At 62.8% G+C, this 112572-nt stretch carries 106 protein-coding genes, 1 tRNA gene and 3 pseudogenes (1 of these 110 running past the window's edge); 47 read left to right on the top strand and 63 right to left on the bottom strand.

The window, feature by feature from the left end:
* A protein-coding gene (locus tag ASD01_RS08360) for a TIGR02302 family protein (protein ID WP_034806614.1) crosses the window boundary here: on the top strand, nt 1–1151 show its 3' end. The gene continues 1510 nt to the left of window position 1, outside the view; the window shows 1151 of its 2661 coding nt (coding positions 1511–2661); its start codon lies beyond the left edge, outside the window; it ends in the stop codon at nt 1149–1151.
* A gap of 118 nt (nt 1152–1269) precedes the next feature.
* Here the strand turns inward: ASD01_RS08360 and ASD01_RS08355 are convergent, their stop codons facing one another.
* From ASD01_RS08355 to ASD01_RS08345, 3 genes are all read right to left on the bottom strand, one after another.
* Nucleotides 1270–1629, bottom strand: coding sequence for a response regulator (locus ASD01_RS08355; RefSeq protein ID WP_034806737.1), 360 nt, complete (start codon nt 1627–1629; stop codon nt 1270–1272).
* Between the two features lie 222 nt (nt 1630–1851).
* Nucleotides 1852–2397, bottom strand: coding sequence for a hypoxanthine phosphoribosyltransferase (gene hpt, locus ASD01_RS08350; protein WP_034806612.1), 546 nt, complete (start codon nt 2395–2397; stop codon nt 1852–1854).
* Nucleotides 2398–2461: 64 nt separating this feature from the next.
* Nucleotides 2462–3130: a hypothetical protein gene (locus tag ASD01_RS08345; protein WP_034806734.1), complete on the bottom strand. Its 669-nt coding sequence runs from the start codon at nt 3128–3130 to the stop codon at nt 2462–2464.
* 307 nt (nt 3131–3437) lie between these two features.
* On the opposite strand from ASD01_RS08345, the gene ftsE reads away from it, so the two are divergent.
* The 4 genes from ftsE to ASD01_RS08325 all read left to right on the top strand — a co-directional run bounded on the left by ftsE (nt 3438) and on the right by ASD01_RS08325 (nt 6835).
* Entirely contained in the window at nt 3438–4097 is a 660-nt protein-coding gene (gene ftsE / locus ASD01_RS08340) for a cell division ATP-binding protein FtsE (RefSeq protein ID WP_034806610.1), read from the top strand.
* Nucleotides 4090–5112, top strand: coding sequence for a cell division protein FtsX (locus ASD01_RS08335; protein WP_034806606.1), 1023 nt, complete (start codon nt 4090–4092; stop codon nt 5110–5112). Before ftsE ends, ASD01_RS08335 begins: the two co-directional genes overlap by 8 nt.
* A gap of 97 nt (nt 5113–5209) precedes the next feature.
* On the top strand, nt 5210–5908 hold the full coding sequence (locus ASD01_RS08330) for a YdcF family protein (protein ID WP_060528852.1): 699 nt from the start codon (nt 5210–5212) through the stop codon (nt 5906–5908).
* Nucleotides 5909–6043: 135 nt separating this feature from the next.
* A complete protein-coding gene (locus tag ASD01_RS08325) occupies nt 6044–6835 on the top strand; it encodes a lysophospholipid acyltransferase family protein (RefSeq protein WP_034806600.1) in 792 nt (263 codons plus the stop codon).
* 4 nt (nt 6836–6839) lie between these two features.
* Here the strand turns inward: ASD01_RS08325 and ASD01_RS08320 are convergent, their stop codons facing one another.
* On the bottom strand, nt 6840–7391 hold the full coding sequence (locus ASD01_RS08320) for a gamma-glutamylcyclotransferase (protein ID WP_034806597.1): 552 nt from the start codon (nt 7389–7391) through the stop codon (nt 6840–6842).
* Between the two features lie 202 nt (nt 7392–7593).
* Here ASD01_RS08320 and ASD01_RS08315 point away from each other — a divergent pair, with 202 nt between their 5' ends.
* Nucleotides 7594–8604: a DUF2125 domain-containing protein gene (locus ASD01_RS08315; protein WP_034806594.1), complete on the top strand. Its 1011-nt coding sequence runs from the start codon at nt 7594–7596 to the stop codon at nt 8602–8604.
* 70 nt (nt 8605–8674) lie between these two features.
* Here ASD01_RS08315 and ASD01_RS08310 read toward each other — a convergent pair whose 3' ends face one another.
* From ASD01_RS08310 to ASD01_RS08300, 3 genes are all read right to left on the bottom strand, one after another.
* Entirely contained in the window at nt 8675–9598 is a 924-nt protein-coding gene (locus tag ASD01_RS08310) for a prephenate/arogenate dehydrogenase family protein (RefSeq protein ID WP_034806590.1), read from the bottom strand.
* Nucleotides 9598–10704: a histidinol-phosphate transaminase gene (hisC, locus tag ASD01_RS08305; RefSeq protein ID WP_034806587.1), complete on the bottom strand. Its 1107-nt coding sequence runs from the start codon at nt 10702–10704 to the stop codon at nt 9598–9600. Before hisC ends, ASD01_RS08310 begins: the two co-directional genes overlap by 1 nt.
* 146 nt (nt 10705–10850) lie before the next feature.
* Complete coding sequence (locus tag ASD01_RS08300; protein WP_089044490.1) at nt 10851–11615, bottom strand: class I SAM-dependent methyltransferase; 765 nt, start codon at nt 11613–11615, stop codon at nt 10851–10853.
* An 81-nt stretch (nt 11616–11696) separates the two neighbouring features.
* Between ASD01_RS08300 and gloB the strand changes: the two genes are divergently transcribed.
* Together gloB and ASD01_RS08290 are read left to right on the top strand one after the other, a co-directional pair.
* Nucleotides 11697–12467 carry a hydroxyacylglutathione hydrolase gene (gene gloB / locus ASD01_RS08295; protein ID WP_034806583.1) on the top strand — a complete coding sequence of 257 codons (771 nt, stop codon included), beginning with the start codon at nt 11697–11699 and terminating at the stop codon, nt 12465–12467.
* On the top strand, nt 12467–12904 hold the full coding sequence (locus ASD01_RS08290) for a cupin domain-containing protein (RefSeq protein ID WP_034806580.1): 438 nt from the start codon (nt 12467–12469) through the stop codon (nt 12902–12904). The genes gloB and ASD01_RS08290 overlap by 1 nt, the downstream gene beginning before the upstream one ends.
* Before the next feature lie 12 nt (nt 12905–12916).
* On the opposite strand, the gene yddG is transcribed toward ASD01_RS08290, so the two are convergent.
* Nucleotides 12917–13807, bottom strand: a complete 891-nt coding sequence (yddG, locus tag ASD01_RS08285; protein WP_034806577.1) for an aromatic amino acid exporter YddG — start codon at nt 13805–13807, stop codon at nt 12917–12919.
* A 97-nt stretch (nt 13808–13904) separates the two neighbouring features.
* On the bottom strand, nt 13905–14681 hold the full coding sequence (locus ASD01_RS08280) for a DUF3108 domain-containing protein (RefSeq protein ID WP_034806574.1): 777 nt from the start codon (nt 14679–14681) through the stop codon (nt 13905–13907).
* Between the two features lie 387 nt (nt 14682–15068).
* Here ASD01_RS08280 and rpmB point away from each other — a divergent pair, with 387 nt between their 5' ends.
* Together rpmB and ASD01_RS08270 are read left to right on the top strand one after the other, a co-directional pair.
* Nucleotides 15069–15359, top strand: coding sequence for a 50S ribosomal protein L28 (gene rpmB / locus ASD01_RS08275; RefSeq protein WP_034806568.1), 291 nt, complete (start codon nt 15069–15071; stop codon nt 15357–15359).
* A gap of 171 nt (nt 15360–15530) precedes the next feature.
* Nucleotides 15531–16172: a VUT family protein gene (locus ASD01_RS08270; RefSeq protein ID WP_034806565.1), complete on the top strand. Its 642-nt coding sequence runs from the start codon at nt 15531–15533 to the stop codon at nt 16170–16172.
* Between the two features lie 103 nt (nt 16173–16275).
* Here ASD01_RS08270 and ASD01_RS08265 read toward each other — a convergent pair whose 3' ends face one another.
* The 5 genes from ASD01_RS08265 to ASD01_RS08245 form a co-directional block, all read right to left on the bottom strand.
* Nucleotides 16276–16728 carry a GNAT family N-acetyltransferase gene (locus ASD01_RS08265; RefSeq protein ID WP_034806561.1) on the bottom strand — a complete coding sequence of 151 codons (453 nt, stop codon included), beginning with the start codon at nt 16726–16728 and terminating at the stop codon, nt 16276–16278.
* 270 nt (nt 16729–16998) lie between these two features.
* On the bottom strand, nt 16999–18003 hold the full coding sequence (locus tag ASD01_RS08260) for an esterase-like activity of phytase family protein (RefSeq protein WP_034806556.1): 1005 nt from the start codon (nt 18001–18003) through the stop codon (nt 16999–17001).
* Between the two features lie 184 nt (nt 18004–18187).
* Nucleotides 18188–20083 (bottom strand): cobaltochelatase subunit CobT, encoded by a 1896-nt coding sequence (gene cobT, locus ASD01_RS08255; RefSeq protein ID WP_034806554.1) that lies wholly within the window; start codon nt 20081–20083, stop codon nt 18188–18190.
* A 105-nt stretch (nt 20084–20188) separates the two neighbouring features.
* Nucleotides 20189–21184, bottom strand: coding sequence for a cobaltochelatase subunit CobS (cobS, locus tag ASD01_RS08250; RefSeq protein ID WP_034806552.1), 996 nt, complete (start codon nt 21182–21184; stop codon nt 20189–20191).
* Between the two features lie 74 nt (nt 21185–21258).
* On the bottom strand, nt 21259–21894 hold the full coding sequence (locus ASD01_RS08245; RefSeq protein WP_034806549.1) for a J domain-containing protein: 636 nt from the start codon (nt 21892–21894) through the stop codon (nt 21259–21261).
* A 145-nt stretch (nt 21895–22039) separates the two neighbouring features.
* On the opposite strand from ASD01_RS08245, the gene ASD01_RS08240 reads away from it, so the two are divergent.
* Nucleotides 22040–22321, top strand: a complete 282-nt coding sequence (locus ASD01_RS08240; protein ID WP_034806546.1) for a BolA family protein — start codon at nt 22040–22042, stop codon at nt 22319–22321.
* Nucleotides 22322–22336: 15 nt separating this feature from the next.
* On the opposite strand, the gene ASD01_RS08235 is transcribed toward ASD01_RS08240, so the two are convergent.
* Genes ASD01_RS08235 through ASD01_RS08225 form a run of 3 tightly spaced genes read right to left on the bottom strand, consistent with a single transcriptional unit; the run spans nt 22337 to nt 25357 of the window.
* A complete protein-coding gene (locus ASD01_RS08235) occupies nt 22337–23644 on the bottom strand; it encodes an HlyC/CorC family transporter (protein ID WP_034806542.1) in 1308 nt (435 codons plus the stop codon).
* The gene (aroB, locus tag ASD01_RS08230) at nt 23641–24774 is read right to left on the bottom strand and encodes a 3-dehydroquinate synthase (RefSeq protein ID WP_034806539.1); all 1134 of its coding nucleotides are present in this window, start codon (nt 24772–24774) and stop codon (nt 23641–23643) included. Before aroB ends, ASD01_RS08235 begins: the two co-directional genes overlap by 4 nt.
* Nucleotides 24767–25357, bottom strand: a complete 591-nt coding sequence (locus tag ASD01_RS08225; RefSeq protein WP_034806536.1) for a shikimate kinase — start codon at nt 25355–25357, stop codon at nt 24767–24769. The genes aroB and ASD01_RS08225 overlap by 8 nt, the downstream gene beginning before the upstream one ends.
* Nucleotides 25358–25592: 235 nt before the next feature.
* Here ASD01_RS08225 and ASD01_RS36150 point away from each other — a divergent pair, with 235 nt between their 5' ends.
* The 5 genes from ASD01_RS36150 (at nt 25593) to ASD01_RS08200 (ending at nt 29672) form a co-directional block, all read left to right on the top strand.
* Nucleotides 25593–25742 carry a hypothetical protein gene (locus ASD01_RS36150; RefSeq protein ID WP_034806731.1) on the top strand — a complete coding sequence of 50 codons (150 nt, stop codon included), beginning with the start codon at nt 25593–25595 and terminating at the stop codon, nt 25740–25742.
* Nucleotides 25739–26695 (top strand): site-specific tyrosine recombinase XerD, encoded by a 957-nt coding sequence (locus ASD01_RS08215; RefSeq protein ID WP_034806533.1) that lies wholly within the window; start codon nt 25739–25741, stop codon nt 26693–26695. Before ASD01_RS36150 ends, ASD01_RS08215 begins: the two co-directional genes overlap by 4 nt.
* Nucleotides 26696–26759: 64 nt before the next feature.
* Complete coding sequence (locus ASD01_RS08210) at nt 26760–27713, top strand: acetyl-CoA carboxylase carboxyltransferase subunit alpha (protein ID WP_034806530.1); 954 nt, start codon at nt 26760–26762, stop codon at nt 27711–27713.
* Nucleotides 27714–27993: 280 nt separating this feature from the next.
* Nucleotides 27994–29436, top strand: a complete 1443-nt coding sequence (locus tag ASD01_RS08205; protein ID WP_034806527.1) for a L,D-transpeptidase family protein — start codon at nt 27994–27996, stop codon at nt 29434–29436.
* Entirely contained in the window at nt 29436–29672 is a 237-nt protein-coding gene (locus ASD01_RS08200) for a sulfurtransferase TusA family protein (protein ID WP_034806524.1), read from the top strand. The genes ASD01_RS08205 and ASD01_RS08200 overlap by 1 nt, the downstream gene beginning before the upstream one ends.
* A 45-nt stretch (nt 29673–29717) precedes the next feature.
* Here the strand turns inward: ASD01_RS08200 and ASD01_RS08195 are convergent, their stop codons facing one another.
* Together ASD01_RS08195 and ASD01_RS08190 are read right to left on the bottom strand one after the other, a co-directional pair.
* A complete protein-coding gene (locus ASD01_RS08195) occupies nt 29718–30881 on the bottom strand; it encodes a CobW family GTP-binding protein (protein ID WP_060528853.1) in 1164 nt (387 codons plus the stop codon).
* Nucleotides 30882–30893: 12 nt separating this feature from the next.
* A complete protein-coding gene (locus ASD01_RS08190) occupies nt 30894–31964 on the bottom strand; it encodes a D-alanyl-D-alanine carboxypeptidase family protein (protein ID WP_034806728.1) in 1071 nt (356 codons plus the stop codon).
* A 201-nt stretch (nt 31965–32165) separates the two neighbouring features.
* On the opposite strand from ASD01_RS08190, the gene ASD01_RS08185 reads away from it, so the two are divergent.
* Nucleotides 32166–33329: a M20 aminoacylase family protein gene (locus ASD01_RS08185; RefSeq protein ID WP_034806520.1), complete on the top strand. Its 1164-nt coding sequence runs from the start codon at nt 32166–32168 to the stop codon at nt 33327–33329.
* Between the two features lie 19 nt (nt 33330–33348).
* On the top strand, nt 33349–33813 hold the full coding sequence (locus ASD01_RS08180) for an Lrp/AsnC ligand binding domain-containing protein (RefSeq protein ID WP_034806518.1): 465 nt from the start codon (nt 33349–33351) through the stop codon (nt 33811–33813).
* Nucleotides 33814–33881: 68 nt separating this feature from the next.
* Here ASD01_RS08180 and ASD01_RS08175 read toward each other — a convergent pair whose 3' ends face one another.
* On the bottom strand, nt 33882–34934 hold the full coding sequence (locus ASD01_RS08175) for an NAD(P)-dependent alcohol dehydrogenase (RefSeq protein ID WP_060528854.1): 1053 nt from the start codon (nt 34932–34934) through the stop codon (nt 33882–33884).
* Between the two features lie 217 nt (nt 34935–35151).
* Between ASD01_RS08175 and ASD01_RS08170 the strand changes: the two genes are divergently transcribed.
* Nucleotides 35152–36090 (top strand): AraC family transcriptional regulator, encoded by a 939-nt coding sequence (locus ASD01_RS08170; protein ID WP_034806513.1) that lies wholly within the window; start codon nt 35152–35154, stop codon nt 36088–36090.
* Between the two features lie 30 nt (nt 36091–36120).
* Here the strand turns inward: ASD01_RS08170 and ASD01_RS08165 are convergent, their stop codons facing one another.
* Entirely contained in the window at nt 36121–36555 is a 435-nt protein-coding gene (locus tag ASD01_RS08165; RefSeq protein WP_034806510.1) for an Lrp/AsnC family transcriptional regulator, read from the bottom strand.
* Between the two features lie 126 nt (nt 36556–36681).
* On the opposite strand from ASD01_RS08165, the gene ASD01_RS08160 reads away from it, so the two are divergent.
* Entirely contained in the window at nt 36682–39738 is a 3057-nt protein-coding gene (locus ASD01_RS08160) for an aminotransferase class III-fold pyridoxal phosphate-dependent enzyme (RefSeq protein ID WP_034806506.1), read from the top strand.
* Between the two features lie 118 nt (nt 39739–39856).
* Complete coding sequence (locus tag ASD01_RS08155) at nt 39857–40867, top strand: amino acid ABC transporter substrate-binding protein (protein WP_034806725.1); 1011 nt, start codon at nt 39857–39859, stop codon at nt 40865–40867.
* A gap of 100 nt (nt 40868–40967) precedes the next feature.
* Here the strand turns inward: ASD01_RS08155 and ASD01_RS08150 are convergent, their stop codons facing one another.
* Nucleotides 40968–43892: an aminotransferase gene (locus ASD01_RS08150; RefSeq protein WP_034806503.1), complete on the bottom strand. Its 2925-nt coding sequence runs from the start codon at nt 43890–43892 to the stop codon at nt 40968–40970.
* Between the two features lie 115 nt (nt 43893–44007).
* Complete coding sequence (gene hutC, locus ASD01_RS08145) at nt 44008–44751, bottom strand: histidine utilization repressor (RefSeq protein WP_034806500.1); 744 nt, start codon at nt 44749–44751, stop codon at nt 44008–44010.
* A 136-nt stretch (nt 44752–44887) separates the two neighbouring features.
* Between hutC and hutF the strand changes: the two genes are divergently transcribed.
* The 6 genes from hutF (at nt 44888) to ASD01_RS08115 (ending at nt 51208) form a co-directional block, all read left to right on the top strand.
* Nucleotides 44888–46264 (top strand): formimidoylglutamate deiminase, encoded by a 1377-nt coding sequence (hutF, locus tag ASD01_RS08140; RefSeq protein WP_060643814.1) that lies wholly within the window; start codon nt 44888–44890, stop codon nt 46262–46264.
* 36 nt (nt 46265–46300) lie between these two features.
* A complete protein-coding gene (locus ASD01_RS08135) occupies nt 46301–47335 on the top strand; it encodes an ABC transporter substrate-binding protein (RefSeq protein WP_034806494.1) in 1035 nt (344 codons plus the stop codon).
* 143 nt (nt 47336–47478) lie between these two features.
* Nucleotides 47479–48336: an ABC transporter permease gene (locus ASD01_RS08130; RefSeq protein ID WP_034806492.1), complete on the top strand. Its 858-nt coding sequence runs from the start codon at nt 47479–47481 to the stop codon at nt 48334–48336.
* A complete protein-coding gene (locus ASD01_RS08125) occupies nt 48329–49156 on the top strand; it encodes a quaternary amine ABC transporter ATP-binding protein (RefSeq protein WP_051659742.1) in 828 nt (275 codons plus the stop codon). The genes ASD01_RS08130 and ASD01_RS08125 overlap by 8 nt, the downstream gene beginning before the upstream one ends.
* Nucleotides 49149–50630, top strand: a complete 1482-nt coding sequence (locus ASD01_RS08120; RefSeq protein ID WP_034806489.1) for an HAL/PAL/TAL family ammonia-lyase — start codon at nt 49149–49151, stop codon at nt 50628–50630. The genes ASD01_RS08125 and ASD01_RS08120 overlap by 8 nt, the downstream gene beginning before the upstream one ends.
* Nucleotides 50627–51208, top strand: coding sequence for a HutD/Ves family protein (locus ASD01_RS08115; RefSeq protein WP_034806486.1), 582 nt, complete (start codon nt 50627–50629; stop codon nt 51206–51208). The genes ASD01_RS08120 and ASD01_RS08115 overlap by 4 nt, the downstream gene beginning before the upstream one ends.
* A 21-nt stretch (nt 51209–51229) precedes the next feature.
* On the opposite strand, the gene ASD01_RS08110 is transcribed toward ASD01_RS08115, so the two are convergent.
* Complete coding sequence (locus ASD01_RS08110; protein WP_034806719.1) at nt 51230–51670, bottom strand: acetyltransferase; 441 nt, start codon at nt 51668–51670, stop codon at nt 51230–51232.
* Nucleotides 51671–51981: 311 nt separating this feature from the next.
* Between ASD01_RS08110 and ASD01_RS35430 the strand changes: the two genes are divergently transcribed.
* From ASD01_RS35430 to ASD01_RS08100, 3 genes and pseudogenes are all read left to right on the top strand, one after another.
* Nucleotides 51982–52140 (top strand): hypothetical protein, encoded by a 159-nt coding sequence (locus ASD01_RS35430; protein WP_156133954.1) that lies wholly within the window; start codon nt 51982–51984, stop codon nt 52138–52140.
* Between the two features lie 216 nt (nt 52141–52356).
* A complete protein-coding gene (locus ASD01_RS08105; protein ID WP_034806483.1) occupies nt 52357–52722 on the top strand; it encodes a hypothetical protein in 366 nt (121 codons plus the stop codon).
* A 144-nt stretch (nt 52723–52866) separates the two neighbouring features.
* Nucleotides 52867–53295 (top strand): annotated as a pseudogene (locus tag ASD01_RS08100) (DUF3164 family protein); the annotation flags it as partial.
* Here ASD01_RS08100 and ASD01_RS08095 read toward each other — a convergent pair.
* Complete coding sequence (locus ASD01_RS08095) at nt 53270–54016, bottom strand: hypothetical protein (RefSeq protein WP_127889450.1); 747 nt, start codon at nt 54014–54016, stop codon at nt 53270–53272. The pseudogene ASD01_RS08100 and the gene ASD01_RS08095 sit on opposite strands and share 26 nt — an antisense overlap.
* A 96-nt stretch (nt 54017–54112) precedes the next feature.
* On the bottom strand, nt 54113–54880 hold the full coding sequence (locus ASD01_RS08090; RefSeq protein WP_034806463.1) for a hypothetical protein: 768 nt from the start codon (nt 54878–54880) through the stop codon (nt 54113–54115).
* Between the two features lie 47 nt (nt 54881–54927).
* Between ASD01_RS08090 and ASD01_RS08085 the strand changes: the two are divergent.
* A pseudogene (locus tag ASD01_RS08085) lies at nt 54928–55260 on the top strand (phage protein GemA/Gp16 family protein); the annotation flags it as partial.
* 131 nt (nt 55261–55391) lie between these two features.
* On the opposite strand, the gene ASD01_RS08080 reads toward ASD01_RS08085, so the two are convergent.
* From ASD01_RS08080 to ASD01_RS08070, 3 genes are all read right to left on the bottom strand, one after another.
* Nucleotides 55392–55468: transfer RNA gene (locus ASD01_RS08080), tRNA-Met, on the bottom strand.
* Between the two features lie 135 nt (nt 55469–55603).
* A complete protein-coding gene (mnmA, locus tag ASD01_RS08075; protein ID WP_051659745.1) occupies nt 55604–56857 on the bottom strand; it encodes a tRNA 2-thiouridine(34) synthase MnmA in 1254 nt (417 codons plus the stop codon).
* A 167-nt stretch (nt 56858–57024) separates the two neighbouring features.
* Entirely contained in the window at nt 57025–57774 is a 750-nt protein-coding gene (locus ASD01_RS08070; RefSeq protein WP_034806462.1) for a helix-turn-helix transcriptional regulator, read from the bottom strand.
* A gap of 478 nt (nt 57775–58252) precedes the next feature.
* On the opposite strand from ASD01_RS08070, the gene sciP reads away from it, so the two are divergent.
* Nucleotides 58253–58528: a CtrA inhibitor SciP gene (sciP, locus tag ASD01_RS08065; RefSeq protein WP_003527546.1), complete on the top strand. Its 276-nt coding sequence runs from the start codon at nt 58253–58255 to the stop codon at nt 58526–58528.
* 206 nt (nt 58529–58734) lie between these two features.
* Entirely contained in the window at nt 58735–59016 is a 282-nt protein-coding gene (locus ASD01_RS08060) for a GNAT family N-acetyltransferase (RefSeq protein WP_034806461.1), read from the top strand.
* Between the two features lie 328 nt (nt 59017–59344).
* Here the strand turns inward: ASD01_RS08060 and ASD01_RS08055 are convergent, their stop codons facing one another.
* The gene (locus ASD01_RS08055) at nt 59345–59695 is read right to left on the bottom strand and encodes a flagellar export protein FliJ (protein WP_034806460.1); all 351 of its coding nucleotides are present in this window, start codon (nt 59693–59695) and stop codon (nt 59345–59347) included.
* A 441-nt stretch (nt 59696–60136) separates the two neighbouring features.
* Here ASD01_RS08055 and ctrA point away from each other — a divergent pair, with 441 nt between their 5' ends.
* On the top strand, nt 60137–60838 hold the full coding sequence (ctrA, locus tag ASD01_RS08050) for a response regulator transcription factor CtrA (protein ID WP_025424706.1): 702 nt from the start codon (nt 60137–60139) through the stop codon (nt 60836–60838).
* Nucleotides 60839–61112: 274 nt separating this feature from the next.
* Here ctrA and ASD01_RS08045 read toward each other — a convergent pair whose 3' ends face one another.
* Nucleotides 61113–61475 (bottom strand): response regulator, encoded by a 363-nt coding sequence (locus ASD01_RS08045; RefSeq protein WP_034806707.1) that lies wholly within the window; start codon nt 61473–61475, stop codon nt 61113–61115.
* 253 nt (nt 61476–61728) lie between these two features.
* Entirely contained in the window at nt 61729–62379 is a 651-nt protein-coding gene (chpT, locus tag ASD01_RS08040) for a histidine phosphotransferase ChpT (protein ID WP_034806457.1), read from the bottom strand.
* A gap of 274 nt (nt 62380–62653) precedes the next feature.
* On the opposite strand from chpT, the gene ASD01_RS08035 reads away from it, so the two are divergent.
* Both ASD01_RS08035 and ASD01_RS08030 read left to right on the top strand, forming a co-directional pair.
* Nucleotides 62654–63247 (top strand): DUF1134 domain-containing protein, encoded by a 594-nt coding sequence (locus ASD01_RS08035; protein WP_082572792.1) that lies wholly within the window; start codon nt 62654–62656, stop codon nt 63245–63247.
* Nucleotides 63248–63408: 161 nt separating this feature from the next.
* Nucleotides 63409–64572 (top strand): hypothetical protein, encoded by a 1164-nt coding sequence (locus ASD01_RS08030; protein WP_034806704.1) that lies wholly within the window; start codon nt 63409–63411, stop codon nt 64570–64572.
* A gap of 46 nt (nt 64573–64618) precedes the next feature.
* Here the strand turns inward: ASD01_RS08030 and ASD01_RS08025 are convergent, their stop codons facing one another.
* Entirely contained in the window at nt 64619–65455 is an 837-nt protein-coding gene (locus tag ASD01_RS08025) for a TrmH family RNA methyltransferase (protein ID WP_034806450.1), read from the bottom strand.
* A gap of 4 nt (nt 65456–65459) precedes the next feature.
* Entirely contained in the window at nt 65460–65843 is a 384-nt protein-coding gene (locus ASD01_RS08020; RefSeq protein ID WP_034806447.1) for a hypothetical protein, read from the bottom strand.
* Between the two features lie 29 nt (nt 65844–65872).
* Between ASD01_RS08020 and ASD01_RS08015 the strand changes: the two genes are divergently transcribed.
* A complete protein-coding gene (locus tag ASD01_RS08015; RefSeq protein WP_034806444.1) occupies nt 65873–66901 on the top strand; it encodes an RluA family pseudouridine synthase in 1029 nt (342 codons plus the stop codon).
* A gap of 210 nt (nt 66902–67111) precedes the next feature.
* Nucleotides 67112–68017 carry an RNA polymerase sigma factor RpoH gene (gene rpoH, locus ASD01_RS08010; RefSeq protein ID WP_034806441.1) on the top strand — a complete coding sequence of 302 codons (906 nt, stop codon included), beginning with the start codon at nt 67112–67114 and terminating at the stop codon, nt 68015–68017.
* Nucleotides 68018–68124: 107 nt separating this feature from the next.
* Here the strand turns inward: rpoH and ASD01_RS08005 are convergent, their stop codons facing one another.
* Both ASD01_RS08005 and ASD01_RS08000 read right to left on the bottom strand, forming a co-directional pair.
* A complete protein-coding gene (locus ASD01_RS08005; protein ID WP_060643812.1) occupies nt 68125–70476 on the bottom strand; it encodes a hypothetical protein in 2352 nt (783 codons plus the stop codon).
* A 63-nt stretch (nt 70477–70539) separates the two neighbouring features.
* Nucleotides 70540–71838, bottom strand: coding sequence for an adenylosuccinate synthase (locus ASD01_RS08000; protein ID WP_034806437.1), 1299 nt, complete (start codon nt 71836–71838; stop codon nt 70540–70542).
* A gap of 204 nt (nt 71839–72042) precedes the next feature.
* Between ASD01_RS08000 and ASD01_RS07995 the strand changes: the two genes are divergently transcribed.
* On the top strand, nt 72043–72924 hold the full coding sequence (locus ASD01_RS07995; protein ID WP_034806435.1) for a DMT family transporter: 882 nt from the start codon (nt 72043–72045) through the stop codon (nt 72922–72924).
* A gap of 125 nt (nt 72925–73049) precedes the next feature.
* Complete coding sequence (locus tag ASD01_RS07990; RefSeq protein ID WP_034806432.1) at nt 73050–74864, top strand: methyl-accepting chemotaxis protein; 1815 nt, start codon at nt 73050–73052, stop codon at nt 74862–74864.
* A 43-nt stretch (nt 74865–74907) separates the two neighbouring features.
* On the opposite strand, the gene ASD01_RS07985 is transcribed toward ASD01_RS07990, so the two are convergent.
* The 14 genes from ASD01_RS07985 to tolQ form a co-directional block, all read right to left on the bottom strand.
* The gene (locus ASD01_RS07985; protein ID WP_060518566.1) at nt 74908–75414 is read right to left on the bottom strand and encodes a GNAT family N-acetyltransferase; all 507 of its coding nucleotides are present in this window, start codon (nt 75412–75414) and stop codon (nt 74908–74910) included.
* A 119-nt stretch (nt 75415–75533) separates the two neighbouring features.
* Complete coding sequence (gene serA, locus ASD01_RS07980; RefSeq protein WP_034806426.1) at nt 75534–77129, bottom strand: phosphoglycerate dehydrogenase; 1596 nt, start codon at nt 77127–77129, stop codon at nt 75534–75536.
* A gap of 132 nt (nt 77130–77261) precedes the next feature.
* Nucleotides 77262–78440, bottom strand: coding sequence for a phosphoserine transaminase (locus tag ASD01_RS07975; protein ID WP_034806423.1), 1179 nt, complete (start codon nt 78438–78440; stop codon nt 77262–77264).
* Between the two features lie 252 nt (nt 78441–78692).
* Nucleotides 78693–79526, bottom strand: coding sequence for an outer membrane protein (locus ASD01_RS07970; RefSeq protein ID WP_034806661.1), 834 nt, complete (start codon nt 79524–79526; stop codon nt 78693–78695).
* A gap of 188 nt (nt 79527–79714) precedes the next feature.
* Nucleotides 79715–80539, bottom strand: coding sequence for an outer membrane protein (locus ASD01_RS07965; RefSeq protein WP_034806269.1), 825 nt, complete (start codon nt 80537–80539; stop codon nt 79715–79717).
* Between the two features lie 380 nt (nt 80540–80919).
* Complete coding sequence (gene glmM / locus ASD01_RS07960) at nt 80920–82272, bottom strand: phosphoglucosamine mutase (RefSeq protein WP_034806266.1); 1353 nt, start codon at nt 82270–82272, stop codon at nt 80920–80922.
* A gap of 316 nt (nt 82273–82588) precedes the next feature.
* Nucleotides 82589–84529, bottom strand: coding sequence for an ATP-dependent zinc metalloprotease FtsH (gene ftsH / locus ASD01_RS07955; protein WP_034806263.1), 1941 nt, complete (start codon nt 84527–84529; stop codon nt 82589–82591).
* A gap of 100 nt (nt 84530–84629) precedes the next feature.
* The gene (tilS, locus tag ASD01_RS07950; RefSeq protein WP_051659729.1) at nt 84630–85895 is read right to left on the bottom strand and encodes a tRNA lysidine(34) synthetase TilS; all 1266 of its coding nucleotides are present in this window, start codon (nt 85893–85895) and stop codon (nt 84630–84632) included.
* Nucleotides 85896–85959: 64 nt separating this feature from the next.
* Nucleotides 85960–86988, bottom strand: coding sequence for a tol-pal system protein YbgF (gene ybgF, locus ASD01_RS07945; protein ID WP_034806258.1), 1029 nt, complete (start codon nt 86986–86988; stop codon nt 85960–85962).
* A 263-nt stretch (nt 86989–87251) separates the two neighbouring features.
* The gene (gene pal, locus ASD01_RS07940) at nt 87252–87785 is read right to left on the bottom strand and encodes a peptidoglycan-associated lipoprotein Pal (protein WP_034806256.1); all 534 of its coding nucleotides are present in this window, start codon (nt 87783–87785) and stop codon (nt 87252–87254) included.
* A gap of 296 nt (nt 87786–88081) precedes the next feature.
* Nucleotides 88082–89395 (bottom strand): Tol-Pal system beta propeller repeat protein TolB, encoded by a 1314-nt coding sequence (tolB, locus tag ASD01_RS07935; protein WP_034806253.1) that lies wholly within the window; start codon nt 89393–89395, stop codon nt 88082–88084.
* A gap of 79 nt (nt 89396–89474) precedes the next feature.
* Nucleotides 89475–90554, bottom strand: coding sequence for a hypothetical protein (locus ASD01_RS07930; RefSeq protein ID WP_034806249.1), 1080 nt, complete (start codon nt 90552–90554; stop codon nt 89475–89477).
* Nucleotides 90555–90563: 9 nt separating this feature from the next.
* Nucleotides 90564–91016, bottom strand: coding sequence for a protein TolR (tolR, locus tag ASD01_RS07925; RefSeq protein ID WP_034806246.1), 453 nt, complete (start codon nt 91014–91016; stop codon nt 90564–90566).
* Nucleotides 91017–91043: 27 nt separating this feature from the next.
* A complete protein-coding gene (gene tolQ, locus ASD01_RS07920; RefSeq protein WP_034806243.1) occupies nt 91044–91766 on the bottom strand; it encodes a protein TolQ in 723 nt (240 codons plus the stop codon).
* Between the two features lie 295 nt (nt 91767–92061).
* On the opposite strand from tolQ, the pseudogene ASD01_RS36585 reads away from it, so the two are divergent.
* Together ASD01_RS36585 and ligD are read left to right on the top strand one after the other, a co-directional pair.
* Nucleotides 92062–92371 (top strand): annotated as a pseudogene (locus ASD01_RS36585) (hypothetical protein).
* The gene (gene ligD / locus ASD01_RS07915; RefSeq protein ID WP_034806240.1) at nt 92371–93996 is read left to right on the top strand and encodes a non-homologous end-joining DNA ligase; all 1626 of its coding nucleotides are present in this window, start codon (nt 92371–92373) and stop codon (nt 93994–93996) included. The pseudogene ASD01_RS36585 and the gene ligD overlap by 1 nt, the downstream one beginning before the upstream one ends.
* Here the strand turns inward: ligD and ASD01_RS07910 are convergent.
* The 3 genes from ASD01_RS07910 to ybgC form a co-directional block, all read right to left on the bottom strand.
* On the bottom strand, nt 93993–94886 hold the full coding sequence (locus ASD01_RS07910) for a haloalkane dehalogenase (RefSeq protein WP_034806237.1): 894 nt from the start codon (nt 94884–94886) through the stop codon (nt 93993–93995). The genes ligD and ASD01_RS07910 overlap by 4 nt on opposite strands.
* On the bottom strand, nt 94879–95475 hold the full coding sequence (locus ASD01_RS07905) for a TetR/AcrR family transcriptional regulator (protein WP_034806234.1): 597 nt from the start codon (nt 95473–95475) through the stop codon (nt 94879–94881). Before ASD01_RS07905 ends, ASD01_RS07910 begins: the two co-directional genes overlap by 8 nt.
* A 126-nt stretch (nt 95476–95601) precedes the next feature.
* Complete coding sequence (gene ybgC / locus ASD01_RS07900) at nt 95602–96057, bottom strand: tol-pal system-associated acyl-CoA thioesterase (RefSeq protein WP_034806232.1); 456 nt, start codon at nt 96055–96057, stop codon at nt 95602–95604.
* A 124-nt stretch (nt 96058–96181) separates the two neighbouring features.
* On the opposite strand from ybgC, the gene ASD01_RS07895 reads away from it, so the two are divergent.
* The 4 genes from ASD01_RS07895 to ASD01_RS07880 all read left to right on the top strand — a co-directional run bounded on the left by ASD01_RS07895 (nt 96182) and on the right by ASD01_RS07880 (nt 100534).
* Nucleotides 96182–97402 (top strand): NAD-dependent epimerase/dehydratase family protein, encoded by a 1221-nt coding sequence (locus tag ASD01_RS07895; RefSeq protein ID WP_034806229.1) that lies wholly within the window; start codon nt 96182–96184, stop codon nt 97400–97402.
* Nucleotides 97399–98259 (top strand): glycosyltransferase, encoded by an 861-nt coding sequence (locus ASD01_RS07890; RefSeq protein ID WP_034806225.1) that lies wholly within the window; start codon nt 97399–97401, stop codon nt 98257–98259. The genes ASD01_RS07895 and ASD01_RS07890 overlap by 4 nt, the downstream gene beginning before the upstream one ends.
* On the top strand, nt 98256–99146 hold the full coding sequence (locus ASD01_RS07885) for an NAD-dependent epimerase/dehydratase family protein (protein WP_034806222.1): 891 nt from the start codon (nt 98256–98258) through the stop codon (nt 99144–99146). Before ASD01_RS07890 ends, ASD01_RS07885 begins: the two co-directional genes overlap by 4 nt.
* Before the next feature lie 179 nt (nt 99147–99325).
* A complete protein-coding gene (locus ASD01_RS07880) occupies nt 99326–100534 on the top strand; it encodes a hypothetical protein (protein ID WP_034806219.1) in 1209 nt (402 codons plus the stop codon).
* A gap of 125 nt (nt 100535–100659) precedes the next feature.
* On the opposite strand, the gene ASD01_RS07875 is transcribed toward ASD01_RS07880, so the two are convergent.
* The 4 genes from ASD01_RS07875 to ruvC all read right to left on the bottom strand — a co-directional run bounded on the left by ASD01_RS07875 (nt 100660) and on the right by ruvC (nt 103899).
* Nucleotides 100660–101562 (bottom strand): metallophosphoesterase, encoded by a 903-nt coding sequence (locus ASD01_RS07875; protein ID WP_034806217.1) that lies wholly within the window; start codon nt 101560–101562, stop codon nt 100660–100662.
* The gene (gene ruvB / locus ASD01_RS07870) at nt 101563–102606 is read right to left on the bottom strand and encodes a Holliday junction branch migration DNA helicase RuvB (protein WP_034806214.1); all 1044 of its coding nucleotides are present in this window, start codon (nt 102604–102606) and stop codon (nt 101563–101565) included.
* A 96-nt stretch (nt 102607–102702) separates the two neighbouring features.
* On the bottom strand, nt 102703–103320 hold the full coding sequence (gene ruvA, locus ASD01_RS07865; protein ID WP_034806211.1) for a Holliday junction branch migration protein RuvA: 618 nt from the start codon (nt 103318–103320) through the stop codon (nt 102703–102705).
* 66 nt (nt 103321–103386) lie between these two features.
* Nucleotides 103387–103899 carry a crossover junction endodeoxyribonuclease RuvC gene (ruvC, locus tag ASD01_RS07860; RefSeq protein WP_034806209.1) on the bottom strand — a complete coding sequence of 171 codons (513 nt, stop codon included), beginning with the start codon at nt 103897–103899 and terminating at the stop codon, nt 103387–103389.
* A 170-nt stretch (nt 103900–104069) separates the two neighbouring features.
* Between ruvC and ASD01_RS07855 the strand changes: the two genes are divergently transcribed.
* Nucleotides 104070–105071: an LLM class flavin-dependent oxidoreductase gene (locus tag ASD01_RS07855; protein ID WP_034806655.1), complete on the top strand. Its 1002-nt coding sequence runs from the start codon at nt 104070–104072 to the stop codon at nt 105069–105071.
* Nucleotides 105072–105081: 10 nt separating this feature from the next.
* Here ASD01_RS07855 and ASD01_RS07850 read toward each other — a convergent pair whose 3' ends face one another.
* The 6 genes from ASD01_RS07850 to ASD01_RS07825 form a co-directional block, all read right to left on the bottom strand.
* Entirely contained in the window at nt 105082–105711 is a 630-nt protein-coding gene (locus ASD01_RS07850; RefSeq protein WP_034806206.1) for an HAD hydrolase-like protein, read from the bottom strand.
* Between the two features lie 71 nt (nt 105712–105782).
* Nucleotides 105783–106529, bottom strand: coding sequence for a YebC/PmpR family DNA-binding transcriptional regulator (locus tag ASD01_RS07845; RefSeq protein WP_034806204.1), 747 nt, complete (start codon nt 106527–106529; stop codon nt 105783–105785).
* An 85-nt stretch (nt 106530–106614) separates the two neighbouring features.
* Nucleotides 106615–107097: a YML083C domain-containing protein gene (locus ASD01_RS07840; protein ID WP_127889460.1), complete on the bottom strand. Its 483-nt coding sequence runs from the start codon at nt 107095–107097 to the stop codon at nt 106615–106617.
* 18 nt (nt 107098–107115) lie between these two features.
* On the bottom strand, nt 107116–107952 hold the full coding sequence (locus ASD01_RS07835) for an MBL fold metallo-hydrolase (RefSeq protein ID WP_082572778.1): 837 nt from the start codon (nt 107950–107952) through the stop codon (nt 107116–107118).
* A gap of 283 nt (nt 107953–108235) precedes the next feature.
* Nucleotides 108236–111412, bottom strand: coding sequence for an efflux RND transporter permease subunit (locus tag ASD01_RS07830; RefSeq protein ID WP_034806200.1), 3177 nt, complete (start codon nt 111410–111412; stop codon nt 108236–108238).
* A complete protein-coding gene (locus tag ASD01_RS07825) occupies nt 111409–112563 on the bottom strand; it encodes an efflux RND transporter periplasmic adaptor subunit (protein WP_034806198.1) in 1155 nt (384 codons plus the stop codon). Before ASD01_RS07825 ends, ASD01_RS07830 begins: the two co-directional genes overlap by 4 nt.
* Between the last annotated feature and the right edge of the window lie 9 nt (nt 112564–112572).

Below are 112572 nucleotides of genomic sequence, written 5' to 3'. Positions count from 1 at the left end.
TGGCGCTCGCCTATAACGACGACATGTTGCGCGATGCCGCCGGATACCTCTGGGAGATCGCGCTCGGCATCGAGGACGGCGACCTGTCGCTTGCCGAGCGCCGCCTGCGCGAAGCCCAGCAGGCGCTGTCGGACGCCTTGGAGCGCAACGCTTCGGACCAGGAAATCGCCAAGCTGATGCAGGAACTGCGCCAGGCGATGCAGGAATACATGCAGGCGCTCGCCGAGCAGGCGATGAAAAATCCACGCATGACCGGCAAGCTCGACCCGAACAACATCCTCCGCCAGCAGGACCTCGAGAAGATGATGAACCAGATCGAGAATCTGGCGCGCTCGGGCGCGCGCGATCAGGCACAGCAGATGCTCTCGGAACTGCAGCGCATGATGAACAACCTGCAGGCTGGCCGTAGCCAGCAGCAGATGGGCGAGCAGAACGACGCCATGCGCCAGCAGATGGACAAGCTCGGCAAGCTGATGCAGCAACAGCAGCAGTTGATGGACGAGACCTTCAAGTTCGACCAGGCCCTGCGTGACCGGATGCAGCGGGGCGACCCGCTGCAGGGCGAAGACAACGAGCTCTTCGGTCAGGAAATGCCGCAGGACCCAGGTCAGCAGGGCGATCCGAATGGTCAGCCCAACCCACTCGACAACATGACCGCCGAACAGCTCAAGGATGCACTGAAACAGCTGAAAGAGCAGCAGGACGCGCTCGGAAAACAGCTCGGTGAGCTGAACAAGGGCCTGGAAAGCATGGGCATCAAGCCCGGCAAGGGCTTCGGCGAAGCCAAGCGCGAAATGGACGGCGCTTCCGGCGCGCTCGGCAAGGGCCAGGGCGAACAAGCCGTCGGCAATCAGGGCCGCGCGCTACAGGCCCTGCGCCAAGGCGCCCAAGATATGATGAACCAGATGCAGGGCCAAGGTCAGGGCGGCCCTGGCATGGGTGTTCCGCAATACGGTCAAAACGGCCGCGATCCTTTGGGACGACGGCAACAGAATCTCGGCCCGAATTTCGGCGACCAGGTCAAGGTTCCAGACGAGATCGATTCTCAGCGCGCCCGACAAATCCTTGACGAGATTCGCCGCAGGCTGGGCGACAGCCTGTCGCCGGAGCAGGAGCGCCAGTACCTCGAACGCCTGCTCGACATGCGCTGAGCCGAGCGCCCGGCTCAGCCCTTTGCCTCATCACGGCAGAACATGACAACGGCTCCCGTCGCATCCAATCGATGCGCCGGGTCGCGGTCCTGTTGCTGTGGGCCGGCAGGTCTGGCCGTCAGGCGGCCAGCGCCAGCGCGACTGCCTTGCGGATATCGGGAAGGGAGAAGGGCTTGGAGATGACATCGACGATCTTGTCGGTGAGATCGTCAGCCCGCTCGCGCTGCTCGGCATAGCCGGTCATCAGCAGGATCTTCATGGCCGGAAAGGCCGCCGACGCCTGGTGCGTCAGCTCGATGCCGTCCATCACGGGCATACGGATATCGGAGAGCAGAAGGTCGAACGCCTCGGCCTCCAGGCAGGCAAGGCCATCGGCCCCATCGCCCGCTTCGACCGTCTCGTGGCCGTCGAGCCTCAGGGCCCGCGCAACGAAGGAACGCAATGCATCCTCGTCCTCGGTAATCAGGATCTTCGCCATCATGGCCTCCGCGTTCGCTTCCGAGTCCGGCGTTCACGCCGGCACCCGCACCTGATCCAAAAGTACAGCGGGCGTGGATCATCGGGAGACACACTGGCGCTGCAGCGCCGCCGATCCCCGTCGAGAATCACTGCGGCACGCACCAAAACAACCAGTTTTTCGTTTGTGTTCGGTAAACGCCGAACGACTGGATTTCAGGGCGCATGCCCCAAATCGAGACGTTTACTCGGCGTCGCCGGTGACAACACCGACAAAAGGCAGCTCGCGGAAGGCATAGGCGACGTCCATGCCGTAGCCGACGACGAAGTGATCGGGGCATTCGAAGCCGACATAATCCGCCTCGAGCTCGACCTTGCGCTTGACCCGCTTGTCGAGCAGCACGGCGATCGTGACGTTGCGGGCGCCGCGCTCGTACATCAGTTCCTTGGCGAAACGCAGCGTGCGGCCGGATTCGAGAATGTCGTCGATCAGCAGAACGTCGCGCCCATGCACGTCGCTGTCGATATCCTTGGTGATCTTGACGCCCTGCGAAACGGTGCCGGTGCCATAGCTCGACAGCGTGATGAACTCGACTTCCGGTGCCAGACCGGCCGTATGCATCGAGCGGATCAGATCGGCCGCGAAGATGAACGATCCCTTGAGCACCGCGATCACCAGTAGATCCTTGTGCGGGCCGTTGACGATCATTCCGGCGAGCTCGCTGTTGCGGGCAGCGATGGTTTCGGCCGTATAGAGAGGTTCGATATTCTTACCGCGAACAACGGGCATCAAGGCTTCTCCAGCGTTTCATCCGGAAGACCTTAAGCCTTCCCTTTGGCGCCGCTTAGCACAATCAGCGGGCCGAAACATCGTTTTCGGCGAAGGAAACCGTCACATCCGGCATTTTTCCACCCGCATAGGGCAGTCTCGTCATGAAATGACGGCTCTCACCGGGCGCGACGGCAGCACCCTCGGGCATCACCCGTGTCGTCGTGACCTTGCGCCCGTTGGCGGCAATCTCCACCACGACGATCGGCAATCGCTGCTCGATATCGGAGCGATTGTCGATCGAGCCATAGACGGACAGCACACGCATGCCGCCGGAGTAGTCGAGCCCACTCTTGATCCCCGATATCGTCAGCGGCTGGACGTCGGCCTGTCCATCGCCGGCAAAGCCGACGATCGCCAGGAAGGAAGCAAGCGCAACGCCCGCGACCATCCCGGCAAAGCGGCGTGCCGGCATGTCGCGCAGCCGCGTTTCGGCAAGACGCAACAATCGAGCGCCGAGCGACGGCTCCTGCTCCACGACCGTCAGCGTCGGCCGCCTGCGGCTGCCGGTTTGTGCATTGTCGTTGAAAACAGGATAGGGCGTGCGGCGCGACGAAGCGGATATCACCTCGAATTCCGCATCCACATAGTCGGCGCGCCTCGGCGCTGAAGCCCCGTCGCGTCCGCCGCGCTCGGGCGGCAGGAAATCTGTATCGGCGTTGTTGCTGGCGGATTTGGTCCGGAATGCCTGCATGATCATTTCCTCCTGTCCCGCAAGAGAACACGGCCGCAGGCGGCCAGTTTGTCTGCGAAACCCTCGGGCAATGCCAAGCCTCATGCGGTGCAAGAACTAGGCATTGCATCAAATCTTTCCGACACGTAAACCGGAATGGTTAATGTTTCGGAAAGACGTCGCGAAAGCGGCGCCTTTTCATGAAAAATTAACCGTCACTTAACCATGATTCCGCTGGCGGTTTTGCCTTTCTTGGCTGGTCGTCCTATGCGCGGAGGACCGGAACCGGCCGTCGGTTGCAGGGCCGTGAGAGAGACTGGGCTGCCGCTTGATTCACTTTGAGAACGTCGGACTGCGCTATGGCATGGGACCGGAAATCCTCCGGGACCTGACCTTCGACATTCCACGCCGTTCATTCCAGTTCCTGACGGGTCCGTCGGGCGCCGGCAAGACCACGTTGCTGCGGCTTCTTTTCCTCTCGCTGCAGCCGACACGCGGCCTGATCCGGATGTTCGACCGCAACATTTCGTCGATCCCGCGCGAAGAATTCCCGATGCTGCGCCGGCGCGTCGGCATCGTCTTCCAGGACTTTCGCCTGCTCGATCATCTCACCACCTACGAGAACGTCGCACTGCCGTTGCGCGTGCGCGGCAAGGAGGAGACGAGCTACCGTGCAGACGTGCTGGAGCTTTTGAAATGGGTGGGTCTCGGCGAGCGCATCAACGTGCTGCCACCGGTCCTTTCCGGCGGTGAAAAACAGCGCGCCGCCATCGCTCGGGCGCTGATCGACCGGCCGGAGATCCTGCTTGCCGACGAGCCGACCGGCAACGTCGATCCGCCGATGGCAAGGCGCCTGCTCAATCTTTTCCTCGAGCTCAACCGGCTCGGCACGGCGGTCGTGATCGCCACCCACGATCTGTCGCTGATGGACCAGGTGGAGGCGCGGCGCATGATCCTTTCGCAGGGGCGGCTCGACATCTATGAGTGACAGCCGCACGAAACACCAAAAGGATGTGCCCGAACAGGCACCGGAGGCACAACAGCGCCGGACGGAAATGCGCGTGCGCCCGACCGGCCCGATCGTGCCGTCGAGCAATGTGTCCGGCCATGCGCTGATGTGCGTCATCGCCATCATGTCGTTCCTCGCCTGCCTGACGCTCGGCGGCGTCAGCATGGTGCGAGCCACGGCCCAGAGCTGGCAATCGCAGATCTCCCGCGAGATCACCATCCAGATCAAGCCCGACGACAATCTCGACATGGAAAAGGCGCTGGCGGATGCCCGCGACCTGGCGCTGACCTTCAGTGGCACGACGGACGGCAAGATCGTCGACCGGGCCGCCACCGCCCGCCTGCTCGAACCCTGGCTCGGCGAAGGCCTCGATCTTGACGAGTTGCCCGTGCCGCGCCTCGTCATCATCACCATCGACGAAAGCAATCCGCCGGACTTTGCGGCCATGCGCAAGGCGCTGACAGAAATAATCCCGCAGGCTTTCCTCGACGACCACCGCACCTGGGTCGACCGGCTGGTCGCCATGGCCAACACCACGGCCATGATCGGCACCGGCGTGCTGACCCTGGTCTTTTCCGCCATGGTGCTGACAGTGGTCTTCGCAACGCGCGGCGCGCTGTCGGGCAATCGCCATATCGTCGAGGTGCTGCATTTCGTCGGTGCCGAAGCCGGCTTCGTCGCGTCGGAATTCCAGAAGCACTTCCTCAGGATCAGCCTCAAGGGCGCCGGCGCCGGCGGTCTGCTCGCAGCACTTTTCTTTGCGCTCGCGGGTTTCTGGCAGTCACGGACCTTGGCGACCCCCGAGACAGATCAGGCCACCGCCCTCTTCGGTACCTTCACCATCGGCTATGGTGGCTATCTCGGCATTGCCGCGATCATCGTCGTCATCGCCATCCTGACGACCGTTACGGCGCGGCTGACGGTTACCCGCACGATCTACGAAATCGACCTCATCCGTTCGGACCCCGGCCGTACCGACCTCTACCAAAGCTGAGCCGCCTGATGTTTCGCCGCCACTCGATCTATTCCTTGCCGCAATCTGCGGCTATGTGAAGAGAATCATGATGGCGCGAGAGCTACGCGGGAACGGAATGGCCGGAGGAGATAAATGGCACGGGCAAGCCGACGATCGCCGGCGGTCCCGCAGTCTCCTGCGCAAAATCCTCCGCCGAACCTTCTTCGTCCTGCTCCTGCCGCTGGCAATCCTGATCGCCGCCTTCCTGAACTTTGCCGACACGGTCGCCTCCCTGCAGCCGCCGGGTCATCCGAAGGCCGACGCGATCGTGGTCCTGACCGGCGGTTTCCAGCGCATCGACCAGGCGGTCGATCTTCTGAAGGGTGGCGCCGGCAAGCGCCTGCTGATCTCCGGGGTTCACCCGGCGACCACAGGCAGCCAGATCCGCCGCAACACCCAGAGCTCGGCCGACCTTTTCAAGTGCTGCGTAGACATCGGCCATGAGGCGATCGATACCATCGGAAATGCCACGGAAGCGGCGCAATGGATCCATGATCGCGGCTATGCGAGCGTGCTCGTCGTCACCAACAACTATCACATGCCGCGCAGCCTCCTGGAACTGCGCCGCGCCCGGCCGGAAACGGAGTTCATCCCCTACCCGGTCGTCAACTCCGATCTGAAGACCACAAACTGGCTGCGCAATCCGATGGTGCTGAAGTCGATCCTTCTGGAATTCGGCAAGTATACGGTGGCGTCAATACGCGACTTCGCCGGCGCCCGCCCGACCAGCGGCCTGCGCACCGACGCATCGCGCGCGACGCCCGCCGAAGAATAAGGGCCGGCAGGAACAGCCTTCGCCGCTGCAAAGTGAAACAGAGCAGTTTTCCTTCAGCACTTAATCGTGTAGGCAGCGATCAACCGGCTCAAAGACGCCGGTCCCCTTGAGACCTCGCCTACGAGAGCGTGCCTGATGATCGTCTTGCGTTCGATCCTTTTCAACATGGTGTTCTACGCCAACCTGATCGTGCAGATGATCGTGCTGACCCCGATCTACTTCCTGCTGCCGCGCAAGAAGGCGTGGTTCGTGCCGAAGAACTGGGTGCGCAGCAACCACTGGCTCATGGAAAAGATGGTCGGCACGACCTTCGAGATCGAAGGCTTGGAGAATATCCCCGAGGTTCCCTATATCTTCGCTCCCAAGCACCAGTCCTTCTGGGATGCCTATGCGCTGCTCCCCTGGCTCAGCGATCCCTTTTATATCCTGAAGCGCGAGCTCACCTGGATCCCGCTCTTCGGCTGGTATGTGCTCAAGCAACGCATGGTTCCGGTAAATCGCGCGGCGCGCGGCAAGGCGATGACCGGCGTGATGGACCGCACCAAGCAGGAAATGGCAACCGGCCGCGAGCTCATCATCTACCCGGAAGGCACGCGTCGCCCGCCGGGCGCTCCGCCGGAATACAAATACGGCATCGCCCGCCTCTACCGCGACCTCAGCGTGCCGGTGGTGCCGGTCGCCATGCATCCCGGCCTCTTCTGGCCGCGCCGCAAGTTCCTGCGCTTTCCCGGCCACTTCAAGGTTCGCATCCTGCCGCCCATCGAGGCCGGCATGGACCCGGACGCTTTCCTGGCGAAGCTCGTCGAGGTAACCGAGAGGGCGAGCGACGAGTTGCTCGTCGAAACCGTGAAGGCCAATCCGCACCTGCCGCTACCGCCGACCGCCCAGCAGCGGCTGAAGGAACTGAAGGCAGAAGGCCGGGCCTGAACCTTCAGGCCCGGGCTGAACGCGGCGACTGCCGCAGCAATCCGACCACCTCTTCCAGCCAGTGATCGCGGATACCCATCTCCTTGAGATGGGCGAGCGTGTTGAACACGTATTCGCTGTTCGGCCCGGATTTTCCCGTCGAAACCGCGACGATGCCGGCCGCCTCCGTGGTGGTCAGCGAGCCCGCATACTGGACGTGGGCGCGGTCGATGACGTAGGCGAGCGCCGGAACGCGGCGGCCGTCGGCAAGCAGCACCGGCATGGTGCGTTCCTTGTAGACGTGGGTCACCAGTTCACGCTCGCGCAGATAATCGACGACATCCGCCTGCTGTCCGCGCTGGACGCGAAACGCCGTCCCGATGCAGGAGCCGCCGCGGTCGAGCCCAAGCACCAGCCCCGGCCGCTGTTCGGTGCCGCGATGAACCCAGGAATGCACGCAGAGTGAGCGGCGAAAACCGAAGGCGCGTGCCGTGAGCTTCTCCTCGAAGGCAAAGCCCGGGTTCCACATCAGCGAGCCGTAGCCAAAGACCCAAAATTCGTCCATATCCACTGTCATTCAACCCGCGCTGCTGTTCTCACTGCCGAATCACGATCGGTCGCGTGGGACGGTGAGCCATTTTCGGTTTCTACGGCACAGCATCCCGGCACGAAAGAGACAAGGTCGTCCTCCTGCGGCCAAAGGAAAGAATAGTTTTGCGGATCGATGGCGCCACCCGAAAGGCAGCCTCCATCCTGTTTTGAGTGAGGTACCCGCGCCCATGTCGGCCACCGCAGTCTCCAACCCATCGCCGGTCAGCCGGAAATTCCGCTGGCTCCTGGCAGGCATCGTGCTTGTCACCGGCGTTTATTCGGCCGGCTGGTTTCTCGCCGCCGACCAGATCGAGAAGCGGCTTGCGACCCGCCTCGCCGAAGGACAGGCAGCCGGCCTCGGCGGCGAATGCACCAACATGGACGTGCGCGGCTTCCCGTTCCGCATCGGCCTCTTCTGCGACAAGGTCCATCTGGACGACACCCGCAACGGCACCTCGGCCTCGTTCGGAGCGCTGAGGACCGCTGCCCAGGTCTACCAGCCGGGCCATGCGGTGATCGAGCTTGACGGCCCGGCCGAGATCCGGGCTTCCCCCGGCCTCAACATCTTCGCCGACTGGACGTTGCTGCATGCGAGCGTGCGCGCGACCCTGTCCGGCGTTGATCGCACGTCGCTGACCTACGACAACCTGACGGGCCGGTTGCGATTGCCGCTTGAAGGCGACGGATTTGGCTTCGGCGCCAGCCACGGCGAATTGCACCTGCGCCAGAACGGCGCGGATCTCGACGCCGCCTTGAGCGTCGACAAACTGGACGTTCGGCCCGAGGAAGGCCCGAGCCTCGCACCGCCGGCGACCGTCGCCGCCGACCTGACCTTCACCGACCGGGCCGGATGGATGACAACCCCGCCGACGCCTGAGATGTTTCGCGGCAGCAAGGGCGAGCTGAGACAGCTCACCCTCGACCTCGGCTCGGGCATGAACGCCAAGCTTTCCGGGCCGTTCTCGGTCAATGATCAGGGACTGATTTCTGGCGAGTTCTCGCTGACGATGACCAATATCGAGGCCTGGCGCGCCAATCTGGTCACCCTGATCCCGGATGATGCCAACCTCGTCGACAACACCGCCAACATGCTGAAGGCTCTCGCCAACGGCAAGAACGAGGCGACCGTGAAGCTCAACGTGCGCGACGGCACGGCATTCCTCGCCTTCATCCCGATCGGCGTCCTGCCGACCCTCTAGGCTACGGTCCTACGGTCATACACCTCACAGGAAGGAAGACCGCTCCACGGTCTTCCTTGATCTGCTCAGGCTATTTCTGATCCATGGCATGGCGACCGAAGTCCGGCATCGCCGTGTCCTGGCCGGCCTGAATGATCGAGCGGCGAATGGCCCGGGTGCGGGTAAAGAGATCGAACAGCTTGTCGCCGTCGCCCCAGCGGATCGCCCGCTGGAGGTAGGCGAGATCTTCCGAAAACCGCGCCAGCATCTCCAGGATCGCATCCTTGTTGTGCAGGCAGACGTCGCGCCACATGGTCGGGTCGGATGCCGCCAGACGCGTGAAGTCGCGGAAGCCCGAAGCCGAATATTTGATGACTTCGGATTCGGTAACGGTCTCGAGATCGTCAGCCGTGCCGACGATGTTGTAGGCGATGATGTGCGGCAGGTGCGAAACGATCGCCAGCACCTTGTCGTGGTGTTCGGCGTCCATCTCCTCGACCATCGAGCCGAGCGTCTCCCAGAAAAGCCGCAGCCGCGCCACCGCTTCCTCATCCGCGCCAGGGGGCGGCGTCAGGATGCACCAGCGGCCGCGGAAGAGGCCGACGAAGCCGGCATCCGGGCCGGAATGCTCGGTACCGGCAATCGGATGCCCCGGCACGAAATGCACGTTCTCGGGCAAGTGCGGCGCCATCTGTGCGATCACCGAACCCTTGGTCGAACCAACGTCGGTGACGATGGCGCCTGGCTTCAGATGCGCTGAGATCTCGGCGGCAACAGCGCCGGACGCGCCGACCGGTACCGAGACGATGACGAGATCCGCGTCGCGAACGGCGTCCGCCGCAGACAGCGTATAGCGATCGCCGAGCCCGAGTTCCTGCGTCCGCTTCAGCGTCGCCTCGCTGCGCGTGGAGACCACGAGCGTGCCGGCGAGTTGCTTCTCGCGGATTTCGCGCGCGATCGACGAGCCGATCAGACCAATGCCGATGAGGGCGATCGTTTCAAACTGCTGAGCCATTATTTCCGTCCCATGAATTCGGTCAGCGCCGCGATGACGCCCTCGTTGGCTTCCGCGGAGCCGATGGTCATGCGCAACGCATTCGGGAAGCCGTAGCTGCGGACTGCCCTGAGGATATAGCCGCGGCGGGTTAGGAACTCATCGGCCTCCTCCGCCCGCTTGCCGGCCTCGTCGGGGAAATGGATCAGCACGAAATTCGTGACCGACGGCGTGATGCGGAGCCCGATCGCCTCGAGCGCTTCGGCAACGCGGGCAAGCCAGGTGAGATTGTGATCGACCGCCGTTGCGACGAAAGCCTGATCGCGGATCGCCGCCGCACCCGCCGCAATGGAAGGCGCACTGAGATTGAACGGCCCGCGGACACGGTCGACCGCGTCGATCACTTCCGGCGGCGCATACATCCAGCCGATGCGCAGGCCGGCAAGACCATAGATCTTCGAGAAGGTGCGGGTCATTACCACGTTGCGGCTGGCCGAGACGAGCTCAAGACCGGCGGCATAGTCGTTGCGGCGCACATATTCGGCATAGGCGGCGTCGAGCACCAGGAGCACTCCCTCGGGCAGGCCCGCATGCAGCCGGCGGACTTCGTCGACCGGGATATAGGTGCCGGTCGGATTGGCGGGATTGGCGAGAAAGACCATCTTGGTCCGCTCGGTGACCGCGGAAAGGATGGCGTCCACATCGACGCGCGCATCTTTTTCCTCGACGGTCACGGGCGTCGCACCGGCCGCCAGGATCTGGATCTTGTAGACCAGGAAACCGTGCTCGGTGATAATGCCTTCGTCGCCGGGGCCGAGATAGGTGTGGCACAGCAGCCCGAGCAGTTCGTCCGAGCCGTTGCCGCACATGATGTTTGCCGGATTGAGCCCGTGAACGGCCCCGATTGCCTCCCGCAGCGCCCGCGCCTGGCCGTCAGGATAGCGCTCCAGATTGAAGGCCATCGCCTGGAAGGCTTCTATCGCCTTCGGGCTGGCACCGAGCGGCGTTTCGTTCGACGAGAGCTTATGCACCTTGGCGACACCCGGCGCATGCTCCTTGCCCGGCACATAGGCGGCAATGTCAAGGATGCCGGGACGCGGCTCAGGGCTCTTCGAAGCAAGGCTCATCGGGTCAGCTTTCTATGGCCATCAAAATGCCACAGCGACCTTTGTCGCGCCTTGGGAGGCGCGGGGCGCTATAGGCAGGAAAAGAGGTCAAGCCATTACCGGCGCAAGCGGCTTTTGTCGAGGGTCCGCCGCCTGTACGCAGCGCCTTATCGGGTGAGGCGTGGCCGTTCGCGTGTGCTCGGCACGCCCTGCGGCGCCAACACCGGCACGAAGACACGGCGGGACGCACGCGCTGCGACCGGTAGCCCCTGGTAAAGCCGCTTCTGCGCCTCGACGACGATGACGCCTGAGAACACTGGCCAGAGCCAGCGGCCGAGCCGCTCAAAGCCTCGGCGCAGCCGCAGGATCGCCCGGAGCTTCGACGGCGGGAAGAACAGCGCGTCGGCCGTAGCCCCCGGCGTGAAGTTGGTCTCGCGCAACAGCGCCGTCAGCTGCCCGCGCGAATAGGGTCGGCCGGAGCCGAAGGGCGTATGCTCCATGCGCGCCCAGACGCCGCGTCGATTGGGCACGACGATCACGAGCCGCCCGCCCGGCGCCAGCACCCGCCAGATCTCCTTCATCGTCTCGCGCGGACTTTCGGCAAATTCCAGCGAATGCACCATCAGCACCCGGTCGATCGATGCGTCCGGCAGCGGCAATTCCTCGTCGAACACCAGCGCCGTCGAGGAAAGCTCGGCAACCGGCCAGTTCACCGCGCCCTGGCCCGCAGGCATGAAGGCGAAGGTGCGCTCCGTGTCCTTGCGGAACCGCTCGAGATAGGGAACGGCATAGCCGAGGCCGACCAGCCGCTCGTCCGGCAGCCGCGCCCAGACGGACGAAAGCGCCATGGTGACGGATTGCTCCGCCATCCGGCCAAGCTCGGAGTGATAGAATTCGCGAAGGTCGACAATATCGGTATGCATTCGCAACATGTTAGCTTCGAAGCGGTAGACTTCAAGGTAAGGCTCGCTACATTCGGCAGCATCTCCCCTCTCCTGACCGGAGGACCTGCCATGGCCGCGCTCGAACTCGATCTTTTCCTCTGCCGCACCGACAATTTCGGCGTGCTGATCCACGACCCCGAAAGCGGCCTGACCGCCTCGATCGACGCGCCCGAGGAGGCGCCAATCCTGGAGGCGCTGGAACGCCGCGGCTGGACGCTCACCCATATTCTCACGACGCACCATCATGGCGACCACGTCGCGGCCAATGACGCGTTGAAAGCCCGCTTCGGCGCCATCATCATCGGTCCGTTCAACGAGGCCGCGAAAATTCCGGGCCTCGACAAGACGGTGCGTCATGGCGAACGCTTCGAGTTTGCGGGCCGCAACGTCGAGGTGATCGAAACACCCGGCCATACCGCCGGCCATATCTGCTTCCATTTTCCACAGGACAAGCTGCTCTTTGCCGCCGACACGCTTTTTGCGCTCGGCTGCGGCCGTCTGTTCGAGGGGACGCCGGCGACCATGTGGCAGTCTCTCAGCCGGCTGATGGCCTTGCCGGACGACACGACCGTCTATTTCGGCCACGAATACACGCTCTCCAATGCCCGCTTCGCGGTCACCGTCGATCCCGACAATGCCGAACTCAAGGCACGCGCTGCCGAGATCGAGGAAATCCGCTGCGACGGCGGCTTCACCGCGCCGACGACAATCGGCCTGGAGAAGCGCACGAACCCGTTCCTGCGCGCCGCCGATCCCGGCATTCGCGCCCATCTCGGCCTGCGAGATGCCGACGATGCCGCGGTCTTTGCGGAAATCCGCAAGCGGAAGGATAACTTCTGATGGCTGAAGCACAGACGGCGGAAGAGGTCATCGAGGCGCTCGGCCTCACACGCCATCCGGAGGGCGGCTGGTACATCGAGACCTTCCGTGACACGGCCGGCGGCCCGCGGGGCCATTCGACGGCGATCTATTATCTGCTTGAGCGTGGCGACCGTTCGCACTGGCACCGGGTCCGCGACGCCGTCGAGATCTGGCACTACCACGCCGGCGCGCCGCTCGAACTCAGCATTGCCGAGGACGGGAAGCCCCCCGAGACGTTGCGGCTTGGGCCCGACATCCGGGACGGTGAGCGCCCGCAGGGCGTGGTGCCGGCCAACTGGTGGCAGTCGGCTGCCTCCCTCGGCGATTGGACGCTGGTTGGCTGCACGGTCGCGCCGGCCTTCGATTTTGCCGCCTTCGAGATGGCAGCCCCCGACTGGCAGCCGCCGACCCGATAGCGATCTTTCGGACTACTCCGCCGGCTGGGTGGCCGCGGCATCCTTGCGCAAGATCAGATCCTGGGCGGCGAGCACCGCCCCGCCGGTGACGAACAGGCAGGCAAGCGCTATGCGCCAGGATGGCTCGGCAAAGCCGAAGAGGATCAGGATCAGCGTCGAGAGCACCGGTGCTGCATAGCTCGAAACGCCGAGAAGCTGGATGTCGCCGTTCTTCACCCCGAAGTCCCAGGCATAGAAGGCCGCCCCCACCGGCAAGAGGCCGAGGCCCGCGACCGCCAGCCACTCGAAGGTCGTCGCCGGCCAGACCGTCGTTTCGAGCGCGAGATGGCAGACGAAGGACAGGATCGAGGTGGCAAGGCAGAAGCCGGTGACCACATCGGTCGAAACCGCCTCGAAGCGGCGTGTGATCAGCGAATAACCCGACCAGGTAAAGGCGCAGAGGAAGGCCGCGCCATAGCCGATGAGATAGGCACCGTCGAAGGCGACGCCGTTGCGCGCGACGATCAGGATCGTGCCGACGAGGCCCGCAAGCGCGCCGGCGATGTGATACCAGCGCAGCCGCTCCCCCGGCAGCAGTGCCGAACCGACAACGATCAAGAGCGGCCAGAGATAGGCGATCAGCCCGGCCTCCACCGCCGGCGCATTGCGCAGCGCCGTGAAGTAGAGGAAGTGATAGCCGAAGAGGCCGGCAATGCCCGTGATCCAGACCTTCGCCGGCTGCTTGAGCAGCGCCAGGCGCTCCGGTTTTGCCACAAGCACCGCAAGGCCGGGCAGGCTGCCGATCAGGAAACAGATTGCCGAAAGCTGGAACGGCGGCATCTTGCCCGATGCCGCCGTGAACAGCGCGAGCAGCGACCACATCAGGATGGCCGAAAAACCGATCAGAGTTGCCTTGAGTTTCATAGTCGTCCCCGGGCGCGATTTCTCTCAACGGAAACCTGCGCCGTCAAAATCACGGTGCTTGCTGGTATTTAACCTTTTAGTTGCACGCGATCGCGCGTCAACCACCAAATCGCGTCGCCGAGACCGTGACCGGCCCGAGCTTGGTGGGGATGCGGACATAGACGGGGGCATAGACATTCATGGTCTCAGCCTTGGCGAACCAGATTTCCATCGTCTGCAGTCGCCGCAGATATTCGACGTCCTCGCGGCCCTTCTTGTAGCCGGCCTTCGGCACGAAGCGGATGCCGCAGACGATCACCTCGCCTTCGAAGCCCTTCGTCTTGAAAGGCCTGGTGCCCTTCGGCGAAAGCTTGATGTCGAGCCGCGACTCGCCGTCGAAAATCGGCAGGGTGTTGGGGCAGACGCGCGCTTGCGCCGGAATGATCAGCCCCGAAAGCGGATCGAGAACGTTGCGCATGTCGCGCGAGGTGACCGGCACCCAGTTCTTCGGCAAAGGCGTGCGCTTCGGCGTCATGCTCGCATGCACGACATTGCCGTTGCGGTAGGTAACGCTGATCGCCCGGCTCTTCGAGCCACTGCGATAGGACATCGAATATTGCGACGCGCGCAGGTAATCCTTGTCGACAACGCCGGAAACCTGTGTCTGGCCCGACGTGCGGCTGAGGATATCGAGCAGGCCCGCCGATTTCAGCGTCCCCGATATCGTGTAGCGATTCTTCTGAACCTCGGTGTGGAATGAGGCGCGCGCCACCGGCAGACCGGACAGCGAGATGCTGTAATCCGTCAGATGCTCGGCATCGGCGGCCGATGATGCTGTGGAAAACAAGACCGCCGAAAGCAGCATTGCCCCGCGAAAGCCATTTCGCAACTTCATGCCTTTAGGAATCCATCACTTGAACATCGCCGCAATACCCTGAAATGCAGGGTGTTTACGGCTTTTCTGCGCCATTTCGCTGTCGCCGGCTACGCGGTCGGTCCAATCACGGAACCAAACCGTCGTGTGTCCTCGGTCAAGAAATAGCGCATAGCAAAACCGCTTGGAATGGGTCTCACGCACCATTATTGTTGCCCGGATAGCGCTTCGCATGGGCAGATCGGCCGGGAAAAACCGCGGTTTTCCGAGAATGCAAGAGGTTTGGCTTGACGGGCGGGCCGTCTCTGACTATAGAACCGCGACTTTCCAATAATGGCCTAGGAACGCGGCCTGGGCTCTGGGCCCGCTACCGCATTGTCCGGCGGCGATAAAGAGAATAGGTGTACCATGTCCCGTAGTTGCGAATTGACCGGCAAGGGCGTCCAGTCGGGCAACAATGTAAGCCACGCCAACAACAAGACCAAGCGCCGGTTCCTTCCGAACCTGTGCAACGTCACGCTGATTTCCGATGCTCTCGGCCAGCGCTACCGCCTGCGCGTTTCCGCAGCTGCTCTCCGCTCGGTTGAACACCGTGGCGGCCTCGACGCCTTCCTGCTGAAGTCGGACGAGAACGAGCTGAGCATGCGCGCTCGCCTGCTGCGTCGCCAGATCGTCAAGAAGGTTGCTGAAGCCGCCTAATCGGCGCCAGCGCACCGTCTTTGACACGCGTTTAAAAGGCTTGCGGGTTCATCCGGCAAGCCTTTTTCTCGTGCGCACGTTTCTTAACCGATACGCGCTTTTGCCTTCATCGGCCGGGTGCACTGCCCTGCTTTCATCCCTCTAGCTGGTGGCATACCCCAGGATAAAAAAATGCTGATCAACCGCACTTTCTTCGTCTATGTCGCGCTGATGACCCTCGTGGTCGTCGCCTCGAACATCCTCGTTCAGTTTCCGCTACCGGGCTCGATTGCCGGTATGCAGCTCGGCGATCTCCTCACCTGGGGCGCCTTCAGCTATCCCTTCGCCTTCCTGGTGACCGACCTTACCAACCGCCAGTTCGGGCCGCGCATCGCGCGTCGCGTGGTAGTCGCAGGCTTCATCGTCGCCATTCTGCTCTCCATCGTCGCCGCCACGCCGCGCATCGCTATCGCGTCGGGCTCGGCCTTCCTGTTCGGTCAACTCCTGGACATATCGGTGTTCAACCGGCTCCGCCGTCAGAGCTGGTGGCATGCGCCGCTCGCAGGCTCGCTGATCGGCTCGGCGCTCGATACCGCAATGTTCTTCTCCTTTGCGTTCGCACCGTTCTTCGTGTTCTTCGGCCCGAACGACAGCTTTGCGCTGGAAACCGCACCGCTCCTCGGCGTACTTGCGGCTGAAGCACCGCGCTGGATCTCCTGGGCGGTCGGTGACTTGAGCGTGAAGATCCTCTGCGGCCTCGTCATGCTGCTCCCCTATGGCGCGCTGATGAGCATCGTGAAGCCCATGCCCGCTGCGGAAAAGCAGGCGGCCTAAGGGCCGCCTGCCGGCACGCCTCGGCCCGCGCCGAAGCGGCGACCGGGCGTCGATTGCAAGGCGCGGGGAAGAGCAGCAGCCGCCCTTCCCCGCGCCTCACCTTCTAGCGCTGCTTCAAAAGCATCTGAGCGTTTTCGAATGGCAGCCCTTCGTCGTCTTCCGACCGCCGGGACTGTTCTTCAAAGCCGAGGTTCTCGTAGAAGGCATAGGCCTGCGAATTGGCGGTGTAGACCTCCAAGCGGAGCTGCCCCTTCAGCTGCAGGGCATGCGAAACCAACAAGCGGCCGATGCCGGCACCCTGGTGTCGCGGCGAGACAAACAGCCCGCCGATGAAATCGTCGAGCAAGCTGACGAACCCGGCCGGTTCGCCGTCCCGGATGGCGACCCAAGTCTCCGCGTTCGGCAGATAGACGGTCTCGATCAACAGGCGCTGTTCACGCAACCGCGCCTCGCCGACAAAAGCGTGCGCCGTTATCGAGGCCTCGAACCAGATGGCCGACAGTTCTTCCAAATCCGCAGCACGATAGGCGCGGATCATCAAATCCATTTTTTTCATGGTTTTTCCGTTCAATAGATATGCGTCAAGAGGGACGCCTGTTCGGCGCCTTGAACAACCGCGAATGCGGGTAAATTTTCAGCCTCTGCGCATAAATCTCCTTCAACGGACAATCGGCCAATAGGCCTTTGCCGGGACACCGTCAAGCATCGGACGGGCTTGTTCGGGCCTCTGCGCAGCCGCGCCGAGCGAGACGGCTCGATCCTTCACCGGCTCTTGGCCGGATCTCCACACGATCGGGCGGATCGCACTGTTCAGGAGTTGGCTGGCTTACTGTGTCAGCGCGGTGTTGAGCCGGAACTCCAGCATCAGGTTGCGCTCGAGGATCGAATGGTTGTCGTCGGAGACGACGATGACCCGCACGTCGCCGTCGGGACGCACGACGACGTCGAGGCCTTCCATGTTGTCGATCTGGTAGCCCATGTCCGCTTCGAAGAGGACTTCGCCGTCGACGACCGCGCCGGGCTTGATCTTATCGCCTGGGACCCGACGGATCTGCATGCCGAGACCCGAGCCGAAGGAGAAACGTCGCTCCAGCAGCAAGAGGTCGCCGTTCGGCAGGAAGGCGCCATCGGTTGCCGCATAGGGATCCTTGCGCACGACGCTGAATGCGCCGCGCTGTGGCCCGTCGAGGATACCGGCCAAAAGATTGTCCGCCTTGTCGACGCTGCGTTCGGCAATGGCGATCATGGCGCCCGCGAGGGGGCTGTCCTTCGGCGAGACCGCGATCGTCTCAATGCCGGCGTTGCTGCGCAGCTCGCTGATCGGAAACGGCAATGCCAGGCTTCCGATCGGCTTCGAGCCGGCAAAACCCGGATCCGGATAGATGTCGATGCGATGGGCCTGCTCGTAACTGACGATCGCCTGGCCTTCTCGAAGGGCAAGCCCTTCGGAATCCACCTTCCATTTCGCCAGGCCGACATCACCGTTACGATCCGCCATCGGCGTGGCGGTCAGGTTGGTGATACCGGAAAGCCGACCCTGCTCGTCGCGGGTTACCGCACCTTCCAGCCAGTGGCCGGTATCCATGACGGCGACGAAAGAGCTGCCGTCAGGACGAAAGCGGATTGCCGAAACCGCGCCGAACAGCGGATTTGACGAGGTCATCTCCAGACCACCGAGAAACTCCAGGGCGCCAAACCGTGTGGCGCTGGAACCCACAGCGAAATTACTGATCTGGCGGCTGCGGATCGGCAGGTCTTCGCTATCGGAAGCGGACCATGCCGGGCAGGCCGAAGCCAGGAGGAAAAGGGCTAGGAGACCGCGGCCAAGCATCAAGAGAAGTACCTTCAGGGGGCATCGGGAATGACGCGGCGTGCGCTCAAAGTGAGCCCGCCACGCATGGTAGCTTGGTAGACTGTAAAACTATGTCCGTAAATTGACTTCGGCCGCCAGCGATGCGTGCAGGTGCCGATTGGCAGCTCGGAGGCGATGTTCCACCGCCCCCAAGGGGGAAGCATCACCCGGCGCGGCGAAGACGCGAAGAACCGCGGCGCTGGCTTTCGTCCTCGAAGAGTGCGGCCAGCTGTTCGGTCATCGCGCCGGCAAGCTCATCGGCATCGACGATGGTGACGGCACGGCGATAGTAGCGCGTCACGTCGTGGCCGATACCGATCGCCAGCAGTTCCACCGGCGAGCGCGTTTCGATCTGCTCGATGACCGCGCGCAGGTGACGCTCCAGATAGTTTCCTGGATTGACCGACAGCGTCGAGTCGTCGACCGGCGCGCCGTCCGAAATCATCATCAGGATGCGCCGCTGTTCGCGCCGCGCCATCAGCCGCTCATGCGCCCAAATCAACGCCTCGCCGTCGATGTTTTCCTTGAGCAGGCCTTCCCGCATCATCAGGCCGAGATTGCGTCGTGCCCGGCGCCACGGAGCGTCGGCAGACTTGTAGACGATGTGTCGCAGGTCGTTGAGGCGACCCGGGGCCTGTGGCTTGCCGCCGGCCAGCCACTTCTCGCGTGACTGCCCACCCTTCCACGCCTTGGTGGTAAAACCGAGGATCTCGACCTTGACGCCGCAGCGCTCGAGCGTGCGCGCCAGGATATCGGCGCAGGTGGCGGCAACCGTGATCGGACGGCCGCGCATCGAGCCGGAATTGTCGATCAGCAGCGTCACGACGGTATCGCGGAAGTTGGTGTCCTTTTCGCGCTTGAAGGAAAGCGGCTGCATCGGATCGATGATGATGCGCTGAAGCCGCGCCGAATCGAGATACCCCTCTTCGAGATCGAACTCCCAGGAGCGGTTCTGCTGCGCCATCAGGCGGCGCTGCAGCCGGTTGGCAAGGCGGCCGACCGCGCCTTGAAGATGGGCAAGCTGCTTGTCGAGGAAGGCGCGCAGCCGGTCGAGCTCGGCCTCGTCGCAAAGCTCTTCCGAGGCAATCGTCTCGTCGAACTCGCGGGTGAAGACGGCGTAGTCGACCTTCTCGTTGAAGTCGGCGAAGGGCTGGTTCGGACGCTTGACCTCGCCGGGCGTTTCGCTGTCCTCGTCGCCTTCGTCCTGGAGATCGTCGTCGGAGATCTCCGCGCCGTCCATCTCGCCTTCTTCCATCTGCTCTTCGGCAGCCTGGTTCTCGTCGGCGGGTGCGGCATCGTCGCCGGCTTCCTCGTCGCTGGCGTTCTCGTCCTGCTCCTGGCTGCGCGGCTGGTCTTCGTCGGTCTCGCTTTCCTGCTCGTCCGGCTCGTTGTCGTCGTCACCGTATTTCTCGGCGACTTCCATCGAGGTCAGCATGTCGCGAACGACCCGGGCAAAGGCCTGCTGGTTGTTGATCGTCGACGACAGGTGCTCAATGTCGCCGGCAGCCTTGCCCTCGATGAACTCGCGCCAGAGGTCGAGCACCTTGCCGGCAGACGCCGGCGGCTTCTGGCCCGTCAGCTTCTCGCGCACCAGCAGCGCTACGGCCTCGCCGAGCGGCGCGTCCGCCTGGCGCTCGATCGTTGCGAAATTCGCCTTGGCGTATTTCTCTTCGAGCATGACGTTGAGGTTCTTGGCGACACCCGCCATGCGCAACGACCCGATCGCCTCGACACGAGCCTGCTCCACCGCATCGAAGATCGCGCGGGCGTCCGCCCCTTGCGGCGACATGGTCGCGTGGATCCGCGCATCGTGACAGGCCTTGCGCAGCGCCATGCTGTCACCGAGCCCGCGGGTCACGGCAAGTTCCTGCAGGGTCGGGCGCTTGGAAAGTTCCGGCAGACGGATGCGTTCGCCGGTCATGCCCGGCCGCTCGTTGGCGAAGGCGACTTCCACCTCGGCATCGCCCGCGATCGATCGGATGCAGCCGGAAAGCGCCCGCTTGAACGGTTCCGCAGCATTCTCGCGCGTGGTTGGCTTTGCCTTCGAATTCGAGCTCACGACAGTTCCTTCTTCAGCCAGAGGCGACGGCGCCCCAGTGGGGCGTCATCCGGTTTGCCACAGCGTCATGACCCGCCCTCCCAAAGGGGACGGCAGGCCGTGGGATCAGGCGGTGGCTTCGAGCACGATGTTGGCAGCGCTTTCCTTCAGCTCGATGCCGAAGGCGCGCTGGTAGTGCTCGGCGACCAGCGCCCGCTCCAGCTCGTCGCACTTGTTGAGGAAGGTCACGCGGAAGGCGAAAGCGATGTCGCCGAAGATGTGGGCGTTCTCGGCCCAGGTGATGACCGTACGCGGGCTCATGACAGTCGAGAGATCGCCATTGATGAAGGCTGCGCGCGTGAGGTCGGCGACACGTACCATCTTGGAGACGGTCTCGCGGCCCTTGTCGGCGGTGAAGCCCTTGACCTTGGCGGCGACGATGTCGACTTCCTTGTCGTGCGGCAGGTAGTTCAGCGTGGTGACGATCGACCAGCGGTCCATCTGCGCCTGGTTGATCTGCTGCGTGCCGTGATAGAGGCCGGTCGTGTCGCCGAGGCCGACGGTGTTGGCGGTCGCAAACAGGCGGAAGGCCGGGTGCGGACGGATGACACGGCTCTGGTCGAGCAGCGTCAGGCGGCCGGAGGATTCCAGCACGCGCTGGATGACGAACATGACGTCCGGGCGGCCGGCATCGTATTCGTCGAAGACGAGCGCGACATTGTGCTGGTAGGCCCAGGGCAGGATGCCGTCCTTGAATTCGGTGACCTGCAGGCCGTCCTTGACGACGATCGCGTCCTTGCCGACGAGGTCGATACGGCTGACATGGCTATCGAGGTTGACGCGCACGCACGGCCAGTTGAGGCGCGCGGCGACCTGCTCGATATGGGTGGACTTGCCGGTGCCGTGATAGCCCGACACCATCACGCGTCGGTTGTGGGCGAAGCCTGCGAGAATGGCGAGCGTCGTTTCGCGGTCGAAGAGGTAGTCCGGATCCAGATCCGGGACATAGGCGTCGCCCTTCGAATAGGCAGGAACGCGCAAATCCGTATCAATACCGAAAACCTCCCGGACGGAAATCGTGGTGTCGGGGAGGTTGGAAATGTCGAGGTCAATCTTGCTCATCATGTCTCCAGAGCGGCCACCGGACGGCACCCGCGCATTCGCCTGCAAAAGTGCTTCTGTATTAATCCGGGTTGTTAGCAGAAACCAGCCTGTTTTAACAATTGGTAGGCCTGAATAACCGCGCGAAAACGCTCTTCCGATCCTCTATCTCCGCCATTGGCATCGGGGTGATGCTTCTTGACGAGGTCCTTGTAGGCCGCCTTGATGTCGGCAGTGGTCGCCGAGGCTCCGAGACCAAGCGTTTCGAAGGCCTTCGCCTCGAGCGTCTTCAGCTTGCGCTGGCGTGGCTCGGGACGACCGGATCGCGCCCGCGCCTCGCTGACAAAGCCGAAGGGATCGCGCATGCGGGCCTGGGCGCCGGCAGAGCCAGACCGCGTCTGCGACTGGGTCGGGCCGTTCTTGGCGTTCTTGTTGACGCCGACGGTCCAGGTGGGCCGATGACCGGTGATCGCTTCCTTCTGGTAGCGGGCGACCTCGCTGTCGGAGAGGCCGGAGAAGAAGTTGTAGCCCTTGTTGTATTCCTTCACGTGCTCGAAGCAGAACATGAAGTACTGCCCCTCGGCGTTGCGACCGACGGGCGCCCGGTGCACACCCTTCTGATCGCAGCCGTCCCACTGACAGACGGGAGCCGCCGGCTCTGCCTGCGGCTCGACCTTGCGCCGGGTTCGAATGCGATCGAAGTATTTTGAATCGAGTCTCATGGCGCTCATTATGGGGTTTGGCGGGAGTCACAACAAGAATTGACAAAGCGGAATGTTGCTGGCTTTGTGCGGGCATTTTGCGCCGCCGTGCCAGCGATTACCGGGTTCTTAACTGCGAGGGGGCGCCAAGCAAACAGCAAAATGGGACGGAAGAATGTCGCTCACCGAGACCATCGAAAAGAAGCTGATCGAGGCCTTCCACCCTGAACGGCTCGAGGTCATCAACGAGAGCCATCAGCATACCGGCCATCAGCCGGGCTTCGATGGTACCGGCGAGTCCCACATGCGGGTGCGTATCGTTTCTAGCGCCTTTGCCGGCATGAGCCGTGTCGCCCGCCACCGCGCCATCAATGATCTCCTGAAGCCAGAACTCGACGCCGGCCTGCATGCGCTCGCCGTCGAGCCGGCAGCCCCCGGCGAGCCGACCCGCTGGTAGAGGCAATCGCGGCCATCACGCCGGCGGAGCACCCTCTTCCGCCGGACGGATGCGCAGCTTGGTAATGCGGTTCTTCACCCGCTTCATCACGATGAAGCGTTTGCCGTGGAAGGTGAAGGCCTGGCGCTCCTCCGGAATGCTCTTGGACTCGTGGATGACCAGACCGGCCACCGTCGTCGCCTCCTCGTCCGGCAGCGACCAGTCGAGCGCGCGGTTGAGATCGCGGATCGGCACCGAGCCATCGACGACGATCGAGCCATCGGCTTCCTGGCGCACGCCCTGAATGTCGAGGTCGTGCTCATCGGCGATATCGCCGACGATCTCCTCCAGAATGTCCTCCAGCGTCACCAGACCCTGAACCTGACCATACTCGTCGACGACGATCGCCAGATGCAGTTTGCGACGCAGGAACGCGTTGAGTTGATCCTTGAGGTTGGTCGTGTCCGGCACGAACCAGGGCTTCTGCGCGATCTTGACGATATCGAGGTTTTCCGGCTCGACATTTGGTTCGGCCAGCGCCCTCAGCAAATCCTTGGAATGCACGACGCCGATGATGTTGTCGGTCGACCCGCGCCAGAGCGGCAGCCGCGTGAACGGGCTTTCGAGAATATCGCGGACGCAGGTTTCCGGCGGCTCGTCGGCATTGATCGCCCGCATGCTGGTGCGGTGGATCATGATGTCGGAGATTTCAAGCTCGCCAAGATCGAGCACGCCGCCGAGCCGATCGCGGTCGGCCTTGATCACCGAGCCCTCGCGGTGCAGCAGGTCCACGGCGCCGCGCAGTTCCTCATGCGCCGACAGCATAGACATGTCGGAGGCCAGGTTGATGCCGAAGATGTTAAGCAGGCGCCGGACGATGCCGTTGACGAGGCTAGAAACCGGGCCGACGACGGCGACGAAGAGACGGACGAGCGGTGCCACGGCAATCGCGAAACGATCCGGCGAAGCAATCGCCCAGCTCTTCGGCAGTACTTCCGAGAAGATGACGAGCAGCACGGTCATGGCGAGTGTGGCGATCGCCACGCCGCTGTCGCCGAAGAGACCGATCAGCAGGCTCGTCGTCAGTGACGAGGCAAGAATGTTGACGAGATTGTTGCCGATCAGCAGCGCGCCGATCAGCCGGTCGCGACGCTCGATCAGCCGGTTGACGATGCCGGCGCGCTCTTCGCCGTTATTTTCCAGCGTATGCATACGCGAGCGCGACGCGGCGGTCAGCGCCGTCTCCGAACCCGAAAAGAAGCCCGAAAGCACAAGCAGGCAGAAGACTGACAGGATCGACAGCCAGTACTCCGCCAGGAAGGCAATGAAGGCTTCGCCGGTCATTGCGGGTGCTTTTCCCTCAGGAAGCTCAGAACCTCGGAGGATGGGACGTCATCAGCGACGAAGGACTGGCCAATACCCTTCGTCAGGATGAAGGTGAGCTTGCCGCCCTTGACCTTCTTGTCCTGGGCAATCGCGTCCATCAGCCGTTCTGCCGGAGGCAGTGTACCGGGAATTTCCGACATGCGCGTCGGCAGGCCGACGGCCCTCAGATGCGCCTCGACACGGGTTGCATCGTCGGCGCTCGCAAGGTTCATGCGCGTCGAGAACTGATGCGCCAGCACCATGCCGATCGAAACGCCCTCACCGTGCACCAGCCGGGCGCTGTCGTATTCGGTCGCCGCCTCCAGTGCATGGCCGAAGGTGTGGCCGAGATTGAGCAGCGCGCGCAGGCCATTTTCGCGTTCGTCCGCCGCCACGACGTCCGCCTTGGCCTGGCAGCTGACTGCGATCGCCTCAATGCGGGCGCTACCCCCCGCAAAGACCGCCTGCCAGTTGTTTTCGAGCCAGGCAAAGAAGTCCGGCTTGTCGATCAGCCCGTATTTCGCGACCTCGGCATAACCGGCGCGGAATTCGCGCTCGCTCAAGGTGTCGAGCACGTCGGTGTCCGCCAGCACCAGATCCGGCTGGTGGAAGACACCGATCAGGTTCTTGCCGTGCGGCGAATTGATGCCGGTCTTGCCGCCGACGGAGGAATCCACCTGCGCCAAGAGCGAGGTCGGTATCTGGATGAAGCGCGAGCCGCGGCGCACGATGCCGGCGGCAAAGCCGGTGAGGTCACCGATGACGCCACCGCCAAGCGCGATCACCGCATCGTTGCGCTCGATCCGGGCGCCAAGCACCGTTTCGCAGACCGGAATCAGATGTTCGAAGCTCTTGGTCTTTTCGCCGGCGGGAAGCACCAGCGACACGGCGTCGATGTCGCACTCCCCAAGGCTCGCCATGAGCGGCTCAAGGTAGCGCGGCGCGACGTTCTCATCGGTGATGACGGCCATCTTGCGCCCCTTGAGGCGGGCGGCGATTTCCTCACCGGCCGCCGCAATCAGCCCGGGACCGATCAGGATGTCGTAAGAACGGTCACCGAGGTCGACACGGACCTTGCGTTCGGCTGCAGGCATCGCATGGCTATTCATGGGTCTTCTTGTCCTGGTACTCGATGACGGCGGTGAGGACATCCTCGACCATCGTCTCTTTCTTCACATCGCGCGACAGCACCGTCAGGTCCGCTTCGGCGTAGATCGGGTAACGCGCATTCATCAGGTTTTCGAGCGTCTGCTTCGGGTTCTCGGTCTTCAGCAGCGGCCGGGTGTCGCGCTTGTTGACCCGCTCCCAGAGCACGTCGAGCTCGGCGTTCAGCCAGACCGTCAGGCCACCCTTCTTGATCTGGCGGCGCGAGCGCTCGTTGATATAGGCGCCGCCGCCGGTCGAGACCACGCGCGGACCGCTGCGCAAGAGCCGCTTCAGCACCCGCGTTTCAAGCGCCCGGAACTCGTCTTCGCCATAGCGGGCAAAGAGATCGCTGATCGTCATGCGCGAGACGCGCTCGATCTCATGGTCGGAATCGACGAAGGGAATGCCAAGCGCCTGAGCCGTCAAACGACCGATTGCCGATTTGCCGGCGCCCATCAGGCCGATGAACACGAGATTACGTTTACCGAGTACAAGCTTCGCCCGCTCGGCAAGCGTTGCGGAAACCGGTTCGATCACGTCGTTCATTGGACTTCTTATTCCCCATTCCCTTTCGGTATCGACAAATCGGGGTGTAGCGTCAAGTCGTCGCTCGCGTCCGCTCACGGTTCTTGAACTCGGCGGAAGCGGCGTTCATATAGGTCTGGCACCCGCCACAGCGTCGCGCGCTCATTCCGAGCGCCTGAAACGCACTGGCCGTTTGAACGCCTGCATGTATCCTTACGTCCGCTTCGATCGAAAGGCACATGCAGAGGAGATTGAAATGCCGACCCTCTTCCGGTTCCTGTTCTTCTGCGCCGTAATTGCCGGGATAGTGTACGGCACGATGATCTCTCTCGTCACCTTCGTCGAGCCGACGGAGCGCGACGTCACCGTGAAGATCCCGTCCGAACGGGTGAACAAGACCCAATGAGCGATCTTTCCGCCGCCCATGTCGAGGCTTTCCTCGAAATGATGAGCGCCGAGCGGGGTGCAGCGGTCAATACGCTGCAATCCTACGAGCGTGACCTCGAAGATGCCTCCTCGCATCTGCGCACGCTCGGAACCGGGCTGACCGGGGCGACACCAGATGACCTTCGCGGGTATCTCGCCCATCTCGCCGGTCAGGGCTTCAAGGCCTCCTCGCAAGCGCGGCGGCTTTCGGCGCTCAGGCAGTTCTACAAATTCCTCTACGCCGAAGGCATGCGCGGCGACGACCCGACCGGGATCCTCGACGCGCCGAAGAAGGGACGTAGCCTGCCGAAGACGCTGAGCGTCGACGACGTCTCGCGCCTGATCGGCCAGGCGGAGACCGAGGCGGCAGCCGGCGGTACCGACCACCTCGCCAAATTGCGCATGCATGCGCTGATCGAACTGCTCTATGCGACCGGCATGCGCGTCAGCGAACTCATGTCGCTGCCCGCAAGCGTGCTCGCCCAGAACGGCCGCTTCCTCGTCATCCGCGGCAAGGGCAACAAGGACCGCCTCGTTCCGCTATCACAGGCAGCGATCCGGGCCATGCGGGCCTATGGCGAGGCGCTCGCCGAGGAGATTGCGCGCGAGGAAAGTGGCAACCGAGAGAGCCCGTGGCTCTTCCCCTCCTCGGGCAAGCAGGGATTCCTGCCGCGCCAGGTTTTTGCCCGCGATCTGAAATCGCTGGCCGCGCGCGCCAGCATTCGCGTCGCCACGATCTCCCCGCACGTGCTTAGACATGCCTTCGCCAGCCACCTGCTGGCCAATGGCGCCGACCTTCGCGCGGTGCAGGAACTGCTCGGTCACTCGGACATTTCAACGACACAAATCTATACACATGTTCTGGAAGAACGGCTGCACAACCTGGTGCAAAACCATCACCCTCTTGCCAAACAGGCGAAAAAACAGGATTAGGACCGCCGGGCAGGCTGGTTTCGGCCCGCAGACCCTTGTCGCAAAATGATCGGAAACGCATCTCATGCACAACTATCTCGATTTCGAAAAGCCCATCTCCGACCTCGAAGGCAAGATTCTCGAATTGAAGAAGCTCGCCGGCGAAGACGAGAGCGTGAACACTTCGGATGAGATCGAACGCCTGGAGACGCGCGTCCGCGACGCGATGGTCGAGATCTATTCGAAGCTGACGCCGTGGCAGAAGACCCAGGTCGCCCGCCACCCCTCGCGCCCGCACTTCCTGGATTATGCCGCCGAGCTCTTCACCGAGTTCACGCCGCTTGCCGGCGACCGCAACTTCGCCAACGACGACGCCATCCAGGCCGGCCTTGCGCGCTTCCGCGGCATGCCGGTCGCCGTTCTCGGCCAGGAAAAGGGCAACGACACCAAGTCGCGCATCAAGCACAATTTCGGCAGCCCCCGTCCGGAAGGCTACCGCAAGGCGATCCGCGTCATGGAAATGGCTGACCGCTTCGGCCTGCCGCTGATCACGCTGGTCGATACCGCAGGCGCCTACCCGGGCGTTAACGCCGAAGAGCGCGGCCAGGCGGAAGCGATTGCCCGCTCCACCGAGATGTGCCTCAACGTTCGCGTGCCGATCGTCACCGTCGTCATCGGCGAAGGCGGCTCCGGCGGTGCGATTGCGATCGCCACCGGCAACCGCGTGTACATGCTCGAGCATGCGATCTACAGCGTCATCTCGCCGGAAGGTGCAGCCTCTATCCTGTGGCGCGATTCCACCCGCGCCAAGGAAGCGGCCAGCAACATGAAGATCACGTCCGAGGATCTGAAAGCGCTCGGCGTCATCGACGGCATCATTCAGGAACCGGTCGGCGGCGCGCACCGCGACCCGAACGCGGTCATCGGCCGCACCGGAACCGTGATCGCCGACGCGCTCAAGGAACTTTCCGGACGCGATGGCGACCAGTTGCGCACCGATCGCCGACAAAAATATCTGAATATCGGCCGTAACCTCTAAGCCGGATCGGCAGTCCTTAAGCGGGAGCGGGGTGGAAATCCCACGACCTTCCCCTCGCCCGATCTGATGGCCCGCGATTGCGGAAGCGGATTTCGCAACTGCAAAGCGGAGTGTGGCCAAATCTTGGCCATATTCATGAGGTCATGAACAGCGCATCGGCAGGGCCACCCTGCAGGGTTAAGAATTCGTGAAGTATAATCGCTTAGTGATTCTCTAAAAGGCCCACCCTCGCGGACTTGGGCTTTCCTAGTCGAGTTTGGGTTTGAACGGGCCTCTGCTGATGCGTTTCTGGAACCTTTTAGCTTCCGCCGCCATTGTCGCCGCGCTTGCCGGCTGCACCAACGAAACGCTGGATGCGACGACATCGGTCGATATCAAGTCCGTCAGGAACAAGACCGAGTATCAGGTCTCTGCCCCGATGGTCAAAAAGATGAGCGAGCTCGGGATGCAGAAGCAAGCCCCGATCGCACTGCGCATCTTCAAGGAAGAAGGCACGCTCGAGGTCTGGAAGGCCAATACCGCCAACCGCTTCCAGCTTTTGAAGACCTACAAGATCTGCGCCTGGTCCGGCAAGCTTGGACCCAAGGTGAAGGAAGGCGACCGGCAGGCGCCGGAAGGCTTCTACCCGCTCTTCCCGCGCCAGATGAACCCCAATTCCAACTACTATCTGGCGATCAACACCGGCTATCCCAACGCCTACGACAAGGCGAACGGTCGCCAGGGCACACACCTGATGATCCACGGCGCCTGCTCGTCGTCGGGCTGCTACTCGATGACCGACGAGCAGATGATCGAGATCTTTGCGCTCGCCCGCGATAGCTTCAAGGGCGGCCAGGAAAGTGTTCAGCTGCAGGCCTTCCCCTTCCGCATGACCGCGGAGAACATGGCGCGGCACCGCGACAATCCGAATATCGACTTCTGGAAGATGCTGAAGGTCGGCTACGACCAGTTCGAAGTCACCAAGCGTCCGCCGGAAGTCAATGTCTGCGAGAAGAAGTACGTCTTCAACCAGCAGGCCTCCGGCCCGTTCAATCCGGGTGGCCAGTGCCCCGCCATGTCGACGCCGCCGGCCCTGCAGGTGGCGATGGCGAGCTTCGAAAAGAGCTACCAGACCGACTACGACAAGGCGATGAAGAAGTATGACGGCATGGTCTGGTACGAACCGAGCGAAGCCGAGCGCAAGGCGATCGTCGCCAAGCAGCGCGTCGGCCGCGAACTCGCCTATGCGCCGACCGGCAACTCGCTTGACGCCGGCAAGATGATGAAGGCGAGCGATCTCGAAAAGAAGATCGCCTTGCAGAAGGAAGCGGAAGAAACCAAGCAGGCCGTCGAGATCCAGAAGAAGGAACTCGAAAAGGCGACCGATGGCGGCAAGCACGTCCCGGTCCCGGCCGCCAATCCCATTCCGCAGCCGGTGATGCAGGCGGCCGTCGAGCAGCCGAAGAAATCCTTCTGGAGCCTGTTCTCCAAGAGCGAGCCGGAATTGCAGATGCCGGCCCCGGTCGTCATCACGCCTGAACAGCAGGCTACTGCCGCGCCGCTGACGCAAGCCGCCCCGGCAACGACGGCAAAGCAGGCGAAGGCGCCGGCCCCTGCCGCCCAGCAGCAGGCCGCTGCCGTGACCACGGCAACGACACCGTCAGCCGATGCGGCCGTCGAAGCGCCTGTTATGACGGAAGAGCCGCCGAAGAAGCGGCCGTTCTGGAAGATCTGGGGCAATTGATGCCGGACGAACAGAAGATCGTCTATGACCTGAGGGGGCTTAAATGCCCCCTTCCCGTTTTGAAGACGCGTAAACGCATGACTTCGCTGGCGCCGGGCGCTTTGCTGGAGATTGAGACCACCGATCCGCTGGCGGTGATCGACATTCCACATTTCTGCAACGAGGACGGCCACAAGCTTGTAGAGGCCGCACCCGCCGACGGCGGCCACCGGTTCCTCATCCGCAAGGGCGCGTAAGACGCCACGTCTGCCGCGCGGCAACGCTTCGATTACTGAGGCGATTTAGAACCGCATGCCTGGCACGGCGAGCGGATTGTCGGACAAAGCTTGGGCGTCTGGCCGGTCGATGCGCGGCTTGCCGGTGAACGCGTCGAAGAGGTCGCGGACGAAGGCCTCTTCCAACCCCTTGGTGATCAGCACCATGCGCGTGCGACGGTCGTTCGGGTCCGGCCAGGCGGCGAGCCGCTCCGGCGTGTGGAAGACGTTCTGCACGCCATGCAGCACCAGCGGCCGGTCCGGCCTGTCGGCAACCGCGACGATCGCCTTCATCCGGAGCAGCTTCTCGCCATGCGCCGAGCGCAGGAGATCGATGAACATGTCGAGCGCCATAGGCTCGATCGGCCGGTCGTGCACGATGCTGAAGGAGCGGATGTCGCCGCCATGTCGCGTCACATCGTGATGGTGATGATGATCGTGCCCATGATCATGGTGGTGATCGTGGTCGTGATGATCGTGACCGTGGTCATGGTCATGATCATGGTGGTCGTGGTGCGCCTCGTCCTGCAGCCAGCGGCCGACATCAGCGATCTTCGACGAGGGGTCGTAGAGGCCACAATCGAACAGCTCTGCGTGCCCGGCTTCGGCGCTGTCGCCATCGATCAGCGGCGCGCGCGGATTGAGCGCGCGGATCCGCGCCGTCAGCGCATCACGCTCCGACGTTTCGGCAAGGCCTGTCTTGCTGATGACGATGCGATCGGCAACGGCAATCTGCTTCAGCGCTTCCTCGTGATTGGCGATCGTCTGCAGGCCGTTGACGGCGTCGACGACGGTGACCACGCCATCCAGCCGGAAGTTCTGCGCAATGACCGGATTGCCGATCACCGATTGCAGCACTGGCGCCGGGTCGGCAAGGCCGGTGGTTTCGATAACGACGCGCTTCAGCGGCTTGATCTTGCCGGTCTGCATGCGGTCCATGAGATCGGCAAGCGTATCGACCAGTTCGCCACGCACGGTACAGCAGAGGCAGCCGTCGGAAAGCTCGATGACCCCGTCGCTGGAGGCTTCCACCAGCAAATGATCGATCGACACGTCGCCGAACTCGTTGATGATAACGGCCGTATCCGAGAGATCGGGATCCTTCAGCAGCCGGTTGAGCAGCGTCGTCTTGCCCGCACCAAGGAAGCCGGTAAGGATCGAGACCGGCACCGCCGACAAGGGACTAACCATCATGCACTCCGATCAGAAGGTCGGCCGCGGCACCGGGATCGGCACATTGGCGACATCGCCCTGGCCGGCCGGGTCGCCGGCAAGCTTCGGCGCTTTTTCGCCGCTGCCGGCGATCAGCCCGGCGAAGGCAAGCTTCAGTGGCCGGTTGATTTCGTGGATATAGGGCGAGAGCAGCTTCTGGCGGCCGGCTTCGTCGCGACCCTCGCTGCGAACCTTCGCGGCCGCCTTCGAGCAGATCTGCTTGCTGACATCGGCCACCATGTCGCGCGTCTCGCCATAGGCCGGGATCTGCACCAGCGACGGCTTGCCGTTGCCGTTCGTCGTCAGTGCCATCTGCAGGAGCCGTGCGGACTCATCCGCACGCGCACCGAGGCTGTCCTCGCCGAGCACGACCGAGACGACGCTGCGCCCCTCGCGGGTGGCGGATGAAACCTGGTTGAAGCCGGAGGCGCAGATGAAGCCGGTCTTCATGCCGTCAGCGCCTTCGAAGCGGCCGATCAGCATGTTGTAGTTCGGATAATCCTTCTTGCCGGTGGTGAAACCTTCCAGCGAGAAATAGGAGGCGTATTGCGGAAACTCGCGCTTGAGCGTGATCGCGAGTACCGCAAGGTCGCGGGCGGTCGTGTACTGGCCGGGACCAGGCAGACCGTTGGGATTGATGAAGTTCGAGGAGGTCATGCCGATGCGGCGGGCCTCGGCATTCATCCGCTCGATGAAGGCGGGCTCCGAACCGGCGACCGTTTCGGCGATCGCGACCGCAACATCGTTTGCCGACTTCACCAGCATCATCTTCAGCGCGCTGTCGAGCGTCATCGCCTGGCCGGGCTTGTAGAACATCTTGCTCGGCGGCTCGGCGGCGGCGTTCTTGGTCATGATGACCGGGCTCTCGAGCGTGAGCTGACCGGACTTGATGGCGCGGAAGGCCGTGTAGGCCGTCATCAGCTTGGTCAGCGACGCCGGATACCATTTCTGGAAGATATCCTGGTGCTCGTAAACCTTCAGCGAATTGACGTCGACGACCAGCCTTGGATTGGCCGCAGCCGGCAGCGCCGCAAGAAGTGTGGCGCATGTCGCCGCCGTCACTCCGAGCGCCTTCATCTTGCCACGCGTGAAAAATCCTGCTGTCACCACGATAGGACCTCGAAAATCCGCTGTTGCCTCGTCTCGTCCGGCTATTTAGCCTATATGGCGAGGAGATGGCAAAGCCCATTCACGGGCAGTCGTGCCAATCCACACCGATACGCAGATACAATTAGTGATCGAACAGACCGACAGGACGAAACGATGCCGATACTTAACCGTGCCGCCGAGCTCCAGAATGAAGTCACCGAATGGCGGCGCCACCTGCACAGGAATCCGGAGCTCCTGTTCGCGGTCGAAAATACGGCAGCCTTCGTCGAAAAGAAACTGAAGGAGTTCGGCGTTGACGAAATCGTGACGGGGCTTGGCCGCACCGGCGTCGTCGGCCTCATCCGCGGCAATCTCGGCGCGGGCCGCACCATCGGTCTGCGCGCCGACATGGACGCGCTGCCGATCACCGAGACGAGCGGCAAGGACTGGGCCTCTGAGACATCCGGCAAGATGCATGCCTGCGGCCACGACGGCCACACGGCCATGCTTCTCGGCGCGGCGAAGTATCTCGCCGAAACCCGCAACTTCGCCGGCCAAGTCGCGGTCATCTTCCAGCCTGCAGAAGAAGGCGGCGGCGGCGGCAACGAGATGGTCAAGGACGGCATGATGGAGCGCTTTGCCATTGCCGAAGTCTACGGCATGCACAACATGCCGGGCATGCCCGTCGGCCAGTTCGGCAGCCGCGTCGGCCCGATCATGGCCTCGACCGACGAGTTCACCATCACCATCAAGGGCCGCGGCGGCCATGCGGCCCAGCCGCACAAGACGATCGACCCGATCATCGTCGGAACGCAGATCGTGACCGCCTTGCAGACGATTGCGTCGCGCACAGTCGATCCGCTCGCCTCCGTCGTCGTCTCCGTCACCAAGTTCAATGCCGGTTTCGCCCACAACGTCATTCCGCAGGAAGCCGTGCTTGGCGGCACCGTGCGCACCCTCATGCCTGAGGTGCGCGAGATCGGCGAAAGCCGCATCCGCACGATTGCCGAGGGTGTTGCCCAGATCTACGGCGCGACCGTCCAGGTCTCCTACAACCGCAACTATCCGGTAACTGTGAACCATGCCGACGAGACCGGTTATGCCTTGCAGGCGGCAGCCGAGATTGCCGGTGCCGGCAATGTCCAGCCGTCGCTCGATCCGATGATGGGCGGTGAGGATTTCTCCTACATGCTGCTTGCCCGCCCCGGCGCCTTTATCTTCATGGGCAACGGTGACACCGCCGGGCTGCATCACCCGGCCTATGACTTCAACGACGAGGCGATCCCGCACGGCATTTCCTACTGGGTGAAGCTCGCGGAAACGCGGCTTGCCGCCTGAGGCACGGTTGGGAGGCACGATGCATCAGATCGACAAGATTGACCGACGAATTCTCAACATTCTCCAGGCGGACGGCCGCATCACCAATCTGGAGCTTGCCGATCGCATCGGCCTGTCGCCGACCGCGACCAGCGAACGTCTGCGCCGGCTGTTGAAGGAAGGATACGTCTCGGGCTTCGGCGCGCGATTGGACCCGCAGAAGCTCGGCTTCGGGCTGCTGGTCTTCATCGAGGTCATGCTCGACAAGACGACGCCCGACGTCTTCGACCAGTTCGCCGCCGCCGTCAAACAGGCGCCGGCCGTGCTCGAATGTCACATGGTGGCAGGCGGCTTCGACTATCTGGTCAAGACGCGGTTCGAGGACATGGCGGCCTACCGCAACTTCCTCGGCCAGGTTCTCTGGACGCTCCCGGGCGTCAAGGAGACCCGCACCTATGCTGTCATGGAAGAGATCAAGAACGACGGGCCGCTGCCGCTGGTGTGAGCCTCTGTCGCAGAAAAATAAAAGAACGGCCCGGGATCTACACAGATCCCGGGCCGTCTGCTTTCAGCTTAGGCGGCGTCCTGCAGCGATGCCATGTCGATGACAAATCGATAACGCACGTCGCTCTTGACGACGCGTTCATAGGCTTCGTTGATCTCTTGGATGCGGATCGTTTCGATTTCCGAGACGATGTTGTGCTCGCCGCAGAAGTCGAGCATTTCCTGGGTCTCCTTGATCGAGCCGATCATCGAGCCGGAAATGCTGCGGCGCGCCGGCACCAGCGAGAAGGCATGCACCGGCACGGCGTTCTCCGGAATGCCGACCAGCACCAGATCGCCATCGACCTTGAGCAGGTTGAGGTAGGCGTTCCAGTCGATCTCGGCGGCAACCGTGCAGATGATCAGGTCAAACGTGCCCGCCAGCGCCGTGAAGGTCTCGGGGTCGTTGGTGGCATAGTAGTGATCGGCGCCGAGCTTCAGCCCGTCTTCCTTTTTGGAAAGCGTCTGGCTGAGAACGGTCACGTCTGCGCCCATGGCATGCGCCAGCTTGACGCCCATATGTCCGAGACCGCCCATGCCGACGATCGCGACCTTCTTGCCGGGACCGGCCTTCCAGTGGCGCAGCGGCGAATAGAGCGTGATGCCGGCGCAAAGCAGCGGTGCCGCAGCGTCGAGCGGCAGGTTCTCGGGGATCGACAGAACGTAGCCTTCCTTGACGACGATGCTGTCGCAGTAGCCGCCCTGGGTCGGTGTCTTGCCGTCGGCTTCGACGCCGTTATAGGTCACGACCAGGCCGGGCATGTAGTGTTCCAGATCCAGATCGCGGGTAGCGCAGGTGGTGCAGGAATCGACGAAGCAGCCGACGCCGGCGCGGTCGCCGACCTTGAACTTGGTCACCTTGGAGCCGACCGCCGTGACGATGCCGACGATCTCGTGGCCCGGAACCATCGGGAAGGCCGAGTTGCCCCATTCGTTGCGGGCCTGGTGGATGTCCGAGTGGCAGACGCCGCAATATTTGATCTCGATCACCACGTCGTCGTCGCGCGGTTCGCGGCGTTCGAAGGTGAAGGGCGTCAGCGGCTTCGACGCATCGGTCGCCGCATATCCTCTTGCAATGGCCATCAGTCTGTCCTCATTTTGGGAAAGGGTGCAGGTCCGGAGGGAGCCCGGCCTGACGCATCAGAACTATGAGGGTGCGCACGCTGCAAGCGTTAGAGCGATCCTGCAAAGTTTTTGCACGATCCTACAAGATTGACAGCGACATCCTGGAGATGGCACGTCGAGACCCTATCTGAGCGTTGCCTCGCACAACGCTAAGCCGCTGGAAAGACCTGAGATTATGACAGCCACGCGACAGACCGCCCGTCCCGAGATGATCGACGTCATTGCCCGGTTTGCCAAAACCGACGGTGATCACATGACGCAGATTGCCGGCCTGAGCCTGCACCGCCACGGCGGCGACGCCCCGGTCAACTGCTCCGCCTACAGGCCGAGTTTGGCGATCATCGTGCAAGGAGCAAAGCGCGTGGTGCTCGGCGAAGAGACGCTGATCTACGGCGCCTCGGATTATCTGCTGACGTCGATCGACCTGCCGGTTCTGTCCCAAGTCTGCCAGGCCTCTGCAGACGAGCCCTATCTCAGCATGGCCTTCACGCTCGATCCCGGTAAGATCCAGGCGCTGCTTGCGTCCCTGTCGCAGCTGCCGACACCCGCCGCCTCCGTGCGCGGCATGAGCGTCAGCAAGATCACTGTCGAACTCGAAGATGCCGCACTTCGCTTGCTGCGTCTGCTCGAGCGGCCGGACGATATCCCTGCGCTGCTGCCACTGATCGAGCAGGAAATCCTCTACCGGCTTTTGACCGGGCCGCACGGCCATCGCCTCAGACAGATGGCGACGACCGACAGCCAGCCGCATCAGGTCGGCCGCGCAGTCGCCTGGCTGAAGGAACACTATTCGCGGCCCTTGCGGATCGACGATCTCGCCAACCGTGTTTCCATGAGCGTCTCGTCGCTACACCATCACTTCAAGGCGATCACCGCGATGAGCCCCCTGCAATACCAGAAACAGCTTCGGTTGCAGGAGGCCCGGCGGCTGATGCTGGAGGAGAGTCTCGACGCCGGCGATGCCGGCCATCAGGTGGGTTATGAAAGCCAGTCGCAGTTCAGTCGCGAATATGCCCGCCATTTCGGCGAGCCACCGATGCGCGACATCGGCCGCGTGCGCCGCTCGCTGCTCGAACGGCTTGCTCCGCAAGCGGAGATGCTGAGCGAGGGCTGACGAGGCGCCCTCGGTTCCGCTGGCGGCGTATCAGCTTCGCTCGATATCCCGCCTAAGCACGATCGAGGTGGTCAGATCCTCGACATTGTCCATCGTCGCCACCTCGTTGCGCAGCTCGTTGAGCGCATTGATCGAGCCGACCTCGACCTCGACGACGAGATCCAGCTGGCCGCTGACGGAGGACACCTTGCGGACCGCAGAGAAACCGGCAAGCCGGTCGAGCACGCCGATCGATGGCGTGCGCTTCAGCGTCACCAGCAGAAAGGCCTGAATCGTGCCCTCGTCCAGCTGGCCGATATCGGCGCGATAGCCGCGAATGACGCCGGCCTTTTCCAGTCGCGTGACCCTCTCGGTCGTCGCGCTTCTGGAGAGCCCGATCCGGCCCGCCAGCGACTTCATCGGGATCCGCGCCTCCTGCGACAGAATGCTGAGGATGGTGCGGTCGATCGCGTCGATGTCCTGCATGTCCCCTCCTCCGTGCCTGCCGACAAGATGACGGTTATTATAAACATAGTGCCGGTGCAACCGGCATATTGCCGGATGCATCGGAGCACAGCCCATGCAAATCTCGTCATCGAGATGAGGATCCCCATGAACGATATGCTGAAGACCACGCCCGACTTTTCGACCGAAGCGGCAGCCGCCTTGCTGAAGGAGCATTACGGCCTCTCCGCTACGCTGTCGCTGCTTGCCAGCGAACGCGATCAGAACTTCAAGGTCGAGGCTGAGGACGGCAGCATCTCCATTCTGAAGATCATCAATGGTGCCGAGCCCGAGGTCGAAAGCGATTTCCAGACCGCACTGCTCAGCCACGTCGGCGCCCATGCCGCCGACCTGCCGGTGCCGCATATCCGCCCGACGCTGTCAGGCGCGAGCCTTGCTTCGACCACGAGCACGCGCGGCGTCACCCACCGCCTGCGGCTCGTCAGCTGGGTCGAGGGCCTGCCGCTTGCCGAAACCGGGCGCAACGATGCGGCGCTACAGTCGCTCGGACGGATGCTCGGCCGCTTCGATGCCTCGCTCAAGGGCTTCATGCATCCGGGCGCGCTACGCGATCTCGACTGGGATATCCGCCATGCCGGCCGCTCGACCGACCGGCTGCACCACGTCACCTCGGCCGAAGACCGTGCCTTGCTCGAACGCTTCCTTGTCCGCTTCGAAAAGTCCGTGGCGCCACGGCTTGCAACCCTCCGCGCCGCCGTCATTCACAACGACGCCAACGATTGGAACGTCCTGGTCGATAAAGTCGATCACGACACCATTTCCGGCCTCATCGATTTCGGCGACGCCCTGCATGCGCCCGTGATTGCAGAGGTGGCGATCGCCGCCGCCTATGCCGGGCTCGACCATCCCGATCCGATCGGCGCCGCTGCGGCAATCGCCCGCGGCTTCCATGCGGAGTATCCGCTGGCGGAAGAAGAGGTCGATCTGCTCTTCGATCTCATCGCCATGCGCCTCGTCACGTCGGTCACGATCTCGGCGTCCCGTCGCGCCCATACCGACGACAATCCCTATCTCGCCATCAGCGAACGGCCGGCCTGGACGCTTTTGCGCAAGCTCGACCGGATGAATCCGCGTTTCGCCACCGCCATCCTGCGGCATGCCTGCGGCTTCGAGGCAACATCCGGTGCCCGCAAGGTTTCCGCCTGGATCAACGCGAACCGCAAGTCGCTGAAGCCACTGCTCGAACGCCCCGCCGCCACCTATCCGGCAGCGCTCGTCCCCTATGGCGACCCCACCCACCCGATGACGATAAAATCCGCTGGCGAACAGCCGGATGAAGCCCAGGCGATCTGGGAAGACTATTGTCGCGCGCATGGCGTCGAACTCGGCATCGGACCTTTTGGCGAGGAACGCACCGTCTATGCCGGCGAGATGTTCGTCTCGCGCTTCATCGACCACACCCGCCGCACTCGCCATCTCGGGCTCGACCTGTTCATGGCCGCCGGCACCAGGCTCTACACCCCGCTTGCCGCAACCGTCGTCAGCGTCGAGATCGAGAAGGACCCGCTCGGTTATGGCTGCCTGATAGCACTTCGCCATGAGCCCGAGGGATGCCCGCCCTTCGTCACGCTCTGGGGTCATATGGCGCACGAAGCCATGGGACGCATCAAGGCCGGCGACCGGCTTGCGGCCGGCGCGCTTGTCGGCGAGATGGGAGCGCCGAAGGAAAATGGCGGCTGGGCGCCGCATCTGCACCTGCAGCTTTCGACCGACACCGCTCTGTCGGCGACCGAAATCCTCGGCGTCGGCGAGCCGCAGTTCCTCGACGTCTGGACCGAACTCTTCCCCGATGCGCGCACTTTCGCCGGCATCGCCGAGGAGTTCTACGAGAAGAAAGGTCGTTCGCACGAGGAGATCGTCAAGCGCCGCAAGGAATTGCTCCTGCCGAACCTTTCGATCTCCTACGACAAGCCGATCAAGTTCGTGCGCGGCGAAGGCGTCTGGCTGATCGACGACAGCGGCCGCGCCTATCTCGATTGCTTCAACAACGTCTGCCACATCGGTCACGCCCATCCGGCAGTGGTCGAGGCGATGGCAAAGCAAGCGGCGATCCTCAACACCAACACCCGCTACTTGCACGACAACATCGTCGCCTATGCCGAGCGGCTGACGGCAACGCTGCCGAAGGAATTGACGGTCGCCGGTTTCGTCAACAGCGGTTCGGAGGCCAATAGCCTGGCGCTGAGGTTGATGCGCGCCCATACGGGCCGCGAGAATGCGATCACGCTCGACTGGTCCTATCACGGCACGACGCAGGAGCTGATCGACATCAGCCCCTACAAGTTCCGCCGCAAGGGCGGCAAGGGTCCGAAGCCGCATGTGCATGTGGCAACCATTCCCGACAGTTACCATGCGCCGGCCGACTGGCCGGCCGAGGAACACGGCAAGCGTTTTGCCGAAAGCGTCGCCGAACTGATCCAGGCCATGAAGGCCAAGGGCGAAGGCCCGGGCTTCTTCATCGCGGAATCGATCCCGAGCGTCGCCGGCCAGGTGTTCCTGCCGGAGGGCTACCTGAAGGAAGTCTATCGCCTCGTACGCGAGGCCGGCGGCGTCTGCATCGCAGACGAAGTGCAGGTCGGTTTCGGCCGCGTCGGCAGCCATTGGTGGGCCTTCGAGACCCAAGGCGTCGTGCCTGACGTCGTCACCATGGGCAAACCGATCGGCGACGGCCATCCGCTCGCAGCCGTCGTCACCACCCGCGAGGTGACCGACAGCTTCAACAACGGCATGGAGTATTTCAATACCTTCGGCGGCAACCCGGTCTCCTGCGCCGTCGGTCTCGCGGTGCTTGACGTGATCGAAGGGCAGGATCTGCGCGGCAATGCGCTTTCGGTCGGCAACTATCTGATAGATGCCTTCCGCGCCATGCAGACCCGCTACGAGGTGATCGGCGATGTGCGCGGCATGGGTCTCTTCCTCGGCATCGAACTTGTCACCGACCGCAAGACCAAAGCACCGTCAACCGAATTCGCCCGCGCCGTCTCCAACGGCGCCCGCCGCCGCGGCGTGCTGATGGGCACCGAAGGCCCGCATGACAACATCTTGAAGATGCGCCCGCCGATGATCTTCTCGAAACGCGATGCCGATCACCTGCTCGCCGTGCTCGAAGAGACTTTTGCGGACGTCGCAAGGACGCTCGGTTAAGGCCGGGTCGAACAGCAGAAAAACCAAACGCAATGACCGGGATGCCCGACACGCATCCCGGCACGAAGACGCATGCCCTAAAAACATCAATGAGGAGAACAGGACAATGAAACTTGGAATGAAACTTGGAGTTCTGGCACTGGCGAGCACGGCATTTCTTGCCGGCACCGCCGCCAACGCCGGCATGCTCGACGTCATCAAGGAACGCGGCGAACTTCGCTGCGGTGTCAGCCAGGGCGTGCTCGGCTTTTCCGCGCCCAACGACAAGGGCGAATGGACCGGTTTCGACATCGACTTCTGCCGCGCTGTGGCTGCCGCAGCGCTCGGCAATCCCGACAAGGTGAAATACGTACCGCTGTCGACCAAGGAGCGCTTCACCGCCCTTCAGTCGGGCGAGGCCGACCTTCTTTCGCGCCAGACCACCTGGACGCTGTCGCGCGACACCGATCTCGGCATGAGCTTCGTCGGCGTCAACTACTATGACGGCCAGGCCTTCATGGTGCGCAACGACCTCGGCGTGAAGAGCGTCAAGGAACTCTCGGGCGCCTCCGTCTGCACCGAGACCGGCACGACGACCGAACAGAACATGGCCGACTATTTCGGCGCCAACAACATCCAGTACCAGGTCGTCGCCTTCGAAAAGGCCGACCAAACGATCCAGGCCTTCAACACCGCCCGCTGCGACGTCTATTCGACCGACGCTTCTGCGCTTTATGCCCAGCGCCTGACGCTGAACGACCCCAATCGTTTCGTCGTGCTGCCGGAAGTCATCTCCAAGGAGCCGCTCGGTCCGGCCGTCCGCCAGGGTGACGATCAGTGGTTCAAGATCGTGCGCTGGACGCTGTTCGCGCTGACCGAAGCCGAAGAACTCGGCATCACCAAGGACAATGCCGCAAAGCTTCTCGAAAGCGGCACGAACGCCCAGAAGCGCTTCCTCGGCATCGAGAACGAAGCCGGCAAGTCGCTGGGGCTCGATCCGAAGTGGGCCTACCAGGTGGTTTCCGCCGTCGGCAACTATGGCGAAGTCTTCGAACGCCACCTCGGCAAGGACAGCCCGCTGAAGATCGATCGCGGTCTCAACAAACTCTGGAGCCAGGGCGGCCTGATGTACGCCCCGCCGGCACGCTGATCTCCCAGGAGCAGTTCCGGCAAAGTCTCCCGTTTGGAATTGCTCATCCAAGGAAAAGCGCCAACGAGACGCCGCGGCCCTCCCCGCGGCGTTTTCGCCTTTACCAGCCTTCCTCCAGCACCCGGCCCAGCATGTCGGCGAAAAAGTCGGCGCTCTCGCAGGATAGGCAGAGCGGCGGCTTGATCTTCAGCACGTTCAGGTGGTCGCCGGTCGGCTGCATGATGACGCCGAGATCGAGCAGGCGGTCGCAGATCGCCGCCGTCTCCTCGGTCGCCGGCGACAGGGTCTCCCGATCGCGCACGAATTCGACGCCGAGATAGAGTCCCATGCCATGCACCGCGCCGATCAGCGGGAAGTGCTGCCCTAGCGCTTCGAGCCGCGCCTTCAGATAGCCGCCGACCACCTGTGCGTTTTCCGGCAACCGTTCTTCGGTCAGGATATCCAGGACCACCTGCCCGACGACGGAGCTCACCGGGCTGCCGCCCGAGGACGAGAAGAAGTACCCCTCCTTCTCCAGCGCATCGGCGATCTCGCGGCGGGTGATGACGGCGCCGAGCGGATGGCCGTTACCCATGCCCTTGGCGACGGTAATGATATCGGGCACGACGCCCTGCTCCTCGAAGCCCCAAAAATAGTCTCCGAGGCGACCATAACCGACCTGCACCTCGTCGGCGATGCAGACGCCGCCGCGGGCCCGCACCATGGCATAGACCGCGTCGAGATAGCCCTTCGGCAGCGGAATACCGCCGGCATTGCCGTAGACCGGTTCGCAGATGAAGCCCGCGAGCTTCTCGTCCGCCGCGTCCAGCTCGGTCAGTTTCTTGACGACGGAGCGCACATAGCTGTCGGTCGTGTCGGCGCCGCGGAACTCGCCGCGATAGGTGTTGGGCGCGGTGACCGGATGCACCCAGGCCGGGCGGGTTTCGAGCGCCTGCGGATTGTCGGCGATCGAGGTCGACACTGCGTCGCTCGCGACCGTCCAGCCGTGATAGGCCTCGAGCAGGCTCACGATGTTGCGCGCGCCGGAATAGGCCCAGGCGAGCCGCAGTGCCAGATCGTTCGCCTCCGAGCCGCTGTTGACCAGAAACACCGTGTCGAGCCCATCCGGCGCGAGCGCTGCAAGCCGCGTCGAGAGTTCGGCGACGGAGGCATAGTGAAAACGCGAATTGGTGTTGAGCAGTGACCATTGCCGCCCCACCGCGGCTGCAAGCCGCGGATGCCCATGGCCGAGAATGGTCACGTTGTTGACCATGTCGAGATAGCTGCGGCCCTCGATGTCGAACAAATGGTCCTTCCAGCCGCGCTCGATCTGCGGTGGTTTCAGGTAGTAGTTCTTCTGCGGCCTGGCGAAGTGCTGCTGGCGGCGGGCAAGCAGTGTTTCGCTGTGCGGCTCCGGCCCATCGCATTCGAAGCCGAGGACGCCGGCCGGCGACGGGCACAAGTGCTTCCACGCCGCCGCCTGACGCGGCACGACGAAAAGCGGAGGCACGAGACCATGCTCGCGGCAAAGCTGGACGCGGATCAGGCCGTAGGAGTGCTGTTCACCAGAGACGACGCCCAGCACGGCACCAGCAACGATCGTCTCCTCGAGGTCGGCACCGGCTCCCACGCCCTCGAGAAACAGGCTGGCTTCGGCCCCTTCGAGCACCAGCAGCCCGTCCTGCCGGACGATACGGGCGGCAAAGGGAGCGACAATCTCGCGACCGGCCTCCAGGCAGATGTCGACATGCAGTGCGAAGGTGGCATCGGGCTTCGGTGACCGCAGCTGGGTCTCCGTCATCCGGTATTCGCCATAGCGCGTCGTCGCGATGCCGATTGCATGGGCGGCGTGTTGCAGCAGCGAGATCGGCAATCCCTGGTGCTGCCAGCGCTCCTCTGGCAACAGCGGGCTCAGGATCGAGAGGTCGATCTGGCGCACGTCAGTGGGGCCGAGCCCCTGGATCAGGCTCTCACCGGTCACTCGGGCCGAGTCCGGTGCGAAGCCGACGGCCGAAAGAATGGCGTGCTCCATCAATGCCGAAGGCACCGACGACGCGACCTCGAAGATCTCCCGCTCATGCGCGGCATTGCCCTCGACGTAAGCATTGTCGGGCTCGCGGGAGAGCTGGTGTTCGGAGCTTGCGACCAGCACCGCAGCGCGCGCGACGATCAGCGGCCAAAGCGCCTTCAGTTCCACCTCGGTCAACGGGCATGCCGCATGAAACGCCTTGACCGCGGGTAGGATGAACCAGGGGTCTCCATCCGCATGATGCAGCAGCGAGGCGCAGGTAACAGCGAGTTCTGCAACCAGCCAGCCATTGAGGATATCGCCGAAGTCGATGACGCCGTCCGGCATCGCCCGGCCGGCCACGTCGAGCCGGCTGACCACATTGTCGTCGGTGACGTCATGGTGGATCGCCTGGGTTCTGAGCTCAGGGGTAAGCGGCTGCAACCGCCGCATGGCACCGACCATCAGTTCAGCGATGCGCTTCTTGCGCTGCTGGTCCGCCATATCGGTAAGCAGATGCAGGACGACGGGGCCGGCGCGCCTCAGATCCCATTGCAGTTCCCGCTCGAGCCCCGGATGCTCGAAGTCCTCCAATGCCGACGCGAGCTGACCCGCCAGGCCGCCGAGAGCAGCCACGGCTTCGCGCGACAGATGTTTGCGCCGGGTGAGCGGTTCGCCTTCGAGATAGGTGAGCAAGCGGATGCGATAATCCGCGCCGCGGACGGCAACGCTCTCGATCGCCTCGCCCTTGAGAGAGGGCACGACCTCAGCAACGCGTGCCGTCGGCAGACGTTTGCCAAGGTGCCGCAAGGCCGCATTCTGCGCTTCCAGTTCCAGCGGTTCGTATTCCGCCCGGCAGATCTTCAGCACATAGCGCCGCTCGCCGGTGTCGAGACGGTAGTTGCGGTCCTGCTGGCTGCCGAGCTCGCTGATCGTGCCCGACAGGCCATAGTGTTCGGCGAGCAGCGAACGCGCCTCCTCGGCGCCGACATCGGGTCTCGGGAGCTCGGTGCGAAGCTTCAGCGGGTCCTCAACCATGATCTCGTCATCCTCCCCTTAGGCGGTCGATCCTCCGAATCGACCGGAATGTTGTCGAGAATAGAGCGGGATCAAGGAAAAGATGTGCGGTTTCCCGATTACACCCACCCGCAACCTACTGCGACATGCCTTCGAGCCGATAGCGCGTGCCGGGATAGAGCAGCCGCGCCGTCGTCACATTGCCTGCGTCCGACCACGTGCGGCGCCGGATCATCAGGCACGGTTCGTTGCGGTCGATGCCGAGCAACTTGCATTCCCAGAGCTGCGGTGCGACCGCTTCGACGATCTGCTCAGTGCGGGTGATCGGCGCCATCGCCGTCAGATAGGCGTTCGGCGTCATCGCCTGGAAATCCTGTTCCAGATAGCGCGGGCAGATCGCCGGATTGACGAAACGATCCTCGATCTGGATCGGCAGGCCGTTTTCCGAGTGCACCATGATCGAATGGAAGACGCGGGCGCCGGTGGCAAGCCCGAGTGCATAGCCGATGTCAGGCGTCGCGACCTCTTCCTTGAGCAGCGTCATCAACGACGTATGGGCGTGGCCACGTTCATGGATCTCGTCGGCGATGTTGCGGACTTCGAGCAGCGCAGTGCTACCCTTGTGCGCGGCGACGAAAGAACCGACGCCCTGCACCCGCGTGATCGCGCCTTCGGTTGCCAGTTCCCTCAGCGCCCGGTTGGCGGTCATGCGGCTGACGCCGAGGTCGGCAACGATCTCGTTTTCCGAGGGGATCCGATGATGAGCGGGCCATTCACCGCTCTCGATGCGGCTGCGGATGAACTGCTTGACCGCCTCGTAGCGCGGCATCGGGCCGTCTTCGAAAGCGATTGTCTCGTTCCGTTTTCCCAGTGCCGTCATCAACTCAAGCCCCGCCTTTCCGCGCCGCCGAACAAATCATGCGCATTCGCCCTCGAATCTTTTCGTTCATTTCACGCTTGCGCGCCAGCGTAAAATATCTATAGTTCCATATACAACTACGTACAGGAAAATGCACATGGCTAGTTTTCCCGTCAACCGGATCTTTGCAGAACGGGCTCTCCTGCCCGGCGGCTGGGCCGAAAACGTCGCGATTTCGCTCGACGCTTCCGGTCGCATCGCAGCGATCGAAACCGGCAGCGCCGCCGCTAGCAGCGACGAGCGCACGGCCGGGCCGCTGATCCCGGCGATCGCCAACCTTCACTCCCACGCCTTCCAGCGCGCCATGGCCGGCCTTGCCGAAGTGGCGGGCAGCGGCGACGACAGCTTCTGGACCTGGCGCGAGGAAATGTATCGCACCGTCGGGCTGGTAAACCCTGACGACGTCGAGGCGATCGCCGCCAAGCTCTACATGGAAATGCTGAAGGGTGGTTTCGGCCACGTCGCCGAGTTTCACTATCTGCACCACCAGGCCGACGGCACCCCCTATGCCGACCCGGCCGAAATGTCGCTGCGCATTCTCGCTGCCGCCCGCACGACCGGCATCGGCCTCACGCATTTGCCTGTCTTCTACGCCCACGCCAATTTCGGCGGCGTCGCGCCCAATCCCGGCCAGCGGCCGTTCCTGCACGATCCTGATCATTTCCTCGCACTGCTTGAGCGGCTCGCGCCGCTCTGCCGCGACGCCGGCCATACGCTCGGCTACGCCATCCATTCGCTGCGCGCCGCAACGCCCGAGGAGATGCGCATCATCCTCGATGCCGCACCCGTTGCCGGTCCGATCCACATCCATGTGGCCGAGCAGACCAAGGAAGTCGACGACAGCCTCGCCTGGAGCGGCCGCCGCCCGGTCGAGTGGCTGCTCGATGAAATGCCCGTCGACGCACGCTGGTGCGCAATCCACGCAACGCATCTGACGGAAAGCGAACGGCAGCGTCTGGCGCGTTCGGGCGCCGTTGCCGGACTCTGCCCGGCGACCGAGGCCAATCTCGGCGACGGCATTTTCCCGGCGGTCGATTTCACGGCCGAAGGCGGCGTCATCGGCGTCGGCACCGACAGCCACGTGGCGACCAGCGTCGCCGAGGAACTGCGGCTGCTCGAATACGGCCAGCGCCTGCGCGACCGCCGCCGCAACCGGCTGGCCACCGGGCCGGGCGCCTCGATCGGCCGAACCATCTTCGACGCGGCGCTCAAGGGCGGCGCCCAGGCCGCCGGTCAGAAGGCGGCCGGCATCACCGTCGGCGCGCGCGCAGATTTCGTCGTGCTTGACGGCAGCAATCCCTACATCGCCGCCGCCACCGACAACCAGATCCTCGACCGCTGGCTCTTTGCACTCGGCGGCGAGACTGTCCGCGACGTCATGGTCGCGGGCGCGTGGAAGATCCGGAACGGACGCCACGACCGGGAGGACGATATCGACCGCGCCTTTGCGCGGGTGCTGATGAAACTGAAGTAATCGTCAAAGCCAAAAATCAAATCAGGGAACAGCTTAATGTCGATCAACAAATTGAAACTCACCCTGGCCGCAACCGGCCTCGTGCTCGCGGCCTCCACCGGCAGCGCCAGCGCTTCGTATTGCGGCGACGGCAAGACCGTCATGTTCGCCGGCATCGATTGGGAAAGCGGCGCCTTCATCACCGAAGTGATGAAGACCATTCTTGCCAAGGGCTACGACTGCCAGGTGGATTCGATCCCCGGCAACTCGGTGACGCTGGAACAGGCAACCGCCAACAACGACGTCCAGATCTTCGCCGAGGAATGGCTCGGCCGTTCGGACGTCTGGAACAAGGCGGTCGAGGAAAAGAAGGTCGTCGCCGTCGGCAAGACCTTCGTCGGCGCCAGCGAAGGCTGGTTCGTGCCGGAATACGTCATCAAGGGCGATGCGTCGCGCAGCCTTGAAGCCAAGGCGCCGGACCTGAAGAGCGTGTCGCAGCTCTCCGACCCCAAGATCGTCGAGCTCTTCGCCGATCCGGAAGAGCCCAGCAAGGGCCGCTTCCTCAACTGCCCCTCGGGTTGGACCTGCGAGGGCGTCAGCTCCGCCAAGCTCGAAGCCTACAAGCTCGGCGAAACCTATGTGAACTTCCGCCCGGGCACCGGCACGGCGCTCGATTCCGCCATCACGTCCGCTTACCTCCAGGGCGAACCGATCCTCTTCTACTACTGGTCGCCGACGGCGATCATGGGCAAGTTCAAGCTCGTGCAACTCGAAGAGCCGGCCTATAGCGAAGAGTGCTGGAAGGAGCTTTCGAGCGCCAACGGCAAGCGCGAGCAGGGCTGCGCCTTCCCGTCGGTCGACGTCTCCTACGGCGTCAACAGCACCTTCGCGCAGGAAGCCCCTGAAATCATCGCCATCCTCGAAAAGGCGACTTTCCCGCTCGACGCCGTCAACGGCAGCCTCGCCTACATGGCCGACAACAAGGTCGACGCGACGGCAGCGGCCGCCGAGTTCCTGAAAACCAAGGCCGATGTCTGGGGCAAGTGGGTTTCGGACGAAGCCCGCGGCAAGATCGAAGCCAGCCTCAAGTAATCGCGACCAGCCGCTGACTTGGGCTTCATCGCCGCGTCTAGCGCGGCGATGAATCCTGATCCGGCGGCCGGCCACATACCCGTGGCAAGTGCCGCCGGCGGCCGATCTGTGTCCGCTGGCAGCCCGAGCAAGGAACGCATCCGATGTTTCCGGATTCTCTCAATCTCTCCATTCGCGGGCCGGTGAACGATTTCATCCAGGCGCTGGTCAGCGGTTATGGCTGGGTCTTCAAGGCGATCAGCGCCGTCATTCTGAAAGCCGTTCTATTCATCGAATGGATCCTGCGCGGCCTGCCCTGGTGGGTCGTCATCCTGATCTTCATGGCGCTCGCCTGGCAAAGCTCGAAGCGCTGGACCCTGACGGTCGCCGTCGGCGTGCTGCTGTTCTTCGTCGGCGTGCTCGGCCTCTGGGACCTGACGATGCAGACGCTCGCCCTGATGCTGATGGCAACGATCGTCTCCGTCGTCATCGGCGTGCCGATGGGCATCTTCGTCGCCAAGAGCCGGACCGTGCGCAGCATCACCCTGCCGGTGCTCGACGTCATGCAGACGATGCCGAGCTTCGTCTACCTGATCCCGGCCTTGATGCTCTTCGGCCTCGGCAAGGTCCCGGCGATCCTCGCCACCATCATCTATGCCGTGCCGCCACTCATTCGCCTTACCGATCTTGGCATCCGCCAGGTCGACCATGAAGTGGTGGAAGCAGCGACCGCTTTCGGCGGCAGCCCCAACCAGATCCTCTTCGGTGTCGAGCTGCCACTCGCTACGCCGACAATCATGGCCGGCCTCAACCAGACGATCATGATGGCGCTGTCGATGGTGGTCGTCGCCTCGATGATCGGCGCCCGCGGCCTCGGCGAGCAGGTGCTGAACGGCATCCAGACGCTCGACGTCGGCAAGGGGCTGGAAGCCGGTATCGGCATCGTCATTCTCGCGATCGTTCTCGACCGCATCACGCAAGGCTTCGGCAAGAGCCGGACGGAGGATCCCCGCAATGGCTGATATCGAGATCCGCAACGTCTACAAGATCTTCGGGCAGGACGCGAAAGCCGCACTCGCCATGGCCAAGGAAGGGCTCAACAAGTCCGAAATCCTCGCCCGCTCCGGTTGCAGCGTCGGTCTCAACAATGTCAGCCTGACGATCGGCGCCGGCAAGATCTTTGTAATCATGGGGCTTTCCGGCTCCGGCAAGTCGACGCTGGTGCGCCATATCAACCGGCTGATCGAGCCGACCAGCGGCGAAGTGGCCTTCGACGGCAGCAACATCCTGGACCTCGACGCCAAAGCGCTGCGCACCTTCCGGATGCACCGCGTGAGCATGGTGTTCCAAAGCTTCGCGCTGATGCCGCATCGCACCGTGCTGCAGAACGTCATCTACGGCCAGCGCGTGCGCGGCCTGCCCAAGGCCGAGGCCCGCGACATCGGCATGAAATGGATCGAGACCGTCGGCCTTGCCGGCTACGACGCCAAGTACCCGCATCAGCTTTCCGGCGGCATGAAGCAGCGCGTCGGCTTGGCTAGGGCGCTGGCCGCCGATACCGATGTGATCCTGATGGACGAGGCCTTCTCGGCACTCGACCCCTTGATCCGCGCCGACATGCAGGACCAGTTGCTGCAGTTGCAGCAGAACCTTTCAAAGACCATCGTCTTCATCACCCATGATCTCGACGAGGCGCTGCGCATCGGTTCGGAAATCGCCATCCTCAAGGACGGCCAGGTGGTGCAGGTCGGCACGCCGGACGATATTCTGGAACGGCCGGCCAACGATTACGTTGCCCGCTTCGTGCAACGCCGACAGGGACGACCGGAAGCCCATGAGTGAGAATGTAGTCCTCGATGCACCACTGACCTGGAAGCAAATCGCAGCGGTCGCCAATGGCGCACCGCTCGCGCTTTCCGATGCAGCACGCCAGCGCATCGTCCACGCTCGCCGGGTCGTCGACGCTCTGGTCGAGCGCGGCATCCGCGGCTACGGCATCAACACCGGTGTCGGCGCGCTCTGCGACGTCGTCATCGACCGCGAGAACCAGCAGGCGCTATCGCGCAACATCATCCTCAGCCATTCCTGCGGCGTTGGCGAACCGCTCGCCCGGCCCGAAGCCCGGGCGGTGATGGCCGCCCAGATCGCCAACTTCGCCCACGGCTATTCCGGCGTGCGCATCGAGACAGTCGAGGCGCTGCTGGCACTGCTCAACGCCAACCTCATCCCCGACATCCCCTCGCGCGGCTCGGTCGGCTATCTCACCCATGCGGCCGCGATCGGCCTCGTGCTGATCGGCCACGGCACCGTCGATGACGGCAAGGGCAAGATCAGCGGCGTCGAGGCGCTCGCGCGGATCGGCCTCAAGCCGCTCAGGCTCGAAGCCAAGGAGGGCCTGAGCCTTGTCAACGGCACGCCCTGCGCCACCGGCCTTGCGGCATTGGCACTGTCGCGCGCTACGCACCTCTTCGACTGGGCGGATGCCGCCGCCGCGATGACCTATGAAAACCTCGGCAGCCAGGCGAATGCCTTTGCCGCCGGTCCATTGGCGCTTCGCCGCTCCAAGGGGCTGGATGAGGTCGGAGCATCCTTGCGCGATTTTCTTGCCGGCAGCCCGATGCTCGCCGAGACCGCCGGCACCCGCACGCAGGATCCTTTAAGCCTTCGTGCCGTGCCGCATGTGCATGGCGCTGCCCGCGATGCACTGGCCCACGTCGCCGAAGTCGTTGACCGCGAGCTTGCAAGCCTCACCGACAACCCGGCCGTGTCGGGCACGCCCGAAGCGCCGGAGGTGCATTCGCAGGCCCATGCGGTGGGCGCTGCACTCGGCCTTGCCATGGACAGCCTGGCCGTCGCCGTTGCCGAAGTCGCTGCCATCTCCGAGCGCCGCATCGACCGGCTCGTCAATCCGCTGGTGAGCCGCCTGCCGGCCTTCCTCGCCGGCGATAGCGGTGTTGCCTCCGGCTTGATGATCGCCCAGTACACCGCCGCCTCACTTGCCGCTGAAAACCGGCGCCTCGCGGCCCCCGCCAGCCTCGATGGCGGCATCACCTCGGCGCTGCAGGAGGACATCCTGACGCATGCGACGCCGGCCGCCTGGAAGGCACTTGCCATCGCCGACAACCTCGAAACGATCCTTTCGATCGAACTGCTTGCGGCGTCGCAGGCCTATGACCTGCAGCCGCGTGGCCGCGCCGCACGCACCGACGCGCTTTACCGGCGCATTCGCTCGGAAATCCCCACCTATGCCGACGACCGGCCGCTCAACGGCGACTTCGCCCGCATGCGCACACTGATCGAAGGAGGCACGCCATGAAGCTGCTTTGCGCGAAAGACTACAAGCGCATGCCCTGGAAGAACGGCGGCGGTGAGACGGTGGAGATCGCCATTTTCCCCGAGAAGGCGTCGCTTGCCGATTTCGACTGGCGCGTCAGCATGGCGACCGTCGCCACCGATGGCCCCTTCTCCAGCTTCCCCGGTATCGACCGCACGCTGTCGATCCTTCAGGGCAAGGGTATGCGGCTGATGATCGAGGGTCGCAAGCCCGCTTTGTTGACCGGCGAGACGGCGCCGCTCCCCTTCCCGGCCGACGTCGCGACATCAGCGACCCTCGTCGACGGTCCGATCGTCGACCTCAACGTCATGACACGGCGCGGCAGGCTCACGCACTCGGTTCAGCGACTGGCACTCGATCATCCGCACAGGGCAGAAAGCCTGGGGGGCACGACCCTCGTGCTTTGCCACGGCGGCGCCGTGCGGTTGACCGCAAGTGACGCCACGGCCGAACTGGCAGCGGGCGACACGGCCGTGCTGACGGGTGCAGCCTCCTTAACCATCGAACCGGCGGCCTCTGCCGTCCTCTTCCTGATCACCATCGACAAGCCGGCCGCCTGATCGGGCGCCGTCTCGCGTCGTTCAGCCGCGCCTCAGATGCAGCAGGGGATAGGGCCGGCCTGCATCGTCGACAGGCGAACGCCCGACCACCTCAAAACCCATTCGCCGATAGAAACCGGCGCCGGACACATTCTGCTCGTTGACGTCAACCGTCAGCACCGGATGCAGGCTCATCGCATGCTCGACAAGCCGCCGACCGACGCCAGCGCCGCGCGCCTCGGCCTGGACGAAGAGCGAGTCGATCTGCGCCCCACTCATGCCCATTAAACCGAGCGCCAGGTCATTTTCATCCGCGGCGATCCAGAACTCGGCGGCCGGCAGATACTGGTCGCGCACCAGCACCTCGATCGCAGCAAAATCCTCCGGCGTCAGGAAATCATGGGTGGCGACAACGGCGCTGCGCCAGATCTCGAAGGTGCGCGGAAAATCGGATGGACGGGAGGGGCGGATGGAGATGGTCATGATGCAATCGCTTCTGAAAATGTGGCAGCGCGAGGCGTGCCGCGCGTCCGGCTGTGGCCAACGCGACTCTGCGAGGGCGTCAGCCTGTGAAGATGTCCGGTCCTGATCCGGTCCCGGACCGCGCACCTTATCCGCAGCCCCGACGATCGCAAGCGATCTCCGCACCTGCGGTTTTCAGGCCACGCCGGTTAAGAATTCAGCAACCATATTCCATGTTCCCCGGGGAACAGCACGATTGACGCCACACGATAGTCTCCATGTCACGGTTCTTAGCCACACATCAACGAACGCAGGGACTGGAGGACAAGGACATGATCAAAACCGCTTTCGGCGTCAACGTCACCGTACTGGTCTTCTCGATCACCGTGATCGCCATCATGCACTTCGCCCTGTCCCAATATCGCGCAGCCGAAATCGCCAACATCGACCTGCCGGACTACACGACGATCACTTCGTCGATTCATCGCTGAAGCGACCTACCCCGCGGCGGCAGCCGGGCAGCATGCCTGACTGGTTTCTACGCACACCCTCTCAAGCCGCATCTGCAGGCGCTGCGATCGACGATGGCGGCGCCTTTTTGCATCGATCATCAGCCCCATGTATGGCCAGAGGGATTATGATAGGGGACGCTGACTGAACGAATCGCCGCTCAAGACAGCGTAGCAACATATCCAGGAAGGCCCGAAATGACGGATCCGCAAAACGAACTGAAACTCAGCGCGTTCAAGTTCCACGAGCAGGCCGTCCGCGCCTCCGTCGGCGGAAAACCGCTCGCACTCGATGCGTTGGAACTCGGCGGCGAAATCCTGGTGGTACTGACCTGGCTCGGCAATTCCGAAAGAGGCCTGCGCAAGCCGGAATACGTCCTGCCCCTGAGCGCCGTGGCGCATCAGGCGCTGAGCAACGATCAGGACGCCAAATACAAATGGGCCATCGGCGCCCCGCTGCCGCAATCGCTCTTTGACGGCAGCGCGTCAAGGCAGTTCCGCAGACAGTTCGGGGTCAAGAGCGGACCGGCGCTGACATTGCCCTTGAAGCCGCCGCACCATTGACGGCGATTGTGCGTGCCTCAGACGAGCGCTTTCGCGTCAGATCTACCTCATCAATCATTGCAATCTTAAAATCGTTAGAGATTGATGCCGTAACCGGCCAGCCACGAGCAGTCATCTCCAGATTGCGGAATGGAACCGTCCCTTGAAGCACTACTTGCTCAGGAGTACGGAGCATCGAAAGGCGGCGCTAAAGGCAACAAGACCTTCATGACCTTCGACGGCCTGATGAAGGTTCAAGTACAAGTGCAGGACGCGGTGGATTTCGGACCTCAGCTCCAAATCGCCAAGGGTCTCGTCGACGAGTGCTTGAACGAATGGTCAGCTGATAGTCGGCCGGAGATACGCGCGATCGTGACGCGGGCGTTCAACACTGACAGAGCCGGCCAGATCAACCGGGCCGAGATCTTCATGCTGCTCCGCTTGGAAATCGAGGATGAGCGCTGGAAGCGGGCCATGGATGCGATCCGCGATGCCATGCGCGTCGTCGGTTCCAAGACGTATGTGCGATGCTACGAGCGATCGTCGATCGCGGCCAATTGGCAGGCCGTCACAATCGATCTAGCGAGGGCCTAATATGGCTTACTTTCACGCCGTATTGAGCGCCGACCGTCTCCAACCCCTCCAACAGCGACGGGATCAAGTTTCGGCAGTACTTCACATAATCGTAGAGCTTCGCTTCGATGCCGTGATCATCAAGCCAGCAACTGAATTCCCACTCTTCTTTGTCCGACTTAGGCATCGGGTCATTAAAGAACCGATAGCAGTTGTCTACCGGTCCGGAAATGTTCTCGGTCCACCTCTGCATGTCCAGGACGCGGTGCGCCAGGTCTCCGCCAAAAAGTTCGGCGCCGGCGATGAACTGCGTGCGGCTGAGGATATCAGCAATCCCTCGCTGAAGATGAAATATGTCCCAATAAACTTTCGCGAGATCCGAAGTTTCTGTGCGTCGCTGAAGCTCGGGGAGCTTCCCGTGCCAAGCGCCCAGCTCAAAACCCTGAGGGTTAAGCGCCCGTTCAATCCTAAGTCTGTCACCTCGCAGACCGAGTTCCATCGCCTGCTCGTGTCGCCGGTTAACTTTGACGTCCGCAATTTGCATCGTGTGCACGGTCCACCAGGCGGCCCCAAGCGCAAGAACGCCGGTAATCAGCGTCTGGAAATCGTACAGGACGTTCCGGAAAAAATTATCCGAGGATCCATCGAGCGTTCGAGCCTCGCCGGTAAAGATCAACACAAAAACCGCTGTGGCGATAACAATCGCGAGCGCCACGAAATACGCCCGGTAGCCAGCCGACATCATAAACCTCTCGGGACAATTGCCGATTGCAGAATGCACAGGATTGCTTTCGAGACGGTGAAAGGTAGCCGGTCGGCTGGCCGAACTAGCTTGGGTTCAGCCGTCAGTCGGCTTCTTAGGAAATACGGCATCCATGGGGATCATCCAACCCGACCTGTCTGGCGCCTTCCGAGGCGGCAAATGAAATTGCTCCGCCCATTCATCGATTTCGTCGGCAAGCACTCCGGCCGAGTGGCTCATGACCTCCAGGTAAGCATAGAGGCCGCGATTGTACCATGCCGGCCGGGCAGGCACTTCCTCCTCAGCAAGGATTGGCATGGCGAAGTCATCCGGCAGACGCGCGAGAAGACTACCACTCCAGCCACGAAGCTCTTCGAGGTTTTGCATGACGTCGTGATCGAAGAGGTAGTGACAAGAGGTGACCCGCTCGCTCAACAAATCTTTGCGAAGATTGTGAGCACTCATGCACGCCCGGATGACCTGCCTGACGCTTTCTTTGTCCCAGGCAGGTTGCAATGTATCTTTGTCCAAAAGCTCACTGAACAAGCGAAATTGCTCGCAGTAGTGCCGAAGGCTTTTAGGCAGATATTCGGCGACCCTCGCGACAGCGAGTTTCGATGGAAGCATGGAGATCTCGACCATTTCTCGATGTCGTTGCTCTTGCTTGGCATCACTCTTGATCATCTCGCTGATCGTGTACGCCGCGGCGCCCACTGCCAACAAGCCTGTCAGCAGCGTCTGAAATTCTTTGAGAAACTCGAAGTACCCGTCGCCAGGTTCCCCAAACATTGCCACGGGCAACGTGGCGGCAAGTATTATCACCACCACATGCGTAACCACTCTCGATCCGCGATCGGCGCTCATCGCTTCCCCCTTCCCCGTAGAATAACCCCTAGCTGCAAAAATAAGGCATGCGGCAGTGCAAGTCACGACTGCTGCGCTCTGGTGGGAGGTGTCAGATGAGCAGTTCCCTTGCTGCCATTCATGTCGCCAAGAAGAAACTCGGCCTGGACGATGACACCTACCGTGCCAAGCTCACTCACATCACCGGCAAGGCCTCGACCAAAGACATGACAGAGCAAGAACGTCAGAGAGTGCTCGCCGTCTTCCGAAACGAAGGTTTCCAACCGGCGCCGAGCGCTTCTCGGCCGAACGGTCGTGCCAAGCTCACTGGTCGCTTTGCCAGCAAGCTGCAGTCGCTCTGGATCGCCTGCTACAATCTCGGCATCGTCGCGAACCGCGACGACGCGGCAGTGGCTTTTTTGACAGCTTTAGCGGAATTTACGTTTTTCCGGTTTTGGGTGTCAAAATTCCGGAAAATCGCGGCGAGCTACAGCCGTACAAGCAAACTATTATCGATTCCTTCGGGAACGAATGGTAGCGGAGGAGGGATTCGAACCCCCGACACAAGGATTATGATTCCTCTGCTCTAACCTACTGAGCTACTCCGCCGGGTACCGCGTCAGGGCTTCGAAGTGGAAGCCGTCTTGACTGGACGGGCGGCTTATACGGCCCGCTTCCGCCCACTGTCAACCCAAGTCTCCGGGAAAATGTGAAGTTTTCACAACAGCCCGGAAATCAAGGGCTTCAGGCGGCTGCCTGCGCCGAAAGCAGCGCCTTCAGCGCGGCTTCTGCGCCGGCTTCGCGTTCCGATTTGCGAATAAATCCGCCGCCATAAACGCGCGCATCCTCGCCGACGCCGGAATAGAGCGCGCAGGCTTGGCCGGGTGCAATACCGGCTTCGCCTTCCGCAAGCTCCACATAGATGCCCTCTTCGTCCATCGCGAGCACGGCAGGCGCCGGCTGGCGGGTGGAGCGCACCTTGGCGAAACATTCAAAGCCCCGCGCAGCGGCCACTTCGACGTCCTCATCACCCAGCCAGTTGACGTCGCGCAGGTAGACGCGGCGCGTTTCCAGCGCCTCCTTGGGGCCGACGATGACGCGGCGCGAGCGGGCGTCGAGATAGACGACGTAGAGCGGCTCGCCGGTCGCAACGCCGATGCCGCGGCGCTGGCCGATCGTGTAGTGCAGGATGCCCTCATGCGTGCCGAGCACGCGGCCGTCGAGATGCACGATCTCGCCGGAAAGCGCTGCATTCGGCTTCAGCTTCGACACGATGTCGCTGTACTTGCCCTGGGGCACGAAACAGATGTCCTGGCTGTCTGCCTTCTGGGCGACGACGAGGCCCATCTCCTCGGCGAGCTTGCGGGTCTCGGCCTTGGAGAGATGCCCCAAGGGGAAGCGCAGATAGTCGATCTGCTCCTGCGTCGTTGCAAAGAGGAAGTAGCTCTGGTCGCGATCGGCATCCGTCGGCCGGTAGAGCGCCCGCTGGCCGGCATAGCGCGGTTTCGGGCTCGGGCGCGAGCGGATGTAGTGGCCGGTCGCCAGCGCATCGGCGCCAAGCTCCTTGGCGGTCAAAAGCAGGTCGGCAAACTTGACCGTCTGGTTACAGGCAACGCAAGGGATCGGCGTTTCGCCGGCGATATAGCTTTCGGCGAAGGGATTGATCACCGTTTCGCGGAAGCGCGCTTCGTAGTCGAGCACGTAGTGGGGAATGCCGAGGGTTTCGCAGACGCGGCGTGCATCGTCGATGTCCTGGCCGGCACAGCAGGAGCCGGCACGGTGCACGGCGGCGCCGTGATCGTAGAGCTGCAGCGTGATGCCGAGAACGTCGTAGCCCTCGCGTTTGAGCAGGCCGGCAACGACGGAACTATCGACGCCACCGGACATGGCAACGACGACACGCGTATCTTCGGGCTTGCGGTCAAAATCGAGACTGTTCACGGGATCCAATCCGGCCTTCGGGCGGCAACCTTGCGCCTGCCCTGTTTCACGCTTCATGCGATGCTTTGCCGAGGAACTCTCGGCCCACGGCATCTTCGGCTCCGCGGCGGCCGGCATCAATCGGATGCATAGAGCGCGTCGCGGCACTTTCAGTTCCGCGACATATAGAAACTTGTCCGTCCGGCGGCAAGGCCGGCCGCTGCCGCTGCCCGGCCTTAAAGGCGTCAGATCAGCTTCAATCGCATGGCGCGGGCAATCGCCTGCATGCGGTTGACGGCATCGAGCTTGCGGGTCGCGCTCTTGAAGTAGCTGCTGACCGTGTAGGTCGAGATCCCCAGGATGATGCCGATCTCGTCGCTGCTCTTGCCGGCAGCCGCCCAGCGCAGACATTCCAACTCGCGGCTCGAGAGTTTTTCACGTGCCGTATTGCCGGTGTCGAAGGTGCGCTCCAGGCATTCGAAAAGCTGGACCAGCGTGAGATACAGCGTCGCCCGCTCGACGCCGGCAGGTGCCTCGCGGCGGCCCGAAAGCATGGCGATGAAGGGATCGCCGCCACTCGTGTGCAGCAGCACCGCGAAATGGCGCGCCATCTCCGGATGGGCCAGCAGGCGGTGCACCATGGCCTCGTCCGCGGGCTTGGCCGCAACATCGAGCAGCTCGGCCCCGCCGGTCACCGGCAGCTTGGTGAACCGCAACTTTTCGACCAGCCCGCTCGACTGGAAAGTCTCGCAGGCGTCGTACTGGCGCACCAGTTCGGACGGCCAGTTGCTGAGCACCAGCCGCTCGGAAAAGCGCTGCTGTTCGGCCAGCGGCATGCGCGCGATCATGAAATGGCCGAAGCCATAGCGCGCGATCAACCGCCGCATGAGATGCAGAAGTTCGTACTCGGTGCGGACGGTGGCCGTATCGATGTCCGAAAACATCTCCACCGTTTCAGCCTCGCGCAGCAAGGCCGGTTCATGCGATTCCTTCATCTGCGATCACCACATCCCCGGCGCCACCGCACCGGTCGAGAGAAATACAAACAACGCCCCACATCTTCAGGAGCATGAAATTCACCCGACAGGCGAAATAAAACTGCCGCTCCCGGCCTGCCCGCGAAAGAAACGCGCCCGGTTGTGAAAACTATGACGATGCACCAAGAATGAATGCGGGAGCGTACATACGACGCTCATCCTTATTTCGGGGCTTCGTTACCAAAAATTTTAGTTAAAGTGAAATGTGGTATTTGCATGGCTCCCATGTCAATTCCGGGAGAATCCGGATTGTTCTCAAGCGTTTCCACAAGTCGGGGAAATATTGCCCCAAGATCTAAGGGGCGCCACACGCGGATAAAAGCCCGCCGGAAGTGTCTCAAATTATGAGCAAATTGTTACTTGACGCTTAGGCAAATGTTAAATGTGGCAGGCTAAGGTCACGGTCATATGGTCTTGAGTTTGTGTAGAGAGTCCCATGACCGAAATGATGCGACCACGCGTGAAATATGTCATCGGCCCCGATGGCAGCCCTCTGACGATTGCGGATCTGCCGCCGGCTAATACCCGGCGCTGGGTGATCCGCAGGAAGGCTGAGGTTGTTGCCGCCGTGCGCGGTGGCCTGTTGAGCCTGGAAGAGGCGTGCGAACGCTATACCCTTACCGTCGAGGAGTTCCTGTCCTGGCAGTCCTCGATCAACGATCACGGTCTCGCCGGCCTGCGCACCACTCGCATCCAGCAGTATCGCCACTAGTTCGCCCATCACAGGGCCATAGGTCGCGCGGCGGCTCCGGGTTTCCCGGGGCCGCCGCCGTCGTTTTTCCAGGTCCCGCGCGCACCGGCATTGGTTGCGTTTAACGAACGCTCTGTCCTCCGGCGATGGCGGGGCAGGCGATTCCGATTTGCGGAAAACTGCGCTAGCTTCCACGCAGACAAACCCGTTCATCAAGGAAGGCTGCCATGGAAATTATGCACGAGGAAACCGGATCGCACGGCCGCTATTCGACATCAGTCGAAGGCCATACCGGTGAAATGACCTATTCGCGCACCTCGCCTCAACTGATCATCGTCGATCATACGCTCGTTCCGGATGCTCTGCGCGGCAAGGGTGTCGGCCAGGCGCTGGCCAAGCATGCGATCGAGGAAGCCCGCAGGGGCGGCTGGAAGATCATTCCGCTCTGCCCTTTCATGAAGGCCCAGGCGATGCGACATCCCGAATGGCAGGATGTCATCCAGGGTTGAGACAACCGCGGCAGCCACCGCACAAATCTTAAATCGAAATCGCGACCTTGGCGCGTCTTGAAAGAGGCGCGGCCCTGCAGGCCCCAAAATGAGAAGACCCGCCCGGATGCCGAGGCATCGGGCGGGTCTTTTTGTCTTGTCACGATCGTGCCGGATCGGATCATGCCAGCCGCATGATCCGTCAAGGATGGAACCATCTGCTCCGAAACGGGCAATCGGCCCGTCCAACGGACAAATCCCCCTTGCCGGATCCGGCTCGGGGTTCAAATCACCCTTTGGAACAAGGCGTTACGGCCCGCTGCGCCGGATTTTGGCGCAGGAGCCGCAGCTATGCCCGCAGGCGGGTCGACGTGTCCCGCTCTTCGAGGGCCGCCGCCTTCGCGTATTCAGCCTGCACTTCTTCGAGCGCGAGTTCGGCAGCATCCTGCTGCGTCTTCAGTTCGCGAATGGAAACCTGAAGATTGTCGGCTCTTTGACGTGCGGCCTTGGCGAAGGTGGGATAGGCGAAGTGCTGGGGATCGGAGATACCCGACTTCTTCTCCTCGAAAATAATCTGATTTTCCAGATCCTTGGTCATCCGTTCGAACTCAGCCATCATCATCTGAAGCTGGTTCAGCTGACGCTGCTTCTCCCGGACCTGAAATTCCTTCAGGCGGACAAGGCTCTCACGTGCTTTCATACGCAATACTCCCGTGGATAACGAGACCCCGGTTACTGATTTGCCCGCGAGCCGGCCCGAACAGGGCCGGAAACGAAAAATCTTCAGCGATATTAACAAAAGCCTACCGCTGGTAACCTTTCGTTTACGGGCATCGTTAATCATAGGCGTGATGATTTAAGGCTCCGTAAATGCTGAGGCACGAAATGTGACCGCCCCGGCATTAACGAGTCAGAAGAGTCAGATAACGGCATTTCCTCATGTTTCACATGAGATTAGCCGTTCTGGATTCACGTTTGAAATCAGGAGACTGCTAAAAATATTTAACAAACTCGATACACCTTGCCAGAGGGAATCAGAATTTGTTAACCATTTGGTGGCAGCCTCCAAATCAGGCAACGACTGGATCCGTATCGCGTAAGGGTGCCACGACAACCTTGGGCGGCGGAAAAGGGGAAGAATATGCGGGTTCTATTAATTGAAGACGACAGTGCAACGGCTCAGAGCATTGAGCTGATGCTCAAGTCCGAGAGTTTCAACGTCTACACCACCGATCTCGGTGAAGAAGGCGTCGATCTCGGCAAACTTTATGACTATGACATCATCCTTCTCGACCTCAATCTGCCGGACATGTCCGGCTACGAAGTCTTGAGAACGCTGCGTCTTTCCAAGGTGAAGACACCCATCCTGATTCTTTCGGGTATGGCCGGCATCGAAGACAAGGTTCGCGGCCTGGGCTTCGGCGCAGACGACTACATGACCAAGCCGTTCCACAAGGACGAACTGGTCGCTCGCATTCATGCGATCGTCCGCCGCTCCAAGGGCCACGCCCAGTCGGTCATCTCCACCGGCGAGCTCATCGTCAACCTGGATGCCAAGACGGTTGAAGTCGGCGGACAGCGCGTCCACCTGACCGGCAAGGAATACCAGATGCTCGAGCTGCTCTCGCTGCGCAAGGGCACGACGCTCACCAAGGAAATGTTCCTGAACCACCTCTACGGCGGCATGGACGAGCCGGAACTGAAGATCATCGACGTCTTCATCTGCAAGCTGCGCAAGAAGCTTGCAAACGCCGCCGGCGGCGCCAACTACATCGAAACCGTCTGGGGCCGCGGCTATGTGCTGCGCGAGCCGGATGGTGCCGAATACGCCGAAACTGCCTGATTCCCCGCCAGGGCTTGCACCGATCCCCGCATGATGCGGGCCCGACATTCAAGAGTTTCGCAAAACCCGCCTATGAGGCGGGTTTTGTTTTGCGCGCAAACGACCACGCTTGCCGGTCCTGCAATGCCCGGCGGATGCCAGGGTTGCGCGCGCCTGCACCCTCCCCTTCCCCGACGCTCGAAAATCTGATCCGCTCGCCCGCTCCGCACACAACAAAAAGCCGCGGCAAACGCCACGGCTTGATTTTGCTGCAAACAGATCAGGATAAGGCGGCTCAGGCCGCCATCGACTGGCTCGCGAAAACGCTGGTCAGGATCTTGCGGTCGAAAGGCTTCAGCAGGAAGTCGTCCGCGCCAGCGCGCTTGCCGGCCATCATCTTCTTCAGGTCTGCCTCGACGACGCAGTAATAGATCCGCACCGAAGGGCCGTTCGGCAACCGCCGAATATTGCCGATGAGCTCGAGCGCGCCTTCGAGGCCCGCGTCGATGATCAGGATGTTCGGGAGTTCCGCTTCGCAGCGCACAAGCGCCTCGAGGCTGTTCGACGCCTCGTAAACCATGAAGCCCATGCCGGAGAGGATACGTTTTCCAACTTTCCGCACGACATCCGAGCCGTCGGCAATCATCAAACGTCGCATGTCCAACTCCCTTCGCCACTTACCTATACGCGTATCGGCATTCTTGAAACAACTCTATACAAATTTGGGAAAGATTTCGTTACGGAGTTTGCTTAACGAAGCTTTTCCGAGCAGGATCAACACGCTGAAAACATTAAATTTTCCAGAATACGAGCGAGATCGAAACGCATATGGCAGATACGTTTCCGCCGGATGCGATGGCACCCGGCGGCTGTCGAGAAGTCACGAAATCGGAATACCTGGCGCCGCCGAATTAAACCTCAGGCTGCATTTTGGCCGTAAAGATGATTTCCTCGCCGGTCGAGGTAACGGCGATTTCCATGCGCGCCTCCTCGCCGAGAAGCACGGTGTAATAGGGCTGGATCGAATGGGCATCGACCGCCTCTTCCGGCGTGCCGGACAGGAGTTCCACCAGCCTCGGCGGTACCCGCATCATCCGGCCCTTCGCAACGAGCGTGAACGCGGCGTCGAATTCCGGATTTTCGAGCGTCACGTCGATCGAGCCGCCGCGCGGAATGGCGCCGTAGGCAATCAAGAAGAGGTTCAGAAGCAGCTTGACCCGGTTCTTGGCGATGATCGCCCGCGGGCCGTGCCAATTGACCTCGGTCTTCTTCTCGGCAGCGGCAAAATCCTTGGCGGCCTTTTCCGCTTCGCCGGTGTCGATCGACGCGCCGACCGAACCCGAGGCACCGAAGGCAAGGCGCGCAAACTTCAGCCGGACAGAGGCGTTGAGCGCGCTCGTGCGGATGAGGTCCATCGCATCGGCATCGGCGCCGCCCTCGTCGAGCAGTTCCAGGCCGTTGTTGATGGCGCCGACCGGGGAAATGATGTCGTGGCAAACCCGGCTGCACAGAAGCGCGGCCAGATCGGGTCCCGTCAATGTCAGGTTCGGATTCGTTGCCATCTTAGTTCCTTGTTTGGTGCCATCGGCCGTCGCCTGGAGCACGCGCCGTGGTCACGCCGGTAAACCCTCACGCGTGAAGACGCAAGTCATGAGCTGCCCGGCGCAGCCGTTCATCAGTGGAACATAATGACACCACATTTGGTAAACCGATTGTTAAGACCATCAGTTCAAATTGCATGGCATTGGTCCAGACCCCAACTGGCCGAGCAGTGATCTGACTGTCGGCCACTGCAAACCCGCAAGCGAGCAATTTTCGCGCCTGACGGAGGATATGATGCATCAGATCATGAAGGCAGCCACATCGGCTGGCCGTGTTGTCCTGGCCACGATGTTTCTGGTCGCCGGCGCCCTGTCCGCTGCGCACGCCCAGTCGGCGAACAACAACAGCCAATACACAATGCAGGAAATCGTCGATGCCGGTCACGGCTTCTTCGGCGAAACCTCGGGCGGCCTTGCCAAGGTCGTCGAACGTGCCTTTGAACGCTACGGCCTGCCGAACGGCTACATTCTCGGGCAGGAAGGCTCAGGCGCGTTCATCGCCGGCCTCACCTATGGCGAAGGCGAGCTCAACACCAAGAATGCCGGACAGCACAGCGTCTTCTGGCAGGGTCCGTCGCTCGGCATCGACTGGGGTGGCCAGGGCAGCCGCGCCATGATGCTCGTCTACAATCTGCCGAGCGTGCCGGCGCTCTACAAGCGCTTCGGCGGCGTCTCCGGCTCGGCCTATGTGGTTGCCGGCGTCGGCATGACGGTGCTGACCGACGAGAACATCGTCGTGGTGCCGATCCGCACCGGCATCGGCGCGCGCCTCGGCGTCAATGTCGGCTACCTCAAGATGACCCAGACCCCCACCTGGAATCCCTTCTAAGACCGTTGCCGGACCTGCCTGTCGCAAAATCCGGCACCATAGACTTGCAGCGCACGAAACGTCATGTTTAGTGCAAGGAAGCGGAAGATGGAGCGCCTGCCGTGCCCTTTGTGGCCGGGCAGGCGGTTCGGTTTCCGGTCCAGTTTCGAAACGGCCAGCTCGTGATCCAATTCTCGCTTCTCTTTGCCCTGGGCTTTCTGACGGCGATCATCATCGGTCTCCTGGTCGCACCGGCGATCCATCGCCGGATCGTGCGTTTCGCCGAGGACCGGCTGAAAGCGACGATGCCGCTCAGCCCTCAGGAGGTGCGCGCGCAAAAGGATACTGCCCGCGCCGCCTTTGCCGCCGAGAATGCCCGCACGCTTCAGGCCCTGAAGCGCGAACGGGACAAGGGCGTCTCACTGATGCTCACAAATGAGAAGAGCCTGCAGGAAGCCCGTCGCCTCAGTGGCGAAAACGCCGATCTGCACGCCCAGCTGGCCGACATGAACGTTGAGGCGGCAGACATGCGCTCGGCCATCCGCCAGTTCGAACAGCGGCTGGAACGCATGAAGGCGACCCTCGACAGCGTCGAGCGGGACAACGCCGGCAAGGCTGACGAGATCAGAAAGCGCGACGCCCAGCTCGCCCAGGATGCGGCCCAGACCGACAACCTGCGGATCGATCTGGCTGCGCGCGAGACCGAGGTCGAGCATCTGAAGAGCCGGATTGCCACGCTGCGCGACGAGCGCGAAGCCCTGCGCAGCGACTTGAAGACCGAGACCACCCATGCAAAGGAAATGGAGCTCCGGCTGTCGCGCGACGGGACCCGCCTGCACCGGTTGGAAGACAAGCTTGCGCGCGAAATGGCGACCAGCGCCGATCGCGAGAGCGCGCTCGAAAGGCGCGCCGGGGAAATCGAGAGATTGAAAGCCAAGGTCAAGGACACCAACCAGGAAATGCGTGACGCCGCCAAGGCTCTCCGCGCCGCGGGCGTCGCCTTTCCCCTGCGCCGCGACCGCAAGCCGGCATCCGAACCGGCCGCCAACGGCGCCGCGGAACCGGCCCAATCCGTAGGAGGGGAGCCCGGCTCCATCGTCGCCGCCGACGACCTGCGCAATCGCGCCACCGCCCTTTCGGAGCGCCTGACCAACTCCAAGTCCGCAGCCCATGACGAGGCGCTTCGTGATGAAGTCGCGGCAATCGCCGCGGGCATGGTCGCACTGACGGCGACGAACGAAGGCGCCGCCTCCCCCATCCTCGGCCTGCTCTCGGGCGAGGAAGAAGGCACCGGTAACAGGAAAAGCCTGGCAAAGCGCGTCAAGGACATCCTGCCGCGCGAGTAGTGCGCGCAGCGGTCGGAATCACCTGCCCTTACACCAGTGCGAACCGTCAGATCCGGCCGTTGATCAATGCCACCTGGTGCAATGCGATGCCCGCCGCGGTCGACACATTGAGGCTGTCGAGCCCAGGACGCTGGCGGATGCGCGCCGTCTGGATCGCCGTCATCACCGATTGCGGCAGCCCCTCGCCCTCGGTCCCCATCAGAAGCGCCGTGCGCTGTGCCGCCGGGATCGCCCCGATGTCGATCGTTCCCGCCGGCGACAGGCCCCAGATTGCAAAGCCCGCATCCTGCAGCTGCTGCAGCATGACGGCAACGGACCCTTCGCGGGCAAAAGGCACCGTCAGCACGGAACCGACGGAAACGCGGATCGCCTTGCGGTACATCGGATCGCAGCTCGTCTCGTCCATCAGCACCGCATCGACCCCGAAAGCCGCGGCGTTTCGGAAAAGCGCACCCATATTGTCGTGGTTGGAGATGCCGCAGGCCGCCAGCACCAGGCTCGACGCGGGTAGCGACGCGATCAGCGCGTCGCGATCCGGCTCGCCTTCGCGGCGCCCGAGTGCCAGCACGCCGCGATGCATGTTGAAGCCGGCGATCGCGTCGAACACCTGCGCATTCGCCACATAGACCGGCACGTCAGGCGGGAAACGCCGAAGAATGTCGCCAACGCCCTCCAGACGGTTTTCCAGAAGCAGGAGGGCCTCGGCCGCAAAGCCACGGCCGGTCTCGTGCGCGGCAGCCAGCATGCGCAGCACCACGGTGCCTTCGGCGATGAAGCGACCCTGCCGCCCCGTCAGATCGCGCTCCTTGATCGAGACGAAACCGGCGATCCGGGGATCGGCGGGATCGTCGATGCGCAAGACGGGCGGGAGGGCGCCTGGCATGCCGTCAGTTCGTCCGAACGGTAATATCCGCAACGATGCGGCCGGTGCCGATGTCGAAGACGATGGCGCGCGGCTCGGCGCCGGGCAGGTTGCCGTAGAACAGCACCTGCGAGCCCGAAAGCGCGACATTCGTCACGGTGAAGCCTGCGGGCAGCGCGGCAACGGCGTTGAGCGGTGCCTCGCTCGGGACGACGGCAGCGGACGTCTGGGCCGGCGCTTTCTCATCCGTGCGTGTCAGCTTGTAGACAATCGTTCCAAGGACAGCCATAAGCATGACCAACATGACGCCGGCCGAGACGAGCTGCAGCTTCACCATCTTGCGGCGGACATTTTCCATCGCCGGATCTAGCGGCTTGTCTTCCTGGTCGTCGGGCTCGATTGCGGTCATGGCTGGCCTTTTTTCGGATATTTAGCGGAATGAACGACCCCTTTAAACAAGCAACGGCCAATAGGAAAGTCCTGACGGCGGGCGAGGATGCCGCAGGGCGGCTCGATTCCTTCCTGACGGACGCACTTTCGGGTGAATTCTCCCGCAACCGCATCAAGGCCCTGATCGAACAGGGTGCGGTGTCAGTCAACGGCAAGCCGGTGAACGAACCGAAAAAGAAGGTACAACCGGGCGACGTTTTCGAGATCGACCTGCCCGAGCCGGAAGATCCCGAGCCGAAGGGCGAGAACATTCCCCTCGACGTGCTCTATGAGGACAGCGACCTGATCGTGCTGTGCAAGCCGGCCGGCCTTGTCGTGCATCCGGGCGCCGGCAACTGGACCGGCACGCTGGTCAACGCCCTGATCCACCATTGCGGCAGCAGCCTGTCGGGCATCGGCGGCGTCAAGCGCCCCGGCATCGTCCATCGCCTCGACAAGGAGACGAGCGGCGTCATGGTCGTCGCCAAGAACGATGCGGCCCATCGCCATCTCTCGGACCAGTTTGCCGACCACGGCCGCACCGGCCCGCTCGAGCGCGCCTACCGGGCGGTCGTCTGGGGGCGGCCACGGCAACTGAAGGGTACGATCGACGCGCCGCTCGGCCGCGCCGGTGACCGGACGAAGCGCGCGGTCAAGCGCGAGGACAGCGACGACGCCCGCGAGGCGATTACCCATTACGAGGTGGTCGAGCGCTATCTCGAAAAGCCCGACGGCACCTCGCTCGCCTCGACCATCGAATGCCACCTGGAAACGGGCCGGACCCACCAGATCCGCGTGCACATGGCTCATATCGGCCACCCGCTGATCGGCGACCCCGAATACGGCGCCGCCTTCAGAACCAAGGCGAACCTTCTGCCGGAGGCCGCCAAGACCGTCGTCAACCAGTTTCACCGCCAGGCGCTGCATGCCTTCATGCTGCAGTTCGAACACCCCTCGACCGGCGAGACCATGCATTTCGAAGCACCGATGCCGGCCGACATGGCAGCGCTGATCGACGCGCTGCGCAGCGGGGAGTGACCGCCCCTTGAAATCCGGCGAAAGAATTCCGATTTAAGGCGAGCCTCTATTCGTGACATTTCCGTCGCTCCGGCGTCACATGCTTGTGAACCGGACTCCTTGAATCATGCTTTCGCCGTACTTATTTTCTACGTTCGTGGGGTCTTGACGAAGACCCACATGCCCGGCTTGCCGACCGGAGGCCGGAGACTAAAAAGGGGGGTGCTTCATATGGCCCGAAACAATTTGCCGTCCATTGCCGCTGGAGAAGGCGGCCTCAATCGTTACCTCGACGAAATTCGCAAGTTCCCGATGCTGGAGCCGCAGGAAGAGTACATGCTCGCCAAGCGGTACCAGGAACATGACGACCGCAAAGCGGCCCACAAGCTCGTCACCAGCCACCTTCGCCTCGTCGCCAAGATCGCAATGGGTTATCGCGGCTACGGCCTGCCGATCGGCGAAGTCGTGTCGGAGGGCAACGTCGGCCTGATGCAGGCCGTGAAGAAGTTCGAACCCGATCGCGGCTTCCGTCTCGCCACCTACGCAATGTGGTGGATCAAGGCGGCGATCCAGGAGTACATCCTGCGCTCGTGGTCGCTGGTCAAGATGGGCACGACCGCCAACCAGAAGCGGCTGTTCTTCAACCTGCGCCGCCTCAAGGGCAAGATCCAGGCACTCGATGAGGGTGACCTGAAGCCGGAGCAGGTCAAGGAAATCGCCACCACGCTCAAGGTGAGCGAGGACGAAGTCGTGTCGATGAACCGCCGCCTGTCCGGCGACGCCTCGCTCAATGCGCCGATCAAGGCGAGCGAAGGCGATTCCGGCCAATGGCAGGACTGGCTCGTCGACGATCACGACAACCAGGAAGAAATCCTGATCGAGCAGGACGAGCTCGAAAGCCGCAGGGCGCTGCTAGCGAACGCGATGAAGGTGCTCAACGACCGTGAGCGTCGCATCTTCGAAGCACGCCGTCTGACCGAAGATCCGCTGACACTTGAGGATCTTTCGGCCGAGTTCGACATCAGCCGCGAGCGCGTCCGACAGATCGAGGTTCGCGCCTTCGAAAAGGTTCAGGATGCCGTGCGCAAGGCAGCGCTGGAGCGCGCCAATTCCCTGCGCGTCGTCGAAGGCGCCTGAGGCGACTGCAGCACTCAACAAAGGTTCTGCTTCAAGAGCGCGAAAACCAACAAAAAACCCGGCGGTTGCTTCCGCCGGGTTTTCTGTATCTACCGCTCTTATCGAGCTTACTGGCTGTTGCTTTCGGCAGCCGTTCCCGTCGTCGACCAGGCGCGCATCGCCTGGTTGAAGGCATCCGTACCGCTCTGCCCCTTTTCAAGCGTCAGCAGCGCGCGGCGGCCGTTGCGATAGGTGAGCGGAATATCGATCCAGCTGCGGCTACGCAGCAGTTCGGTGTTGTTGCCGATGGCGTCCGTCGCATCGTTCAGCGCGATCATGTGGAAATCGTCGGTGATCTTGGCCGGAACCGCGATCAAGGCGTCTCCCCGGTCCTGCTCGGTCCGCTTCATCGATACGCGCTGTACGCTGTCGATAGCGCCGCCTTCGAAGTTCGACGGCAGCGAGAACACGAATTCGATGACGTGACTTGCCGGCAGCGACGGATCCGCATTCCGCTTGATCGTCATCAGCGCGGTGAGGCCACGGTCGGGAACGGTGATCTGGGCCTGGATTGCCGGTTCGGGCTTGGCGTCGCCGCCAGGCGACTCCTCCTTCACCGTCCATGCCACGGTTCCCGGAACGGCCGTGGGCGAAGACTGGCCAAGACGCTCCTCGTAGAGGAACATCTTCTCGCCGGTCGCAAGCGCGACTTCAGGCTGGTTCGGCTGGCCCGCCGGCTGGCCTGTCGCAGGCGCTCCGGCCTGGCCGGCCGTGCCGCCCTGCCCGGCGGCCGCTTCGACAGGCTTGCCTGCCTCCGTCTGCGGCGCCACGGACTTGCCTTCCTGCGCCGCGCTCTCGCCGGTTGGGTTGGCCGGGCCGTCGTCGGTCTCCGATCCGTCCGCCATCAGGCGCTGCGTGAACTTGGTCGAGCTGTTGTCCGGAGCGACGGTATCGTCGTGCGCAGCCGGTTCCTGCGTGGCGGTTTCGCCAGCGGGCTGCGGCGGCGTGCTTTGTTCTGCCGGCGCTCCGCCGATGTTTGACACCACCGAGGTTATCGACGCCACCATGCCGGAGATCCAGGCATTGCCGGCCTCGCGGTTCTGCCAGTAGGCAAACCCGCCGCCGCCAAGCGCCAGCAGGGCGACGCCCGCAATCGCGAGACGCTTAATGCTGAAGCGCGACGGCTTCGGCGTGGCCCGGTAAGATGTCGGCCTCGGCGCCACCGGGCTTGCTTCGCCAGCCCGTTCCGGCTCGCGTGCTGCGGCCGCAGCTCCGGCTCCCGCCGCAGCAGTATTGGCCGCGTCCTCGAAACCGAGCAGGTCGTCGATATGATCCCAGGCGGTACCAGCGCGTTCCTGCTGGTTCTGTGCCGCCGGTGCGGCAGTAGCCTGAACTGGCTTTTCGACCGGCCATGACCAGTCGCTGATCTCCGGTTCGGAAGTCTTCTCGGCCCGCCGCTCTTCGATCGCCGCGAAGGGGTCATTGTCGTCGAACGACCAGCCGCGCACCGGGTCCGCCTTGGGCGTCGCCTCAGGCGCATGTTGGTCCGGCTCGGTAACCGGGTGCATCCCCAGGAGCTCGGGCGCGTTATCCGGTTCGTGGGCCTCGGCGGCACGCTCGTCGCTGAAGTGTTCGGCAACCGGGGCGACGGTCGAAGTCGGACCAACGGTCTCCCACTCGGGCAGGTCCCACTCCGAGAGTGCAGGCTTCTGCTCGGCGCTTGCCGCCGGCGCTTCCTCCCAGGCCGGCTCATGCGCGGCATGGTGCTGCGCCTCGACCGACGGGGAAGGCTCCGATGTGTCCTGCGTTTCTGCCACCGGCTCCGAATACTCGGGCACTTCGTAGGCTGGCGCGTCTTCGTGCGGCAGAGCCACGACGGGATTTTCGTCCAGCGGCGCCGCAACGGCTTCGGCAGGCTCAACGACCGGTTCGTATTCTACCGGCTCGACCGGACTTTCCTCGGCCAGTTCAGCATGAGGCTCGACGACATGCGTCGGTTCCTCATAAGCCTCGACATGGTGGTAGGGCTCGGCGGCGCTTTCCGGTTCCGCGGCCGGCTGTTCGACCTGTTCGGCAACGGCCACCGGTTCGCTTTCGGCAACCGGCGCAGACTGAGCTTCCGGTTCCGGTTCCGGTTCCGGTTCCGGTTCCGGTTCCGGTTCCGGTTCCGGTTCCGGTTCCGGAACGGGCTCGTCTACTGCAGCGTCCGAGGCAACCGGTTCGACGGTCTCCGCCTCGGCTACCTCCGGCTCGTCGAGCGCCGGCAGGGCCTCGGCATGTTCGCTGTCGACCTCGGCGATCGCATTTTCGAGCTTCGCCAGCTGGCGATTGATCATGTCGTCCGACGGACGCGGGTTCATGTTTTCGAGTTGGCGGCGCACGGCCGCGCGCGCCTTCTCGTATACCCTGTCCCGCATTTCAGGTGTGTTTTCCGACAGGCCGTCAACGGTCCTGCGAATAACTGCAACAAAGTCCGCCATTAGTACTTTCTCATACGCCCAGGTATGTCTTTGCGATCACGACGCAATGTCAGTTCGCCGACACTAGTCCTCAAAGGGGTCCGTCACAAGTATTGTGTCGTCCCGCTCCGGGCTGGTCGAAAGAAGAGCAACCGGTGCACCGATCAGTTCTTCCACCTGGCGGACATACTTGATCGCTTGCGCCGGAAGATCTGCCCAGCTGCGCGCGCCAACCGTCGATTCTTTCCATCCTTCAAGCGTAACATACACTGGCTTTGCCGAAGCTTGCTGCGCCTGGCTTGCCGGCAGATGGTCGATCTGCTGCCCATCCAGAGTATAGCCGATGCAGATCTTCAGTTCGTCGAGACCATCGAGAACGTCGAGCTTGGTAAGCGCGATGCCGGTGATGCCGTTGGCGGCGACCGACTGGCGCACCAGAGCCGCATCGAACCAGCCGCAGCGACGCTTGCGACCCGTGACCGTGCCGAATTCATGGCCCTTTTCACCGAGGAACTGGCCGATTTCATCGGTAAGCTCAGTCGGGAACGGACCTTCGCCGACACGCGTCGTATAGGCCTTGGTGATGCCGAGGATATAGCCGAGCGAACCCGGACCCATGCCCGAGCCGGCGGCAGCCTGGCCGGCGACCGTGTTCGACGAGGTGACGAACGGATAGGTGCCGTGGTCGATGTCGAGCAGCGTGCCCTGCGCGCCTTCGAACAGGATGCGGGCGCCCTTGCGGCGAGCCTTGTCGAGCAGCACCCAGACGGTGTCCATGAACGGCAGCACCTTGGCGGCGACCGACGAAAGCTCCTGCATGATCGCGTCATGGCTGATCTCGGCTTCGCCGAGGCCGCGGCGCAGCGCGTTGTGGTGCGTCAGCAGGCGATCGACCTTGGCCGGCAGCGTGTCGAGGTCGGCAAGATCCATGACGCGGATGGCGCGACGGCCGACCTTGTCTTCGTAAGCCGGACCGATGCCGCGGCGCGTGGTGCCGATCTTCGTACCGCTGTTGGAGGCGGCGTCCTCGCGGATGCCGTCGAGCTCGCGGTGCAGCGACAGGATCAGGGTGGCATTGTCGGCGATGCGCAGATTGTCCGGCGTGATCGCAATGCCCTGCTTGCCGAGCTTGTCGATTTCGGCGATCAGCGCGTGCGGATCGATCACGACGCCGTTGCCGATGACGGCAAGCTTGCCGGGACGCACGACGCCGGAGGGCAGGAGCGACAGCTTGTAGCTGACGCCGTCGATCACCAGGGTATGGCCGGCATTGTGACCGCCCTGAAAGCGCACGACGATATCCGCGCGCTCGGAGAGCCAATCCACAATCTTGCCTTTGCCTTCGTCACCCCATTGGGAGCCGACCACTACGACATTCGTCATAATTCTCTTCCTGTTCAGGCGCGCAACCGAGGCTGCGCTGTTCTCAAACCCGCGCATCTATACTGTGTTGTCATCTGGAAAGCGACCCCGTTATGTCGGGCGTTCCGCCCTTTTTGCATGACAAGGCCGGGATTTAGAGCCTATATCTTGCGCTCTCCCGCCATCGCGACAGCCGGTCGCCATCCCCATGCAGGTCTGAGCATCGTGAATTCCAGGGCCTACTTCTATCTGTGCATCACCGCTCTCTTCTGGGGCGGCAACTCCGTCGCCGGAAAGATGGCCGTTGGCCATGTGAGCCCAATGATGCTGACGACCCTGCGCTGGGTCTTCGCGCTCATCGTCATCCTGGTGCTGATGACGCCGCAGATCCGCCGCGACTGGGACAAGATCCGCAAGCACTGGCTGCAACTTCTTGCCTATGGCGCGATCGGCTTCACCACCTTCAATGCCCTGCTCTACTCGGCGCTCAAATATACGAGCGCCATCAATGCCGTCATTCTGCAGGCCGGCATCCCGATGCTGATCTTTCTCTTCAACTTCGTGCTCTTCCGCACCAAGGCGTCGATCGCCCAAGTGATCGGCTTTACCGTCACCCTCGTCGGCGTGCTGGTGACGGCGGCCCATGGCGACGTCACCAGCCTGCTGTCGCTCGAATTCAACTTCGGCGATGCGCTGATGATCGCGGCCTGCATCGTTTATGCCGGCTACACCGTGGCGCTGCGCTACAAGCCGACCATGCACTGGCAGAGCTTCATCGCCGCCCCCGCCTTCGGCGCGCTGTTGAGCGCCATCCCGCTGTTGTTCTGGGAGATCGGCACAGGCACGGCGATAGTCCCAGATACCACGGGCTGGGTCATCGTTCTCTATGCCGCGATCTTCCCGTCGCTGATGTCGCAGGTGCTTTATGTGCGCGGTGTCGAGATGATCGGCGCCAACCGCGCCGGCCTGTTCATCAACGCCATTCCCGTTTTCGGCACGCTGCTGTCGGTGATGCTGATCGGCGAGACCTTCCACCTCTTCCACCTCGTCGCCCTGCTCTTGGTGCTCGGCGGGATCGCGATCGCCGAAAAAGGTCGCCCGCGCTAGAGAAGTCTCGCGCCTGCCGGGCAAGTTTCGGGCGATGCAATCGCTAGAACTCGGGAGGCGACTTAAGGCTTGATTAGCAGATGGGTGTTTCTGTCGCCGCCAGGATTTTCCTTGGGGCTAAGGCAGTGAAAAATATTAGAATTTCGACACGTATCTACTTATTGACGGCGATGGCGCTGGTCTTCATGGCAGCCGCCATGGCCTACAAGACTCAAGTCGCCAACTCGGAAGTCAGCGACGAGCGCCGGCAGATGCTGCGCAACGTCACCGAAGCGGCGATCTCGACGATCGCAAGCTTCGAGGAGCAGGAGCGCAATGGCACGCTCTCGCATGAGGAAGCCCAGAGCCGCGCTATTTCCGCCGTTATGGCCATGCGCTTCGGCCAGGACGGCTACTTCTTCATCAACGGCTTCGACGGCATGATGATCGCCCACCCGCTCGCCAAGAAGCTCGTCGGCACCGACGTGCGCGGCCTCAAGGATACCAACGGCAAAGCCTTTAACGTCGAGCTCATCGCGTTGGCGCAGAACCCCGGCAGCGGCATCGTCAACTACTATTGGGACAAGCCCGGCCACGAGGAGCCGGTCGAGAAGTACTCCTACATTCAGGGCTTCAAACCCTGGGGTTGGGGCGTCGGCACCGGTGTCTATGCCGACGATCTCGCCGCCAAGTACAATGCGTCTCTGCTGATGACGATCATCACCACGGCGATCGCCGCGATCGCGACGCTTGCTGCCGCCATGGCGATCGGCCGCTCGATCAGCCGGCCGATCAACCGGCTGAAAGACGTGATGCTCGAAGTATCGAACAACGACACCCGTTCGGAAGTTCCGGATACCGACCGCCGCGACGAGATCGGCCACATGGCCGATGCCCTCGTCGTGCTGCGCGCCTCGGTGATCGAGCGCAACGCGCTCGAAGTTCGCCAGCGCGAACAGCAGGTGGCGCTCGACGGCGAGCGCAGCGCCAACGAGGAAATGCAGCAGGCGACCGCCCGCGTGCAAGCCCATGTCGTCAGCACGATCGGCGGTGCGCTCGAGCGGCTCGCGAGCGGCGACCTGACGACCCATGTCCCCGATCTCGGCGCCGACTACGAAAAGCTGCGCCAGGACTTCAACACCGCCGTCGCCGCACTTCGCTCGACGGTGAGCGCGATCGCCGATTCCACCTCAGTTGTCACCGGCAATGCCAATGAGATCAGCAGGGCAGCCAACGACCTGTCGCAGCGCACCGAGCAGCAGGCAGCGTCGCTCGAAGAAACCGCAGCCGCCCTCGACGAGATCACCTCAGCAGTTCAGAACTCCACCAACCGCGCCGAGGAGGCGACCCGCATGGTCGCGGAGGCCCGCAAGGGTGCGGCCACCTCGAGCGAGGTCGTTCGCGACGCAATCACCGCCATGGGCCGCATCGAAAACTCGTCTTCGAAGATCGGCGAGATCATCGGCGTCATCGACGACATCGCCTTCCAGACGAACCTCCTGGCGCTGAACGCCGGCGTCGAGGCGGCACGCGCCGGTGATGCCGGCAAGGGCTTTGCCGTTGTCGCGCAGGAGGTGCGGGAACTGGCGCAGCGTTCGGCAACGGCGGCCAAGGAGATCAAGGGGCTCATTACCGCGTCGGGTGTCGAGGTTTCGGCCGGCGTGCGTCTGGTCGAGGCGACCGGCTCGGCGCTCGGCGACATCGAGCGGCGGGTCAACGAGATCAACGACCGCATCGTCGCCATTGCGACGGCCGCCCGCGAACAGTCGGTCGGGCTGCGGGAGATCAACACCGCCGTCAACCAGATGGACCAGATGACCCAGCAAAACGCCGCCATGGTCGAGCAGACCTCGGCCGCAAGCCAGGCGCTCGCCGGCGAAAGCAACGTGCTATCCGGTCGGCTCGCCCAGTTTACCGTCGAGGAGAAGGTATGGCGGTCCGCTGCGCAGCGCGCAGCTTGATCCATCCCGAGACGAAAATGGCGCCAATCGGCGCCATTTTCGTTCAGACGAGATGCCGCTCCATATAGAGCGCATCATCGCCATAACTTGAAAGCTTCTGCACCAGCCGTTCGTCCATGCGAACCTCGAAGCCCTGTCGCTCCCAGAAGCGGCGGGATCCGTTGACGGAAACGAGCGACATCGACCGGAACCCTTCCGTCCGTGCAACATCGGCAAGCATCGGCAACACGCCGCCCCCTGCCCCGGAGCCACGCATTTCGGGCAGAAGGGCGAGGTCATGGATGTACCAGGTATCGGCAGCCTCAGGGATTTCGCCAAGCATGCTGTTCAGCGACGGCGGCGCACCGCGAAGCCAGGGGTGGCTCAACACATAGCCGCGCGACAGGCCCTTTGAGTCCAGCATGAAACAACCGGCAGGGCTGAGCGCGATGCGGTCGGCGAGCACGGCGTCATCCTCGGGAAAGGCCTGGTGAACCACGAGCTGGATCTCCGATACGGATGCGAGGTCGGGCAGGCTTGCCTCACGCCAGCGGAATGTCATTTCGGTCATATCTCGTCACATGCGTTCGAAACAGGAAAACGCACCGGCGGTCGGCCGGTGCGTCCTCGATATGTCCCGCGAGTGGGTCGGCAAAGTGGCAGACCGTGCTGCCACTTGCTGGGCTGGTATCAATCGATGTTGAAGACCAGCGGCTTTGCCTGGCGAATTGCCGGATTGGCACGCAGCTTGTCAAGCACGGCCTCGGAAACAGCGCCATCGACGTAGAGCAGCGCGATCGCGTCACCGGCTTCCTTCTCGCGGCCGAGCTGGAAGTTCGCGATGTTGACGCCCGCATCGCCGAGCGTCATGCCGATGAAGCCGATCATGCCGGGAACGTCGGTGTTGGTGATGTAGACCATGTGGTTGCCGACATCCGCATCGAGGTTGATGCCCTTGATCTGGATGAAACGCGGCTTGCCGTCCGAGAACACCGTGCCGGCGACCGACCGCGTCTGGTTCGCCGTCTTCACCGTCAGCTTGATGTAGCCGTCGAAGACGCCGGTCTTGTCGCGCTTGACCTCGGACAGGATGATGCCCTTTTCCTTGATCATGACCGGCGCCGAAACCATGTTGACGTCGGCGACCTGCGGCCGGATCAGACCGGCAAGCACAGCACTCGTCAGCGCCTTGGTGTTCATGCCGGCGGTCGAGCCGTCATAGAGGATCTCGATTTCCTTGATCGCGCTTTCGGTCACCTGACCGACGAAGGCGCCGAGAACATCGGCAAGCCGGATGAACGGCTTGAGGATCGGCGCTTCCTCAGCGGTGATCGACGGCATGTTGATGGCGTTGGAGACCGCACCCTTGACCAGGTAGTCCGACATCTGTTCGGCCACCTGCAGCGCGACGTTCTCCTGGGCTTCCGTGGTCGAAGCGCCGAGATGCGGCGTGCAGACGACGTTCGGCAGGCCGAAGAGCGGGCTTTCGGTTGCGGGTTCGACCTCGAAAACGTCGAAACCGGCGCCGGCGACATGGCCCGACTTGATCGCTTCTGCAAGCGCCTTCTCGTCGACGAGACCACCGCGGGCGCAGTTGACGATGCGCACGCCGGGCTTGGCCTTGGCAAGCGCTTCGGCGCTCAGGATGTTGCGGGTCTTGTCGGTCAGCGGCACGTGCAGGGTGATGAAGTCAGCCTGGGCGAGCAGTTCGTCGAGTTCGACCTTGGTGACGCCCATTTCCTCGGCGCGCTCCTTGGAGAGGAACGGGTCGTAGGCAAGCACATGCATCTTCAGGCCAATGGCGCGCGAGCAGACGATCGAGCCGATGTTGCCGGCGCCGATGACGCCGAGCGTCTTGCCGGTGATTTCGACACCCATGAAGCGGGACTTCTCCCACTTGCCTGCCTGCGTCGAGGTGTCGGCAGCCGGAAGCTGGCGGGCAACGGCAAAGAGCAGCGCAATCGCGTGTTCGGCGGTCGTGATCGAGTTGCCGAAGGGCGTGTTCATCACGATGATACCGCGGCGCGAAGCGGCCGGGATGTCGACATTGTCGACGCCGATGCCGGCGCGGCCGATGACCTTGAGGTTGGTCGCAGCGGCGATCAGCTTTTCCGTCGCCTTGGTGGCGGAACGGATGGCAAGACCGTCATAGTTACCGATGATTTCGGCGAGCTTGTCCTTGTCCTTGCCGAGCTTCGGCTGGAAATCGACTTCGACGCCGCGGTCGCGGAAGATCTGGACGGCGGTTTCCGACAGTTCGTCGGATACGAGAACACGAGGTGCCATGGGAGGCCTCCTTAAAGATCAGGTCTGAATGGGAATGCGGGTAGCCAGGCCTCGCTCCCATGGGGAGCGAAGCGGATCACTCAAATCAGTGTGAGATGCGGGCGAAGTTCATTGTCCTCACCCTTTGTCCGATCAGGCCGCGGCCTGTGCCAGCGTTGCCTTCTGGCTCTCGAAAGCCCAGGTTAGCCATGGCATCAGCGCCGTCATGTCGGCGGCCTCGATCGTGGCGCCGGCCCAGATGCGAAGACCGGACGGGGCATCGCGGTAATGGCCGATGTCGAAGGCGACGCCTTCCTTTTCGAGGAGCGCAACCACGCCCTTGGCAAAGGCCGCCTGTCCGTCGGCGTCGAGCGCGAGCACGTCCTTGTCGACGATCTTCAAGCAGACCGAGGTGTTGGAGCGGGTCTCGTCCTTGACCGCCAGGTTTGCGATCCAATCGTTGGCGGCGACGAAATCGAAGATTGCCTGCGCATTGGCATCAGCCCGGGCCATCAGGCCCTTGAGCCCGCCGACCTGCTGCGCCCAAAGCAGCGCATCGATGTAATCTTCGACGCAAAGCATCGACGGCGTGTTGATGGTTTCGCCGGTAAAGATGCCTTCAATCAGCTTTCCGCCCGAGGTCATGCGGAAGATCTTCGGCAGCGGCCAGGCCGGCACGTAGGTCAGCAGCCGTTCGACGGCGCGCGGCGACAGGATTATGACGCCATGGGCGCCCTCTCCGCCAAGAACCTTCTGCCAGGAGAAAGTGACGACGTCGAGCTTGGCGAAATCGAGGTTCTGCGCAAACGCGGCAGAGGTCGCATCGCAGATCGTCAGGCCCTTGCGGTCAGCCGGGATGAAGTCGCCGTTGGGCACACGCACGCCCGAGGTCGTGCCGTTCCAGGTGAAGACCACGTCGCGGTCGAAATCGACCTTCGAAAGGTCGGGAAGTTCGCCGTAACCGGCTTCGAACTTGCGTACGTCGGCGAGCTTCAGCTGCTTGACCACGTCGGTCACCCAGCCGGCGCCAAAGCTTTCCCAGGCGACCATGTCGACGCCGCGCGGACCGAGCAGCGACCAGAGCGCCATTTCGACGGCGCCGGTGTCGGAAGCGGGCACGATACCGATACGGTAGTCGGCCGGCACTTCAAGAATGTCACGGGTAAGATCGATGGCCTGCTTCAGCTTCGTCTTGCCGATCTTGGCGCGGTGCGAACGACCGAGCGGAGCATCGGAGAGAGCGTCGAGCGTCCAACCGGGGCGCTTCGAGCAAGGGCCAGAAGAGAAATGGGTATTGTTCGGACGGAGGTCCGGCTGTGCAGGCTTTGCCATGTGCTATCCTTCCAGATAGATAGCCCTTCGTTGGGGAAGGGTGTCCCGCCGTCGTCGATATTGGCGGCGGGATCGGAAGTCAAGCGCTTTGTCGCAATCGACAAAATTAATGGCGTCGCGGGCAACATATGAAAATACAGACAGCCACCGCCGAACGATTATTGCCAGGCAACGCCTTCATGTGGGCAACAGGTTGAATCACTTAGGGAAAGAACGCAGCGAACCTGCTCGACTTTCCCGCGGCCGATGGCGCTAGAACGAGAAGCGCAGGCCCGCTCGGATTTCGTGACGGGAAAGACCGTCGTCAAAGCCCTTGTCGCCACGTGCGCCCGCAAGCGCCTCAGTGCCGAAGCCGAACATCTCGCCGTCGGCGATATGGGAGTAGCGGTAGCCGACATCGAGCTTCAGCTGATCGCTGAGGTCGTAGGAAACGCCGGCCATCAGCGCATAGGTGAACCGCCAGCTGTCGCGCCCCTCGTAAGAGGTGGAGCCGGCCGCTCCGGCGCAGGCGCCGCCACCGGCAACGCAGGTGGCCCGTTCGACCGCCGTATCCCAATTGAGACGCGTCACGCCGAGACCGGCGCCAACGTAGGGGGTAAAGCCGGCGAGCGTGCCGAAGTCGACATAGGCGTTCGCCATCAGGCCGAGAGCGGAATAGTCGGCCCCGGTCGAAAACGCGCAGGATGTTCCCGCCCCTTGCCCCGCGCACGGGCTTGCCGATGAGGATGAACCGTTGAACCGGCCCTCGAAATACTCCGCCGTCAGGTCAGCGCGGAACGTGTCGGTAAACTGGTAGCCGACGCCAAGCGACCCGGAAAACGGCTTGTCGAAACGGGCGTTGTCGAAGGTGGTGCTGTCGTAGGTCGACGTGCCCGCATCGAAGGTCCGGTAATAGGGATCGCCTTCGCTACGCCAAGGCGCATAGCCGATATCGCCGCGCAGATAGATCGCACTCGCGCCAGCCGATTCTTTTTCGATGGTGATCTCCGGCGCATTCAGGAGATCCTCATCGGCAGCGAATGCCGCGCCGGAAAGGAGCAGGCCGGCACCAAAAGCGGCCCCGCAGAACCCGTTTCGCCAATCCATGCCCATGCCCTTTCACCACTGCTATCGGTGCGGGATGGCGCACTGCCGTCACCGCTTCGTTCAGCGTTAACTATTGGCAGCGACTGGTTAACCCCCGGTTAACCATGCCTGTTAGGAAACAAGCAAAGAATGGCGGCAACGAAAAAGGCCACCCGAAGGTGGCCTTTCGTATCATCTGGTCTGGCCGATCACTTGTAGACGATCGGCTCCGGCTCGTAGGGCACTTCGCAGACACTGCCGAACGAGTAGCGCAGACCAGCGCGCGCCTCGTGGATGTAGAAGCCTTCGTCGGAGCCCGGACCGCCACCGTTGGCGTAGCCGAACATGTCGCCATCGTCGACCTGGCGGAAGCGGTAGCCGACGTCGGCCTTGAGATTGCAGGTGAGGTCGATGGCAGTACCGGCCATCAGCGCATAGGTGAAGCGCCACTTGCTCTCGCCGTCATGACCGGTCGTCGGGTCGCATTGGCTGGGATCGGCGATGCTGCAGCTGGTGTTGCGCAGCTTGTCCCACTTGACGTGGGTGGCACCGATACCGGCACCGACGTAAGGCGTGAAGGCGCCGTAGGTGCCGATGTCGACATAGGCATTGGCCATCAGGCTCCAGGCGGAAACGGAGGTGACGTCACGCGACCGGCAAGGACCGACCACGCTGCCGCAGTTGCCCAAAGTCGAGCCAGTGAAGTCGGCGCCGCCCCAGTAGTCGGCCGTGATGTCGGCGCGCAGATAGTTGTTGAACTGGTAACCGACACCAACGCCGGCGACCCAGGAATCATCGATATCGGCGGTTTCGAAACTGGTGATGGAGCCGCCAGGCCCCCCTTGGTAGTAGTTCGCGCCGCGCAGATTGTTCCAGGCGTAGCCGACGTCGCCGCGTAGGTACCAGCCGCTGGTCTGGATGACCTCGACCGGCTGTTCCGGCACCGGCTCGATAGGCGGTTGATAGACATCCGCAGCAAAAGCTGCCGTGCCGCTGAGCAAGATCGCAACAACGCCACTCAAAATTCTCTTCATGGCCCACTCCAATAGATTCCGTTGCTTGGATCACCGTGAAAGCGGTGCCCAAATCCCGTTGTTGTTGTGGATAATGAGGAGCAAAGGTTAAGTTCCGATTAACTACAAACGTTTACCGCGTTTGTTAAGGAATCGGCATATTCTTGTAGTTGTCGTGCAGTTTACTGGCTGCTGCCCGAGATCACATAAGGTAGAGCTAAATAGAACGGCAGAACAACACTCTCTTTTGTCGTGATGGTTGCAGGTTCTGTTCCCCAGCGGAGTTCTAACGGGAAAATGGCCCGGACCGCGGCGACACTACCGGGCAAAAGCAACAGGCAACGGGAAAAAAGAGGCCGGCGCTTCGCACCGGCCCTGGAGGGAAGTCGATTGGTACCGGCTTAGGCGGCGTTGCGCACGCTGCCGATGACATTGACCAGTTCGTCGACGATGCGCTCGACCTGGCCGCGATCGTCGCCTTCCGCCATCACGCGGATAAGCGGCTCCGTGCCGGACGGGCGGATCAGCAGACGACCGGATTTCGCAAGCTCCGCTTCCGCATCCGCAATCGCCTGGCGCACGGTCGCGTCTTCAAGCGGCTTGCCGGCCGAAATGCGCACGTTCTTCAGCACCTGCGGCACTGGCTCGAAGCGGTGGCAGACCTCGCTCACCGCCTTGCCCTGACGCTTGATAACCGCAAGGATCTGCAAGGCCGCAACAAGACCGTCGCCGGTGGTGCCGAAATCGGAAAGCACGATATGCCCCGACTGTTCGCCGCCGACGTTCAGTCCGTCCTGGCGCATCTGCTCGACGACATAGCGGTCGCCGACCTTGGTGCGGCGCAGGTCGATGCCGCGCCCTTTAAGGTAACGCTCGAGACCGAGATTGGACATCACGGTCGCCGCAACGGCACCGCCGCGCAGCATGCCGTCCTCGGCCCAGCTGTCGGCAATGACGGCCATCAGTTGATCGCCATCGATGACGGTACCGTTCTCGTCGACGATCAGCACGCGGTCGGCGTCGCCGTCGAGCGCGATGCCGATATCGGCGCGCACTTCATGGACCTTCTTGGAAAGAGCAGCCGGATGCGTCGAGCCGCAGTCGAGATTGATGTTGAGGCCGTTCGGCTCCGTACCGATGGTAACGACTTCGGCACCCAGTTCCCAAAGGGCGGTCGGCGCCACCTTGTAGGCCGCGCCATTGGCGCAATCGACGGCGATCCTCAGGCCCTGCAGCGTGACATCGCGCGGCAGCGTGCGCTTGGCATGTTCGAGATAGCGATAGATGTCGCCATCGACGCGCTTCGCGCGGCCGATGTCTTCCGACTTCGCCAGCTGGCCCGAGAGATCCTGGTCGAGCAACGCCTCGATCTTCTGTTCGATGTCGTCGGAGAGCTTGTAGCCATCGGGGCCGAACAGCTTGATACCGTTGTCCTGGAAGGGATTGTGGGACGCCGAAATCATCACGCCGATATCGGCGCGCAGCGAGCGGGTGAGCATGGCCACACCCGGCGTCGGGATCGGCCCGAGCAGGAAGACGTCGAGACCGGCCGCGGTGAAGCCCGCCACCATCGCGTTTTCGAGCATGTAGCCGGAAAGACGCGTGTCCTTGCCGATCACCACCCGGTGGCGATGGGCGCCATTGCGAAAGATCGTACCGACGGCGATGCCGACCCGCATCGCCAGATCCGGTGTCATCGGAAACATATTGGACTGGCCGCGAATACCGTCGGTGCCGAAATACTTGCGCTTCATAAGAGCTCCATCGTTCTGCCGGGTCAGCGCTGGCTTTGCCAGTTTCGCCTGTCTGCGGGGTGCGCGACTGGGTTTCATTGACCGGACCTCATTTCATATCGGCGGTTGCCGTACGCCTCCGATCGTCGTGCCCACCAATGGCCATGCGATCGCGACACATGAGTCTTCTTTGACACAAAAGTGCAGCAAACGGCAGCGAGCCTAGCATCAGAAATCATTACATCCCGTTACCAAATGCCAGGTGCAAAATCGCCAACGAAAAACCGCCGCTCCACTCAAGGAACGGCGGCTTCAATACATGGCCGACAGGTGTCGGTTATTGCGGCTGCGGCTCGAACCCGCCTTCGGACTCTTCGCCCTTGCCCGCCGAGCCTTCCTTCTTGGCACCGGCCGAGGGAACGGCCGAGCCACGATGCGGCGGCGTGTCGTCGCCGAGATCACGTGCCGGCTTCTCCCCGCGGATCAGCGCCTTGATTTCTTCGCCAGTCAGCGTTTCGTATTCGAGCAACCCTTCGGCAAGCGCCACGAACTCGTGGTTCTTCTCCGTCAGGATTTTGCGGGCGGTCTCGTAGGCCTCATCGATCAGACGACGGATTTCGTTGTCGATCTTCTGGGCGGTCGCTTCCGACACGTTCTTCTGCTGAGCAACGGAGTGGCCGAGGAAGACTTCCTGCTGGTTCTCGCCATAGGAAACCTGGCCGAGCTGGTCGGAGAAGCCCCATTGCGTCACCATCGCACGGGCAAGCTTGGTGGCCTGCTCGATATCCGAGGATGCGCCCGAAGTGATGTTCTCCTTGCCGAAGGTCAGTTCTTCGGCGACGCGTCCACCCATCATGATGGCAAGACGCGAGACCATCCACTTGTAGCTCATCGAGTAGCGGTCGCCTTCCGGCAGCTGCATGACCATGCCGAGCGCGCGACCGCGCGGGATGATCGTCGCCTTGTGCAGCGGATCGGCCGAGGGAACGTTGAGCGCGAGGATCGCGTGACCGGCTTCGTGATAGGCGGTCAGCTTCTTCTCGGCCTCGGTCATCGCCGACGAACGACGCTCCGCGCCCATCATGATCTTGTCCTTGGCATCCTCGAACTCGAGCATGGTGACAAGACGCTTGTTGCGACGGGCGGCCATCAGGGCGGCCTCGTTGACGAGGTTCATGAGGTCGGCACCGGAGAAGCCGGGCGTACCACGTGCGAGCACCTTGAGGTCGACGTTCGGCGCCAGCGGCACGTTGCGCACATGAACCTTGAGGATGCGTTCGCGGCCGTTGATATCCGGGTTCGGCACGACGACCTGGCGGTCGAAGCGGCCCGGACGCAGCAGTGCCGGGTCGAGAACGTCAGGACGGTTGGTCGCCGCGATCAGGATGATGCCTTCGTTGGCTTCAAAGCCGTCCATCTCGACCAGCAACTGGTTGAGCGTCTGTTCGCGCTCGTCGTTGCCGCCGCCGAGACCGGCGCCGCGATGACGACCGACAGCGTCGATTTCGTCGATGAAGATGATGCAGGGCGCATTCTTCTTGGCCTGTTCGAACATGTCGCGCACACGGCTGGCGCCGACGCCGACGAACATTTCAACGAAGTCCGAACCGGAGATCGTGAAGAACGGCACGTTGGCTTCGCCGGCAACCGAGCGGGCCAGCAGCGTCTTACCGGTACCGGGAGGACCGACGAGCAGCACGCCGCGCGGAATGCGACCGCCGAGGCGCTGGAACTTCTGCGGGTCGCGCAGGAATTCGACGATTTCTTCCAGGTCCTGCTTGGCTTCGTCGACGCCGGCGACGTCGTCAAAGGTGACGCGGCCATGCGCTTCGGTCAGAAGCTTGGCCTTGGACTTGCCAAAACCCATCGCTCCACGCGAGCCGCCCTGCATCTGGCGCATGAAGAACAGCCAGACGCCGAGGATCAGAAGCATCGGAAGCAGGGTACCGATATAGCTGAGGAACCCGGACGAACCGTCGGTTTCCGGGCGAACCGTGACCGTCACGTCCTTGGCTTCGAGGCGCTCGGTCAGCGCCGTATCGACTGATGGCGCGTAGGTCTGGAAGGTTGCGCCGCTTTCGGAATAGCTGCCGATCACTTTCGAGCCGGTGATCACGACTTCCTTGACGCGGCTCGCATCCACGTCCTTGAGGAATTGCGAGAACGGAATCTCGCGCGAGCCGGTGCGCTCCGTCGGCTGTTGGAACATGCTGAACAGCGCGATCAGCAGAAGCGCTATGATTGCCCAAAGGGCAAGATTACGAAAATTAGGGTTCATCGAACTCCCCGGAACCTGTCACGACCCGCGCATTTCGCGAGCCGCTGTCTTGCTCCCTAACATAGGGTTCTGGTGACGTATTGCCAAGGCAAACCGCCGGCTACCGTTCCATTTCTGTCAATAGATCGTGAACCGGCGGCGGAGGATAAGGCCCTCGTCCGAACAATCCGGCGATCCGATCGGCCATGATCCGGTCGAAACCCGGCAAAAAGGTGTCGTAGAGCCCGATCCGCGGCTCGATTGTGATGGATGCGACACTTTCGCCGTTCTCAGACCGGACCCTCGGCGCCGTAAGCGATGCACGACCGGCAACGCCCGGTGGCAAGCCTGCGGCAATAAGTCTCTGCTGTTGTGGCCCGCCTCGGCCCTCTGCCGCGACGGAGATGGGCGCGCTTCCGCCATTTCGCACATGGAAGCGGCCATCCCATGTTGCGGTCTCGCCGCCTGCAAGCGTCAAAGTCGTCAGGCCCCGCGCCTCGCGATAGAGGTAAAGCCCGCTTGCGCGGCGGTCGAACACGCATCTTCCGGCCGTCATCCTACCGAGCGTTGTCTCTCGCAGAAACGCCGCCACCCGCTTCACCGTATCTGCGGCGGGGATATGCGCGCGGCCGCCGACCACGGCCACCAGCGCGAGCAGCGCCCGCTGCCAATCGACGTCGTCGCGGTGTTCGGCGAAAGCAAGCGGGATCTCCACCACCAGGCCTGCATGCACGCGCACATGGCGGGTGATTAAGGCGGCAGCCCTTGTCGACGACCGGGCCCTGGCTCCAGCATCCCATGCCCCCTCCTCCGCTCGCGGTGCATGCGCCAGTTCAGCCCGGACGCGGACCCGCTCGAAGGTCGTGTTGGCGTTGCTCGGATCATCGAACCAGGTCACGTCACGCGTCGCGAGAAAGGCGCGGATCGAGGTCCGATCAAGATTAAGGAACGGCCGCAGCACCCAGATCCGGCGGTCGTAAAGCGTGGCGCGCGCCATGCCGGAAGCGCCCGGCCCCGTCGCCCTTTGCATCCGCATCAGGATCGTTTCGCGCTGGTCGTCGCTGGTGTGGCCGGTGACGATACAGCCGGCATCAAACCGCTCGGCGGCATCCGCCAGCAGCCGATAGCGCGCCTCGCGCGCCGCCGCCTGAATACCGGTCAGCGGTTTGGGGCCATCCCAACGCTTGATGAGGTGCGGAACGCCGATGCTTGCGCAGAAGGCGGCAACGCCTTGCGCTTCCGCAGCCGATTCCGGCCGCAGGGCGTGATCGACCGTACATGCGGCCAGGGAAAATCTGTTGGGGTCGCTTGCCTCAATCGCCTCGTTCAGGGCGAGAAGCAAGCCCTTGGAATCGCTCCCGCCGGAGACGGCAACGAGGATACGCATCGGGCGAAGACAGGAGGCGAGAAATCGTTTTGCCGTTTCGACAACGGCTGTCGGCGCTGGAGCCTCAGCAGCCAAAGCGGCTCTGCTCGCTCGTCACCTTCGCCTTCACCGCAGGCGAGGCCTTGGGATAGCGCTTGTTGACCTCGCCCAGCGTCGCGCAGGCGGTTTCCTTGTTGTCGAGCGCACCGAGCGACATGCCGAGCTTCAACAGCATTTCGGGCGCCTTCGGCGATTTGCCGTGGGCCTGATGCGCGTTCAGGAAGGTCTTGGCGGCGTCGCTGTATTTGCCTTGCGAATATTGGGCTTCACCCAGCCAGAAGCTGGCATCGGCTGCCTTGTCGCCCTTCGGAAACGCGGCCAGGTAGTCGCCGAATTCCTGCTCGGCAGTGCTGTAGTCCCCCGAAAGGACATGACCGTAGGCCGACTGGTAGAGGTCGCCGGGATTGTCGAGCGATGCAGTCTGCTGGCTGCCGGGATTGCTGTTCAAGCCGCCGTCGGCCGGTGCGCCGGAATCGACGCCGGGAAGCGTGGCGTTTGCGCCCGGCCGCCCATCCGTCGTCGCTGCGACCGGATTGCCGTTCTCGTCGAACACGATCTGTCCGAGTGTCGACGGCGGGGCCGCGCCGTTGCCGCCCTGGCTTGCTCCGGGCGAAACGCCCGAAGACGCCATGTCGTTGCCGCCGGCTGCGGGCGCCATGGTCTGGCTATCCGTCACCCCCGGGGTGACGGACGCCTGATCGCTGGTTTTCGGCGTCTGCAGAGCGCCGCTCTTCTTGGGGGAGGCCTTGCCGCTTTCCAGATCCTGGAAGCGGAACTCGTTGTCCTCCTGGAACTTCCGGATCTGCTCCTGCATCTGCAAGAGCTGGAAGCTCATTTCCTCGATACGCCCGTTAAGCGAGCGGATCTGTTCTTCGAGCTGGCCAATCCGTGCGGTTTCGGCCGACTGCACCTTTACGACGGGCAGGTTCTGCGCGCCGCTGTTGGTCTCAGTCGTTCGGGCCAGCAGCCCTGAAAGAGGCATGGCGTTCGCCGTCTGGCCGAGACCCGCAAGGGTCGCAAGACCGATCAGGCCCGCCACGACAAATTTCTTCATTTCATTTGTCCTGTTCGAATACCGGTTGTCCCACCCTTGACCAGGGGCCCGCAATACATCTCGCCGAGTCATCTGGGTGATTGCCGCACAGTTTTCCAATTGCCCTGAAAAAGCAACGGAGTTCGGCCAAAGTGTGGTAAAAAAGCAAAGGGCGGCCAAGGGCCGCCCTTTTAATTTAGCGATCTGTGATCTCCGGAACACGCAACGCCTCCTGGGATCAAGTCGCGATTGCGGGCCACACAATGCGCGCGGCCGCGGCATCATTACATGCCGGCGCCACCGAGAACGGTAACGGCGCGGCGGTTCTGCGACCAGCAGGAAATGTCGTCGCAAACGGCGACCGGCTTTTCCTTGCCGTAGGAGATCGTCTTCATGCGGTTCGACGGAACGCCCTGGCTGATCAGGTAGTCGCGGGTCGAGGCCGCACGGCGGGCGCCGAGCGCCAGGTTGTACTCGCGCGTGCCGCGTTCGTCGGCATGGCCTTCGATGGTGATCGCGTAGTTCGGGTACTTGGCAAGCCACTGGGCCTGACGAGCGAGCGTCTGCTGCGCGTCGGCGCGGATCGAGGTGGAGTCGGTGTCAAAGAAGATGCGGTCGCCGACATTGACGGTGAAGTCCTGCTGCGAGCCCGGCGTTGCCGAACCGGCGCCACCGAGACCGAGTTCGCCAGCGCTGCCCGGCAGGTTCTTCTTCGATGCACAGCCAGCCAGGGCAAGCGTCATGACCAGGGCGATCATGACCGGGTTGCGAGCGATGGTCTGCATGCGGCCTGCGGCCGGGGTGTCAATTCGGCTCATACGCCGGTCTCCTTGAGAAGTGTCTGAATTCACGGTTGCCAGACTGTAACCGGAAGCGGTTAATCGCTATTCAACAGTTATGGTTAACAAATCGATAATTTCGGCTCGGGCCCTGCTAGACCAGCACTTTGCGGCGAGAAAGCGGCATCATTGCCACATTTTCCCGCCGCAAATCGGATCAGCCTGCAGCGGGATCAGGAAAAAAAGAGGCGGCTTTCCGCCGGCCTCCCGCCCTTAAGCGGACGAGAGGCGATCACGTTACTGGCTTTGGATCGGACGATCCAAAGCCACGTGAACTACTCGAGCAGCGGCGACCAGGCCGGGTCGGATGCGAAGCCCTGCGTCTGGATCAGCTGCTCGTTGTAACCCGACAGATCGATCGAATAGAGCTGCGGTCCGCCGGAACCGGCACCCTGGCGGAAGAACATCAGGACACGGCCATTCGGCGCCCAGGTCGGACCCTCGTTGTGGAAGCCGGTGGTCAGGATACGTTCGCCCGAACCGTCGGTCTTCATCACGCCGATCGAGAACTTGCCGCCCGACTGCTTGGTGAAGGCGATGAGGTCGCCACGCGGAGACCAGACCGGCGTCGAATAGGAGCCGTCGCCGAAGGAGATGCGGCGCTGGCCGGAACCGTCGGCACCCATGACGTAGATCTGCTGGCGGCCACCGCGGTCGCTTTCAAAGGCGATCTGGCTGCCATCCGGCGAATAGGACGGGGCGGTATCGATCGCGGCGGTGTTGGTCAGGCGCGTCGTGGTGCGCGAGCGCAGATCCATTGTGTAGATGTTGGCGTTGCCGTCCTGCTGCAGGCTCATGATGACCCGCTGGCCATCCGGCGAGAAGCGCGGCGAGAAGGTCATGCCGGGGAAGTTGCCGACGACCTCGCGCTGTCCGGTTTCCAGCTGCAGCAGGTAAACGCGCGGCTGCTGGTTTTCGAACGACATGTAGGTGACTTCCTGGCGGTTCGGCGAGAAGCGCGGCGTCAGAACGATGTCGTTGGAATTGGTGAGCGCACGGGCGTTGAAGCCGTCCTGGTCCATGATGGCGAGCTGACGCTTGCGTGCCGTCTTCGGGCCGCTTTCGGCGACATAGACGATGCGGGTGTCGAAATAGCCCTTTTCGCCGGTGACGCTCTGATAGATGGCGTCGGCGATGATGTGGGCCACGCGGCGCCAGTTTTCCGGCTGGGTGAAGAACTGCTGGCCGGTCATCTGCTTGTTACCGAACGTATCCCACAGGCGGAACTCGGCCTTCAGCCTGCCGTCGCCTTCCTGCGTCACGCGGCCGGTGACGAGCGCCTGCGCGTTGATGACCTTCCAGTCCTCGAAACGCGGCGTCGCATCCGGATTGCTGATCTTCTCGATGAACGCTCCCTTGTTGATCGGCGCGAACAGGCCCGAACGCTTCAGGTCCGCCGCAACCACGTCGGAAATCTTCTGGCCGAGTTCGCCCTGGAGAAAGTCCGTGACAGCGATCGGCAGCGGTTCGACGTTGCCCTTGTTGATGTTGATTTCAACTTCAGCATTTGCCGGTGTCACCGCCGCCACGACGGCGGCTAACATGCCCGCGGCCACCATCAGGGCGCGGAAAAGAGAGACCTTGATCATAGGGACAAGCCTTTCAGCTTCGTACGAAGGGTTTGCAGGGGTGGTTTGCTATCCGGCATGGGTTCCAATCCCGGCAGCTCTAGAGTGCGAATTCCGAGGGGTCGAAATTCAGCACGAGGGTATTCCATCCTTTTTCGCCCTCATATTTTTCAGGCGGGAGGTTCTGTAGCGGGGCCGAACGGCGGATCGCGCGCAAGGTGCTGCTTTCAACGGCACGGCGCGTACCTTCCGGACCGCCGGTTGCGGTAACCTCGGGTGTGCCGACGATATTGCCGGCGGGATCCAGCTGCACGCGCACCGTGACACGCACTTCCTCGACGCCGGTCAGGCCTGGCGTCAGCGACCAGTTGCCCTGGATCTGGCCCTTGACGCCATCGATCTCGTTGGCGCTCAAGCCCACACCAATGGTTTTCTTGCCGCCGAGCGCCGCTTCCTGTGTCGAGCGCTTGGCACCACCGGCGGAGGGATCCTGCCGGTTGAGAAGGGCGGCGATCTCGTCGGCGTTGAACTTGCTTTCCTCGGTGGAGGCAGCTTTCTTCTGTTCCTTCGGCGTCGCCTCGTTCTTGCGGTCTGGCGTCTTGGCGCTCTGGGCGGGCTTTTCGACCTTCGGCTTTGCCGCCGGCGTCGGCACCTTCTCAGGTAGCGCTTCGGCTTCCGGGTTCTCGGCCGGCTTTTCCTCGGCGGGTGCCGGCTCCGGCTTCGTCTCCGGCTTCACTTCCTGCTTCGGTTCGGGCAGAGCGGCAACTTCGGTCGCAGGTTCGGAGGCGGGCTTGGATTCCTCTACTTTCTTGATCTCTTGCTCGACCGGATCGGGCGTCGGCTCGGGCTTCTCGTTCTTTTCCGGAGAGGCCGTGGCTTCGCTCTTCGACGGCTTGGCGTTCGGCGTCGGCGGCGTCTTCAGGTCGGTATCGTTGTCGCCGATGTTTTCGGCAGGCTGGTTGGTCTCCGGCCGCTTGGTCGGAACCGGCGACGAGGTCTCCTTCTTCGGCGCCTTCTTGTCGCCCTGCTGAACCTGCGTCATCTCCGAATAGGGAACGATGTCGACAGGCAAAGCCTCGACGTCGGCGACCTGGAAGTCAGCCGGGCTGCCAAGCGACACCAGCGCCCAGGTCAAGACCATGGCGTGGAGGACAGCAGATGTAGCGAGACTGCCCTTCATCGTGGACGATCACTTTTCCTGTTCTTGCAGCGTGACGAGGCCGAGGTTCTTGAAACCGGCGGCCGAGATGCGGGCCATGACCTTCATGACCGTGCCGTAGTCGGCATTGGTGTCACCGCGCACATAGATGCGCTCGTTGTAGCCGGTGGTGGCGATCGCCTCGAGCTTCGGCACCACTTCGTCGATGGCGATCGCGGTTTCCTGCAGGTAGATCTCGCCTGCCGGGTTGACCGAGACAGTGATCGGCTGCGTATCGGAATTGAGCGCCTTTGCCTGCGTTTCCGGCAGATCGATCGGCACGCCGACCGTCATCATCGGTGCTGCCACCATGAAGATGATCAGGAGCACGAGCATGACGTCGACGAACGGCGTCACGTTGATCTCGCTCATCATGGCTTTCTTGCCGCCGCGGCGACGACGTCCGCCACCCGAACCCTTGGCTCCGCCAACCGACATACCCATCAGCGTGGTCTCCGTACTCTCTGGCGATTACTGCGCGGCCTGGCGCGGGTTCTGCAGCTTCTCGTCGATCTGCCGCGACAGGATGGCGGAGAATTCGTCGGCGAAAGCTTCCATGCGTGCCGACAGCTTGCCGGCGTCGGCCGAGAACTTGTTGTAGGCGATAACCGCGGGGATAGCGGCGAGCAGGCCGATCGCGGTGGCGAGCAGTGCTTCGGCGATACCGGGCGCCACGACCGCAAGGTTGGTCGACTTCGAACCGGCGATCGCCTGGAACGAGGTCATGATACCGACGACCGTACCGAAAAGGCCGATGAACGGGGCGGCCGAACCGATGGTCGCGAGCGAGCCGAGACGGGCTTCCAGCGATTCCGATTCCCGGGCGAGCGTCACGTCCATGGCGCGGTCGATACGCATCTGCAGGCCGATCGGCGAACGGGCGCCGCGCTCGAAGCTCTTCTTCCATTCGCGCATGGCGGACACGAAGATCGCACCCATGCCGGCCGTCTGGCGGTCGGCGAGCGTGCGGTAGAGTTCTTCCAGCGACTGGCCGGACCAGAACACCTGCTCGAAGCTGTCGAGCTGGCGGCGGACGCGGCCGTAGTTCAGCGTCTTGTCGACGACGATCGCCCAGGTCCAGACGGAGGCTGCGACCAGCCCCAGCATGACCAGCTTCACGACGAAGCCCGCTTGCATGAATAGCGACCAAAGGCTCACATCGTGTGTTGCCGCGGCCAATCCAACCTGTTCCATCGTCTTCAGTCCCCGAATCCAAACACCCGGCAAGAGCGGTTCATGCTCGTGACCGGGTAGCCCAAACGTCCTGTTTGCAAGAGTGCCCGGCACCGCCGCAGATCGCACCATCGCGACCTCAATTAGCTTTAGGTTGCCTTCTTGCCGTCAATTTTGGTCAAAGGATGACGTGCACTGCACAAATCCTGATGCGATGATTAAGACACCATTATGGTTAAGAGACCGTTACCGTCGTGTGTCTTTGCAGTATCACCCGGCGGTCGGAACTTAAGCGTTGCCGAGTACGTTCCTAGGGATGGCCCAACGAACGACAGGACAACGAAGCGAAGGAAAGTCCTCACCGGACCTTGATCCCCGGGACCGATTGATCCTCGCCCTTTGCGCCGAGCTCAAGGCCGAGCGGGAAACCCGCGCCGCCCTGGAGGACGCACTCCCACGGCGTCGTGTCGCTGGAAATCCTCCAGGCCATCATCTCCGATCCGGTTCCCGTGGTGACCGAGGAGGACATTGTTCGCATCGAACGGGTCCTCGCCCTCGATGCGGCCCGGTCCGCAATTCTGGCTAAGGACGCGCCGACCGTCCGGGGTCTCCGTGGAGGCGGGTGATGGCGTCCCTTCGCAGCCCGCTTGCCGAATACAACAAACGCCGCAACTTCGGCGAGACGCGCGAACCAAAGGGCAAGCTTGGTCGCGGCCGGTCCGGCCGCATGCGCTTTCTCGTGCAGAAGCATGACGCCACCCGGCTCCACTACGACTTGCGGCTGGAATGGGACGGTGTCTTGAAGAGCTGGGCGGTCACCCGCGGACCAAGCCTCAATCCGGAAGACAAGCGACTAGCTGTCAGAACCGAGGATCATCCGCTGGCCTATGGCGATTTCGAAGGCACAATCCCCGAAAAGCAATATGGCGGCGGCACCGTCATGTTGTGGGACAGCGGCTGGTGGGAGCCGGAAAACGATCCGGACGAGGGCTTGCGCGAGGGCAAGCTGACATTCCATCTTCACGGTCAGCGGATGCAAGGCGGGTGGGCATTGGTGCGGATGCGGTCACGCCCCGGTGAAAAGCGCGAGAACTGGCTGCTGATCAAGGAGGGTGACGAAATTGCCGCCGAGGATGGCAACGTTCTGCTGGAGAACCATCTGACGAGCGTCAGCACCGGCCGCACCATGGCCGAGATTGCCGATGGGAAGGGCGAACGCAAGAAGCATGTCTGGACCTCAAAGGGGGAGGACAAGGAGGCGAAGGCCGTGACAGTCAAAACATCCAAAACCGCAACGAAGCCCAAGGACAAAGCAGCAAAGCCGGCAAAGGCGAAGCAAGCCATATCGGACGAAACCGTGCTTGGGGTGCGCATCACTCATCCGGATCGCGTCCTGTTTGCTGACCAGGGCATCAGCAAGCTCGATCTCGCCCGCTACTACGCCGTCGTCGCCGATCGCATATTGCCCCATGCCGCCGAGCGTCTCCTGTCGCTCGTGCGTGCGCCGCAGGGCGTGAAGGGTCCGCGCTTCTACCAGAAACATGCGAGCGACGGTTTTCCCGACGAGATCAAGGAAGTCCCCGTCGAGGAAAGCTCCGGCGAAACGGAAAACTACATGTATGTGCGCGACGCCAAGGGGCTGGTCGCTGCGGTCCAGATGGGCACGCTGGAGTTCCATATCTGGGGATCGCATGTCGACAAGCTGGAGATCCCCGATCGACTGGTCTTCGACCTTGATCCTGACGAGGGTCTCGACTTCGAGATGGTCAAGGGTGCGGCCGTGGCCTTGCGCGATGCGCTCGATGAGATCGGGCTGAAATCGGCTCCGATGGTCACGGGCGGCAAGGGCGTCCATGTCATCGTGCCGCTGACGGCCCGCGCCAGCTGGCCGGAAGCCAAGGCCTTCGCCAAGACCTTTGCGCAAGGTTTCGCCGATCGCGAACCGGACCGGTTCATCGCCACCATGTCGAAGGAAAAGCGCAAAGGACGCATCTTCATCGACTGGCTGAGGAATGAGCGCGGCGCGACCGCCATTGCCCCCTACTCGACCCGGGCGCGCGCTGACGGACCGGTGGCGACGCCCATCAACTGGGATGAACTTGCCGATCTCAAGTCGGCCAACAGCTTCCACATCCCGGACATCCTCGAGCGGATCGAAAATGGCGCAGACCCCTGGCAGGATGTGTCCAAGATCAGGCAATCCCTGACCAAGACGATCCTGGGCAAGATCGGCGTGAACGAGGCGGACTAGGCCGCCGACGCCCCGCGCAATCCCTCGATCCACGAACGTAATGCCGTCCCGATCGCGTGCGGATGATCCTCCTGCAGGTAGTGCGCGCCCGCGCCGAGTTTCACCAGGCGGCAATTCGCAAGCTCGTCGGCATAAGCTTCCGCCTCCGCCGGTGAGATGAGCGCACCAGGGTCGCCCGAGAACAATAGCTTGGGATATCCTGAGGCGCGAAGCGTGGCGTGATCTGCCGTACTGATAGCGTAGAACTCAGAAGGCGCGCCCTCGATCGGCAGTTCACGCGGCAGGCGCAGCACGGGGCGGCGGGAAGATGGATCCGGAAACGGTGCCCGATAAGCAGCCATTTCCTCGTCGTTCAGTTGACGCAGGATCGCGTTCGGTACGACCCGTTCGATGAAGACGTTTTCCTCCAGGATCAGCCGCTCGCCGACGCCTTCAGTTCGGAACGCCCTGAACAGTTCGCGGGCCTGAGGCTTTTGATGAAACGCCTCATAAGTTTCAGCCGGCCGGATATATTCCATGAAGGCGAGGCCGAGCACCTTCTCCCGATTGAGTGCGGCAAAGTGGAAGGCAAGCGCCGTTCCCCAATCCTGCGCGACCAGGAAAAGTGGACCGGGAGCGACCTTTTCGATGAAGGCTTCGAGATAGCGGAACTGGTCGAGGAAGGTGTAGTCGATGTCGGGCTTGTCGGATTGGCCATAGCCGATCAGATCCGGTGCAACGCAGCGCCCGACCGGTGTCACATGCGGCAAGATGTTCCGCCAGATATAGGACGACGTCGGGTTGCCGTGGAGAAACAGGACCGTCGGTCCCGTGCCTTTTTCGATATAGGCCATCGACGATCCGAAAATGTCGACGAATGACTTGCCCGCTGCGAATGCCTCTTCACGCATGCTTCCCTCCATCAAACACGGTTGAAAAAACGATCGTCCTGAACGTTGCAAGCGGCGCCGGGCTGCGATCGACCTTCATGCGCAGCATGGCCCCCTGCCAGGCGCTGAGCAGGAAGTCGGCAAGCTCGGCCGCCGAGCCGAGCGGAGCGATTTCGCCCTTCTCCAGCCCTTCGGCGATGCAGGCCTCGAAGGGACCGCGCCAGGTCGCAAAGAGTTTCGACAGATGCGCCCTGAGCCGTTCATTGTCGAAGGAGGCTTCGAGGCTGAGATTGCCGATCATGCAGCCGCGGCTGTAGTCGGCGTCAGCCAGCTTGCCGGTGATGAGGTCGATGTAGCGACGCAACCGGTCGACGGAGCGCACGCTTCTGTCGCCAAGCGCCTCTTCCACGAGGCCCGAGACATAGGCGAAGTAGCGATCGAGCACCTCGATGACGAAGTCTTCCTTGGACGTGAAGTGATTGGTGAAGGACCCAGGACGGGCGCCCGCAGCCTCGACGATGTCGCGTACGCCGGTCCCGGCGTAGCCTGTGTTCCATACGAGCTGATCGCCCGCCTTCAGAAGATTTTCGCGTATCGATTTTCTGGACATGGCGAAATAATACGTACGTACGTATTATTGTCAATGCACTGAATCGAATGCAGTGAAAACGCGCGTCCACCAACGAAAAACGCCCCTGGAAGGGGCGCCGTGTCTCCGTTCGACTGAAGGAGAGCTCTAGCCCGCGCTCTCCTTCGCATGATGGAATTTGTAGGCGAGCGCCTCGGGCAGCCGCCGTGGCCGACCCTGGCCGTTGATCACGGCGATGATCACCTTGGCGGCGATCAGCAACTGCTCGCCGCGGCGGATCTCCTGCTGCAGCACCATCTTGGCGCCGCCGGCCTTCTCGGTGACGGTGGTAATCGTCAGGATGTCATCCATGCGCGCCGGCAGCTTGAAGTCGATCTCCATGCGATGGACGACGAAGACGAGGCCTTCGCTGTCGCCCTCGATCGCCAGCGTTGCCTGCTCGACGCCGAGCAGCCGCAGGAAATCGGTGCGGGCGCGCTCCATGAAATGCAGGTAGCGGGCGTGATAGACGACGCCGGAAAAGTCGGTGTCTTCGTAATAGACGCGCTGGATCAGCTGATGGCCGTTTTCGGTCAGTTCGCCTGCGAGCGAAATCAGGGACATACTTTTCTCCGAAAGAATTTCCCGTTTCCTGTGCAGGAACAAAAAGCCGTTTGCAAGCATTGCAGCCTTGTCACAATCCTATCCTATCACGTGACGGACTTCCTTTGCGATCAGGAGAACGTGCATGAAGATTGCGATTCTCGGCGGCGACGGTTTCGTCGGTTGGCCCACGGCCCTTCATTTGTCCGATGCCGGTCACGACGTTCATATCCTCGACAATCTCTCCCGCCGATGGATCGATACGGAACTGGGCGTGCAATCGCTGACGCCGATGGATTCGATCCAGGAACGCACGCGTATCTGGCATGCCGAAACCGGCCGGCGCATCCATTTCAACCTGATCGATCTCGCCCGCGACTACGAACTCCTGAAGAACTGGCTCGCCGACCATCGCCCTGACGCCATCGTGCATTTTGCCGAACAGCGTGCCGCGCCCTATTCGATGAAGAGCGACCGCCACAAGAACTACACGGTCAACAACAACGTCAACGCCACGCACAATCTTCTGAACGCGCTGGTCGAACTCAGCCTCGACGCCCACCTCGTGCATCTCGGCACCATGGGCGTCTACGGCTACTCCACCATCGGCGCGGCGATCCCCGAGGGCTATCTGCCTGTCGGCATCGAAACGATGGGCGGCGAGACCGTCAGCCAGGAGATCCTCTACCCCTCCAATCCCGGCTCGATCTACCACATGACCAAGTGCCTGGATCAGTTGCTCTTCCAGTTCTATGCCAAGAACGACGGGCTTCGGATCACCGACCTGCACCAGGGCATCGTCTGGGGTACGCATACCGAGCAGACGCGCCGCCACGCCCAGCTCATCAACCGCTTCGACTATGACGGCGACTATGGCACCGTGCTCAATCGTTTCCTCATCCAGGCGGCAATCGGTTATCCGCTGACCGTGCACGGCACCGGCGGCCAGACCCGCGCCTTCATTCACATCCAGGATTCGGTGCGATGCATCGAGCTGGCGCTCACGAACCCACCGGCGCGCGGCAGCCGTGTCGAGATCTTCAACCAGATGACCGAGACCCACCGGGTGCGCGATCTCGCCGAAATGATCGCCTCGATATCGGGGGCCGAGATCGCCCGGTTGCCGAACCCGCGCAAGGAAGCTGCCGAGAACGAACTCGTCGTGCACAACGAGAAATTCCTGAGCCTCGGTCTCAACCCGACGCGGCTGCAGGACGGATTGCTTTCGGAAATCGTCGATGTCGCCAAGAAATTCGCCTATCGTGTCGACAGAACGCGCGTGCCCGCCGTCTCCGCCTGGACCAAGGACATCGCGCCGCTGATCAACCACGACCCAGAGGGCAAGCGGCTGAAATCCGTTTCATGACATCGAACGATCCTTCGGAGGGGCTCCGCCCCTCCTCGCCTCCCCAAGCCGACCATGCCTATGTGACGCTCGTCACCAATGCCGATTATGCGCTTGGCGCCCGCGCACTGGCGCGCTCCATAACACGCACGGGCACGAGGGCCGATATCGTCGTGCTGCACACGGGCGGCGTTTCTGTCGATGTACTGGCGCCGCTTGCCGAATTCGGCTGCCGGCTGGTGGAGACCAACCTTCTGCCGCTTTCCGACGCCTTCAACGCGCGCCACCAGCGCCGGAACGTGCATGATAAGGCGCCCTTCACGAAAGGCCGAAAGCCCGACTTCCACTCGCCGCTCGACAACTTCTGCAAGCTCCGGCTCTGGCAGCTTACCGAATATCGGCGCTGCGTCTTCATCGACGCCGATGCGGTCGTGCTCCGGAACATCGACCGGCTGTTTGCCTATCCGGAATTCTCCGCTGCCCCCAATGTCTACGAAAGCCTTGCGGACTTTCATCGGCTGAATTCCGGCGTCTTCGTCGCCGAACCGTCAATGGCGACCTTCGACAGGATGATCACCCAGCTTGATGCGCCGGACGCCTTCTGGCCGCGCACCGACCAGACCTTCCTGCAAGCCTTCTTCCCGGACTGGCACGGTCTGCCAGTGACGATGAACATGCTGCAATATGTCTGGTTCAACCTGCCCGAACTCTGGGACTGGGGCTCAATCGGCGTGCTGCACTACCAGTATGAAAAGCCCTGGGAGACGGATCATCCGCGCAGGGAGGCCCTGCAGCCGCTTATCGATCTCTGGCATGGCTACCTGACAGGAGACGATATTCCGGACATCGCATCGCTCACCAACCCGGTCCGCCGATGACCCGCGTGCTTGTCTCCGGCGGCACGGGCTTCGTCGGCCGCTTCATCGTCGAGCATCTGCTGCAGGCGGGGTACGAGGTTGTGATCGGCGGTCGCACGCGGGGCCCAAACACCTTCTTCAGCGGGCCTGTTGGTTTCGTGCCCCTGTCGCTCGATCCGACGAGCGATCACAGCGCGGCCTTTGGCAATGTCCAGTGTTTCGTCCATGCCGCCTTCCAGCACATCCCTGGCCGATATCGAGGCGGCGAAGGCGATGATCCCGAGAGCTTCCGCCGCGCCAATCTCGATGGTTCGGTCCGGCTTTTCGAAACGGCACGCGAACAGGGCGTAGGTCGCTGCATCTTCCTGTCGAGCCGCGCCGTCTACGGAACGCACCCAGCAGGCGCCGTGCTGTCGGAGGGATCGACCTGCCATCCCGAGAGCCTCTATGGCGCGCTCAAGCTTGCGGCGGAGCGGCAACTAGAACTGCTGGGCACGGACGACTTCAGGACAGCAAGCCTACGCGTCACCGGCGTCTACGGAGCACCGGGCAACGGGGCGTCGCACAAATGGCAGGCCCTGTTCGACGACTATCTGCAGGGCCGCCCGGTTGCACCGCGGGCCGGCACGGAAGTGCATGGCGACGATGTCGCAGCCGCCGTGCGCCTCGTGCTCGAAGCGGAAACGCGCCGCTTGCCGGTTTCGGTCTTCAACGTCTCCGATATCCTCGTCGACAACAGCATCATTCTGGAAATCGTTCGCCAAATCACCGGTTGTATGAACGACCTGCCCGAACCGGCCGCATTGACCGAATTCAACGCGATGGACTGTGGCCGTCTGCGCGCGCTCGGCTGGACGCCGGGCGGGCTCCCGCGGCTGCACGAGACGATCGAAAAGCTGCTCGGCTGAGACCCTGCGTAGAGCCGTTCTGTGTCGATCAAGGACTCCTTTAAGGAGTATTAATTTACAATTTAATACCCCAGGTTGCCGCCGAAAATCCGAGCTATCTTGGCTGCGCGGAACGGTTCCGGTCCGTGCAAAAAGCTCAACCCTCCCGTCGATCGACGGCGCTTCGAAGGAAATCAATCATGCCTATCGAGACGTTGAATCCTGAAGTCTGGAAGCTTGTCGGCACTTTGAACGGTGAATGGAAAACGAATGGCGGCAAGGATTTCGGCTGGGGCACGGTCAAGACCTCATCGCAAACCTTGACTGCAAACGCCTTGCTTTCGGTCTACAAGCTGATGCGCGGCAACCAGAATCTGACGCGCGACTACTACCTCGTCGTCGGGGATGTCTATCACGGCATCCAGGGTTCGCCGTCCACTCCGTCGTCCAACTGGGTATCGGTCGGCTTTTACGCCAATCACATGAAGCTGCGCCTCGAGACGAACTCGCAGCAGGCGCGGCTCGTAACGTTCGGGCCGAACAGCACCGTCGAGCAAGCGACGATCAGTTTCTCGATCGGCGGCGAACTCAGCGCCGAATACAGCAAGGAAGGCCCGAAGGGCGGCGCCTCGCTCAGCGCCAATGTCGGTGTCAGCTTCACGGCCTCCGAGGTTTCGTTTGCGGCACGCCCCGCAACGCAATCGATCGAGTGGCAGGCGAGATTGCCCCATGTCGGCTGGGTTTCGGCGGGAGTGCCGGCAAATCCCGGTCGCCCGTCCTATGCCGGTTACATCTGGAATGCGGCCGCGATCATCGAGGTCCCGCAAGGCGCGACGCCCAACTTCAAAGGGCGCTTCGAAGTGGACTTCGAGTTCAATTGGACGCGCGGCATTCGCAAGCGGTCGTTCACGCCCGAGATCGATCTCGTCTACCAGTCCCTTACCAGGACGGGCACCAGCGACATCGAGGTTATTCCGCCGCTGCCGACGATACTGGAGACATTGCGCTCCCTCGCCTCTTCGACCGGTCGGGACGGCAAGACCGACACCTTCCTGGCAGCGCTGGAAAACTCTCGTGTGATCGATGCGCTCGGCGACAGCAATCTTGACCAGATCGTCATCGCGCCAACCAACCTGGCCGTCCAGACTTACTTCGACCAGCACCCGCAAATCGCGCTTGAGGCCGTTTCGCCGGCAAACCAGGCCTGGCTCGATAGCTGGGTCGCCGAACGGATCATCAGCACACCGCCCGGCTCTGTTGAACTGGCAACACTCAGTGCGTCGGTAAAGAGCATGAGCGAGGGGGAATGGTACCAGTGCGCGGACGGCCTGCTGCTGGTCACCGACACCTATGAGGTGGCGTCCGGCCTGCGGGGCGCAGTGCGAAGCGGAGCCATCAGGGCCGCCTGACGCACCGTGACAAACGGGCGCCCTGCTCGGCTCAACAGAGCGGGCGGGCGGAAGCAAACAGGCCTGGCGTCGTCTTGATGCCAGGCTCTTTCAGCGCAAGACCGAACGAACCTGGAATTTGTCGCTCAGCCGAGATCGATCACCACGATCTCCGGCGGCATGCCGAAGCGAACCGGCGCAAGCGAGCAGCCGAGACCGCCGGAAACGATCAGATTGCAATCGTTCTCGGTCACATGGCCGTAGGCGTAACGCTCGCCGAAACGCGAGGGCACGACCGGCGCATAGCCGAGAAACCGCACCTGGCCGCCATGGGTATGGCCCGACAGTGTCAGCGCGACACGCGACGGAACACGCGGGAACACATCCGGCTCATGCGCCATGAGGATGACCGGATCGGTATCGCTCACCTGGGCGAGCGTACCATCGAGATCGTCGAGACCGCTCATGCGCTTGCGTTGCCACTTCTTGCCGGGCACCAAGGCAAGCTGATCTTCGAGGCCAGCGATCCAGAAGCCCTGCCCCTCCTTCTCCAGTCTCACCGCCCGGTTGCTATAGACGTTGATGCCGACGTCCTGCAGCGCCTTGTGCCCGAAGGTCGGCCCGCCGCCGTTCTTCTGCGCGGTCCGGTCTTCCCACCAGTCATGATTGCCCATGACCGCGTGGACGCCGAGCGGCGCCTCGAGTGTGGCCAGCGCCTTCGACCATTCGCTGGAATGCACATAGCTGGTGACGAGGTTCATGCCGGCCACATAGTCGCCGAGCAGCAGCGTGATATCGCCGCCAAGGCTGTTGGCCTGCCGGCAGATCGAAGCGATACGGCTTGCCGGCATCCAGGGCTCGCACGCGTGGATGTCGGTGAGCACGACGGCGCGCAGCTTGAGGCCTGGTGTCCAATTGGGTGGCGTCAGTTTGTATCGGGTGACGTTCAGCCGGGCCAGAGGTTCGACGGCAAAGGCGTAGCCGCCCAGTGCCGCCATGCTGACGATACCGCCGCCGATCAGTTTCAACAATCCGCGGCGGCTGATCATCTAGTCGTCGTCCTCTAATGTCAGGCGAAACTGGGTCGCCTCCATCTCCTTGGGGGGATTAAGGCCGATATGTTTCCAGGCATTGGCGGTCAAAATACGGCCGCGCGGCGTGCGTTGGATGAAGCCCTGCTGGATCAGATAGGGCTCGATGATGTCTTCGATCGCATCACGCGGCTCCGAAAGGCCCGCAGCGATGGTCTCGATGCCGACGGGACCGCCGCCAAAGTTCTGCGCGATCATGAAGAGGTAGCGCCGGTCGAGCTGGTCGAGGCCCATATTGTCGACGAGCAGCCGCGTCAGCGCCTCGTCCGCGAGCTCCTTGGTCACGGCTTCGGCACGCGCCACTTCGGCGAAGTCGCGCACCCGGCGCAACAGCCGGCCGGCGATGCGCGGCGTACCGCGGGCGCGGCGGGCGATCTCGCGGGCGCCGTCGTCGGTCATGCCGAGGCCCATCAGCCGGGCGCCACGCCGGACGATCGATTCCAGCTCTTCGACCGTGTAGAAATTGAGCCGCACCGGAATGCCGAAACGGTCGCGAAGCGGCGTCGTCAGAAGCCCGAGGCGGGTGGTTGCCGCCACCAGCGTGAACTTCGACAGGTCGATCTTCACCGACCGCGCCGCCGGGCCTTCGCCGATGATGAGGTCGAGCTGGAAGTCCTCCATCGCAGGATAGAGGATTTCCTCGACGGCCGGATTGAGCCGGTGAATTTCGTCGATGAAGAGCACGTCGCGCTCTTCGAGATTGGTGAGCAGGGCTGCGAGATCGCCGGCCTTGGCGATCACAGGGCCGGAGGTCGAGCGGAAATTGACGCCGAGCTCCTTGGCCATGATCTGCGCCAGCGTCGTCTTGCCGAGCCCGGGAGGGCCGACGAAGAGCACGTGGTCCAGCGCCTCGCCGCGATTTTTTGCCGCCTCGATGAAGATCTTCAGGTTGGCGCGCGCTTCCGCCTGGCCGGTGAAGTCATCCAGCGTCTGCGGGCGCATGGTCGCATCGAGGTCTTCACCGCGCTTTTCCGGCGTTATCAGGCGTGCGGCGTCAGTCATGCGTTCGTTCCATTCGGTCGGGCAGCTCAGCGCTGCAACCCGTCATCATGCCGGGCACGATGCGTTCTGCCTTCTGTGCCCGGCCAAGGCAAGCGTTCATCGCGCCAGCTCTTTCAGGCCAAGGCGAATGAGCTTGGCGCTGTCGCCGCCTTCGCCGCCGTTCTTCAAGGCCGCAGCAACGGCATTGGCCGCCTGGTCGCGCGAGTAGCCGAGATTGGTGAGCGCCGAAACCGCATCGGAAACCGGCGCGGAGGCGACGCCTTCGCCAAGCTCCTGCTTGAGGCCGATCGAGGCCGACATCTCGCCGGCGAAGGACGGCGCCTTGTTCTTCAGTTCCGTGACGATGCGCACCGCCACCTTGGGCCCGACACCGGGCGCACGGGAGACGGAGGTCTTGTCCTGCAGCGCGATCGCATTGGCCAATTCCCCCGGCGTCAGGGTGGAAAGCACGGCCAGCGCCACTTTCGAGCCGACCCCCTGCACGCTCTGCAACAGCCGGAACCATTCCCGCTCCAGCGCCGTCAGGAAGCCGAACAGCTTCAACTGGTCTTCGCGCACATACGTCTCGATGAAGAGCACCGCCGCCTCGCCCGCCGATCCGAGCCTGGACAGCGTGCGCGCCGAACAAAAGGCAACGTAGCCGACGCCATGCACATCGAGCACGACGTGATCCTCGGCGATCTCGTCGATGGTACCCTTCAATTTGCCGATCATGTGGCGTCTCTCGCGGTGGGTTCTGGATGGTCACCGGACCATCGGAAATTATCGTGTCGGGCGCAACTACGCCATCAATGCGGCAAGCCGGCTCGTCACCGATTGCCGGTTGTGGGCATGGCAGATAGCGATCGCCAGTGCGTCCGCCGCATCGTTGCCCTTGAACTCGGCCTTCGGCATCAGAACCTTCAGCATCATGTGGATCTGCTGCTTCTCGCCATGACCGACGCCGATCACCGCCTTCTTGACCGCGTTCGGCGCATATTCGGCGACCCTGAGGCCTGCTCGTGCCGGCACCAGCATGGCGATGCCGCGCGCCTGGCCGAGTTTCAGCGTCGCTGTCGCGTCCTTGTTGACGAAGGTCTGCTCCACCGCCGCCTCGTGTGGCTGATAGCTGTGCACCACCTCGGCAAGGCCGTCATGCAGCTGGCAAAGTCTGGAGGCGAGGTCCATGTCGCCATCCGACGTCACCGTGCCCGAGGCGACGAAACGCAACGAATTGCCGAGCGTCTCGATGATGCCCCAGCCGGTACGACGGAGCCCCGGATCGATGCCGATGATGCGAATCGTGGTCTGCATGAATTTCACCCTATGATGTCAGTCCGGACGCTGCCAGCAAAAAGTGAACAAAACAAAAACATACGCACAGTGGAGGCGCGGCCCCAGGTTTTCTTCGGCACCGCCCTTGGATTGAGGAAAATTGAGCTTACATAGCCTTGCATCAATTTCTCTCAATAAAGGCCTTTGCCATGGCGACTTTCTCCGTCCTCGATCTTTCCCCGATCACTGAAGGCGGCAGCGTCGCCCAATCGCTGGAGAATTCGCGCCGTCTGGCCCAGGCGGCCGAGGAGAACGGCTACACCCGCTTCTGGCTGGCCGAACATCACGGCATGAAGGGCATCGCCAGTGCGGCGACCTCGATCGTGATCTCGCACGTGGCGGCAGCGACGAAGACGATCCGTGTCGGCTCCGGCGGCATCATGCTGCCGAACCACTCGCCGCTTGTCATCGCCGAACAGTTCGGAACGCTCGCCGCCCTCTACCCCGGCCGCATCGACCTCGGCCTCGGCCGTGCGCCCGGAACCGACATGCGCACCGCCCAGGCCCTCCGACGCAACATGGAGGCGAGCGGCAACAACTTCCCGAACGACGTCGTCGAACTGCAGGCACTGCTCGGCCCCGTCGCCGAGGACCAGAAGATCATCGCCGTGCCCGGCGCCGACACCAATGTGCCGATCTGGCTGCTCGGCTCAAGCCATTTCAGCGCCCATCTCGCCGGCATGCTCGGCCTGCCCTTCGCCTTCGCCTCGCATTTCGCGCCGGACATGCTGCTCTCGGCGCTGGAGATCTACCGCGAGCGCTTCACCCCCTCCGAGACCCTTGCCAAGCCGCAGGTGATGGTCGGCGTCATGGGGGTTGCCGCCGATACGGACGAGGAGGCGAACTACCTCTTCACCTCCATGCAGCAATCCTTCGTGGCCCTGCGCCGCAACGCGCGCGGGCAGTTTCCGCCGCCGGTCCAGTCGATGGATGGGCTTTGGAGCTATGACGAGAAGATCTTCGTCGACCATTCGATGATGTATGCGGTGGTCGGAGGGCCAGAGACGATCCGGCGCAAGATCGGGGCGTTCCTCGAGCAGACAAAGGCCGACGAACTGATCATCTCCATGCCGATCTTCCACATGCAGGCGCGGCTGAATTCGCTTCGCCTCTTCGCCGACGCCCAGCGCGATCTCGCCAAGGCGGCGTAAAGCCGGCCGATCAGATCGCCCCGAAAGCGGGTGCGATCTCTTCCAGATTGGCAAAGAACCGATCCGGCCCGAGCCCTTGCAGGAAGACCGGGTCGGCATAGCCCCAGGCAACCGCACCGGCCGCCACGCCCGCCTTTCGCGCCGCATCGATATCGCGCGCCTCGTCGCCGATCGCCAGGATGCGAGCCGCATCGAGGCCGGAGTGCCGGATCGCACGCTTGAAGTGCTGTGCCTTGCCGAAAAGCGCGGCACCGCATTCGAAGAGGTCAATCGTCGCTGCCGCTTCGCCGAGTGCGGCGCGAATACCCTGCTCCGCGTTCGAACTCACGATCGCAATGCCGATGCCCGCCGCCTTCAATTTCCAGAGAAGCTCAGCGGCGCCCGGAAACAGCCGGACGCTTGCCGCTTCAGTCGCCATGGCACGGCGCATGAAGGTGGCGATCTGCGGCAGTTTCCAAACGGGCACGCCGAGATGCGCGATGATCTCGCGGCTGCCCATGGTGCGCAACGACTGGAACTCCTCGACCGAGAGTTCGCGGAAGCCGTAGCGCCGTGCAGCCGCGTTGCACGCCGTCATGAAACTCGCCGCCGTATCGGCAAGCGTGCCGTCGAAATCGAAGATCGCGAATTCATAGGTCATCGGGCCATCCAAAGAAAAACCCGCGGCCTTTCGGACGCGGGTGAAAATTCTGCGAGCGACGGTCGTCCCAATCAGGCCGACAGCTTCGCCAGGATCTCGTCCGAGACTTCGAAGTTCGAATAGACGCTCTGGACGTCGTCGTCGTCTTCAAGGATGTCGATGAGCTTCATCAGCGACTGCGCCTTTTCTTCATCGACCGGAACGGTGTTCTGTGCCTTCCAGATCGCCTTGACCGTTTCGGCTTCGCCGAGCGTGTCTTCGAGCGCCTTGGACACTTCGCCGATCGCTTCGAAACCGCAGATGATCGTGTGGCCGTCCTCGTCGGTGGTGACGTCGTCGGCACCCGCTTCGATCGCCGCATCCATCACCTTGTCGGCGTCACCGACGGAGAGCTTGTAGGTGATCTCGCCGACGCGATCGAAGGAGAAGGAAACCGAGCCGGTTTCGCCGAGCGCGCCGCCGGCCTTGGTGAAGGTCGAGCGCACGTTCGAGGCGGTGCGGTTGCGGTTGTCGGTCAAGGCTTCGACGATAACGGCAACGCCGCCCGGGCCATAACCCTCGTAGCGGACTTCTTCGTAGTTCTCCGCGTCGCCGCCGGAGGCCTTCTTGATCGCCCGTTCGATGTTGTCCTTCGGCATCGACTGCGCCTTGGCGTTCTGGATCGCCAGGCGCAGGCGCGCGTTCATCGCGGGATCGGGCATGCCCGACTTGGCGGCAACCGTGATTTCGCGCGCGAGCTTGGAAAACATTTTCGAGCGCACCGCATCCTGACGGCCCTTGCGGTGCATGATGTTCTTGAACTGTGAATGGCCAGCCATGGCACCCTCTGCATGCATTAATTTGAATGGAATGGGGCGCCTTATAGTTTTATTGCCGCTTTCCGTCCAGCCGGGGGGCGGTTTTTCAGTTGGCAGAGACCTGCGCGCGGCTCAAGAGGAAGCTGTGTCCGTCGTCACGGCGGCAGGAAAGGCCAGTGCGTTCCGACACGCAGGAGAACGGCCGTCGCGACCAGCTTTGCCCATAGTCGAGCACAGTCCCAGTCGAACAGCAGCTGGGATCGCCGACGGCGTGATTGAGCGTGGCGGCTCCCGCCCGGCCAAGGGTCGCCCTGACATAACGCGGCGCGACGATATCGCAGGCCAGCTCCGGACCGCCATCGGCGGGCTGATAGACGGACGTGCCGCCAGCCGGCGTGTAGATACAGCCGATATTGCCCGAGGGCATCGCGAAGATCTCCGGCTCACCCGCCGGTCGGACCGTGGTCTCCGGCTGGCTTTGCGGCTGTTGCCCCTCGGGAGACGGCATGCGCGGCGGCGGCGCGCCACCGGCCTCGGCAAGAGTCGAGAAGGAGAGAAAGAACGATACGCCAACCACGAGCAACTTCATCGGGCGATCCCAGGATGTTCAAACGCCCTTGAGGATATAAATCAGTGGTTTGCTTGGCAAGGAACGCAGGGATACTTTGATACTGGCGCTGTCGGCGTAACGCTTGTCGTAGTCGTCGCCGAACATGTCCAGAAAGGCGTCGATCGGCGGGCCACGGCGGTGCATCGGCAGGATCAGCGAGGCGCGCAGCCGGCTGACCACCCGGCTCATGCTCTCGGCACCCATGGTCAGGCCGCCATCGACAGGCACCATGAGCACGTCCAGCCGGCCGATCTGGCTGTAGTGGCTGTCGTCGAGTTCATGGTGCAGATGGCCCAGATGCCCGATGCAGAGATCCGCCACCTCGAAGATGAAAATCGAGTTCCCGTCGTGCTCCATGGCGCCGCCGCCGGCGCGGATGTCGGTCGTCACGTTGCGGATGTAGGCGTCGCCGACCACGAGATCGTGGCGCGCCGGTTGGCCGCTATCGCTCCAGCCGTGCAGCACGGTCTTGATCGCCGGATCCGGCGTCAGCGTGTAGTGGCTCGAATGCGCCTTGTTCATGGTCGCGACCGTCGGCGGCATCGACGGTGCATACCAGCCGCTATAGTCGGTTGCGATCAAGACGCCGCCGGGCGTCTCGATCAGGAAGGTGGAATGGCCGAGATAGCTGATTGTCACCTCGCCGGCCGTCGTCTGCCCCTTGGTGGCAGCCGCGGGCGTGAAACTGGCAAAAGTCGCCTGGGGGAGCGTTTCGGCGATCGCCTGGCATTGGCTGACAGGGCGCGGCTGTTGCTGCGCATGGGCGACCGATGGCCAGAACGCGTGGATGAACCATATGGCGGCGAATGTGTAGACAAAGTACCGGAGCATCAGCCTTCACCTCTCTCACTTGCCGCCTGACCTCGGGCCTTGGGGGCACGCGGCGGGCAGGTATTGAACAGCGAATGGAAGCCTTTGCCTTCGCTCGACCGAACGGTGGCGTCACGGGGCGCGGAAAGAATTGTTCAAGGGCCCGGCCACGTCCAGTTACAAACGGCAGGCGGTGCTCACGTTTACGTCACCGGCCCTAAGGCCGATAAGGCAACGATAGCCTCGTCAAAGCCAAATGCCCCGGAATTGCTGCCGGGGCATTCGTCAGGTTATCGTCGGGCCTGCCCTATTCGGCCGGGTGCGGCGCCGGTTCGCTCACCGCCGCCTTGCGTCGCCGGAACGACCGGAGCGCGACGTAGAACACCGGCGTCAGGAACAGGCCGAGGAACGTTACCCCGAGCATGCCCGAAAACACCGCCGTGCCGAGCGACTGGCGCATTTCGGCACCCGGGCCGGTCGCGATCATCAGCGGCACCACGCCGAGGATGAAGGCAAAGGCGGTCATCAGGATCGGGCGCAGGCGCAGCTGGCTCGCTTCCACAGCCGCCTCGATCGGCGTCTTGCCCTCGTCTTCGCCCTGCCGCGCGAACTCGACGATCAGGATCGCGTTCTTGGCTGCAAGACCGATCAGAACGATGAGCCCGATCTGGGTCAGTACGTTGTTGTCGAGCCCGCGGATGAACACCCCGACCAATGCGGCCAGCACGCCGAGCGGCACGATCAGGATGATCGCCAGCGGCAGAACCCAGCTTTCGTACTGGGCCGACAGCGCCAGGAACACGAAGACGACCGACAGTGCGAAGATGAACACCGCGGTGTTGCCTGTCTGGCGCTCCTGGTAGGCGAGTTCCGTCCACTCGAAGGTCGTGCCCTGCGGCAGGATCTGGGCGGCGAGCGCCTCCATCTTGTCGAGAGCCGTACCCGTCGAGACCCCGACCGCAGGGTTACCCTGGATCGGCACCGAGACGTACATGTTGTAGCGCTGCACCAGCGTCGGACCGGCCGTATCCTGGATCTCGACAAGCGTACCCATCGGCACCAGCGCACCGGTTGCCGAGCGCACCTTCAGCGCCAGGATGTTGTCGCGCTCGACGCGGTACTGCTGGTCGGCCTGCGCCCGCACCTGGTACACGCGGCCGAAGGCGTTGAAGTCGTTGACGTAGGACGTACCGAGGTTGATCGACAGCGCCTCGAAGATGTTGGGGATCGGCACGTTGAGTGTGCGCGCCTTGTCGCGGTCGATCGCCAGGAAGTATTGCGGACTGGAGGCCGAGAAGGTGGTGAAGACCCCGGTCAACCCTTCCGTCTGGTTGGCAGCGCCCATTATCTGGTAGGCAAGCCCGAGCGCGCGGCGCATGTCGGAGCTCTGCCGGTCCATGATCTGCATCTTGAAGCCGCCGGAGTTACCGATGCCGCGCACCGAGGGCGGCGGCACGGCGATGATGAAGGCTTCCTGGATGCTCTGCAGGCTGCCATAGAGCTGGCCGATGATCTGGTTGGCCCCCTGCCCGTTCTTCAGCCGCTCTTCGAAGCTTTCGAAGGAGGCGAAGACCACGCCCGAATTGGACGCGTTGGTAAAGGTCGCACCGTTGAAGCCGGCAAAGGCGACAGCACTTTTCACGCCCGGCACGTCCTGGATGATCTTCGAGGCCCGCTTGACGACGGCGTCCGTCCGGTCGAGCGAGGCGCCGTCCGGCAGCTGGATGACGACGATCGCATAGCCCTGGTCCATGGTCGGCACGAAGCCGCGCGGCACGATCTGCGCCATGTACCAGGTGGCCCCCAGCAGCCCGACGAAGACGAGAAGGGCCGCGGCCAGCGCCACCTTCGTCGAGACGAGCTTGCGCACGACCCATGCATAGCCCGACGCCATCCGGTCGAAACCGTTGTTGAAGCCGTTCGCCAAGGCCTTGCCGAAGCGCGTCAGCGGATTGCGGCTTTCATGATGGCCGTTCTCGTGCGGCTTCAACAAGATAGCCGCCAGCGCCGGTGACAGTGTCAGCGAGTTGAAGGCGGAAATCACCGTTGCGACCGAGATCGTCACGGCGAACTGCAGGTAGAACTGGCCGGCGATGCCGGGGATGAAGGCCGTCGGCACGAACACCGCGGTCAACACCAGCGAGATCGCGATGACGGCCGCCCCCACCTCGTCCATGGTCACATGCGACGCCTCGCGCGGGGTCATCCCTCGCGCGAGATTTCGCTCGACATTCTCGACCACCACGATCGCATCGTCGACGACGATACCGATCGCCAGCACCAGGCCGAACAGCGTCAGCATGTTCAGCGAGAAACCGAAGGCATAGAGGAAGGCGAAGGTGCCGACGAGTGACACGGGGATGGCGACGATCGGGATGATCGCCGTGCGCCACGATTGCAGGAAGACGAGAACGACGATGGCAACGAGAATGGCCGCCTCGGCGATCGTCTTGTAGACCTCGTTGATCGATTCCGAGATGAACTCTGTCGGGTTGTAGACGATGCGGTATTCGAGCCCGTCAGGGAAGTCCTTGGAAACGTCGGTCATCACCTTCTGGATCTGCTCGGCGGCGTCGAGCGCATTGGTGCCCGGCCGCGAGAAGATGCCGAGCGCCACCGCCGGGCTGCCGTCGAGATAGCTGTTGTTGACGTATTCGCGAGCACCGAGCTCGACACGCGCGACGTCCTGCAGCTGCACGAGGCGACCGCTTTCCGTCGCCTTGACGATGACATAGCGGAACTGCCGCGCGTCGCTGAAGCGGCCGTCCGTCGTGACCGTGTACTGGAACGCGCTGTCGCCCGGCGCCGGCGGACCACCGATCGAACCGCCGGAGACCTGCACGTTCTGCTCGCGCAAAGCCTGCACCACGTCACCGGCCGTCATGCCATAGGCCGACAGCTTCTCCGGATCGAGCCAGACACGCAGCGCATATTCGCGCTCGCCGAACAGGATGACGTCGCCGACGCCATCGAGCCGGACGAGCAGGTCGCGAATGCGGGTGCGCGCATAGTTCGAGACGTAGAGTTGGTCATAGCGTTCGGTCGGCGACAAGAGATGCACGACCATCATCAGGTCGGGCGAACTCTTGGCCGTGGTGATGCCGATCCGCCGGACTTCTTCCGGCAGCCGCGGCTCCGCGATCGACACGCGGTTCTGTACCAGCACTTGTGCCTGGTCGAGGTCGGTGCCGAGCTTGAAGGTGATCGTCAGCGCCATCGAGCCGTCGGCGGTCGAATAGGAGGACATATAGAGCATGTTCTCGACGCCGTTGATTTCCTGTTCGAGCGGCGTCGCGACGGTGTTGGCAACGGTATCGGCGTCAGCACCCGGATAGGCAGCGCGAACGACGATGGTCGGCGGGGCGATTTCCGGGTACTGCGCCACGGGAAGCTGAAAATAGGCGATACTGCCGACGATCAGCAGCACGATCGACAGCACCGACGCGAAGATCGGCCGGTCGACGAAGAAGTGAGCAAACCTCATTGCGCCGCCCCCGCTGCTTGCGCTTCGGGGGGAAGCTGCACCGTCTCGGGCTTCACCTTGGTGCCGGGCCGCGCCCGCATCAGACCGTTGACGACAATGGTCTCGTCGCCGGTCATGCCGGAGCGGATGACGCGGTAGCCATGCAGCTTCGGGCCGAGACGCACGGGCTTGGTCACCACCGTTCCATCCCCGGTCACCTCATAGACGATGCGCTCGTTCTGGTCGGCGCCGATCGCTTCGTCCGGAATGAGGACGGCCTTGTAGGTGTTCGAGCCTTCGATCTGCACACGGCCGAAGAGACCGGGCTGCAGCACGAGGCTCGGGTTATCGAGACGGGCGCGCACGCGCATCGTGCCGCTCTGCGGATCCACGCGGTTTTCGGCGAAGTCGAGCTTGCCCTTGAACGGCTCCTCTTGCGAGTCGGCGATGGTGACCAGCACTTCGAGCGAGCCGCCGCCTTCCTGCAGCGCGCTGCCGCGCTCGCGCGCGACCCGTGCATAGGAAAGCAGCCGCCGTTCGTCGACGTCGAAGTAGAAATCGATCGGGTCGAGCGACACGATCGTCGTCAGCACCGTCTGGTCAGCCTGGACGAGATTGCCCGTCGACAGCAGGCGCCGGTCGACGCGGCCGCTGAGCGGCGCGGTGATGGTGGTGTAGTCAAGGTCGAGCTTGGCACGCTCGACCGCCGCTTCCGCGCCGCGCACCAGCGCCTGCGCCGACAGGAGTTCGCGGCGATGATCGTCGAGCGTCGAGACCGAAAGCGTGCCGGTGCCCGTCAGCGATTGCGTCCGCTTGAACTGGGCCTCGGCGAATTCCAGCGACGAGCGCGCCGATTCCAGCGTCGATTCGGCCTGAGAGAGAGCCGTACGATAGGGCCGCTGGTCGATGACGAAGAGCTTGTCGCCCTTCTTCACCAGGGCGCCATCGGTGAAATTGACCTCGTCGAGATAGCCGCCGATGCGGGCGCGAACCTGCACCTCGTCGACGGGCTCGAAACGGCCGATGAACTCGTCGCTGTCGATGACGTCCCGCACGACCGGCTTGGCGACGGTCACCACGGGCAGTTGCGCGTCCTGCGCCTGGGCACCGATTGCGGATAGAAGGGAAAGAGAAGCGCCGACGATCATCGGCAAATGCCACTGAGACAACATGCATGCCCT

It is taken from the genome of Ensifer sp. Root423, from assembly GCF_001426275.1.
Lineage (GTDB): Bacteria > Pseudomonadota > Alphaproteobacteria > Rhizobiales > Rhizobiaceae > Ensifer > Ensifer adhaerens.
Note: the sequence above shows the minus strand (reverse complement) of the source record. Positions and strands in the feature narration are given on the sequence as shown.

What these genes read in the sequence shown, in the direction of transcription:
- ASD01_RS08355 (WP_034806737.1), bottom strand. Translation starts at nt 1,629, where the DNA reads ATGGCGAAGATCCTGATTACCGAGGACGAGGATGCATTGCGTTCCTTC.
- hpt (WP_034806612.1), bottom strand. Translation starts at nt 2,397, where the DNA reads ATGCCCGTTGTTCGCGGTAAGAATATCGAACCTCTCTATACGGCCGAA.
- ASD01_RS08345 (WP_034806734.1), bottom strand. Translation starts at nt 3,130, where the DNA reads ATGCAGGCATTCCGGACCAAATCCGCCAGCAACAACGCCGATACAGAT.
- ASD01_RS08335 (WP_034806606.1), top strand. Translation starts at nt 4,090, where the DNA reads ATGAGTGACAGCCGCACGAAACACCAAAAGGATGTGCCCGAACAGGCA.
- ASD01_RS08330 (WP_060528852.1), top strand. Translation starts at nt 5,210, where the DNA reads ATGGCCGGAGGAGATAAATGGCACGGGCAAGCCGACGATCGCCGGCGG.
- ASD01_RS08325 (WP_034806600.1), top strand. Translation starts at nt 6,044, where the DNA reads ATGATCGTCTTGCGTTCGATCCTTTTCAACATGGTGTTCTACGCCAAC.
- ASD01_RS08320 (WP_034806597.1), bottom strand. Translation starts at nt 7,391, where the DNA reads ATGACAGTGGATATGGACGAATTTTGGGTCTTTGGCTACGGCTCGCTG.
- ASD01_RS08315 (WP_034806594.1), top strand. Translation starts at nt 7,594, where the DNA reads ATGTCGGCCACCGCAGTCTCCAACCCATCGCCGGTCAGCCGGAAATTC.
- ASD01_RS08310 (WP_034806590.1), bottom strand. Translation starts at nt 9,598, where the DNA reads ATGGCTCAGCAGTTTGAAACGATCGCCCTCATCGGCATTGGTCTGATC.
- hisC (WP_034806587.1), bottom strand. Translation starts at nt 10,704, where the DNA reads ATGAGCCTTGCTTCGAAGAGCCCTGAGCCGCGTCCCGGCATCCTTGAC.
- ASD01_RS08300 (WP_089044490.1), bottom strand. Translation starts at nt 11,615, where the DNA reads ATGTTGCGAATGCATACCGATATTGTCGACCTTCGCGAATTCTATCAC.
- gloB (WP_034806583.1), top strand. Translation starts at nt 11,697, where the DNA reads ATGGCCGCGCTCGAACTCGATCTTTTCCTCTGCCGCACCGACAATTTC.
- ASD01_RS08290 (WP_034806580.1), top strand. Translation starts at nt 12,467, where the DNA reads ATGGCTGAAGCACAGACGGCGGAAGAGGTCATCGAGGCGCTCGGCCTC.
- yddG (WP_034806577.1), bottom strand. Translation starts at nt 13,807, where the DNA reads ATGAAACTCAAGGCAACTCTGATCGGTTTTTCGGCCATCCTGATGTGG.
- ASD01_RS08280 (WP_034806574.1), bottom strand. Translation starts at nt 14,681, where the DNA reads ATGAAGTTGCGAAATGGCTTTCGCGGGGCAATGCTGCTTTCGGCGGTC.
- rpmB (WP_034806568.1), top strand. Translation starts at nt 15,069, where the DNA reads ATGTCCCGTAGTTGCGAATTGACCGGCAAGGGCGTCCAGTCGGGCAAC.
- ASD01_RS08270 (WP_034806565.1), top strand. Translation starts at nt 15,531, where the DNA reads ATGCTGATCAACCGCACTTTCTTCGTCTATGTCGCGCTGATGACCCTC.
- ASD01_RS08265 (WP_034806561.1), bottom strand. Translation starts at nt 16,728, where the DNA reads ATGAAAAAAATGGATTTGATGATCCGCGCCTATCGTGCTGCGGATTTG.
- ASD01_RS08260 (WP_034806556.1), bottom strand. Translation starts at nt 18,003, where the DNA reads ATGCTTGGCCGCGGTCTCCTAGCCCTTTTCCTCCTGGCTTCGGCCTGC.
- cobS (WP_034806552.1), bottom strand. Translation starts at nt 21,184, where the DNA reads ATGAGCAAGATTGACCTCGACATTTCCAACCTCCCCGACACCACGATT.
- ASD01_RS08245 (WP_034806549.1), bottom strand. Translation starts at nt 21,894, where the DNA reads ATGAGCGCCATGAGACTCGATTCAAAATACTTCGATCGCATTCGAACC.
- ASD01_RS08240 (WP_034806546.1), top strand. Translation starts at nt 22,040, where the DNA reads ATGTCGCTCACCGAGACCATCGAAAAGAAGCTGATCGAGGCCTTCCAC.
- ASD01_RS08235 (WP_034806542.1), bottom strand. Translation starts at nt 23,644, where the DNA reads ATGACCGGCGAAGCCTTCATTGCCTTCCTGGCGGAGTACTGGCTGTCG.
- aroB (WP_034806539.1), bottom strand. Translation starts at nt 24,774, where the DNA reads ATGAATAGCCATGCGATGCCTGCAGCCGAACGCAAGGTCCGTGTCGAC.
- ASD01_RS08225 (WP_034806536.1), bottom strand. Translation starts at nt 25,357, where the DNA reads ATGAACGACGTGATCGAACCGGTTTCCGCAACGCTTGCCGAGCGGGCG.
- ASD01_RS36150 (WP_034806731.1), top strand. Translation starts at nt 25,593, where the DNA reads ATGCCGACCCTCTTCCGGTTCCTGTTCTTCTGCGCCGTAATTGCCGGG.
- ASD01_RS08215 (WP_034806533.1), top strand. Translation starts at nt 25,739, where the DNA reads ATGAGCGATCTTTCCGCCGCCCATGTCGAGGCTTTCCTCGAAATGATG.
- ASD01_RS08210 (WP_034806530.1), top strand. Translation starts at nt 26,760, where the DNA reads ATGCACAACTATCTCGATTTCGAAAAGCCCATCTCCGACCTCGAAGGC.
- ASD01_RS08205 (WP_034806527.1), top strand. Translation starts at nt 27,994, where the DNA reads ATGCGTTTCTGGAACCTTTTAGCTTCCGCCGCCATTGTCGCCGCGCTT.
- ASD01_RS08200 (WP_034806524.1), top strand. Translation starts at nt 29,436, where the DNA reads ATGCCGGACGAACAGAAGATCGTCTATGACCTGAGGGGGCTTAAATGC.
- ASD01_RS08195 (WP_060528853.1), bottom strand. Translation starts at nt 30,881, where the DNA reads ATGGTTAGTCCCTTGTCGGCGGTGCCGGTCTCGATCCTTACCGGCTTC.
- ASD01_RS08185 (WP_034806520.1), top strand. Translation starts at nt 32,166, where the DNA reads ATGCCGATACTTAACCGTGCCGCCGAGCTCCAGAATGAAGTCACCGAA.
- ASD01_RS08180 (WP_034806518.1), top strand. Translation starts at nt 33,349, where the DNA reads ATGCATCAGATCGACAAGATTGACCGACGAATTCTCAACATTCTCCAG.
- ASD01_RS08175 (WP_060528854.1), bottom strand. Translation starts at nt 34,934, where the DNA reads ATGGCCATTGCAAGAGGATATGCGGCGACCGATGCGTCGAAGCCGCTG.
- ASD01_RS08170 (WP_034806513.1), top strand. Translation starts at nt 35,152, where the DNA reads ATGACAGCCACGCGACAGACCGCCCGTCCCGAGATGATCGACGTCATT.
- ASD01_RS08165 (WP_034806510.1), bottom strand. Translation starts at nt 36,555, where the DNA reads ATGCAGGACATCGACGCGATCGACCGCACCATCCTCAGCATTCTGTCG.
- ASD01_RS08160 (WP_034806506.1), top strand. Translation starts at nt 36,682, where the DNA reads ATGAACGATATGCTGAAGACCACGCCCGACTTTTCGACCGAAGCGGCA.
- ASD01_RS08155 (WP_034806725.1), top strand. Translation starts at nt 39,857, where the DNA reads ATGAAACTTGGAGTTCTGGCACTGGCGAGCACGGCATTTCTTGCCGGC.
- ASD01_RS08150 (WP_034806503.1), bottom strand. Translation starts at nt 43,892, where the DNA reads ATGGTTGAGGACCCGCTGAAGCTTCGCACCGAGCTCCCGAGACCCGAT.
- hutC (WP_034806500.1), bottom strand. Translation starts at nt 44,751, where the DNA reads ATGACGGCACTGGGAAAACGGAACGAGACAATCGCTTTCGAAGACGGC.
- hutF (WP_060643814.1), top strand. Translation starts at nt 44,888, where the DNA reads ATGGCTAGTTTTCCCGTCAACCGGATCTTTGCAGAACGGGCTCTCCTG.
- ASD01_RS08135 (WP_034806494.1), top strand. Translation starts at nt 46,301, where the DNA reads ATGTCGATCAACAAATTGAAACTCACCCTGGCCGCAACCGGCCTCGTG.
- ASD01_RS08130 (WP_034806492.1), top strand. Translation starts at nt 47,479, where the DNA reads ATGTTTCCGGATTCTCTCAATCTCTCCATTCGCGGGCCGGTGAACGAT.
- ASD01_RS08125 (WP_051659742.1), top strand. Translation starts at nt 48,329, where the DNA reads ATGGCTGATATCGAGATCCGCAACGTCTACAAGATCTTCGGGCAGGAC.
- ASD01_RS08120 (WP_034806489.1), top strand. Translation starts at nt 49,149, where the DNA reads ATGAGTGAGAATGTAGTCCTCGATGCACCACTGACCTGGAAGCAAATC.
- ASD01_RS08115 (WP_034806486.1), top strand. Translation starts at nt 50,627, where the DNA reads ATGAAGCTGCTTTGCGCGAAAGACTACAAGCGCATGCCCTGGAAGAAC.
- ASD01_RS08110 (WP_034806719.1), bottom strand. Translation starts at nt 51,670, where the DNA reads ATGACCATCTCCATCCGCCCCTCCCGTCCATCCGATTTTCCGCGCACC.
- ASD01_RS35430 (WP_156133954.1), top strand. Translation starts at nt 51,982, where the DNA reads ATGATCAAAACCGCTTTCGGCGTCAACGTCACCGTACTGGTCTTCTCG.
- ASD01_RS08105 (WP_034806483.1), top strand. Translation starts at nt 52,357, where the DNA reads ATGACGGATCCGCAAAACGAACTGAAACTCAGCGCGTTCAAGTTCCAC.
- ASD01_RS08095 (WP_127889450.1), bottom strand. Translation starts at nt 54,016, where the DNA reads ATGTCGGCTGGCTACCGGGCGTATTTCGTGGCGCTCGCGATTGTTATC.
- ASD01_RS08090 (WP_034806463.1), bottom strand. Translation starts at nt 54,880, where the DNA reads ATGAGCGCCGATCGCGGATCGAGAGTGGTTACGCATGTGGTGGTGATA.
- mnmA (WP_051659745.1), bottom strand. Translation starts at nt 56,857, where the DNA reads ATGAAGCGTGAAACAGGGCAGGCGCAAGGTTGCCGCCCGAAGGCCGGA.
- ASD01_RS08070 (WP_034806462.1), bottom strand. Translation starts at nt 57,774, where the DNA reads ATGAAGGAATCGCATGAACCGGCCTTGCTGCGCGAGGCTGAAACGGTG.
- sciP (WP_003527546.1), top strand. Translation starts at nt 58,253, where the DNA reads ATGACCGAAATGATGCGACCACGCGTGAAATATGTCATCGGCCCCGAT.
- ASD01_RS08060 (WP_034806461.1), top strand. Translation starts at nt 58,735, where the DNA reads ATGGAAATTATGCACGAGGAAACCGGATCGCACGGCCGCTATTCGACA.
- ASD01_RS08055 (WP_034806460.1), bottom strand. Translation starts at nt 59,695, where the DNA reads ATGAAAGCACGTGAGAGCCTTGTCCGCCTGAAGGAATTTCAGGTCCGG.
- ctrA (WP_025424706.1), top strand. Translation starts at nt 60,137, where the DNA reads ATGCGGGTTCTATTAATTGAAGACGACAGTGCAACGGCTCAGAGCATT.
- ASD01_RS08045 (WP_034806707.1), bottom strand. Translation starts at nt 61,475, where the DNA reads ATGCGACGTTTGATGATTGCCGACGGCTCGGATGTCGTGCGGAAAGTT.
- chpT (WP_034806457.1), bottom strand. Translation starts at nt 62,379, where the DNA reads ATGGCAACGAATCCGAACCTGACATTGACGGGACCCGATCTGGCCGCG.
- ASD01_RS08035 (WP_082572792.1), top strand. Translation starts at nt 62,654, where the DNA reads ATGCATCAGATCATGAAGGCAGCCACATCGGCTGGCCGTGTTGTCCTG.
- ASD01_RS08025 (WP_034806450.1), bottom strand. Translation starts at nt 65,455, where the DNA reads ATGCCAGGCGCCCTCCCGCCCGTCTTGCGCATCGACGATCCCGCCGAT.
- ASD01_RS08020 (WP_034806447.1), bottom strand. Translation starts at nt 65,843, where the DNA reads ATGACCGCAATCGAGCCCGACGACCAGGAAGACAAGCCGCTAGATCCG.
- ASD01_RS08015 (WP_034806444.1), top strand. Translation starts at nt 65,873, where the DNA reads ATGAACGACCCCTTTAAACAAGCAACGGCCAATAGGAAAGTCCTGACG.
- rpoH (WP_034806441.1), top strand. Translation starts at nt 67,112, where the DNA reads ATGGCCCGAAACAATTTGCCGTCCATTGCCGCTGGAGAAGGCGGCCTC.
- ASD01_RS08005 (WP_060643812.1), bottom strand. Translation starts at nt 70,476, where the DNA reads ATGGCGGACTTTGTTGCAGTTATTCGCAGGACCGTTGACGGCCTGTCG.
- ASD01_RS08000 (WP_034806437.1), bottom strand. Translation starts at nt 71,838, where the DNA reads ATGACGAATGTCGTAGTGGTCGGCTCCCAATGGGGTGACGAAGGCAAA.
- ASD01_RS07985 (WP_060518566.1), bottom strand. Translation starts at nt 75,414, where the DNA reads ATGACCGAAATGACATTCCGCTGGCGTGAGGCAAGCCTGCCCGACCTC.
- serA (WP_034806426.1), bottom strand. Translation starts at nt 77,129, where the DNA reads ATGGCACCTCGTGTTCTCGTATCCGACGAACTGTCGGAAACCGCCGTC.
- ASD01_RS07975 (WP_034806423.1), bottom strand. Translation starts at nt 78,440, where the DNA reads ATGGCAAAGCCTGCACAGCCGGACCTCCGTCCGAACAATACCCATTTC.
- ASD01_RS07970 (WP_034806661.1), bottom strand. Translation starts at nt 79,526, where the DNA reads ATGGATTGGCGAAACGGGTTCTGCGGGGCCGCTTTTGGTGCCGGCCTG.
- ASD01_RS07965 (WP_034806269.1), bottom strand. Translation starts at nt 80,539, where the DNA reads ATGAAGAGAATTTTGAGTGGCGTTGTTGCGATCTTGCTCAGCGGCACG.
- glmM (WP_034806266.1), bottom strand. Translation starts at nt 82,272, where the DNA reads ATGAAGCGCAAGTATTTCGGCACCGACGGTATTCGCGGCCAGTCCAAT.
- ftsH (WP_034806263.1), bottom strand. Translation starts at nt 84,529, where the DNA reads ATGAACCCTAATTTTCGTAATCTTGCCCTTTGGGCAATCATAGCGCTT.
- tilS (WP_051659729.1), bottom strand. Translation starts at nt 85,895, where the DNA reads ATGCGTATCCTCGTTGCCGTCTCCGGCGGGAGCGATTCCAAGGGCTTG.
- ybgF (WP_034806258.1), bottom strand. Translation starts at nt 86,988, where the DNA reads ATGAAGAAATTTGTCGTGGCGGGCCTGATCGGTCTTGCGACCCTTGCG.
- pal (WP_034806256.1), bottom strand. Translation starts at nt 87,785, where the DNA reads ATGAGCCGAATTGACACCCCGGCCGCAGGCCGCATGCAGACCATCGCT.
- tolB (WP_034806253.1), bottom strand. Translation starts at nt 89,395, where the DNA reads ATGATCAAGGTCTCTCTTTTCCGCGCCCTGATGGTGGCCGCGGGCATG.
- ASD01_RS07930 (WP_034806249.1), bottom strand. Translation starts at nt 90,554, where the DNA reads ATGAAGGGCAGTCTCGCTACATCTGCTGTCCTCCACGCCATGGTCTTG.
- tolR (WP_034806246.1), bottom strand. Translation starts at nt 91,016, where the DNA reads ATGGGTATGTCGGTTGGCGGAGCCAAGGGTTCGGGTGGCGGACGTCGT.
- tolQ (WP_034806243.1), bottom strand. Translation starts at nt 91,766, where the DNA reads ATGGAACAGGTTGGATTGGCCGCGGCAACACACGATGTGAGCCTTTGG.
- ligD (WP_034806240.1), top strand. Translation starts at nt 92,371, where the DNA reads ATGGCGTCCCTTCGCAGCCCGCTTGCCGAATACAACAAACGCCGCAAC.
- ASD01_RS07910 (WP_034806237.1), bottom strand. Translation starts at nt 94,886, where the DNA reads ATGCGTGAAGAGGCATTCGCAGCGGGCAAGTCATTCGTCGACATTTTC.
- ASD01_RS07905 (WP_034806234.1), bottom strand. Translation starts at nt 95,475, where the DNA reads ATGTCCAGAAAATCGATACGCGAAAATCTTCTGAAGGCGGGCGATCAG.
- ybgC (WP_034806232.1), bottom strand. Translation starts at nt 96,057, where the DNA reads ATGTCCCTGATTTCGCTCGCAGGCGAACTGACCGAAAACGGCCATCAG.
- ASD01_RS07895 (WP_034806229.1), top strand. Translation starts at nt 96,182, where the DNA reads ATGAAGATTGCGATTCTCGGCGGCGACGGTTTCGTCGGTTGGCCCACG.
- ASD01_RS07890 (WP_034806225.1), top strand. Translation starts at nt 97,399, where the DNA reads ATGACATCGAACGATCCTTCGGAGGGGCTCCGCCCCTCCTCGCCTCCC.
- ASD01_RS07885 (WP_034806222.1), top strand. Translation starts at nt 98,256, where the DNA reads ATGACCCGCGTGCTTGTCTCCGGCGGCACGGGCTTCGTCGGCCGCTTC.
- ASD01_RS07880 (WP_034806219.1), top strand. Translation starts at nt 99,326, where the DNA reads ATGCCTATCGAGACGTTGAATCCTGAAGTCTGGAAGCTTGTCGGCACT.
- ASD01_RS07875 (WP_034806217.1), bottom strand. Translation starts at nt 101,562, where the DNA reads ATGATCAGCCGCCGCGGATTGTTGAAACTGATCGGCGGCGGTATCGTC.
- ruvB (WP_034806214.1), bottom strand. Translation starts at nt 102,606, where the DNA reads ATGACTGACGCCGCACGCCTGATAACGCCGGAAAAGCGCGGTGAAGAC.
- ruvA (WP_034806211.1), bottom strand. Translation starts at nt 103,320, where the DNA reads ATGATCGGCAAATTGAAGGGTACCATCGACGAGATCGCCGAGGATCAC.
- ruvC (WP_034806209.1), bottom strand. Translation starts at nt 103,899, where the DNA reads ATGCAGACCACGATTCGCATCATCGGCATCGATCCGGGGCTCCGTCGT.
- ASD01_RS07855 (WP_034806655.1), top strand. Translation starts at nt 104,070, where the DNA reads ATGGCGACTTTCTCCGTCCTCGATCTTTCCCCGATCACTGAAGGCGGC.
- ASD01_RS07850 (WP_034806206.1), bottom strand. Translation starts at nt 105,711, where the DNA reads ATGACCTATGAATTCGCGATCTTCGATTTCGACGGCACGCTTGCCGAT.
- ASD01_RS07845 (WP_034806204.1), bottom strand. Translation starts at nt 106,529, where the DNA reads ATGGCTGGCCATTCACAGTTCAAGAACATCATGCACCGCAAGGGCCGT.
- ASD01_RS07840 (WP_127889460.1), bottom strand. Translation starts at nt 107,097, where the DNA reads ATGAAGTTGCTCGTGGTTGGCGTATCGTTCTTTCTCTCCTTCTCGACT.
- ASD01_RS07830 (WP_034806200.1), bottom strand. Translation starts at nt 111,412, where the DNA reads ATGAGGTTTGCTCACTTCTTCGTCGACCGGCCGATCTTCGCGTCGGTG.
- ASD01_RS07825 (WP_034806198.1), bottom strand. Translation starts at nt 112,563, where the DNA reads ATGTTGTCTCAGTGGCATTTGCCGATGATCGTCGGCGCTTCTCTTTCC.